General features: G+C 68.3%; 74 protein-coding genes, 1 tRNA gene and 1 pseudogene. 31 read left to right on the plus strand and 45 right to left on the minus strand.

Features of this window, described 5'->3' with window-relative positions:
- A pseudogene (locus ACFWF2_RS10205) lies at window positions 1–644 on the minus strand (DUF2236 domain-containing protein); the annotation flags it as partial.
- 75 nt (window positions 645–719) lie between these two features.
- Here ACFWF2_RS10205 and ACFWF2_RS10210 point away from each other — a divergent pair.
- The 8 genes from ACFWF2_RS10210 (at window position 720) to ACFWF2_RS10245 (ending at window position 8,429) form a co-directional block, all read left to right on the plus strand.
- On the plus strand, window positions 720–1,343 hold the full coding sequence (locus ACFWF2_RS10210; protein ID WP_379306582.1) for a TetR/AcrR family transcriptional regulator: 624 nt from the start codon (window positions 720–722) through the stop codon (window positions 1,341–1,343).
- A gap of 336 nt (window positions 1,344–1,679) precedes the next feature.
- Window positions 1,680–1,940 (plus strand): phosphotransferase, encoded by a 261-nt coding sequence (locus tag ACFWF2_RS10215; RefSeq protein WP_379306584.1) that lies wholly within the window; start codon window positions 1,680–1,682, stop codon window positions 1,938–1,940.
- 73 nt (window positions 1,941–2,013) lie between these two features.
- A complete protein-coding gene (locus ACFWF2_RS10220) occupies window positions 2,014–3,168 on the plus strand; it encodes an acyl-CoA dehydrogenase family protein (protein ID WP_379306586.1) in 1,155 nt (384 codons plus the stop codon).
- Between the two features lie 171 nt (window positions 3,169–3,339).
- Complete coding sequence (locus tag ACFWF2_RS10225) at window positions 3,340–4,761, plus strand: hypothetical protein (RefSeq protein ID WP_379306711.1); 1,422 nt, start codon at window positions 3,340–3,342, stop codon at window positions 4,759–4,761.
- Between the two features lie 7 nt (window positions 4,762–4,768).
- Window positions 4,769–5,680 carry a helix-turn-helix domain-containing protein gene (locus ACFWF2_RS10230; RefSeq protein WP_379306588.1) on the plus strand — a complete coding sequence of 304 codons (912 nt, stop codon included), beginning with the start codon at window positions 4,769–4,771 and terminating at the stop codon, window positions 5,678–5,680.
- Between the two features lie 56 nt (window positions 5,681–5,736).
- On the plus strand, window positions 5,737–6,915 hold the full coding sequence (locus ACFWF2_RS10235) for an AI-2E family transporter (protein ID WP_379306713.1): 1,179 nt from the start codon (window positions 5,737–5,739) through the stop codon (window positions 6,913–6,915).
- Window positions 6,912–7,568 carry a cyclase family protein gene (locus ACFWF2_RS10240; protein ID WP_379306590.1) on the plus strand — a complete coding sequence of 219 codons (657 nt, stop codon included), beginning with the start codon at window positions 6,912–6,914 and terminating at the stop codon, window positions 7,566–7,568. The genes ACFWF2_RS10235 and ACFWF2_RS10240 overlap by 4 nt, the downstream gene beginning before the upstream one ends.
- A 57-nt stretch (window positions 7,569–7,625) precedes the next feature.
- Complete coding sequence (locus ACFWF2_RS10245; protein WP_379306592.1) at window positions 7,626–8,429, plus strand: HEAT repeat domain-containing protein; 804 nt, start codon at window positions 7,626–7,628, stop codon at window positions 8,427–8,429.
- Window positions 8,430–8,525: 96 nt separating this feature from the next.
- Here the strand turns inward: ACFWF2_RS10245 and ACFWF2_RS10250 are convergent, their stop codons facing one another.
- Window positions 8,526–9,284 carry an SDR family oxidoreductase gene (locus ACFWF2_RS10250; protein ID WP_379306594.1) on the minus strand — a complete coding sequence of 253 codons (759 nt, stop codon included), beginning with the start codon at window positions 9,282–9,284 and terminating at the stop codon, window positions 8,526–8,528.
- An 866-nt stretch (window positions 9,285–10,150) separates the two neighbouring features.
- On the opposite strand from ACFWF2_RS10250, the gene ACFWF2_RS10255 reads away from it, so the two are divergent.
- Window positions 10,151–10,537, plus strand: a complete 387-nt coding sequence (locus tag ACFWF2_RS10255) for a hypothetical protein (RefSeq protein ID WP_379306596.1) — start codon at window positions 10,151–10,153, stop codon at window positions 10,535–10,537.
- A 13-nt stretch (window positions 10,538–10,550) separates the two neighbouring features.
- On the opposite strand, the gene ACFWF2_RS10260 is transcribed toward ACFWF2_RS10255, so the two are convergent.
- Window positions 10,551–11,516 (minus strand): antibiotic biosynthesis monooxygenase, encoded by a 966-nt coding sequence (locus ACFWF2_RS10260; RefSeq protein ID WP_379306598.1) that lies wholly within the window; start codon window positions 11,514–11,516, stop codon window positions 10,551–10,553.
- Between the two features lies 1 nt (window position 11,517).
- Complete coding sequence (locus ACFWF2_RS10265; RefSeq protein ID WP_379306600.1) at window positions 11,518–12,084, minus strand: nucleoside deaminase; 567 nt, start codon at window positions 12,082–12,084, stop codon at window positions 11,518–11,520.
- A 281-nt stretch (window positions 12,085–12,365) separates the two neighbouring features.
- On the opposite strand from ACFWF2_RS10265, the gene ACFWF2_RS10270 reads away from it, so the two are divergent.
- Entirely contained in the window at window positions 12,366–13,244 is an 879-nt protein-coding gene (locus tag ACFWF2_RS10270) for a 3-methyladenine DNA glycosylase (protein ID WP_379306715.1), read from the plus strand.
- Here the strand turns inward: ACFWF2_RS10270 and ACFWF2_RS10275 are convergent.
- Window positions 13,241–14,962: a BCCT family transporter gene (locus ACFWF2_RS10275; protein WP_379306602.1), complete on the minus strand. Its 1,722-nt coding sequence runs from the start codon at window positions 14,960–14,962 to the stop codon at window positions 13,241–13,243. The genes ACFWF2_RS10270 and ACFWF2_RS10275 overlap by 4 nt on opposite strands.
- Before the next feature lie 221 nt (window positions 14,963–15,183).
- Here ACFWF2_RS10275 and ACFWF2_RS10280 point away from each other — a divergent pair, with 221 nt between their 5' ends.
- The 3 genes from ACFWF2_RS10280 to ACFWF2_RS10290 all read left to right on the plus strand — a co-directional run bounded on the left by ACFWF2_RS10280 (window position 15,184) and on the right by ACFWF2_RS10290 (window position 18,819).
- Window positions 15,184–16,758 (plus strand): LVIVD repeat-containing protein, encoded by a 1,575-nt coding sequence (locus ACFWF2_RS10280; RefSeq protein WP_379306603.1) that lies wholly within the window; start codon window positions 15,184–15,186, stop codon window positions 16,756–16,758.
- 2 nt (window positions 16,759–16,760) lie between these two features.
- Window positions 16,761–17,375: a DUF305 domain-containing protein gene (locus ACFWF2_RS10285; protein ID WP_379306717.1), complete on the plus strand. Its 615-nt coding sequence runs from the start codon at window positions 16,761–16,763 to the stop codon at window positions 17,373–17,375.
- A 235-nt stretch (window positions 17,376–17,610) separates the two neighbouring features.
- On the plus strand, window positions 17,611–18,819 hold the full coding sequence (locus ACFWF2_RS10290) for a molybdopterin-binding protein (protein WP_379306605.1): 1,209 nt from the start codon (window positions 17,611–17,613) through the stop codon (window positions 18,817–18,819).
- Window positions 18,820–18,826: 7 nt separating this feature from the next.
- On the opposite strand, the gene ACFWF2_RS10295 is transcribed toward ACFWF2_RS10290, so the two are convergent.
- The 4 genes from ACFWF2_RS10295 to ACFWF2_RS10310 form a co-directional block, all read right to left on the minus strand.
- The gene (locus ACFWF2_RS10295) at window positions 18,827–19,639 is read right to left on the minus strand and encodes an IclR family transcriptional regulator (protein ID WP_379306607.1); all 813 of its coding nucleotides are present in this window, start codon (window positions 19,637–19,639) and stop codon (window positions 18,827–18,829) included.
- A gap of 251 nt (window positions 19,640–19,890) precedes the next feature.
- On the minus strand, window positions 19,891–22,134 hold the full coding sequence (locus ACFWF2_RS10300) for an ATP-binding protein (protein WP_379306609.1): 2,244 nt from the start codon (window positions 22,132–22,134) through the stop codon (window positions 19,891–19,893).
- Window positions 22,135–22,254: 120 nt separating this feature from the next.
- Window positions 22,255–23,496 (minus strand): SPFH domain-containing protein, encoded by a 1,242-nt coding sequence (locus ACFWF2_RS10305; RefSeq protein ID WP_379306611.1) that lies wholly within the window; start codon window positions 23,494–23,496, stop codon window positions 22,255–22,257.
- 2 nt (window positions 23,497–23,498) lie between these two features.
- Window positions 23,499–23,930 (minus strand): NfeD family protein, encoded by a 432-nt coding sequence (locus tag ACFWF2_RS10310; protein ID WP_379306613.1) that lies wholly within the window; start codon window positions 23,928–23,930, stop codon window positions 23,499–23,501.
- A gap of 193 nt (window positions 23,931–24,123) precedes the next feature.
- Between ACFWF2_RS10310 and ACFWF2_RS10315 the strand changes: the two genes are divergently transcribed.
- Together ACFWF2_RS10315 and ACFWF2_RS10320 are read left to right on the plus strand one after the other, a co-directional pair.
- Complete coding sequence (locus ACFWF2_RS10315; RefSeq protein ID WP_379306615.1) at window positions 24,124–24,948, plus strand: DUF3097 domain-containing protein; 825 nt, start codon at window positions 24,124–24,126, stop codon at window positions 24,946–24,948.
- Window positions 24,949–25,018: 70 nt separating this feature from the next.
- Window positions 25,019–25,834 (plus strand): hypothetical protein, encoded by an 816-nt coding sequence (locus ACFWF2_RS10320; RefSeq protein WP_379306617.1) that lies wholly within the window; start codon window positions 25,019–25,021, stop codon window positions 25,832–25,834.
- 13 nt (window positions 25,835–25,847) lie between these two features.
- On the opposite strand, the gene ACFWF2_RS10325 is transcribed toward ACFWF2_RS10320, so the two are convergent.
- From ACFWF2_RS10325 to ACFWF2_RS10405, 17 genes are all read right to left on the minus strand, one after another.
- Complete coding sequence (locus ACFWF2_RS10325; RefSeq protein ID WP_379306619.1) at window positions 25,848–26,282, minus strand: hypothetical protein; 435 nt, start codon at window positions 26,280–26,282, stop codon at window positions 25,848–25,850.
- Between the two features lie 89 nt (window positions 26,283–26,371).
- Window positions 26,372–26,773 carry a hypothetical protein gene (locus tag ACFWF2_RS10330; protein ID WP_379306621.1) on the minus strand — a complete coding sequence of 134 codons (402 nt, stop codon included), beginning with the start codon at window positions 26,771–26,773 and terminating at the stop codon, window positions 26,372–26,374.
- A gap of 87 nt (window positions 26,774–26,860) precedes the next feature.
- A complete protein-coding gene (locus ACFWF2_RS10335) occupies window positions 26,861–27,919 on the minus strand; it encodes a ferrochelatase (protein WP_379306623.1) in 1,059 nt (352 codons plus the stop codon).
- A 26-nt stretch (window positions 27,920–27,945) separates the two neighbouring features.
- On the minus strand, window positions 27,946–28,782 hold the full coding sequence (gene inhA, locus ACFWF2_RS10340) for an NADH-dependent enoyl-ACP reductase InhA (protein WP_189023417.1): 837 nt from the start codon (window positions 28,780–28,782) through the stop codon (window positions 27,946–27,948).
- A gap of 74 nt (window positions 28,783–28,856) precedes the next feature.
- A complete protein-coding gene (fabG1, locus tag ACFWF2_RS10345) occupies window positions 28,857–29,573 on the minus strand; it encodes a 3-oxoacyl-ACP reductase FabG1 (protein WP_379306626.1) in 717 nt (238 codons plus the stop codon).
- An 84-nt stretch (window positions 29,574–29,657) separates the two neighbouring features.
- Complete coding sequence (locus tag ACFWF2_RS10350) at window positions 29,658–30,662, minus strand: VWA domain-containing protein (RefSeq protein ID WP_189023421.1); 1,005 nt, start codon at window positions 30,660–30,662, stop codon at window positions 29,658–29,660.
- A complete protein-coding gene (locus tag ACFWF2_RS10355; protein WP_379306628.1) occupies window positions 30,659–31,615 on the minus strand; it encodes a DUF58 domain-containing protein in 957 nt (318 codons plus the stop codon). Before ACFWF2_RS10355 ends, ACFWF2_RS10350 begins: the two co-directional genes overlap by 4 nt.
- A 23-nt stretch (window positions 31,616–31,638) precedes the next feature.
- Entirely contained in the window at window positions 31,639–32,805 is a 1,167-nt protein-coding gene (locus ACFWF2_RS10360) for an AAA family ATPase (RefSeq protein WP_379306630.1), read from the minus strand.
- 563 nt (window positions 32,806–33,368) lie between these two features.
- A complete protein-coding gene (locus tag ACFWF2_RS10365) occupies window positions 33,369–34,955 on the minus strand; it encodes an MFS transporter (RefSeq protein ID WP_379306632.1) in 1,587 nt (528 codons plus the stop codon).
- A 47-nt stretch (window positions 34,956–35,002) separates the two neighbouring features.
- On the minus strand, window positions 35,003–36,079 hold the full coding sequence (locus ACFWF2_RS10370) for an alpha/beta hydrolase (protein ID WP_379306634.1): 1,077 nt from the start codon (window positions 36,077–36,079) through the stop codon (window positions 35,003–35,005).
- A gap of 100 nt (window positions 36,080–36,179) precedes the next feature.
- Complete coding sequence (locus tag ACFWF2_RS10375) at window positions 36,180–38,396, minus strand: MMPL family transporter (protein ID WP_379306636.1); 2,217 nt, start codon at window positions 38,394–38,396, stop codon at window positions 36,180–36,182.
- 233 nt (window positions 38,397–38,629) lie between these two features.
- Window positions 38,630–40,255 carry an FAD-dependent monooxygenase gene (locus tag ACFWF2_RS10380; protein ID WP_379306638.1) on the minus strand — a complete coding sequence of 542 codons (1,626 nt, stop codon included), beginning with the start codon at window positions 40,253–40,255 and terminating at the stop codon, window positions 38,630–38,632.
- On the minus strand, window positions 40,252–41,271 hold the full coding sequence (locus tag ACFWF2_RS10385; protein ID WP_379306640.1) for an AfsA-related hotdog domain-containing protein: 1,020 nt from the start codon (window positions 41,269–41,271) through the stop codon (window positions 40,252–40,254). Before ACFWF2_RS10385 ends, ACFWF2_RS10380 begins: the two co-directional genes overlap by 4 nt.
- A gap of 3 nt (window positions 41,272–41,274) precedes the next feature.
- Complete coding sequence (locus ACFWF2_RS10390) at window positions 41,275–42,051, minus strand: thioesterase II family protein (protein ID WP_379306642.1); 777 nt, start codon at window positions 42,049–42,051, stop codon at window positions 41,275–41,277.
- The gene (locus ACFWF2_RS10395; protein WP_379306644.1) at window positions 42,048–45,143 is read right to left on the minus strand and encodes a type I polyketide synthase; all 3,096 of its coding nucleotides are present in this window, start codon (window positions 45,141–45,143) and stop codon (window positions 42,048–42,050) included. The genes ACFWF2_RS10390 and ACFWF2_RS10395 overlap by 4 nt, the downstream gene beginning before the upstream one ends.
- Window positions 45,140–50,773: an SDR family NAD(P)-dependent oxidoreductase gene (locus tag ACFWF2_RS10400; protein ID WP_379306646.1), complete on the minus strand. Its 5,634-nt coding sequence runs from the start codon at window positions 50,771–50,773 to the stop codon at window positions 45,140–45,142. Before ACFWF2_RS10400 ends, ACFWF2_RS10395 begins: the two co-directional genes overlap by 4 nt.
- The gene (locus ACFWF2_RS10405; RefSeq protein ID WP_379306648.1) at window positions 50,773–52,809 is read right to left on the minus strand and encodes a fatty acyl-AMP ligase; all 2,037 of its coding nucleotides are present in this window, start codon (window positions 52,807–52,809) and stop codon (window positions 50,773–50,775) included. Before ACFWF2_RS10405 ends, ACFWF2_RS10400 begins: the two co-directional genes overlap by 1 nt.
- Here ACFWF2_RS10405 and ACFWF2_RS10410 point away from each other — a divergent pair.
- Window positions 52,808–53,443 (plus strand): HAD-IA family hydrolase, encoded by a 636-nt coding sequence (locus tag ACFWF2_RS10410; protein ID WP_379306650.1) that lies wholly within the window; start codon window positions 52,808–52,810, stop codon window positions 53,441–53,443. The genes ACFWF2_RS10405 and ACFWF2_RS10410 overlap by 2 nt on opposite strands.
- Window positions 53,444–53,535: 92 nt before the next feature.
- Here the strand turns inward: ACFWF2_RS10410 and ACFWF2_RS10415 are convergent, their stop codons facing one another.
- From ACFWF2_RS10415 to ACFWF2_RS10425, 3 genes are all read right to left on the minus strand, one after another.
- On the minus strand, window positions 53,536–54,297 hold the full coding sequence (locus ACFWF2_RS10415) for a LuxR C-terminal-related transcriptional regulator (protein ID WP_379306652.1): 762 nt from the start codon (window positions 54,295–54,297) through the stop codon (window positions 53,536–53,538).
- A 319-nt stretch (window positions 54,298–54,616) separates the two neighbouring features.
- The gene (locus ACFWF2_RS10420; protein ID WP_379306654.1) at window positions 54,617–55,981 is read right to left on the minus strand and encodes an NlpC/P60 family protein; all 1,365 of its coding nucleotides are present in this window, start codon (window positions 55,979–55,981) and stop codon (window positions 54,617–54,619) included.
- A gap of 325 nt (window positions 55,982–56,306) precedes the next feature.
- Window positions 56,307–56,867 (minus strand): DUF6676 family protein, encoded by a 561-nt coding sequence (locus ACFWF2_RS10425; RefSeq protein ID WP_379306656.1) that lies wholly within the window; start codon window positions 56,865–56,867, stop codon window positions 56,307–56,309.
- Window positions 56,868–57,148: 281 nt separating this feature from the next.
- Here ACFWF2_RS10425 and acnA point away from each other — a divergent pair, with 281 nt between their 5' ends.
- The 3 genes from acnA (at window position 57,149) to ACFWF2_RS10440 (ending at window position 60,763) form a co-directional block, all read left to right on the plus strand.
- Entirely contained in the window at window positions 57,149–59,962 is a 2,814-nt protein-coding gene (acnA, locus tag ACFWF2_RS10430) for an aconitate hydratase AcnA (protein ID WP_379306658.1), read from the plus strand.
- Between the two features lie 135 nt (window positions 59,963–60,097).
- A complete protein-coding gene (locus ACFWF2_RS10435; protein ID WP_189023455.1) occupies window positions 60,098–60,667 on the plus strand; it encodes a TetR/AcrR family transcriptional regulator in 570 nt (189 codons plus the stop codon).
- Window positions 60,668–60,681: 14 nt separating this feature from the next.
- Window positions 60,682–60,763, plus strand: a tRNA-Val gene (locus ACFWF2_RS10440).
- Window positions 60,764–60,824: 61 nt separating this feature from the next.
- On the opposite strand, the gene ACFWF2_RS10445 is transcribed toward ACFWF2_RS10440, so the two are convergent.
- Window positions 60,825–61,319 carry a MarR family winged helix-turn-helix transcriptional regulator gene (locus tag ACFWF2_RS10445; RefSeq protein WP_379306660.1) on the minus strand — a complete coding sequence of 165 codons (495 nt, stop codon included), beginning with the start codon at window positions 61,317–61,319 and terminating at the stop codon, window positions 60,825–60,827.
- Between the two features lie 65 nt (window positions 61,320–61,384).
- Here ACFWF2_RS10445 and ACFWF2_RS10450 point away from each other — a divergent pair, with 65 nt between their 5' ends.
- The 4 genes from ACFWF2_RS10450 to ACFWF2_RS10465 all read left to right on the plus strand — a co-directional run bounded on the left by ACFWF2_RS10450 (window position 61,385) and on the right by ACFWF2_RS10465 (window position 64,063).
- Entirely contained in the window at window positions 61,385–61,879 is a 495-nt protein-coding gene (locus tag ACFWF2_RS10450; protein ID WP_379306662.1) for a cupin domain-containing protein, read from the plus strand.
- An 89-nt stretch (window positions 61,880–61,968) separates the two neighbouring features.
- Window positions 61,969–62,385, plus strand: a complete 417-nt coding sequence (locus ACFWF2_RS10455; protein ID WP_379306664.1) for an acyl-CoA thioesterase — start codon at window positions 61,969–61,971, stop codon at window positions 62,383–62,385.
- Window positions 62,386–62,669: 284 nt separating this feature from the next.
- Window positions 62,670–63,089, plus strand: a complete 420-nt coding sequence (locus tag ACFWF2_RS10460) for a hypothetical protein (RefSeq protein WP_379306666.1) — start codon at window positions 62,670–62,672, stop codon at window positions 63,087–63,089.
- A gap of 14 nt (window positions 63,090–63,103) precedes the next feature.
- Window positions 63,104–64,063 carry an MvdC/MvdD family ATP grasp protein gene (locus ACFWF2_RS10465; protein ID WP_379306668.1) on the plus strand — a complete coding sequence of 320 codons (960 nt, stop codon included), beginning with the start codon at window positions 63,104–63,106 and terminating at the stop codon, window positions 64,061–64,063.
- Window positions 64,064–64,070: 7 nt separating this feature from the next.
- Here the strand turns inward: ACFWF2_RS10465 and ACFWF2_RS10470 are convergent, their stop codons facing one another.
- Both ACFWF2_RS10470 and ACFWF2_RS10475 read right to left on the minus strand, forming a co-directional pair.
- Entirely contained in the window at window positions 64,071–64,343 is a 273-nt protein-coding gene (locus ACFWF2_RS10470) for a helix-turn-helix domain-containing protein (RefSeq protein ID WP_379306670.1), read from the minus strand.
- Window positions 64,344–64,575: 232 nt separating this feature from the next.
- A complete protein-coding gene (locus ACFWF2_RS10475; RefSeq protein ID WP_379306672.1) occupies window positions 64,576–66,207 on the minus strand; it encodes an ABC-F family ATP-binding cassette domain-containing protein in 1,632 nt (543 codons plus the stop codon).
- A 147-nt stretch (window positions 66,208–66,354) separates the two neighbouring features.
- Here ACFWF2_RS10475 and ACFWF2_RS10480 point away from each other — a divergent pair, with 147 nt between their 5' ends.
- Window positions 66,355–67,119: an SDR family oxidoreductase gene (locus ACFWF2_RS10480; RefSeq protein ID WP_379306674.1), complete on the plus strand. Its 765-nt coding sequence runs from the start codon at window positions 66,355–66,357 to the stop codon at window positions 67,117–67,119.
- An 81-nt stretch (window positions 67,120–67,200) separates the two neighbouring features.
- On the opposite strand, the gene ACFWF2_RS10485 is transcribed toward ACFWF2_RS10480, so the two are convergent.
- Window positions 67,201–69,534 carry an MMPL family transporter gene (locus ACFWF2_RS10485; protein ID WP_379306676.1) on the minus strand — a complete coding sequence of 778 codons (2,334 nt, stop codon included), beginning with the start codon at window positions 69,532–69,534 and terminating at the stop codon, window positions 67,201–67,203.
- A gap of 208 nt (window positions 69,535–69,742) precedes the next feature.
- Window positions 69,743–70,825 carry a lycopene cyclase family protein gene (locus ACFWF2_RS10490; protein WP_379306678.1) on the minus strand — a complete coding sequence of 361 codons (1,083 nt, stop codon included), beginning with the start codon at window positions 70,823–70,825 and terminating at the stop codon, window positions 69,743–69,745.
- A 109-nt stretch (window positions 70,826–70,934) separates the two neighbouring features.
- Between ACFWF2_RS10490 and ACFWF2_RS10495 the strand changes: the two genes are divergently transcribed.
- From ACFWF2_RS10495 to ACFWF2_RS10520, 6 genes are all read left to right on the plus strand, one after another.
- Window positions 70,935–71,849: a Ku protein gene (locus ACFWF2_RS10495; protein WP_379306680.1), complete on the plus strand. Its 915-nt coding sequence runs from the start codon at window positions 70,935–70,937 to the stop codon at window positions 71,847–71,849.
- 14 nt (window positions 71,850–71,863) lie between these two features.
- Window positions 71,864–72,409, plus strand: a complete 546-nt coding sequence (locus ACFWF2_RS10500) for a GNAT family N-acetyltransferase (protein ID WP_379306682.1) — start codon at window positions 71,864–71,866, stop codon at window positions 72,407–72,409.
- A gap of 48 nt (window positions 72,410–72,457) precedes the next feature.
- Window positions 72,458–73,717 carry an NAD(P)/FAD-dependent oxidoreductase gene (locus ACFWF2_RS10505; protein WP_379306684.1) on the plus strand — a complete coding sequence of 420 codons (1,260 nt, stop codon included), beginning with the start codon at window positions 72,458–72,460 and terminating at the stop codon, window positions 73,715–73,717.
- Between the two features lie 132 nt (window positions 73,718–73,849).
- The gene (locus ACFWF2_RS10510; RefSeq protein WP_379306686.1) at window positions 73,850–74,722 is read left to right on the plus strand and encodes a MetQ/NlpA family ABC transporter substrate-binding protein; all 873 of its coding nucleotides are present in this window, start codon (window positions 73,850–73,852) and stop codon (window positions 74,720–74,722) included.
- The gene (locus tag ACFWF2_RS10515) at window positions 74,719–75,732 is read left to right on the plus strand and encodes a methionine ABC transporter ATP-binding protein (RefSeq protein WP_379306688.1); all 1,014 of its coding nucleotides are present in this window, start codon (window positions 74,719–74,721) and stop codon (window positions 75,730–75,732) included. The genes ACFWF2_RS10510 and ACFWF2_RS10515 overlap by 4 nt, the downstream gene beginning before the upstream one ends.
- Window positions 75,732–76,394, plus strand: a complete 663-nt coding sequence (locus tag ACFWF2_RS10520; RefSeq protein ID WP_379306690.1) for a methionine ABC transporter permease — start codon at window positions 75,732–75,734, stop codon at window positions 76,392–76,394. The genes ACFWF2_RS10515 and ACFWF2_RS10520 overlap by 1 nt, the downstream gene beginning before the upstream one ends.
- Window positions 76,395–76,460: 66 nt before the next feature.
- Here the strand turns inward: ACFWF2_RS10520 and ACFWF2_RS10525 are convergent, their stop codons facing one another.
- The 3 genes from ACFWF2_RS10525 to ACFWF2_RS10535 form a co-directional block, all read right to left on the minus strand.
- Window positions 76,461–76,961, minus strand: a complete 501-nt coding sequence (locus tag ACFWF2_RS10525) for a DUF4189 domain-containing protein (RefSeq protein ID WP_378850015.1) — start codon at window positions 76,959–76,961, stop codon at window positions 76,461–76,463.
- Between the two features lie 190 nt (window positions 76,962–77,151).
- The gene (locus tag ACFWF2_RS10530) at window positions 77,152–77,700 is read right to left on the minus strand and encodes an NADAR family protein (RefSeq protein ID WP_379306692.1); all 549 of its coding nucleotides are present in this window, start codon (window positions 77,698–77,700) and stop codon (window positions 77,152–77,154) included.
- A 76-nt stretch (window positions 77,701–77,776) separates the two neighbouring features.
- Entirely contained in the window at window positions 77,777–79,000 is a 1,224-nt protein-coding gene (locus tag ACFWF2_RS10535) for a PucR family transcriptional regulator (RefSeq protein WP_379306694.1), read from the minus strand.
- Window positions 79,001–79,155: 155 nt separating this feature from the next.
- Here ACFWF2_RS10535 and ACFWF2_RS10540 point away from each other — a divergent pair, with 155 nt between their 5' ends.
- Window positions 79,156–79,779 carry a TetR/AcrR family transcriptional regulator gene (locus tag ACFWF2_RS10540; protein ID WP_379306696.1) on the plus strand — a complete coding sequence of 208 codons (624 nt, stop codon included), beginning with the start codon at window positions 79,156–79,158 and terminating at the stop codon, window positions 79,777–79,779.
- Between the two features lie 53 nt (window positions 79,780–79,832).
- Here the strand turns inward: ACFWF2_RS10540 and ACFWF2_RS10545 are convergent, their stop codons facing one another.
- From ACFWF2_RS10545 to ACFWF2_RS10580, 8 genes are all read right to left on the minus strand, one after another.
- Window positions 79,833–80,258 (minus strand): DUF4189 domain-containing protein, encoded by a 426-nt coding sequence (locus ACFWF2_RS10545; RefSeq protein ID WP_379306698.1) that lies wholly within the window; start codon window positions 80,256–80,258, stop codon window positions 79,833–79,835.
- Window positions 80,259–80,426: 168 nt separating this feature from the next.
- Entirely contained in the window at window positions 80,427–80,810 is a 384-nt protein-coding gene (locus ACFWF2_RS10550) for a metal-sulfur cluster assembly factor (RefSeq protein WP_379306699.1), read from the minus strand.
- Window positions 80,810–81,286 carry a Fe-S cluster assembly sulfur transfer protein SufU gene (sufU, locus tag ACFWF2_RS10555; RefSeq protein WP_379306701.1) on the minus strand — a complete coding sequence of 159 codons (477 nt, stop codon included), beginning with the start codon at window positions 81,284–81,286 and terminating at the stop codon, window positions 80,810–80,812. Before sufU ends, ACFWF2_RS10550 begins: the two co-directional genes overlap by 1 nt.
- A gap of 22 nt (window positions 81,287–81,308) precedes the next feature.
- Window positions 81,309–82,580 (minus strand): cysteine desulfurase, encoded by a 1,272-nt coding sequence (locus ACFWF2_RS10560; protein WP_379306703.1) that lies wholly within the window; start codon window positions 82,578–82,580, stop codon window positions 81,309–81,311.
- Between the two features lies 1 nt (window position 82,581).
- Window positions 82,582–83,349: a Fe-S cluster assembly ATPase SufC gene (sufC, locus tag ACFWF2_RS10565; protein ID WP_379306705.1), complete on the minus strand. Its 768-nt coding sequence runs from the start codon at window positions 83,347–83,349 to the stop codon at window positions 82,582–82,584.
- A gap of 36 nt (window positions 83,350–83,385) precedes the next feature.
- The gene (gene sufD, locus ACFWF2_RS10570) at window positions 83,386–84,564 is read right to left on the minus strand and encodes a Fe-S cluster assembly protein SufD (RefSeq protein WP_379306707.1); all 1,179 of its coding nucleotides are present in this window, start codon (window positions 84,562–84,564) and stop codon (window positions 83,386–83,388) included.
- The gene (gene sufB / locus ACFWF2_RS10575; RefSeq protein ID WP_379032649.1) at window positions 84,564–86,000 is read right to left on the minus strand and encodes a Fe-S cluster assembly protein SufB; all 1,437 of its coding nucleotides are present in this window, start codon (window positions 85,998–86,000) and stop codon (window positions 84,564–84,566) included. Before sufB ends, sufD begins: the two co-directional genes overlap by 1 nt.
- Window positions 85,997–86,764, minus strand: coding sequence for a helix-turn-helix transcriptional regulator (locus ACFWF2_RS10580; RefSeq protein WP_379306709.1), 768 nt, complete (start codon window positions 86,762–86,764; stop codon window positions 85,997–85,999). The genes sufB and ACFWF2_RS10580 overlap by 4 nt, the downstream gene beginning before the upstream one ends.
- Window positions 86,765–86,858: the final 94 nt, after the last annotated feature.

Genomic DNA, 86,858 nt, shown 5'->3' on the forward strand with positions numbered 1-86,858 from the left:
TCCGTCTGGTTGATGGGCAGGCCCCAGTCGTCGGCCTGCCAGTCCGGCATGGCGGCCACGTGCCTGCGGACGAACGCGTGGATGAGCCGCACCCGGATCGTGGACTGGTACCCCAGGCCCAGCGGCGACAATCCTTCCTCGGACAGGACATCCATCGCCCACTGCATCGTCTCGGCCCATCGCTGATTGGAGCCCTTTTCCAGCGCCCCCGTGCGCAACAGCGTCTTGTTGAAGCCGGAGAACTGGTAGCCGCCGAGCATGGCGACATCGCGCGCGATGTACATGCCGTCGGACCCGCCGGTGAGCATGACCTTGGCCCCGCGCACGAGTGTGTCGTGATCGACCCAGGCCGGAACGGTCTCGACCGCGGCGAAGAACTCACGCAGCGGTGCGGGCGCCTCCGGGACCTCGGCGATGCCGTGGGTGAGCGCTCGATCGAACAGCGGGCGCATCTGCTTCGTGCCGGTGGTGACCATCCAGTCGACCAGCCGGTCCATCGGGTCGTCGCCGACGAGCAGGCCCTCGCCGAGCCGCTGCCATTGCGCCGGGTCGGGGCCCCCGATTCCCAGCATCGCCGCGAAGCCGCCGACGACTGCCGGGGTGCGGTGGGGCCGATCGGGATGACGGGTGGGAACGGTGGCCATCGACACTCCTCGTTGAGCGACGCAAACTGGATAACAACTGATGTCCAAAGTAGGTCGGCTGCTAAAGTCCTGTCAATGGCGCGCGCAGAGGTGGTCCGGTCCTACCGGGGAATCAGCGCGGCGAATCGACGCGACGAACGCCGCGACAAGCTCCTCGCCGCGGGTCGGCAGATCTGGGGCGAGGCAGGCCTGACCGAAGTCACCGTGCGCCGCGTCTGCGCCGCGTCGGGGTTGACGCCGCGTTACTTCTACGAGCACTTCGCCACCAGGGACGCGCTGATCCTCGCTGTCGCCGAGCGGGCACACGAGGAGCTGTTCACGACCATGGTCGAGGCCAGCCAGGCCGAGGCGGGCGGGCTCAGACGCAAGCTGCTACGAGCACTGACGACCTACCTCGACGCGATCGCCGACGACCCGAGCGTGCACCGCATCCTCACCAGCGACGCGCATGGCGTCGCCGGACTCGAGGAACTCCGCGCCCGCGCCGTCGGCATCGTCACCGATCTCGTGGTGCAGTACAGCGCGGAGTTCCTCGACGCTCCCGCGAATCCGGAGATCCGGCGCAGGGAAGCGCTTTTCGTCGTCGGCGGGGTCAACCAGCTCGTCGATACCTGGCTGCGCGATCCCTGCCAGTCGACCACCGAAGTCGCCACCCTCTGCACCGAGCTGGCCCTCGCCGTGGTGAACAGATCCGCCTGACCCAGGTCTGCCGGTTCCACCATCCCCACCGAGGCGATCCGGCGCCGCCTACGTGTGGCGAACAACCCACACCACATTCACCACAGAAGTAAAAGTTCGATCCGCCACCCCGCAGTCACGGCAGCGCCCGAAAGCGGAGCAGACGCCGAGCATAATTGCCCCAATGAGGCGTTGACATACCGTCAACAGTGACGCTATGTTAACGCTCATTCTCGCCTATCGCTTGACGGGTGGGAACAGCGCGACCCCGTTCGGAGTCGTTCCACCGGCGGCGCCGCACCGCGCGCCACGAGGACCGCTCCGCGCCCAGTGGCCTGACCCCAGTTCGAGGAGAGCATGTCCGAGACAGACGAGATCGAAACCGATGCCGTTCTCGCACAAGCAGATCTGACAGCGCTGGCGACCTGGATGGATGCCCACCGTCTCGGATCGGGGCCGTTGCTGCCGGTCGAACCGACGACCGATGTCGCGCGATGGCTCGACGAACACCGCCCCATCTCGTTCTCCCCGGGTGTGATGCACGGTGATTATCACGCGGCCAACGTGATGTGCTCGAGGGGAGCTACGCGCGGGCGCTCGCGGGCATCGCGCCGATGAGTATCGGTGAGCGACTACACCACACGACATTGCGCCTGTTCGAACGCGCGCAAACCCTGATGAGTGGAGAGTGATGATCGACTTCGAGATCCCCGCCGACGTCGCCGAACTGCGTGACCGGGTACGAGAGTTCGTCGACACGGAAATCGTGCCGTACGAGAAGGACTCCCGCGTCACTGCGCACGGCCCGACCGACGAGCTTCGCCGCGAGCTGATAGCGAAGGCGAAAGCGGCAGGCCTGCTGTCTGTCCAGCAGCGTCCCGAGGGCATGTCGCACCTCGAGCAGGCAGTGATCTTCGAAGCCGCCGGTTGGTCGACGCTGGGTCCGGTCGCCATGAATTGCGCCGCGCCGGACGAGGGCAACATGTTCCTGCTGTCGAAGGTCGCCGACGCCGATCAAGCCGCCGAGTACCTGGAGCCTGTCGTAGCGGGCACCGCGCGTTCGGTGTTCGCCATGACCGAGCCCGACGGTGCGGGTTCCGATCCCAGCCAGTTGTCGACGACCGCGGTCCGCGACGGCGGCACCTTCGTGATCAACGGACGCAAGTGGCTGATCACCGGCGCCGTCGGCGCCGACACGTGGATCATCATGGCCGATGTTCCCGGCGAAGGCGCGACGCTGTTCCTATGTCACGGGAACACACCCGGCATCGTCATCGAACGGGTCATGAACACGATGGACCGCAACTACGTCGAAGGACACTGCGTCGTCCGGTTCGAAGACCTGACCCTGCCGGAATCGTCCGTCCTCGGCTCGGTCGGACAGGCATTCCGCTACGCGCAGCTGCGACTGGCGCCGGCTCGCCTCACGCACTGCATGCGCTGGCTCGGCGCCGCATCCCGTGCCCAGTCGATCGCCATCGAGCACGCGAAAACCCGGACGTCGTTCGGCAAACCGATCGGCAGGCATCAGGGCGTCGGCTTCCTGCTGGCCGAGAACGAGATCGCGCTGCAGCAATGCCGGCTGATGATCTGGTGGGCGTGCTGGCACCTGGACAAGGGCGGCAAGGCGCGACACGAGTCATCGATGGTCAAGGCGATGGTCTCCGAGGAGCTGTTCAAGGTGGCCGACCGATGCGTGCAGGTCCTCGGCGGCATCGGGATCAGTGACGAGACACCGGTCGCGGCGATCTTCACCGACATGCGAGCGTTCAGGCTCTACGACGGGCCGACCGAAGTGCACAAGTACGCCATCTCCCGCCAACTGTTGCGGGATGCGTCCGAGTAGCGAGACCTGCATCCAGACCACAGGGTCTTGCCAAGGTAGTGACGACCTCCTAGCCTGTACTGCCATACGAATATTCGAAGGTTGACTTTCGAATATTCGTGGCCAGGTGGAGTTCCCAGGTTGGGTGGCACGCCGGCATCACACCCCAGGGAGTCGCCTGTGTTCGAGAGAATGGGTCGCGCCGCCGCGACCGCCGCACTCAGCATGACAGCGTTGCTGATCGTCAGCACCGGCACCGCAACGGCAGGCTTCGGTCCGCTACCACCCGCGAATCCCCACCTCGGCCCACCCGGCACCGCGACCATGCACGGTGACGCCGAATCCTCCGACGCCACACCGTTCGCCGGTCCAGGCACGGGGCGTGTCGACAGCGACTTCCGCGAGCTCGCGGCGGCCTGCCCGACCATTCTCCAGGGTGCCGACGGTATGCCGCAGGCCCTGTGCACGAAGATCATCGACCGCGCGCCGAAGGTGTTCCTGCTCGATCCCGCCACCGGTCAGCCGCTCGCCTCCCTCGATCTGAGCAAGGGCAGCCTCCTCGGTGGTGTGTACGCCTACCTCGACAGCAGCGACCGCATGGTCACCGTCGACGGCAGCGGAAAACTGCTGCGCATCGGTCACCGCCGCGACGGCGGCGACTGGACCGTCTTCGTCGAATCGGCCACCGACATCGCCCAGGCGGTCACCGGCCACTGCGGCGGCGGCGACTGCGACGCCGTCAGCTCGGTCATGCCCGATTTCGACGGCCGGGTGTGGTTCGCGACCGACAACGCCGTGGCCGGCTTCGCCGACCCGGCGACCGGCGTGGCCCGCTCGATCGTGCTCGGCCCCGGCGAGAAGGTCGCCAACAGTATTTCCACCGCGCCGCAGGGCGTCGCCGTCGCCACCACGCACGCGCTGTACCTGGTCGACGTCGACGGCTCCGGCAACCCCCGGGTGGTGTGGCGCCAGGCCTACGATCGCGGCCCGGCACGCAAACCCGGTCAGCTGTCCTGGGGTACCGGCGCCACCCCCACCTTCTTCGGACCCGGCAGCGGCACCGAGTATCTCGCGATCACCGACAACGCGGTGCCGAAGGAGAATCTGCTGGTCTTCGACACCGAGACCGGCAACCAGATCTGTTCGGTGCCGACGGTCGACGGTACCGAGAACTCCCCGATCGGTGCGGGCAACAGCCTGTTCGTCGCAGGCACCTACGGATATCCCTACCCCGCCGTTCCGGAGGGCGCTGGACCGAGTGAACCGGCGAGCGCGCAATTCACCGGCGGCATGGTGCGGGTCGACCTCACCGGCGCCGGGTGCCGGGTGGTGTGGACGAACAAGGCGCTGTCGGCGGCGGTTCCACGGCTCTCGGTGGCCGACGGCAAGATCTACACCGTCACCCGGCACACCGTCATCCCCACCGGCAGTGTCGGATTGACCGACAACTTCCGCTACACCGTGATCGATGCCGCCTCCGGGCGCATCGAGACGGAGAAGCTGATCGGGGCCACCGCGCTGCACAACACGCTCCAGATGGTCGGCACCATCTCCCCCGACCGCACCCTCTATCAGGGCACGATGAGCGGGCTGTTCCGCATCGCACCGCGCTGAGCGCCGCATGCGATCCGATTCGTCTCGCCCCCAGGATGATTCACCGCCGACCAGCCGGGTCGTCGCCGTGGTCGAGCTGCTCGCGGCCCGCGGCACCGCGCTCTCGGCGGCCGAGATCGCGCAATCGCTCGAACTGAGCCGGTCGACGGTGGGCGCCATCCTGTCCACCCTCGACCGGCACGGGTGGGTCCGGCGGCACACCGACCTGACCTACCAGCTGGGTCCCGGGCTCGCCCGGGTCGGGCTCCTCGCGCCCGCGGTGGTCGCCGACGGTGCGGCAATCGGTGCGGAACTCGAGCACCTGGCCACCCAGGTCGGATGCGGCGCCGCCCTCACCGCGCTGAGCGGAGACGACCTCGTCTTCGTGACGGTCGTCGGTGGACACGGCCTCATCCCCGCCGGTATCGAGAACGGAACCCGCATCCCGCTGCTCCCGCCCGCGGGCGCGACCCTCATCGCCCACGCCCCCGCCACCACCCAGAACAGCTGGCTCGATCGCGGTGATCCCGCACGCCGCGCCGAGTTCCGCGAGGTCCTTGCGACGATTCGCACCACCGGCTGCTGCGCCTGGAGCCTGCGCCCCGGCGCACTCACCGCGCTGCGTGTCCTCGCCGATGTCGTCGATCTGCTCTCCGGCCGACCCGCCGCCGACGAACTTCGCGGGCGGGTCCTGAGTCTGCTCGGCGACATCACCGGCAGCGCCCACACCGAAGCCGACCTGAACTCCTCGGCGCCGCTGTCGCTGGGATACCTCAGCGCCCCCGTCCTCGCCGCCGACGGCCGCGCGCTCTTCGAAGTCCAGATCGGCCCGCTCCGCGCCGAAGTCACCGCCGATGCGCGCCGGCGCTACATCGACGAACTGCTCGCCACCGCGCGCCGCGTCGAGCGCATCGCCGCCGCGGGTGCCGAACGTGACTAGCCGACGTCGCGCGACATTCCGGGCAGGCGTGCCAGACTGGCTGCGTGAGCGGGCCGGTGAAAGAACCCAGTGAGGCACAACCGAACGGAAAGTCGTGGCGTGATCGCGGGGACGTGATCGGAAGCGGGATCCTGTGGGTGGCCAAATGGTCACTGTGCATCGTCGCGATCGCGGCGGGAGCGTGGGTACTCGGTTCGATCACCGCCCGGCTGTGGGTGGTGCTCCTGCCCGTCGCGCTGGCGATCGTGGTGGCCACGATCCTGTGGCCACCGACCCGCTGGCTGACCCAGCACAAGGTGGCGCCCGCGCTGGCCGCGACGATCTCCCTGGTGGGATTCCTCGCGATTCTGTCCGGGGTCATCGCGCTGATCGTGCCCTCGGTGGCCGATCAGGCACCCGAACTCGCCGACAAGGCCACCGCAGGCGTCAACCAGGTCCGCGACTGGATCCAGGGACCGCCGCTGCGCATCCGCGACGAGCAACTCGATTCCGCGGTCGAGGCGATCGTCGGGCGGCTGCAGTCCAGCGGCGCGCAGATCGCCAGCGGCGTCTTCACCGGCGTGAGTACCGCGACATCGGTCCTGATCACCATTTTCCTGGTGGTGGTGCTGGTCTTCTTCTTCCTCAAGGACGGCGTTCGCCTGCTGCCCTGGATGCACACGGTGTTCGGCAGCCGCAGCGGCCGCCACGTCGAAGCCGTCCTGGAACGGGTCTGGACGACCCTCGGCGGATTCATCCGTACCCAGGCGATCGTCAGCCTGGTCGACGCGGTCTGCATCGGCGCGGCACTGTTCATCCTCGATGTTCCGCTGGCGCTGGTGCTGACGGTGATCACCTTCATCGGCGGATTCATCCCGATGGTCGGCGCTTTCGTCGCCGGTGCGCTCGCCGTCCTCGTCGCGCTGGTCGGCAACGGGTTCACCACCGCGCTGATCGTGCTCGGCGTCGTCATCGCGGTGCAGCAGCTGGAAGGCAATGTGCTGCAACCGGTCCTGCAGAGCCGCAGCATGGAACTGCACGCCGTCATCGTGCTGCTCGCCGTCACCGCGGGCGGCTCGCTCTACGGCATCACCGGCGCGTTCCTCGCGGTGCCGGTCGTCGCGATGATCGCGGTGGTCATCCGCTATATCGGCGAACAGATCGACGCGGCCACCGGACCACCACGACCCGAGGCCGACGAGCCGGACGGTGGCGAGGTCGTGGTGCCCCCGCCGTCACCCGAGCCCGCCACATGACCCTGATCGACCTGACCCTGCCGATCCACACCGGGATGCCGGTGTTCCCTGGCGACCCGGAAGTCCTGCTGGAACCGGCACTTCGCGTCGCGACCGACGGGGTGAACGTGCTCGGTGTTCACCTCGGATCGCAAACAGGGACCCATGTCGACGCGCCCGCCCATCTCGACGACAGTCTGCCGACGCTCGACGAGCTGCCCCTCGAACGCTTCACCGGGTCCGCGCAGGTCGTGGACGCGCGATCTGTTCCGGCGCGAGGTGTGATCGGAGTCGAGATGTTCGACATCGATCTCGCCCCCGGTTCGGTCGTGCTGATCGCCACCGGATGGTCCTCCCGCTGGGGTACCGACGACTATCTCGCCCATCCGTGCCTGAGCCCGGCCGCCGCACAGCTGGTGGTGGACGCGGGAATCCGGACCATCGGCATCGATGCGCCCAGCATCGACCCGTCCGAAGCCGAGAGTCTCGATCTGCCCGCGCACCGGATCCTGTGCGGCGCGCACGCGGTGATCGCCGAGAACCTCACCAACCTCGACCGGCTGCTGGCCGCCCAGTCGGCAGGCGAGTCGATCGAGGTTTCCCTGTTCCCGCTCCGGCTCAGTGGAGCGGACGGAGCTCCGATCAGAGCGGTGGCACGAGTCTCGAGCCGCTGACGCAGCTCCGAACGTGGCCGCCGGAGACGAGCGGGTAGCCACAGGTACCGTTGCGCGGTGAACCCAGCTGATGCGCGACGCCTCAAAGACGGTGACCTCGAGACCCGCGAGGAAAATCTGCGGCTGCTGCTCGCGCGGGCTGAAGAAGGCGACGCGTCAGCCAAGGCAGCACTGTGCGCGCTCGTCCGCGACTATCCCGACTACCACCGGTCGCTGTACAGCCGGGCGCTGAACCGGGCCGCGGTCTTCGGCGACGACACCCTGAAGGCGCCGCTGCTCGCGTCGCTGGCCGACACCCGGTACAACTGCCAGGCCTGGGCCGCGATGGGCTGCGCGGCGCTCGGCGTCCGCGACGCGGTTCCCGGCTTGCTCGCTCTGCTCGACCACCCACAACAGATGGCCCGCGAGCAAGCGGTGATCGCGCTGGGCACCCTCGGCGACGAATCGGCCGTCCCGGCGCTCACGCCCGTGCTGCGCGACCCGATCCCCGGAATGCGCGAACGTGCCGCCGAGGCCCTCGGCCGCATCGGCGGCGACGCCGCCCTGGCCGCACTCTGGGACGAATTCGAGAACCGCCGCTATTTCCGCATCGGCTATATCGCCAGCGCGCTGGCCACCTTCACCCCGGACATCATCCCGAGGCTGTGCGAGGCGGCCGACGGCGACGATCCGGACCGACGGTACTGGGCGGCAGTCGCTCTCGGTTCGACCGGCGACGATCGTGCCGTGCCGACGCTGGAACGGCTGATGGCGCACGACCGCGGCTCGACAGTCTTCGACGGCATGGTGAGCGTGGCCGCGAAGAAGGGCCTGCGCACCCTACGCCGAATCCAAGCCGCGATCGCTGCCCGCGAATCCTGAAATCAGCCGATGGCGTGCCGACGATCTTGGTTGTCACCCGAACTGCCCTGGGATCGGTTGAATCCCAGGGCAGTTGCGTTCGTCGAGCGCGACTGACTACCAGGGCAGCGGACCGTCGTCACCGAAGAATCCGCCGGTCGGTCCGTCCTCGGCGACCGTGGCCCAGCGGACGAGCACCGCGGCGCCCTGCGCGGGCGTCAGGAATCCGGTGTGGTTGTTGCTGTCGGTGTCGACGTACCCGGGCGCGACGGCGTTGACGAGGATGCCGTCCTTGCGGAGCTCGTTGGCGTACTGCACGGTCAACGCGCTGAGGGCGGACTTGGACGGTGTGTACGCCGCCGACGGCAGCAACCCGGCGAAGGGACCGTCCGGGTCGCTGAGGAGGGTCATCGAGGCGGCGTGCGAGCTGACGTTGACGATGCGCGCCGCCGGGGAGCGACGCAGCAGCGGCAGCAGCGCATTGGTCACCGCGATCACGCCGAAGACATTGGTCTCGAACACCGCCCTGACCATGTCCAACTCGACGGTGCTGGGGATCTGATCGTGCGCCTGGTCGGGCGAGACCTGACCCGATCCGGTGATGCCCGCGTTGTTGATCAGGATGTCGAGCCTGCCGAAACGTTCGTCGATCTCCTTCGCCGACTCCGCGACGGTGGCCGGGTCGGTGACGTCCAGTGTCAGCGCGTGCACATCACCGCCTGCCCCGCGCAGCTCCTCGGCCGCCTGCTCGCCGCGCCGCGAGTCTCGAGCGCCGACCAGCACCGTCATGCCCAGAGCTGCCAGTTGTTCGGCGGCCGCACGGCCGATTCCCTTGTTCGCACCGGTGACCAGTGCAACCTTCTTGTGTGCGTTCATGTCTCGCTCTCCCTGCCGGGTAGATGTGATCAACGCACACAAGACGCCGGCACCCGCGCTCTTGTGACGGGACGCCGACGTGTCCTGTGCCACTGGGCGGCCAGCGATCTCGGGGAAGCTGACCTACGAAGATAGCTCCTACGCCAGCTACTTGGGCATCGTCTACGGCTCGTTGTTCCCGCATCGACCTGCAGATTCCCGAACCGGACACTACGTGCACCACCGGACAGACGCCCTTCGCAGAATGACCCGTTCGGACTCCCCAGCTCAGCGTCTTCAGTGCCGCCGCGTCGTCCGGCAATCGGTTCTGACCGCTGGCGCATGCGCGGTTCACGTGGGCGTCGGCACCGGCAGCCCTACGAGTTGAAACAGCATGGACAACAGCACCGCCGGAACACCCGTGACAGCGAAAGATCCCAGCACACCGAGCCCGAACCACCGCGTCATGCGCCACCGCGCGAGCACACCACCGACACCGATCGGTATGAGGAGAATAGCCAGCCACATCGACCAGTAGCCGACCGACCCGACACCCACAACTCGGGCGCCGCCCAACCCCGTCCACATCCCATCGCCGAATGGCAACACCCGAACACCCAGTGCAAGACCTACGACCACACCGACGCACGCTTGGCCCGCGTCAACAATCAACCTCGTCCAACCCGGTCGCATCCCACGTCCCCCCGAATTCCGCCATCCACGATCCGTCAGATCAGGCGGCCTCACAGTAGTGAACACTGCCGGTAACGCCGGTGAGAACCAGACAACCAAGCCTTCGGCGCTCAGCCGGACTCGTCGTGGCGAAGCTGTCGTTTCGCGAGGACACTGAGGGCGTAGCGCCCACCTCGTCCTCAGGAGGACATGCGATGGCAACCAACGGGCCTTTCGGCATCGATCCGGAAGATTTCGAACGTGCACTACGTGAGGCAGGAAACGAGCTGCGCGACCTCGTCGGGAAGGCCGGTGGATACCTGGATCGGGTCGATCAGGTCGGTGTCGGTTCGCTGACATCGCTGCTCGGGCAGCTTGTCCAACCGCAACGTCCCCCGGAAGCCGAGCCGCCGACGGCCGGGGAGACCGGTAGCGGGGTGTGGGCGATCTACACCCTCGATGACGACGGCCAGGCCAGGGTCGATCAGGTCTTTCCGAACGAGCTCGAGGCCTTGCGCGCGCATCGCGACAACACCGACGATCGGCGTCGGGTGCGGTTCCTCCCCTACGGGGTTCCGGCGAGCGTGCTGGATACGCCCTGATCGCGGCTGACGGTCACGGTAGCGTCCAGAACACCCGCGTCACCAGGTAGAAGAACACCGCGGCGAGCGTCAGGAACCCCACCGAGCAGGCGAGGCCGATCATGTCGGTGCGGGGATCGCGGCCCGGTTGCATCCAGAATCCCAGCGCGCGGGTGACGACCGGCATCACCACCCAGGTCAGCAGGCTGACCGACAGGATGTTCCCGATCAGCAAGCTGATCCACAGCTGCCCGCCCGGCCAGATCTCGGTGATGATCAGGGTGAGGATCACCACCGTCGGGTACAGGCCCACCAGGACCGACAGCGCCGTCTTCCACGACGCGGGACCGTCGTCCTCGCCGGTCTTGCTCGGCGGAAACCACGACCCGTAGGGGTTGGCGATGCGGTGCACCTCGAAATCCCTGAAGTCCGGGGCTTCCGCGAGCAGCGCCTTGCGCTGGGGCGATTCGAGCCATCGGTTGAGATCCCCGGCCGACGCGAACGAATAGATGATCGTCCACTCGTTCTGAACACCGGGAATCGGCCGGTGCAGTTCGGATCCGCGAAAGCCTCGAAATGTCCGCTCGACCTCGGTCACGCGGTCCTGCCAGGCGATGAACTCCGATTCCCGGCCGGCCGGCACCGGATGCGAAACGACGACGGTCACTCCCGCGTCGTCCGGCTCGTCGACCAGCACATGCTGCGTCGACGGCCGTTCGAAGAACCCGGTTCCGCTCGCGAGCAGCTCGGCCCGCGTCTCGCTGCCGAGCCAGCGCTTCAGGTTGACGATGTCGTCGAACCGGTACACGACCGACCACTCGGACTGCGCGTCGCCCGGTGGAGTGACGTCGGCGCCGAGGAACCCGGGGAATTCCGCCGCGGCATCGTTCACCGCCGTCTGCCACCGCCGGAACTCGGCCTCGCGGCCGGGGCGAAGCTGTTGGGTGATGACCACCGTCGCCGGGGCAGGCCGCGGCGATCCCGCTTTCGCGGCCGACATGTCAGTACGGGTGCTGATCGGGTTTTTCGGCCCAGGTCTTGTACGCTTCGGCGCCCAGATCCCTGCGGAACTGTTCGATTTTCACCCGCCGCTCGGACAGCGGCCTCGTGAAGTCCTCGTATTGAAACGCGTCGTCGAAGCCGATTTCGCTGGTGTCCGCCAAATCGCTCGCGAAATGCACGGCGTCCAGACGCGCCCAATAGATCGCGCTCATGCACATGGGACAGGGGGCGCCGCTGATGAAGATCTCCATCCCCATCAACATTTTCGCCCGCTCCGGTAGCTTGTCGGCGGATCCCGCAGGCCGCGGGACCAATTCGAGCGTCGACTCGTTCTGGTGTTCTTTGGCAATACTCGGTGCCTCACCATTGACTACTTGAGTCGCCTTGCGGATGCATTCGATTTCGGCGTGCGCAGTGGCATCGCCGGTGAGCAGCACCCGATTCTGTCCCCGCGCGACAATCACTCCGTCCTTCGCGATGACGGCGCCGAACGGTCCACCCCAATCATTGTCGACCGACTCTATTGCCAGTCTGCAGGCCTCTTCCATGAGTTCATCCGGTGTCATCGGAAATTACACCTCGCAAGAGTATGGACGTGATTTCATGGACACACGGAATGCTCTCCCGGTGTCTCGCACAACGGCTATTTCGCACCGTTGCGGCACGGCCACACGAGCAACTCGGCCTCCGCCGCACATTGAATCTACCTCCGGCCCGACCGGCGCGAAATAGTGTGCGGTGTGGCCGATGCACGAAAGCAACTGTCCGGGCCTGAATCCGTCCGCGCAGACCGGTGCGGGAGAATGGCCTGGTGAGCGCGTACTACGACCTGGACCATGCTCTCGACCTGCGGGTATTGCCTGCGGTCGAGTGGCAGGCGCGTGCGCTGGCGCATCGGGAGCGGCTCGATCGGCTGGTCGGGCCATATCTGGAGCGGCGGGCGGCGGGTACCACGCATCCGGTGATCGATTTTCTGTTCACCTACTACGGCAACAAGCCGTCGCAGTTGCGGCGCTGGCATCCCGGGTTCGGTGTCGGGTTGGACGATGCGCGGGACTACGACGGTGCGCGCGGTTATCACCAGGTAGAGGGCGAGGTGTTCACCGCCGATCCGGCTTATCTGGTGAAGCGGCGGGACACCGTCGAGTTCGTGGGCAGGCTGCTGGGCGCGACGGCGCGGCGCCCGGCGCAGTTGTCGTGTTTCGGGCTGCACGAGTGGGCGATGGTCTATCGGACCGATGACGTCCGGCATCAGCAGGTGCCGTTGCGGCTCGGGCATGCGGGGACCGATGCGGTGGTCGAGTCGATGTCGTTGCGTTGCACGCACTTCGACGCGTTTCGCTTCTTCACTCCCGATGCGGTCGGACGGAATGCCGAACCGCTGACCCGGGCCGATCAGGTGCTGCGGGAACAGCCGGGCTGTCTACACGCGAATATGGATCTCTACAAGTGGGGATTCAAGCTCGCGCCGCTGATCTCCTCGGATCTGCTGCTCGATTGCTTCGAACTCGCCTGCACCGCACGCGAACTCGACATGCGGGCCAGTCCGTATGATCTGCGCGAGTTGGGTTATGCGCCGGTCCGCATCGAAACGCCCAGCGGGCGAGCCGATTACGTGCGAGCGCAGGCCGCGATCGCCGAGTCGGCCGACACGCTGCGGGGTCGTCTGCGGCAGGCCTGTGCCGACCTCTCGACAGTGCTGGAGCAGGTCGAGGCAGCGGGCTAGCCGCGGTCGGGCTGTTGCTCGACCTCGTCGTCGGTGGGTTCGGTGACCAGCGCGAAATCGCCTTCGTGGAGTTCGGTGCCCTTGTCGACGGCGACCTCGACCAGCTCGATGCCGCGGTCGGCGCGCAGGATGAGCGGGTCCTCGCGCAGATCCTTGTACAGCGAGACGCACATGGCCGCCATCACCACCAGGAACGGCAGCGATACCACCGTCGTCAGTGCCTGCAGGCCGGTCAGCGCGCCACCGAGATCGTCGGAGTCGGCGATCACCAGCATGATCGCGGCGACCGCGCCGGTGGCCGCGCCCCAGAAGATGACGATCAGGCGGGACGGTTCGATGCTGCCGCGTTCGGAGAGGGTGCCCATCACGATGGAGGCCGCGTCGGCGCCGGAGACGAAGAAGATGCCGACCAGGATCATCACCAGCACCGTGGTGACCGAGGTGATCGGGTACTGGTCGAGCAGGTGGAACAGGGCGAAGTTCGAGTCGACGGAGCCGTCGGCCTCGGTGAGCGCGCCGTCTGCGGCCTGCTCGGCGATGCCTGCCCCGCCGAAGACCGCGAACCACAGCAGGCTCACCGCGCTGGGCACGAGCAGCACGCCGGTGACGAACTGGCGGATGGTGCGGCCGCGGCTGATCCGGGCGATGAACATGCCGACGAACGGCGTCCACGAGATCCACCAGGCCCAGTAGAAGATCGTCCAGCTCGACAGCCACCCCTGCATCACCTCGTCACCGGCGCCGGTGCGGGAAGCCATCGTCGGCAGCAACTCCACATAGTCACCGATCGAGGTCGGGACCATATTGAGCACGAACAGGGTCGGCCCGGCGACGAAGACGAACGCCGCGATCGCCAGCGCCAGCACCATATTGATGTTCGACAACCACTGGATACCGCGCTCCACCCCGGACACCGCCGACAGCACGAAGGCGACCGTCAAACCCGAGATGATGGCCACCAGGCCGATCTTGCCGATGCCGTCGATCCAGCCGTTGAACTCCATGCCCGCGCCGATCTGCAAGGCGCCGAGGCCGAGGGAGGCAGCCGAACCGAACAGCGTCGCGAAGATCGCCATCATGTCGATGGCGCGGCCGCCGATGCCCTCGGCGTGCCGGCCGAGCAGCGGCTGGAACACCGCGGAGATCAACTGCGAGCGGCCTTTCCGGAAGGTGCCGTACGCGATGGCCAGACCGGCGACGGCGTAGATCGCCCACGGGTGCAGGGTCCAGTGGAACAGCGTGGTCGCCATCGCGACCTCGGCGGCGGCTGGCGTGCCGGGCTCGGCGGTGTGCGGTGGCGGACTCACGTAGTGCGACAACGGTTCCGCGACGCCCCAGAACATCAGCCCGATACCCATGCCCGCGCTGAACATCATCGCGATCCAGGAGACGGTGCGGAATTCGGGCTTCTCGTCGTCGGCGCCGAGCGGGATCCGCCCGTATCTACTGACCGCCAGCCAGATCACATAGACGACGAACGCCGTCGCCACCAGGACGAACAACCAGCCGGTGTTGGTGATGACCCACTTCTGCGCGGTTCCGGCGGCCGAGGCGAGGCTCTCGTCGTCGAGAACACCCCAGGCGACGAAGGTCAGTGCGCCGATCGCGGTGGCGCTGAAGACGAATCGGTCCAGCCGGTATCTTCCTGGCGACCGTCCCGCAACCATCTTTCCGGTCGCGTCCGGACCGTCGGACCCGCCTGCGACATCGTTCGACATGGAATCCGAGTCCTCTCCGGTCGCGGAACCGTCCCGCCGGCTGCACCTGCCGTAACTCAGGCAACCGTACAGCGTTCCGTCATCGGGGTGGGGGATTCGACCCGCCGGACGAGCGGCCGGTTCGGCGAAACCACCCGCGCGGACGCACCACTCGATTTACCATCCACAACAACGGACGGCTGTCTGGGTCAGTGGGGCTGGTAATGGTCGGGAGGCAACGGATGCGCGGACGTTCGGGTAGGGCGGTCTTGCGGTACACGGCACTGGCGGCCGTCACCGCACTGGTCGGCATCGGGTTGCCCGCAGGGTCGGCGGCGGATCCGTTCGCCGAGCTCAGCGGGGCGGTGCAGGAATTCTTCGACGTCGGGCGGACCGCCGTCCCGCGGGCGGACTGCGGGCCGGGATCGCTTCCGGAAACCGGGTTACAGGGCGATGTGCCCGCCGGTGACCGAGACAGTGGCCGCAGCACGCAGGGTTATCGCTGCAATGTGTCGATGGTGGGCAACTATCAGGGCCGCGGTGCCGGCATCACGTCCACGAGTTTCGAGCACTGCGCCTATGTCGGCACGTTCTTTCCTGGCAATATGCTCAGCGAACACCAGGGCGTCCAGGTACTCGATGTGTCCGATCCCGCGAACCCCCGGCTGACGGCGACACTCGTCGAGCCCGCGATGCTGGCGGGAACCTGGGAGACGTTGAAGGTCAACACCACTCGCAAACTGCTCGTAGGAACGGGTGTCCCAGCCGCTCTCGGCGCGGGATATCTCTCGGTGTACGACATCTCCGATTGCGCGCATCCGCGTCTGCTCAACCCAGGCACCGGCTCGAATCTGCTGATGCCGCTGCCGATCACGACCCATGAGGGCGGCTTCTCCCCCGACGGCCGCACGTACTGGGCTTCGGGTCTGGTGCCCGGCTTCCTCAGTGCCGTCGACCTCACCGATCCGGCGCAGCCGCGTGTCGTCTGGCAGGGGCTGACCGGGATCGAGGCGCACGGGCTCGGCGTGAGCCCGGACGGGAACCGGCTCTACATCTCCGCGCTCGGCGGTTTCACCGTGCTCGATGTGGGCGCGGTGCAGCGACGCGACCCGAATCCGCAGGTGCCACACCTGGGCCGGACGTTCTGGACCGACGGGTGGGCCACCCAGCACAGCGTGCCGGTCACCTACGACGGCGTGCCGCACATCTTCACAGTCGACGAAGGTGGTTCCGGCGGTGTGAAACTCATCGATGTCTCCGACGACAGCGCGCCGCGGATCGCCGCGAAGATCAAACTGGAGATCAATCTGCCGGACAATATCGATGCCAATGTCGGGTCGTCGATGGGTGGTTCGGCGTTCTCCTACGAATCGCACTACTGCGCGGCCGATCGCCCCGACAATCCGACGGCGCTGGCGTGCGGCTGGATCTCCTCCGGGATCCGGGTGTTCGACGTGCGCGATCCGGACGCCATCCGCGAGATCGCCTACTTCAATCCGCCGGCGCGGACCGGGCGCAATCTGGAGATCTGGAACTCACCGCACGCGCTGGTCTCGATCATCGGCGTTCCGTTCATGAGCGCGCCCGCCGCGCTGCGGGCGATGGCGGAGGGGCTGTTCGATCCCGCGCAGGTATTGACTTCCCGCGCAGGTGATATCGCGTTCGGTGACATGTCGAGCGACTGGTGTTTCTCGCCGCCGGAGTGGCGTGGCGATCAGCTCTACGTCGCCTGTTCCGACAACGGGTTCATGGTGCTACAGCTCGACAACGAGGTGTATACGCCGCCCGCGGATCAGCAATCCACGGTCGGGTCGTGAGGATGAGCCGTGTCATCCGGGTGGCCGCGCTGTGTGCCGCCGCCACGTTCCTGCTGGTGCTCGGCGCGGCACTGCGTCCGCTGCTGATTCCCGAAACCACCACGCCCGCACCGGTACTCACCGCTGTCGAGCTCGGCTTCGCCCAGGACATGACCGCACACCACCAGCAGGCGCTGATCCTCACCGAACGCCTCGACCCCGCTGCCGATCCGACCGTGCGCAGGCTGGCCGACCAGATCGCCGACACCCAGCGGGTGGAGATCGGGACGCTCCTCGGCTGGACCCAGCTGGCCCGCGCCGCACCGACCGCCGCGCAACCGATGACGTGGATGGCGGCATCGGCTGGGCACCACCATGATTCGGCCTCAACGATGCCGGGGATGGCGGCCACCGCCGATCTCGACGCCCTGTCCGCCGCGCGGGGCGCCGAGGCCGAAACCCTGTTCCTGCAATTGATGTACCGCCACCACTCGGGTGGTGTCACCATGGCCCGCGCCGCCGACGCGCTGCTCACCTCGGGACCGGTGAAGCAGGCCGCGCGCGCCATGGCCCAGTCCCAGAGCCAGGAACTCGGCTACCTCGGCATGCTTCTCGACGCCAGGGGCGTCCGCCCCTGAACCGTGCCTTCTCGCCCCGTCCGACGACGACCAGTCGGGAATCGGCCCAGGCTCACCGGGTGCCCGCCTCCGATGACCGCCGAGACGGCGATGTGTCCGAATGCGCACCAGATCCGATCGGGCCTGGTGAGCACAACGTCACCGTGGGGCAACTGCACAGAAAATCGCAGGCAATGGCCCGTGCGGACGATGTGCAGGATTGTCGGTGAACTGTGGTCGGAGGCTGGACGTGGTGGTGAGCGCACGAGCGGGTGTGGTTGTTCCGGCCGTGGAATGCGGGCTGGCCAGGGTGCGCGCGCAGATTGCCGAACACCTGCTGCCGATCGGCGTGCGGGAACTACCGGTGGCCGATGCGGTCGGCGCCACGCTGGCCGTCGCCCTGACCACCGGCTCTCCGCTCCCCCGGGTGGACAGCGCGGCGATGGACGGTTACGCCGTGTCGGGTCCTGGTCCGTGGTGGCGTCTGCATCAGCAGGTCAGGTACGCCGGACGGAGCTGTTCGGTGGTGCTGGCGCCCGGTGAGGCGGTGCGGATCGCCACCGGCGCGGCCACGCCACTGGGGACCACCGCCACCCTGCGTGACGAGCACGTGGTGACGACGACGGTATCGGGCAAGCCGGTGGTGATGCGGGCGCAGGGCGCGCCGGTGCGCGACGACACCCGGCGGCAGGGCGAGCACTGGGACACCGGTGTCGAGCTGGCGGGCGCGGGCACCCGGGTGTCGGCCGCGCTGGCCTCGACAGCGTTGAGCGCCGAGGCCGAGACGGTCACCGTGCGCGGGCCGTTGCGGGCCGATGTGGTGATGACCGGTGACGAGATCCGCGCGGTCGGCCCGCTCGGGCCAGGGGAGACCAGAGACTCGCTGGGACCGGTGCTACCGGAGTTCCTGCGCTGCTGCGATATCGAGAGCACCGGACTGTGGCACCTCGCCGACGGCCACGACCTGCTGCGCTCCTGGCTGACGCTGAAATCCCATGCCGACCTGGTGGTGATGGTCGGAGCGACCGGCCGCGGCGCCGCCGACCACCTGCGCACGCTGCTGGCCGATCTGGGCGCGCGCATCGTCGTCGAACGGGTGGCGATCCGTCCTGGCGGTTCCACACTGGTGGCGCAGCTGCCCGACGGCCGCGTCCTGCTCGGCCTGCCCGGCAATCCGTTCGCCGCGGTCGCGGCCCTGCTGGCCATCGGCCCCGCCGTCATCGACGCGCTCACCCTGCGTACGCCCGGCCCGACGATGTGGGGCAGGTTGTCGGACGCCGGTGTGGCGAACGGTGAGGCGACGCGGATCGTGCCGGTGCAGCAGCAGACCGGCGGCGTCTGGCGCAGCACCGGTCCCGCGCACACGCCCCACCTGGCCGGCCTCATCGGCTGCCAGGCACTGGCCGTGCTCCCGCCCGGCACCGGCCGCGGCACCCTGGTGGAACTGCTCCCGCTCCCCCACTGAACCCGCGCTACCGCCATCGCGCATACCGGGGAAAGACCGCCCTCGCTGCTTCGTCGGCGACTTCTACGAGGATCCGGGCCAGACTGCTCGTGCCGGGTGCGCGCGCACCGCCGAGCCTGCCCGACAGCGACAGCGCGGCGACCGCACCGGGCGCGCGGCCCCGGATCGGCACCGCGACGCACACGACGCCGGCGACCGACTCCTCGCGATCGACGGCGACCCCCTGATGACTGCGGACACGGCCCAGTTCGCGATGCAGTTCGGCCCGGTTGCTGATCGTGCGCGGCGTCAGCCGCGGCAGCCGCTCCCGGAAAGCCAGCTCGACGATGCTCGGTTCCAGGGTGGCGAGCAACGCTTTACCGACAGCGGTGCAGTGTGCGGGCATCCGGCCGCCGAGGCGGGTGGGGATGCTGTCGCAGGAGCGGCCGACCGCCTTGTCCAGATACAGCACTTCGGGGCCGTCGAGCACGCCGAGGTGCCCGACCATGCCGGTCCGCTGACACACCTCGTGCAGCAGCGGGCTCACCGCGTCCCGGATCTCGTTGTGCTCGACGGCGAGCCCGCCGAGTTCGAGTGCGCGCGTCCCGAGTCGGTAGCCACCGGGTACGTGCGCGAGCCAGCGCAGCCGGACCATCTGATCGATGATGCGGTGCACGCTCGAGCGCGGCAGCCCGGTGCGTTCGGCGACATCGATCAAGGTGCGGACCGGACTCGCCCCGTCGAACGCGTCCAGGATCAGCGTCATCCGCTCGATCATCGATACCGGCGGTGGATCGTTGCGTTGCGCGGACCCGGCCTGGACGAGCACGTCGACCGTCATGGCTCACCTCATCTACTTCGCACTGCTGTGTCCCTCCTCACAGTGCCGTCCCGAGCGCGTGCGGGAATCCAGGAAACTACGGAGATCACCCGGCGACTACGGATCTTGTCCGGTCCTGTGTGCACCGGGCCGACGCCATACCGCCATCCTCGTCACCCGGCCGCGCCACGCACGGATGCGGTCCCACTCAGCGGCGAGCCTGCTCCGGCCACCGGGATCGCCCACCCCGTTTCCGCACGGAAGTGGCAGCGTCAGAGGGTGTTCCGATTGACCCAGGCGGCGATCTGGGTGCGGGAGGTGAAGCCGAGTTTGGTGAGGATGTGGTCGACGTGGCTCTCGGCGGTGCGGATCGAGATCACCAATTCCTGCCCGATCCGGCGGTTGCCGTAGCCGAGGGCGATCAGGCGGGCGACATCGCGTTCCCGGCGGGTCAGCACGTCCGGCCCGACCGGTTCGACGGCGGCGGCCGGGGGCGGCGAACTGTCCATCGCGTAGTCGACGGCGTCGTCGAGCGTCATCGAGGCGCCCGCGTCGAAACAGGCACCGAACTCCCGCTCCCCCAGCGCGGCCTCGACGCGTGCACGGACCCGCTGACCGATGAGCTGGGTCATCGCGTGTGCCAGTCGTTGCGAACTGCCTTGGCGGACAGTCGAAGCCGCCCCCATCAGGCGGGCGGCGCGGACCAGGTCGCCGTCGGCGGCCGCCGCCCAGGCCAGGCCGTCCACACTGGTGGCGAGCCAGGCGCACCGGTCGAACAGCCGGAACAGTTCGATCGACCGTCGCAGCGCCGCGACCGCGCCCTCCTGATCACCGTCGCGCCACCGCTGGGTGCCGACCGCCCAGTACGCGAGGCCACCGAGCAGGTGAGAGCCGTGCTCGGTGGTCAGTGCCAGCAGGCGTTCGGCCATGGCGCCGGCGACCGGGTCGTCGAGGGCCAGCGCGCAGACGGCGGCGAACGCCAGGCTCTCCATCTCCACCCGGGGGTGGGCACACTCGCTCGCGCTCACCGACGACGCCACGGCGATGTCCAGTGCGGCGCGCAGATCACCCGCCCCGAAGGCCAGGACCGCCCGCGCCATCTCGGCTTCGACCAGCACCTGCGCCGACCCGGATTCGGCGGCGATCTCCGCACTGGCTCGGACGAAATCCGCCGCCGTCGCGGTGTCGGACAGCATGGCCGCGATCACCGAGCTCGCCGCCAGCGCCCTGGCCCGGTCGACGCTGCGCTCGGTGTCTTTCGCCAGTGCCTCGGACAACCAGCGATAGCCCTCCAGCAGAAAGTGGCAGTGCTCCCAGAACGGCCACAGCTCGGTCGCGATCTCCAGCGCGCGCCGGGCGCCGGCTGGATCGCCGAGCGAGAATTGCAGTGCCGCACGGAGATTGGCGTGCTCGCGGGCGACATCGCGGAACCAGTCGACGTCGGTGGCACTCCAGTAGTCGGTGCGCGAGCGCCGTGCGAGCTGGTAGTAGTACTCACGATGGCCGACGCGAACCGCGTGTTCGGCGCCGCGCGCTCGCAACAGGTCGCGGGCGAACTGACGCAACGGCTCGAGCATCGAATACCGTCCCGCGCCGTCGGCGCCGGGTCCGTAGGCCAGCACCGACTTCTCCACCAACCCCGTCAGCGCGGCCAGCAGCGCGGGCGGCGAACCGACCAGGCAGACCGCTTCCGCGGCGTCGAGGTCGAAGCCGCCCGCGAAGACCGACAGTTGCTCCCAGAGCCGCTGCTCGTCGGGCGTGCACAGGTCATAGCTCCAGCGGATCGCCGAGGCCAAGGTCTGCTGACGATGCGGCGCGGTGCGCAGACCGGTGGTGAGCAGGCCCATCGCGTCGTCGAGGCGGGTGAGGACCTGGTCGGGGGTGAACATCCGCATCCGCAGGGCCGCCAATTCCAGCGCGAGCGGAATGCCGTCGAGCCGACGGCAGATCGCGGCCAGGGTCGCCGCGTTGGCCGGGGTCCTGCGGAAGGCCGGGTCCGCGGCGGTCGCGCGGTCGACGAGCAGCCGGGCCGCGGGGCTGTCGAGGTCGCCGGAGGCCGGATCCGGCACCGACAGCGGCGCGACCGGCAGGACCTGTTCGCCCGGCACGCCGAGTGGTTCGCGGCTGGTCGCGAGGATCCGCAGACCGGTCGTCGCCGGGATGATCCGGTCCGCGAGCGCCGCACACGCGTCGATCACGTGCTCGCAGTTGTCGAGGATCAGCAGCAGGTCACGCTCTGCCAGGAAATCGGTGAGGACGGCCAGCGGCGCGCTGGTGTCGTCGCGCAGGCCCAGCTCGCGTGCCACGGTCGCCGTGACCAGGTTCGGATCGCTGACGGGCGCCAATTCGACCAGCCACACCCCGTCGGGAAACACCCGCTGCACGGCCTCGCCGACCCGCCTGCTCAACCGGGTCTTGCCGACGCCACCCACCCCGGTCAGCGTGAGCAACCGGGTACCGCCGAGCAGTTTCCTGGCCGCCGCGACATCGTCGTCGCGGCCGACAAAGCTGGTCACTTCCGCCGGGAGGTTCCCTGACACACGCCTGCCCACGCCCGCTACTGTCGCACGCGCAGCGACCTCGGCGGCGGCTTTCGGAACACTCGCGGGGCGGTCGGCCCGACCGCCCCGCTCGGCTCAGCTGTGCTGCGGCGGCTGCCAGGGGCGACCGTACGGGTCGTCCGGGCGTGGTGCGGGCGGCTGCTGCTCGGGTGCGATCGGCGGTGGCGTCGGCAGCGACGGGTGTTCCACCGGCGCAACGGTTTTCGGTCGCGACGGCTCGAAACCCTCGACGGGAGTGCGGGCGGTCGCTTCCGCGGCGCGCACCGCCTGCTCGATCTTCGGGTCCGAGGCGGTCTCGAACCAGTCGGCGACGTCGGAGTCGTCCTCGATCTTCACCGGCGGGTGCTCCTCGGCGGACGGTTCGTACCGGAACACGCCGTCCTCGCCCTTGGTGGCGAAGTTCTGGGCGAAACCCTCGAGCGCCTTGCCGAAGTCGCTGGGCACCAGCCACACCTTGTTGGCATCGCCGCGGGCAACCATCGGCAAGGTCTGCATGTACTGGTAGGCAAGCAGTTCCGGCGTCGGCTTGCCGTTCTTGATGGCGGCGAACACCTTCTCGATGGCCTTGGCCTGACCCTGCGCCTGCAAGTAGGAGGCGGCACGTTCACCCTGGGCGCGCAGGATGCGGCTCTGGCGCTCACCCTCGGCCGAGAGGATCGCGGACTGCTTACCACCCTCGGCGGCCAGGATCTGGGCCTGCTTGGCACCCTCGGCCGTCTTGATCTGCGATTCGCGGGTGCCTTCGGCGGTGAGGATCATCGCCCGCTTCTCGCGGTCGGCCTTCATCTGCTTCTCCATCGATTCCTGGATCGACGGCGGTGGATCGATGGACTTGAGCTCGACCCGCGCCACCCGCAGGCCCCAGCGGCCGGTCGCCTCGTCGAGGACGCCGCGCAGCTGGTTGTTGATCTGGTCGCGGGAGGTCAGCGTCTCCTCGAGGGTCATGCCGCCGACCACGTTGCGCAGGGTGGTGACGGTGAGCTGCTCGACGGCGGCGATGTAGTTGCTGATCTCGTAGACGGCGGCCTGCGGGCTGGTGACCTGGAAATACACCACCGAGTCGATCTGCAGGGTGAGGTTGTCCTGGGTGATCACCGGCTGCGGTGGGAAGGACACGACCCGTTCGCGCAGGTCCACCTTCGCGCGGACGCGGTCGGCGAACGGGACGAGGAACGTCAGCTGACCGGACACGGTGCGCGAATAACGCCCGAGCCGTTCGATCACCGCCGCCTCGGCTTGCGGGACCAGGGCGATCGATTTGAAGACCACCACCACGACCAGCAGGACGAGGACGGCGGCCACGATCAAGGCAACCATTGCTAAGGACCCTTCCAGACGACGGCGGTCGCGCCGTCGATCTTCATCACGTAGACGGTCACGCCGGCGTCATAGACATCGTTCGGGTCGAGCGGCCGCGCGGTCCACACTTCACCGCCGAGTTTGACCTGACCCGAATGTTCCGCGACCTTTTCGAGTACGAGCGCCGACTTCCCCGGCAGCGCATCGACATTCGTCGGAATCGGGGGCGGGGAACCGAACTTGCGGCGCAGCACCGGCCGCACACCGAGGAACAGCACCCCCGCGACCGCGCCGAACACCAGCGCGTCGCCCCACAGTGGCAGGCCCGCGGCGGCGCTCACGGCCGCGGTGCCGAGTGCGGCGACACCGAGCATGAGCAGCGTGAGATCCCCGGTGAGCATTTCCGCCGCCGCCAGGACGATGCCCGCGATCAGCCAGATTATTGCGGCCACGACCCCACCGTACCGCCTCCCCGCGTATTTAGGCCGTACTAGTAGGAAGGTGGAACGCCCCCCAGCCAGGTCCTGCGTTGGGAGAGTTGAACGTTGGAGGTGGGGGCGGAGTTACCCATGTTCGAACGAAATCAGTCGGCCGGCTGTGCGGCGGTCACAGCGATGACCATCTGCGCGCGGTAGTTTGCATGGCGTGAGTGCACGTGGCGGATACGGCGACATCTATGCCGGACACCAGCGGACCAAGAAGACACCGGTGCCGAAGGTGAGTGCCGAGCGGGATCTGGTGGTGGAGGACGCGGCGAGCGGATTCTGCGGCGCGGTAGTCGGTTTCGACCGCAGCTACGACGGCGACTTCGTGAAACTCGAGGACGGGCGCGGCGCGGTGCGGCTGTTCGCGTTGCGCGAAGCGGCGTTCCTCATCGACGGGAAACCGGTCACGCTGGTGCGCCCGACCGCGTCGGCGGCCAAGCAGCCCGCCCGGTCGGCGTCGGGGTCTACGCGGGTCGATGGCCTGCGCGCCCGGGTCGCCCGGACCAGCCGGATCTGGGTGGAAGGCGTGCACGACGCGGCGCTCGTCGAGCGGGTGTGGGGGCACGATCTGCGGGTGGAGGGCGTCGTCGTCGAGCATCTCGAGGGATTGGACAATCTCGGCGCCCGGCTCACCGAGTTCGGGCCAGGTCCCGGTGCCAGGGTCGGCGTGCTGGTCGACCACCTGGTAACCGGCTCCAAGGAGACCCAGCTGACCACCGGCCTCGGCCCGCACGTGCTGGTGACCGGGCATCCGTTCATCGATGTGTGGCAGGCGGTGCGGCCCGCCGCGGTCGGCATCGACGCCTGGCCGACGGTGCCGCGCGGCGAGGACTGGAAGACCGGCATCTGCGCCCGCCTCGGCTGGGGAACACCGCAGGAAGGCTGGCGCCGGGTCTACGACGCGGTCGGCTCGTTCCGGGATCTGGAGGCGCCGCTGATCGGCGCTGTCGAACGGCTCATCGACTTCGTCACCGAGCCCGAGTAGTCGACCCGCAGGTCAGACAGGTCCTCGGTGCCCGCACGCGAAGCCGGGCAAACCTTTATGCTCGATGATTATGTGCTCTCCCAGTGCCACGCTGACGCTGTGGGCCGGCTCCTGGCTGGCCGGTACCAGCGCGCCCGACGACCTCCTGGAGGCACTGCACGCCTGGGCGGCGCGGCACACACTGGCCGCGGGCGATCCGGTCACCGGCGGGCGCAGCGACCTGCCGTGGACCTCGCGCGAGGAGGGGGTGGGCACCGGGGTCATGCCGTTGCTGAAGGTGATCCGGGAGGCGATGGCGCCCGCGGGTGCGCACCTGCGCCTGGTGCTGCCCGCGCCAGGAGACGTGCGTGGGCTGCCGGTCGGCACCGCGTTCGCCGCCGACGCGATCGAGGCCGAGGAAGGTCTGCTGCTCGGCGTTCCCGGCGAGGAGGGCACCGGCCTGATCCCGCAGTGGGACGACGACGAAACCCTGCAGTGGACCGTCTACAGCGTCGATATCCCGCGCGTCACCGGTCCCGACATGTCCCTCGGTGAGGCCGAGTACACGATGCGCGAGGCCGTCCGCGACGCCGCCGACGCCCTCATGCAACTGCACACCACCTCCGTCGGCAACACCGACGCCGACCCGCGGGAGCAGATCGAGGCGCAGCTGGCGGCGTACTCCCGGCACGCCTACCCCGACTCGATTCCGTTGCGCGCCAAGCGCATTCTCGACACCGCCGACCATGTGGCGGCGATCCTCACCGTCGCCCAGCACGAACCGGCGTCCTCGCCGACCTCGGCCACCGCGATCGGTGCGCACGAGTCGCTGCTGCGGCCGCTGTGGAACACGATCCGCGAGGCCCGGCTGGTGGCAGTGCATGCCGCCGCCAGGCCCGCGCGCTAGCCTCGCCTGTCCGTCAGCGCCGGTAGGGCTGCTGATACTGCGGCTGTCCCTGGTACGGCGCCTGCTGCGGATACGGCATCGGCTGCTGCGGCGGGTACGGCTGGGGGTACGGCGCCTGCTGGTACTGCGGCGGATAGTGTCCGTGTGGCTGCTGCGGGTATCCATGGGGCTGTTGGTACTGCGGCGGGTACGGCTGCTGCGGTCGCGGCTGCTGGTACTGCTGGTGCGGCATCTGCTGGGGCGCACCGTTGTTCGAGCCGCCGCTGAACTTGCGGATGACCACGATCAGGATGATCACCGCGATCACCGCCAGAATGGTGATCCAGACCCAATCGGGCAGGCCGATGCCGATACTCACCCCGTCACCACCGCCCCCGCGGCGAGCTTCGACAGCGTCCGTCGCGGACGCGAGCACTAGTGCGCTCACCGGCATTTCGGCATGATTCATCGGGCCTCCCCCGTCGCGAATGTCCACCTTCCGTCGAAGGTCTGCGGGCGATGCTAGCGCAGCGGGCGGGCGAAGTGACAAGCGCCGGTTCAGAATCCGCCGATCGCGGTCTTCAGATCGGGCTGGTCGAGGACTTTCAGCGTTGCGGTGCGGACCTCGGGGCAGGTCCGGGTGGTGACGGTGTCGACGATGTGCCGGTTCCAGGAGATCGCGGCGTTCGCGACCGGGTCCCGCACCGTCCACAGTTTCATCGCGCCGGTGAACGCCACCCGGGCGACCGGTGGGCCGAGGGCCTTCCAGGTGCCCTTCTGGCCGTCGAGGATGCCGCAGAGTTCGTCCACCGACGCCTGCGAGATGGTGGGTTCGGTGGGGGTCGGGCCGACGGCGTCGTACCCGGAGTCGTCGCCGCAGCCGCTGAGCCCCAGCGTCGTGGCGGTCAGGACGAGGAGAACACCCGCCGTCCGTCCGTGGCGGGACATTGTCGAACGCATCGGAAGTCCTCCGATCTGTCGATCACAGTCCCGGAAAAGCGTACTCCCGACACACCGGTAGCTCGGCGAATGTTTATCCGGTTGTGTTCATGGCCGGGCCGGGCGCGACGGTGGCGCGCAGCAGCCGGGCGCGCACAGGGCGCCGTCGACGGTGCATCCGTACCCGGGAACCTCGCCCAGTTCACGCACCGCTCCCCCGCCGACCCGTTCCTGGATCAGCTCGACGACCATGCGGGCGAAGCGCGGGTCGGTGCCGGGTGTCGCGGCGCGGGCGAAGGCCATGCCGAGTTCGGCGGCCCTGGCCGATGCCTCGTTGTCCAGGTCCCAGATCACCTCGAGATGATCGGAGACGAAGCCGACCGGGCAGACGACGACGGCGTCGATTCCCTTGCCGTGCAGCACATCCAGATGGTCGACGATGTCGGGTTCCAGCCACGGCACCTGCGGCGGGCCGGACCGGGACTGCCACACCACGTCGTAGTCGGTGAAACCGGTTGCGGCGGCACACAATCGGGCCGCCTCGGCGACCTGCCTGCTGTAGAGGCGTCCGCCGTCGGCGGGTGGTCCCGCGGCGATGTCGGCCGAGACCGGGATGGAGTGCGCGGTGAACACCAGGCGCACAGCGTCCCGCCGGTCGGCCGGAATCTGTTGTACCGCAGCGGTGATCGCGTCGGCGAAGGACTCGATCAGCAGCGGATGGTCGAAGTACTGGCGCAGCTTCACCAGTTCGGGCGCGCCCGCACCGACGGCGGCGCGGGCGCGGGTGATGTCCTCGTCGTACTGGCGACAGCCCGAGTAGCCGCCCCACGCCGAGGTCGGGAAGACCAGGGCGGACCGCACGCCGTCGGCGGTCATCCGGGCGACGGTGTCCTCCACCTGGGGATGCCAGTTGCGGTTGCCGAAATACACCGGCAGGTCGAGCCCGGCATCGGCGAGATCGGCCTCGACCGCTTCGATGATGTCGCGGTTGAGCGCGTTGATCGGCGAGATACCGCCGAAATGCAGGTAGTGCTCGGCGACTTCCTCGAGCCGCGCGCGCGGTACCCCGCGGCCCCGAGTGACGTTCTCCAGAAACGGGATCACGTCCTCGGGGCCCTCGGGGCCACCGAAGGACAGCAGCAGCACTGCGTCGGCGGAGCCGGACACGGTCCGCGCCTCCTTCGTGTCGTTGATCAGTTGGCGGTGAAGCCCTCGGGGAACCACATGTTGTGGCTGGCGCCGCCGTCGACGTAGATGATCGAGCCGGTGGTGGCGGGCAGCCAGTCCGAGAGCAGCGCGACGATCGACTTACCGACGGCGCGCGCGTCGGCGCCGTCCCAGCCGATCGGCGACGCGCCGTCCCAGTACTCGTCCAGCTGACGCAGCTGCTTGGCGTCGTCGGTCGCGGTGCCGGCGATGGCCTTGGCCGCGAGGGTCTTCACCGGACCCGCGGCGATCAGGTTGGAGCGGATCTTCTTGGCGTAGCCCACTTCCCGGGCCACGTACCGGTTCACCGACTCCAGCGCGGCCTTGGAGACACCCATCCAGTTGTAGTACGGCATCGCCACGCGCGGATCGAAGTCCATCCCGACGATGGAGCCGCCCTCGTTCATCACGGGCAGCACGGCGCGGGCCAGCGAGGCGTAGCTCCACGCGGAGATCTCGAAGGACTTCGCCACATCGGGGCCGGGGCCCTCCAGGAACGGCACCGCCTCCGGGCCCATCAGGGTCTTGGGCGCGAAGGCGATCGAGTGCAGCACACCGTCGATGCCCTCGGGCGCCAGCTCGCGCAGGGCGTCCGCCAGCGCGCCCAGGTTCTCCTCGTTGGTGACGTCCAGCGGGATCGCCGGCGGCACCTCCTGCGGCAGGCGCTTGGCGATGCGGTCGATCAGCCGCAGCCGTTCCGGGATGCCGGTGATGATCACCTTCGCGCCCTGCTCCTGCGCGACCGCCGCCGCGCTGAACGCGATCGATGAATCGGTGATGATGCCGGTGACCAGGATGGTCTTGCCTTCGAGCAGTCCGCCCATGAGTTTTCGGTTCTCCCTGAGATCAGTATGGTTGCCACCACCTTGTCGGCGGCGCGGTGCGATCCGTTAGCGGGTCAGTGACCCATGCCCATGCCGCCGTCGACCGGGATGACGGCACCGGAGACGTAGCGGGAATCCTCGGAGGCGAGGAAGCTGACCACCGCGGCGATGTCCTCGGGCTGGCCCAGGCGCTGCAGCGGGATGAACTTCTTCGCCATCTCCTTGATGTCCTCCGGCAGCTCGGAGGTCATGTCGGTCTCGATGAAACCGGGCGCGACGACGTTGGCGGTGATGGAGCGCGAACCCAGCTCACGGGTCACCGAACGGGCCAGGCCGATGACACCGGCCTTGGACGACGCGTAGTTGATCTGACCGGCCTGGCCGCTCATGCCGACGACCGAGCCGAGGAAGATCATCCGGCCCCAGCGGCCACGCAGCATGGCACGGTTGGCCCGCTTGGCACAGCGGAAGGCACCGGTCAGGTTGGCGTCGATGACCTTGGTGAACTGCTCCTCGGTCATGCGCATCAGCAGCGTGTCGTCGGTGATGCCCGCGTTCGCGACCAGCACCTCGACCGGGCCCTGGTGCTCCTCGACCTCGGTGAACGCATGGTCGACCGACTCGCTGTCGGTGACATCGCACTTCACGCCGAACAGGCCGTCGGGCACCCCCGATCCGCGGTGCGTGACGGCGACCTTGTGGCCGTCGGCGAGCAGGCGCTGGGCGACCGCGAGACCGATACCGCGGTTACCGCCGGTCACCAGGACCGAGCGGGATGTGACGTTCGACATAGGGTCCAACCTATCTGTTCCGGTTCGTGTGCCCCGCGTCAGGGTCGCGCCACTGCGACGACTCACCATGCGGGGCAGGGGCTGCTAGGGCAGGCGTTGACGATAGAGCAAACTGACCACGACGCCGGCGGCGATGAACAGCATGCCGAGCAACAGCCACGGTCTGCTCGCGTCGCCACGGGTGGTCTCGTAGCCGATCTGTTCCTCGAGCGTGTCGTAGACAGCGCGCAGTTCGGCCAGTGAGGAGGCGGTGTAGAACTCGCCGCCGGACAGTTTGGCGATCTCCTGCAGCGAGGCGTTGTCGACGGGCACCTTCACCCGCTGCGAACCCTTGCCGTCGGAATCCGGGATCTCGACCGTGCCCCATTCGGTGCCGAAGGAGATGGTCGAGACCGGGATGTTCTTGTTCTTGGCCAGCCTGGCCGCGGTGAAGCCGTGGCGGGGGTTGTCCACGTCCTTGTCGTCGGGCACGGTCTGCTTGCCGTCCGACATCAGCACCACGCGCGCGGGCGGCGGGGTCTCCGCGCCACCGAGCACGGCGGCCAGGGTGTCGATCGACTGCAGGGCGGTCAGGATGCCCTCGCCGGTCGCGGTGCGCTCGGCCAGCTTGATGTTGTCGATCGCGTGCTTGACGGCTTCGCGGTTGGTCGTCGGCGACACCATCACCGACGCGGTGCCCGCGAAGGTGACGAAACCGAGGTTGATGCCGGGGGTCAGGCCGTCGACGAATTCCTTACCGGCCCGCTGCGCGACCTGCAACCGGTTCGGTTCGACGTCGGTGGCCTCCATCGACAGCGACACGTCCATCACCAGCACGACGGTGGCCCGGTTGCGCGGCACCTTCTGCACGGCGGTCGGACCGGCGGCGGCGATGGTCAGCAGCACGAGGCCGACCAGGATCAGCGCGATCGGCACGTGCCGCATCGGGCTCGGCCGCGACGGGGCGACCCGCTCGAGCACGGACATGTTGCCGAACTGCAGCATCCGCTTGTGCCTGGCGCGCTGCACCAGCACATAGCCGAGCACCAGCAGGGCGACGACCGCGAGGAAACCGAGCCAGACGACGGCCGTGAAATGCGAAATACTCACTGGCGAGGCACCCGCCCGCTCGGGGCGCCGAGGCTGTGGCGCCGGGTGGACACGAACCGGACCACGTCGGCGATCCAGTCCCGATCGGTCTGCAGGGACAGCACCGGCGCGCCGCAGTTGCGCAGCGCCAGCTGCACCTGCTCACGCTGGGCCTTGGCCGCGGCCGCGAAATCGGCCCGCAGCGTCGGGGTGACGCTGAACTCGCGGGTGCGCCCGGATTCCGGATCGTGCAGCACCACATCGCCGCCGTCGGGCAGGGCGACATCGAGCGGGTCGAGCACCTCCACCGCGAGCAGGTCGTGGCGCGCCGAGATCGCGCGCAGGGACCGCTGCCAGTCGACGTCACCGAGGAAGTCGCTGATCACCACGGCCAGACCGCGTTTGCGCTGCGGACGGCGCAGCGATTCGATGCCTGCCTTCAGGTCGCCGCGGACGCCGTCACGGGCGTGCGGAGTGGTCGCGATGCCGCGCAGCATGGTCTGCGCGTGCAGGCGACCGCTGCGGGCCGGGATGCGCACGAGATCCTGACCCGTCGCGACCACGGCGCCGATGCGGTTGCCGCCACCGGAGGTGAGGTGGGTGATCGCCGCGGCCGCCGCGATGGCGAGATCGCGCTTCTGTACCCGGCCGGTGCCGAAGTCCAGACTCGACGACAGGTCGACGACGAGCCAGGTCTCGAGCTCGCGGTCGGCGATCATCTGCCGCACGTGCGGATGGGTGGTGCGGGCGGTGACCGACCAATCCATCTGCCGCACATCGTCACCCGGCTGGTACAGGCGCGCCTCGCCCGGTTCCGAGCCCGGTCCGGGGATGAGTCCCTGATGGTCGCCGTGCAGGACGCCGTCGAGGCGGCGCCGCACCGTCAGTTCGAGCGTCTTGAGCGCGGCCGACAGCTTCGGGTCGGTCAGTTCACCGGCACGGAACGACGGCGGCGCGTGCGACGACAGGGGCACGCGGACAACGGGTTCCGGCGCACTCACTGGGGCGCGACGTGGCCGGCGGGCTGGGACTGCTGTCCGTTCACCGGCTGTGGGACGGGCTGTTGCTGGGCGGGCGGCTGCGGTACCGCGGGCTGCTGCGGGGCGGCCTGGCCGCCGACGGCCTGCGGCGCGACCTGCGGCAGACCGACGGTCTGCAGGACCCGCTTGATGACGTCTTCGGGGGTGACCTCGTCGGCGAGCGCGTCGTAGGACAGCACCAGGCGGTGCCGCAGCACATCCGGGATCACCTCGACGACGTCCTGCGGCACCACGTAGTCGCGGCCGCGGATCAGGGCCACCGAGCGCGCGGCGGCGATGATGCCGAGGCTGGCACGCGGGGAAGCGCCGTAGGCGATCCAGCTGGCCACATCGGCCATGCCGAAGTCGGCGGGCGTGCGGGTCGCGGTGATCACGCGGACGACGTAGTCGACCAGGGCGTGGTGCACGAAGACGTTCGCGGCCAGCTTCTGCAGCCGGATGATGTCCTCGGGCGCCAGGATCTGCTTGGGCTCCGGCGGGGTCACGCCCATCCGGTAGATGATCTCGCGCTCTTCCTCGACCGAGGGGTAGTCGACGACGACCTTGAACAGGAAGCGGTCGCGCTGGGCCTCGGGCAGCGGGTAGACGCCCTCGCTCTCGATCGGGTTCTGGGTCGCCATGACCAGGAACGGATCGGGCATGGGGTAGGTCTTGCCGCCGATCGACAGCTTGCGCTCGGCCATCACCTCGAGCAGTGCCGACTGCACCTTGGCGGGCGCGCGGTTGATCTCGTCGGCGAGCACGAAGTTGGCGACGACCGGACCGAGCTCGGTGTCGAACTCCTCGCGACCCTGGCGATAGATCCGGGTACCGATGAGGTCGGTCGGCACCAGGTCCGGGGTGAACTGCACCCGGGAGAACGAGCCGCCGACGACCTTGGCGAAGGTTTCCACGGCGAGGGTCTTCGCGACGCCGGGCACACCCTCGAGCAGCACGTGACCACGCGACAGCACGCCGACGAGCAACCGCTCGACGAGCCGGTCCTGACCGACGATGACCCGTTTGACCTCGTAGATCGCCTTCTCGAGAGTCTGGACGTCACGCTCCAGGGTGCTCGGCGTTGCCGATCCGGCGTCCTTCGCCAGCTTCGGCCCGCTCACACCTTCCGTCGAAGTCACCAACATCCCCGCTTTCGCTTTGGTCCTGTGCGTGCGGCACCAACTATTCCAGGTAACAGCCCGGCGCGCCGCAACCGGCCAGGAGTGGACGTGAATTCGTCGTATTACCGCCGGGCCCGGTCGCCCGTCACCCTACGCATGTCCAGCGTCGGCCGCACCGCGCGACGCGGGCACCCGACTGGATACCCACGGCCGCGCCGATCCTCACGGCAACATGTCAGCAATATGATCTGCGGCGCGCTGGCCAACCACCGCAACAATCCGGATTCGGCGATGACGAATACCGAGGTGAGCGCGTGACGGCATTGTCCGCGCCCTTGAAAACACAGCTCATCAGTAATTCCGGCGGGAGCGCCGCGGTTCTGTGGCTTATCGCCGGATGCCGGTTTCTGTTCATCGACGACTGCCGACCTGCCGGAGCATTTCCGTCGAGGAAGATGATCTTCCTGCGGCTCTCCTCGCACCTGGTTGTCTCGCAGTTTGCTGCAATCGGTATCGACAGGTCCAGTGTCATCGGACGGATGCCGCGTGACCTGGAATTCCGGGTCACGCGGCAGCTCGTCGGCGGATCAATGCACCGGCGTCTCCTCCGCGGCCTGGCTCGGCGATTCGAGACCGGCGGGAGCGGTGGGGTCGAGGACGAAGTCGCGTCGGCGAATCAGGACGAATGCCGCCGCGCCGACCACGACGCAGGCGATTCCACCGATCATCGCGACCTCGGCGAACGCTCCGAGGAACGCGTCGGCGGCGGCCGCGCCGACAGCGTCGGCTCGATCAGGCGGCACCGTGGCTACGAACGGTTCGATCGCACCAGCCGCCACCGCGTCCGAAGCCGTCTCCAACGCGGCATCCGACAAGCCGAGTTGCTCGGACAGGGCCGTGTTGATCGATGCGTGCGCGACCGCGCCGAGCACCGCGATGCCCAGAGCGGCACCGACCTGCTGAAAGGTCTCGTTGGCTCCGGAGCCCATGCCGGAGTCATCGGCGGAGACCAGGGCCACCGACGCGTTGGCCCGCGGCGGATTGAACAGCCCCATGCCGAGGCCTGCGACGAGGAAGGGAACCAACGCCGCTGTCCAACTGTCGTTCGTATCGATTCCGAGCAAGAGCAGAAAACCCGCCCCGGTGAGCACCAGTGCCGCACCGATCAGCAGATTCGTCGGCACCCGCGCGCTCAGGACACCGCCGACGGCGCCCGCGAGGAGCAGCATCACGGTCAACGGCAGGAACCGGATGCCCGTTTCGATCGCCGACAGTCCCAGCACACCCTGCATCCACAGCACACCGAACAGGATCACCGGCAGTACGGCGAAGTTGATCGTGAATGTCGCGGCGGACAGAGCGTCGAATGTGCGGTTGCGTAACAGCGCCAGGTCCAGCATCGGGTGGCTGATCCGTGACTGCACGACGACGAAACCGATCAGCAGCGCGAGCGATGCGACCAGCGCGATCGCCGTGGTCGGCGAGATCCATCCGACGATCGGCGCCCGGATGATCGCGAAGACCAGGGTGAACAATCCCCCGGACAGCAGACCGAGGCCTGCGTAGTCGGTGGGACGGTCGCCGCGTCCGGCACTTTCGGGCACCTGGGTCAGGACGATCAGCAGCGCGAGCAGCCCCACCGGCAGGTTGATGTAGAACACCCAGCGCCAATCGAGCTCGGTGAGCGCCCCACCGATCAGGGGACCGGCGGCGACGGCGACGCCGGCGGTGGCGCCGAAGATTCCGAAGGCGCTACCGCGTTCCCTGCCGTGGAACTCGGCGGCGATCAGCGCCGGTCCAACGGCGTACAGGATCGAGGCGCCGACTCCCTGGACCCCGCGAGCGATGATCAGCAACGACGGGTCTGTGGCCAGACCACAGGCCACCGAGGCCAGGGTGAACACAACCAGACCCAGGGCGAAGAGTTTCCGCCGACCTACACGGTCTGCCAGTGACCCTGCCGACAGGAGAAACGCGGCCAACCCCAGCGCGTAGGCATCGATGACCCATTGCATGTCACCGAAGGTCGCGTCGAGATCCACCTGGATGGCGGGCATCGCGACGTTCACCACGGTGAGGTCGAGCATCAACATGAACGTTGCGGCACAGACCGTGGCCAGTGTCCACCACCGGTGGACACTCACCCCGGCAGCGCCGGCCTTCCGGATTTCCACTGCGGACCCTTCTCTTTACGTTCGGGCTTCGAGACTGATCGCCGACATCAGTCCGAGTACTTGTCGAGCCAGGCGGCCAAGGGGTCGAAAACCCTGCTGGGATCGACAGATTGGCCGATGTAGTGCCCGGCGCCCTCGATGACGACCGCCTTGGTCTCCGGTGCGGAGGTAAAGTAGGCGCCCGCCTCGATGCCCGCCGTCACGCGGCGGTCACGTTCGCCGTACATGCCGAGCACCGGCACGGTGATTTCTCCCGCCCTGGCGATATTCAGGGCCAGCCCCTGCCCCTGGCTCATCATGTCGCCGCACGGATGCTGGTTCTGCAGGGGCAGGGCGGTGGCCAGGACGGCGGGATCTATCCCGTCGAAGTTTCCGGTTTCGAACTCCTCGCGCCCCTGATCGAAGTACACGTAGCCGCGCTGACTCGGATCCTTCTCGTGCGGGGACCCGCCGGCCGCGCACTGGCCTGCCGCCACGAAGAATCGCGGATATACCTCGGGCGTCAATCCGCGGTCGACCCAGGCCATCAGGATGATCGAATCGACGTCGCGGAAGCTGTACGCCTCGATTTCGGCGAGCTGCCCGCCGTTGGACTGCCCGGCGAGGAACACCTTGTCGAATCTGGGCGCCACGGCGCCGTCGCCCCGGACGTAGTCGCCACTGCGCAGTGCCTGCACGATCTGATGGGCCATGGTGGCCTGCGAGCCCATGCAGATACCCGTGCCGGCAGGAGCATCACTACGGTCGTAGCCGAGGCGGTCGATGGTCAGTGAGGCGTGGCCGCGCGCGGCCATCTCGTAGGAATGGTGATAACCCGATACCGGTAGCCGCCAGTACCATTCACCGCCCGCGATGCCGTGCTCGTACAGGGTGATCGCACCATCTCCGTCGAGCTGATCGCGCGGAGCGGTCAGGTGTCCGGCGATCGTGTAGGTCCCGCCGTCGCCACTGCACGGGACCTGCGTCTGGTTGACATTGACTACACGGAACTCGACAGGAATATCCACCACACCCGCGGGGACGGCGGGACCACCTGGTTGCGCGGAGGCGCCGGGCGCGGTGACCGCGGTGGCGGCTGAGACGACTACCGCGATGCCTAGGAGGAGATTTCGGACACGACTCATTGCAGCACTCACTACTGACTCCTGTAACAGTGCGCCGACAAGCATTCAGCGCACAGGGATTGCCGTCCGGCGACGGCGGGTGACAGTGACTATCGGATGCTCAAGAACTGGCTACCGGCTGTGCTTCGACGGGCTTGACTACCGACAGCGGTTCGCTGACGGGGATACGGGCGTGCAGGCGTCGCAGCGGCGCGGGCGCCCACCAGTTCCACGGCCCGGCCAGTCGCATGAAGGCAGGCACCAGGATGCCCCGGACGATCGTCGCGTCGACGAGAACGGTCAACGCCATGCCGAGGCCCAGCTGTTGCAGGAAGGTGACACCGCTGGTCGCATAGACAGCGAAGGAGATCGCCAGGATCAGCGCCGCGGCCGTGACCAACGGAGCCGAGCGGGAAATACCCTGCACCACTGATTGATTCGCATCACCGGTGCGGTCGTACTCCTCCTTGATCCGGGAGAGCAGGAAGACCTCGTAGTCCATGGACAGGCCGTAGGCGATGCAGAACATGAGGATCGGGATACTCGGCTCGATCAGGCCGGTCGGGGTGAAGTCGAGGATGCCCGAGAGGTTCCCGTCCTGGAAGCCCCACACCAGCACACCGAACATGACCGAGAGCGACAGCATGTTCAACACGGTCGCCTTGAGCGGAGCGATCACCGACCCCGTCATCACGAACAGGATCAGGAAGGTCACCAACGCGATGAGCAGGCCAACGAGCGGGAACCGATCGACGACACCGTCGATGTAGTCCTCCATCATCGCGGGCGAGCCCCCCACGATCACCTCCGCGGGCGCTGGTGTGGCTCGAATGTCACGAACGAAGTGATTGACGCCCTCATCGAGAGAATCCCGGGTCGGCAGGACCGAGAGCCAGGTTCCCGTACCGTCTTCCGCGGTGAATCGTGCGCGAGTGGTCGGGTCACCCGGTCCGGTGGACGTGCCCTGCACATAGGTGCCGAGCGCGCTGTCGACGCGGAGGACACCCGGCACCAACGACAGCTGCGCCGCGTACTGTCCGATCGAATCGGGACCAGCATCGGGTACGACGACGGCGACGGCGTCGGCGTCCTCGGTGAGGAACTCGGCCCGGATCGTGTCGTAGACCGTGCGAACCGGCTGCGACGGTTGCAGGACCCGGTCGTCCGGGGCTCCGAACTGAGCGCCGAGCGCGGGCGCACCGAGTACCAGAAGCGCGATCAGGCCGACCGCGCCACCGAGAGCAGGCCTTCGGATCACCGCACTGGTCACCCGCACCCACAGCCCCGTCGCCGTGGAATTGGCACGCTGCGGGTTACGCGGCAGCGCGCGGGTACCGAGCAGGGTGAGGGTGGCGGGCAGGATCACTCCGACACCGATCAACGCGGTGGCGACCACGGCAATGCCTGCGTAGGCGAACGAGGACAAGAAGGGGAACTGGAACACGAACAACGCGGCCAGCCCCGCCGCGACGGTGGCGGCGCTGAAGACGATCGTGTGGCCGGCGGCGCGCAGCGCCGAGCTCACCGCGTCCGCGACCTCACGGCCGGCGGCCAGCTCTTCACGGAAGCGGTAGGTCAGGAACAGACCGTAATCGACACCGAGCGCGATACCCATCGTGAGCGCGATATTCGCCGCGAACGGCGAGACGTCGGTGAAGCCGGCGATGATGCGCAGGATCGCCAACGTGCCGATGACCGAGAAGAGGCCGATGCCGATCGTGACGAGGGCGAGCACAACACGTCGGAAGACGAGCCACAGCAGGCCGAACACCAAAGGCAGGATCAGCATTTCGGCGCGCAGGAAGTCCTGACGCGATTGCACGGCCGCAGCGCGGAACACCTGGTCGCTGCCCGCGAGGGTCACCGACACCTGGGTGGCCGCCTCGTCGGCCGCGACGAGACGGCTCTCGAGTTCCGGCAGCAGCTCATTGCGTACGTGGTTGGCGCTGCCGGGCGCCCACGCGAGGATCAACGCCTCGCCGCGGTTCTCGCTCGCCAGCGTGGGTGAGGATCCCGCGTCCCAGTACGACGTCACGTCCTCGACGCCTGGTTCAGCCCGCAGCAATTCGGTGAAATCCCTTCCGGCACGGGCGATATCGGCATCATCTACCGACCGGCCCGCTTCCGGCGTGACGAGCACCGCGATATTCGGCGTGCCCGTCCCGAACTGCTCGGCCAGCATTCGCTCCGCATCCGCGGACTCCGCGGTAGCCGACTCGAAGCGGCTCTGCGTCAACGCGTCCATCGCCCCCGCGGCGACAACGCCGAACAGAATGAACACGATGAACGCGCCGACCAAGACCTTTCGTGGATATCGAGTGACCAATTTGCCAATCATGGAGTGATCCCCTTCGGGGTCGAGTCGGTAGGTGAGCACGAACCAGTACCCCCGCGGGGATACGAGCGCTTGCTCAGGTTCTCAGCGGCTTGTCTCGGCTGTCTATGTGTCGTAGGGAGTAGTCGGAGCGTGCTGCGACGCGATGACCTGCGTGTTAGCGATGCGCCGACGACGGACCGATCGCGGTACCGAACCATGGGATGGGCCGAGATATCTGGTGGCTTGCCCGTAGATCACCTGGTCAGGAGATCGTCCTTCTCCTCGGGACTCAGGACCCCCGGCAGTCCGTTCAGCAACGCGTCCACGTCCAATGACGGCGTGGCGTCGGCGACATAACCATCGGGACGAATCAGCACCAGTGCACAGCCCGCGAGTTCGTCACGCAGCGCGAAGTCGGGTGGGACGTGATAGACCTCAGGGAGAACCTGCTCCAGGCCCGCCTCACCGGCGGCGAGAACCAGGACCTGTATCGCGATGCGGTAGGCGGCTATTCGCGCCGGAAGCTGCCTCAACAGCCGAACGTCTTGCGCACTGGGCTTCCCACCGACCACGACCAGCAGGGTGTGCCCTGGCGCGTCGAGCAGCGAGCGCAGCGCGACCACCGCACCGTCCGGCCCGGTCACCTCCACGTTCGGTACCGCGCGTCCGAGTCCGCGGCGCCCGCCCCCACTGCCCACGATGGGGCTATCCCGGTAGTCCAGCTCGAATTGAGCCAGTCCGGGGACCAAGCGCTTCTCCAGCAACCCCGTACGGCTCAGCGTCGAGAGCAGCAGGTCCCGGGCCCATCTGCCGTGCCGGGATCGCACAGTCCACAGTCTGGTCTGCCGGTCGGCGGCCGTGATCACCTGCTGGGCGATCGGCGCGCGCTCGGCAGCGTAGCTGTCGAGCAGTATCGCGGAGTCCACACCGCCGTGCAGGATTGCCGCGAGTTTCCATCCCAGGTTGGCCGCGTCCTGGATGCCGGTGTTGAGGCCCTGACCGCCCGCCGGGCTGTGCACGTGCGCGGCATCGCCGGCCAGCAGGCAACGCCCGGACCGGAACCGCTCGGCATGGCGCATGTGCACGAGAAACCTTGTGCTCCAGGTCAATGCCCGAACTTTGATCGGATAAGGAGCGCGCACGTCGACCAGCTTCTGGAGGTCGGCGGTCGAGGGCGCGGTGTCCTCGTCGCCGAGCTGGGTAGCGTCGGCGAAGACCCGGACCTGCCCGTCCGGCAGCGGCACAACGACGAGCACACCGTCAGGGTGCAGGTGATAGTGCGCCTCCCCTGGCGGCACCGGTGCCGTGATGTCACCGTCGCCGAGCGTGTAGCGCTGCTCGTAGGTACTGCCCTGGAAATCGATTCCCGACAGGGTGCGCACCGCGCTGTGCGTACCGTCGCAGCCGACCACCCACTGGGCGCTCAGCGTCTCGACACCGCCGGGACCGGTCAGGGTCGCCTCCACCGAGTCCGGATTGTCGGTGAGCTCGGTCAACTCGGTCTGCCACTGCACGATCACCCCGAGGGCGCGCAGATTCTCGATCATCGCCGATTCCACGGACGGCTGGGTGATGATCACCGGCGACGCGGAGTTGGCCGCGGCGGGCCCGAACGGTACCTGTGCCACGACCTTGCCGCCGGAGAAGTACTTGGCCGCCGTCATCGGGATCCCGCGTGACCTGACCGCCTCGGCTGTGCCTTGCCGTGCCAGGACATCGAGGGCGCCGTCCCACATCGTCAGCGCTCGCGCCTGATCGGCGGGCCGGTTCGCCGCCCGATCGATGATGCGGCACGAGATGCCGTGCCTGCGCAGCTCGGTGGCCAGCGTGAGACCCGTCGGGCCCGCACCTACGACCAGGACATCGACCGTCCCCGTCATGACTCGGCCCGCACACGGTGGACGAACGAACTCGCGAATTCGGCGATCGAGGCCAGCTCGAGCGTGCCGGTGGTGAGTACCCGATCGAACTGGCGAAGCTCGACGTCGACCCGGGCCGTGTCCGGCCGGGTCGGGTCGACCGGCGTGCACACACATTCCAGCGGCGCGCCGAATTCGCCGAACTGATCGAATCGCGAGGAGCACGACACCACGGTGGTGATCGGTGACGTGAGTCCACCGGAGCGCACCGCGGTATCGATCGCGGCCTGCCGGAACGCCTCGATGATGAACGGCCCTGGCACATGGTCGTATTCGTGATCGAACAGCGCGGGATGCCGCGGATCCGGCAGCAACGGGTACACCCAGCGCGCGCCCTCGTCGGCAGGCTCGGCGATCACGATATTGCGGGAATCCATCCGTCCCACCCGTTCTGGTGGCAGTGGCGACAGGACCGGCTGCCCCGGGTCGGCTTCGGACTTCCGCGACTGCTGGTAGGCGCGCAGGGCCTCGTAATCGGCGCGGGCAAGGAACACGACATCGGCGCCGAGCCGCATGGCGCTTCGCCCGCCGACGCTCAGCTCGCCCTCCAAGGTGAGGTCGGCGAAATCGGCACCCCGGTCTGTTCGCGACACGATGTCGTAGCGCAGGACACCCTCCAGCGGCGACTTCTCGTCGTCGAGAAACGCGGCGCGATCGGTGACCTCGAACTCGTAGCGCAGCATGCTGAACGGCAGGCCGACGGGAACGCCGACATGCCGGTGCAGCACCACGAACGACCCCTGCCGCGCGGCCTCGGCCATGGCGAACGGGTCGTGGTACACCGTGGTCCGGTCGTACCAGAGGCTGTGCGCGCGGGGGATCTGCACGGCGGCATAGAAGGTGGAGTCGCCGTCGGCGACAGAATCGGACACGAATACCTCGCCCAGCGCACGCCGGTGCGCGTGCGCCCGCGCGACGGTTCGTTCGAAGGTCAGCGCGGCCGGTAGGGCCTGTGGTCGAAGAGCGATCTCTGTCATCGTCTATTCCTTGCCTGTTGATCTGAGAAGAGTGCGGCGGATCGTCCGGAGGACACCGGCCTCGGACTGTTCGAGGTAGAAGTGGCCGCCGGGGAACTGGCGCCACCGAGTGGCCGCGGTGGTGCAGTCGCGCCAGGCATCGAGTTCCTCGACCGGGGTCATCGGATCGTCGACGCCGCCGAGCGCGGTGATCGGCGTAGTCAGCCGTCCCGGCCGGTATCGGTAGTCGGCGCCGAGCGCGAGATCGGCGCGCAGAGTCGGCGCGAAATGCCTGGCCAGCTCCGGTGATTCCAGGATTTGCGCCGGCACGCCCGCGTAGACGGTGTCGACCAAGCGCAGCAGGTCGATATCGTCCTCGGGAAGGTCCAACGCGAACTCGCGGCGCGGATGGGCGCGGGCGGAGACGAACAGGTGGTTCGGCGGCGCCTGCTCCTCGGTCAGCCGCCGCGCGACGTCGAAGGCGATCAGTCCGCCGAGGCTGTGCCCGAACAATGCCATCGGCCACGGCACATGCGCGACCAGCGCGGCGGTGATGTCATCGATCAGCGGCTCCCACCTGTCGGCGTGGCGCTCCCGCCACCGCTGCCCACGGCCGGGCAGGGTCACCCACCACAGTTCGATCTCCGGCGCCAGCTTGTCGACCCAGTTCTGGTACATCCGCGGATTGCCACCCGAATGGGCGAAGCAGACCAGCCGGACCGCCGGGCCGGGCTGTGGACGTGGGCAGGTCAGGACGCCGTTGTGGTTCGCCCGCAGAGTGGCGAGCGTGGGCGTACTCATGACTGCCCGCTCTGCACGGCGCTGTTCTCGCCAGGTCGATCCGGGTCCGCGCCGACGATGACGGCGGCCAGATCACGCGCCGACCCATCATCGAGCACTTCGAGCAACTTGTGCAGTGGGACGAGAATGCCCGATTCAGCCTCGAGCTCGTTCTTCATCTCGACGACGACCAAGGATTCGAGCCCGAACTCCCGGATCGGGGTCGACTCGTCGATCTCGGTCATCGGACGTTGCAGCGCACGCGCGATGCGTTCCCGGACGAATTCGGTGAGGGCCTGCAGCTGCGCGGGCCGGTCAGCGTGTGCGTCGCGACCGAGCGGGGCAGGTGCGCTCGACTCGCGCGCATCGGTCTTGCCGTCGACGGGATGTGTATGCGCGATCTTGCCGATATGTTCCGGCAGCCAATATCTCCTGCGCACCCAGGGATAGTGCGGCAGGTCGACCCGAGCGCCAGGCGGGTCGACCACCGCGTGCCACGTGATGTCGTGGCCGTCGACGTAGAGCTCGGCGAGGCTTCGATGCAGCGAGTCCGCGGCGGAGCGCTCCCGCCGCAGGCTCGCGACCAGGGCCGGGGAACGGCCGACATCGGCCGCCACCACGGCGAGGTCGCGGATCAGCACCGGATGCGGGCCCACCTCGAGCACTGTCGTGAGCGTGGAATCGGCGCGCAGTGCGGCCGTCACCGCGGGCGCGAACAGCACCGTGTCGACGAGATTGCGTGCCCAATGCTGCCCGGACAGCTGGTCGGCGCTGACCCGCTGCCCGGTCACCGTGGAGTACACGGGGATTGTGGGGGTGCTCGCCGTGATCGCGGCGACCTGCTCGGCGAACTCCTCGGCGCAGGGGGCGAGCAGTGTGCTGTGGAAGGCGTAGTCGACCGGCAGCCTTCTGACCATGGCCGCACTGGCCGACGCGGCGGCGGCCACCGCGTCGACGGCGTCGGCCGGACCGGTGATCACCGTCGACCGCGGCCCGTTGACCGCCGCGATACCGACTCCGGAGTCCGGGTCGAGCAGCGCCGCGACCTCATCGGCAGGTAGCGCGACGGCACACATCGCGCCACCGCGCGCGTACTTCTCGGTGAGTACCGCGCGGCGGACCAGAATATCGAAAGCCTGTTCCCTGGTGAGCATTCCGGCGACCGCGGCGGCCACGACCTCACCCATGCTGTGCCCCACCACCGCGGCGGGTGTCACTCCCCACGAACGCCACAGGGCCGTCAGCGCGAATTCGACTGCGGCGATGCAGATTTGGGCGATATCGGTGCGCTCGAGCCGGCTGTCGGCCGGGTCGGCCAGCAGTTCGGCCCGCAACGACCAGCCTGCCCGCTCGGCCACGACGACTTCACACGCGTCGAGTTCCGCAGCGGCGACCGGTTCGGCGTAGAGCGCCCTGCCCATCTCGGCCCACTGCGAGCCCTGGCCGCTGAACACGAACAGCGTCCGCTGCCGAGGTGAGGCTTTCGGCCTGCTGATCACTGTCGCCGACCCGGCGCGCTGGGCCAGTTCCTCGGTAGTTGCCCCGGTCAGGCACAGCCGTACCGGCAGGTGGGACCGTCTGGTGGCCGCCGCCGCGCAGATCTCGACGGCCGTGGCGAAATCGGCCTCGGCGAGCTGTTCGGCGTAGCGGGCGGCGAGTGCCCGAGCCGCGGGCGCGCTCCGCGCCGAGATCGGCAGGATCAGTGTGCCCTGGTCGCCACGCGCGGAGCTCGGGTTCCCGGTTTCGGTCTCGGCCGGGGTCCGTGGGCGCGACTCCACGATGGTGTGCACATTCGCACCACCGAAGCCGAAGGAGCTGACAGCCGCCAGCTTCGGGCCCGTGCGATCGGCCAAGGGCGTCGGCGCCTGTGGCAGCAGCAGCCTGGTTCCGGTCAGATCGATCTCCGGATTCACCCGCTCCAGATGCAAGTTCGCCGGGGCTTCGTCGTGCTCCAGGACCAGGATCGCCTTGATGAGGCCCGCGATGCCGGCGGCCGCCTCCTGATGGCCGAAATTCGTCTTCACCGCGCCCACCGGGCACGGGTCCGACCCCGCACCGTAGACAGTGCGGATCGCGTCGAATTCGATCGGATCGCCCAACGGTGTTCCGGTGCCATGCGATTCGATGTAGACCACGTCGTCGGGTTCGGCGTTCGCGTCGCGCAGCGCGCGGCGCAGCAGGTCGGTCTGCGCACGTGGGCTCGGTGCGGTGAGTCCATTGGTCCGGCCATCGTGGTTGACCGCGCTCCCGCGGATGACCGCCCGCGGTCGTTGTGCGCCGGCCACGGCGAACGACTCCCTGGTGAGTACCACCATGCCGCACCCTTCGGCGCGCACAATCCCCTCCGCCGACGCGTCGAAAGCCCGGCACCGTCCACCCGGTGCCAGCGGCAGCACCTTCTCGGTCACCGTCGTCGACACCGGCGACAAGATCGTGTTCACCCCGCCTACCAGAGCGATATCGCAGTCACCGTCGCGGAGCGCCCGCACCGCCAGGTGCAGAGCCATCAGTGAGGAAGAGCACGCGGTGTCGACAGCCATGCTGGGACCGCTCAGGTCCAGCACATACGACAGCCGGTTGGCGACGATGCTGTGGACCCCGCCCGGTGCGGTATAGGCATTGACGCCGGAGCTGTCGGCGACCTGCATCATGAGGTAGTCGGAGCCGTACACGCCGATGAACACCCCGGTTGTCGCGGTGCGCAGCGTGTCGAGCGTGAGACCGGCGTCTTCGATGGCTTCCCAGGCGACTTCGAGCACCAGCCGCTGCTGCGGGTCCATCCGTTCGGCCTCGGCGGGCGAGATGCCGAAGAACTCGGCATCGAAGCTGTCGACCGTGCTGAGCAGGCCGCCGTAACGGCCGTTCGGGTCGACGCCCGCCCCGGGCCCGCGGCGCCCGTCGGTCCCGCCGGGCAGCTCGGTGACCGCGTCTACGCCGTCACGCAGCGCCGACCAGTAACTGTGCAGGTCTTCGATGCCGGAGGGCATTCGCACTGCCGCGCCGAGGACCGCCGCCGGTGCGGAGTGCGCCGCCAGTTGTGCTCGGAGTCGTCGGATCTCCTGCAGCGACTGCTGCAATATCTCGCGATGGGCGCCGGACGTCGTGGTAGTCATCGGGATTCCCCCTCAGAGTTGAGGTCCAGTTCGGCCGACAGCAGGTCGGCGAGTTCGTCGTCGGTGGCCTGGGCGAGCACGGCATCGAGCTCCTCCGCGATCGGAGTCGTCGGCCGCGATGGCGACATCCGCTCGATCAGTTCGCCGACGAGTTGGTCGACGGTCGGATAGGCGAAGATCATGCTGGCCGACATCGGTTGCCCCAGACCGGCTTCCAGCCGGTTCCGCAGATCGACCGCCATCAGCGAATCGAAGCCGAGGTCGCGGAACGGCACCGTCGGGTCGATCGAGCCGGTCGTCCCGACGATGGTGGCGACTTGGCCGAGCACGAACTGGCGGACCAGTTCGGCCCGCTCGACCGGATCATCGATTCCGGACAGGTCGGGGGCGGCTCCGGCATCGGCACCGGTTGCCGAAACCCCTGCCAGGAGATCGGTGAGTAGTTCCCGCGCCGAGGGCGGGGTGTTCGGACCCGCCAGCGCCGTCAGATCGAAGGCGGCGGCGGCCAGTACCGGCGCGGGATCCGTCAAGGCTGCCGCCAGCAGAGCCAAGGCGTCGTCGGGGGCGAGCGCGGGAACGCCGAGGGCCGCGAGTCGTCGATCACTCCCGACGGCGGCGGCGAGGCCGATCTCGGCCCACGGACCCCAGGCGATGCTGACAGCCGGGAGGCCATCGGCGACCCGCGCTGAAGCCAGCGCGTCCAGATAGGTGTTGGCCGCCGCATAGGCGGCCTGACCCGGTGAGCCGAACATCCCCGCCAGCGAGGAGAACAGCACGAAGTGCTCGAGCGGCTGAGCCAGCGTCGCGCGGTGCAGATTCCACGCGCCCCTGGCCTTTCCGGCGAACGCGCGGTCCAGCTGCGCGTTCTCGAATTCGCCGATCACACCGTCCTCGAGCACGCCCGCCAGGTGGAAGACTCCGCCGAGGGGGCTCGCACTCGCGACCACCGCTTCGAGGGCGTCGGCATCGGCGAGGTCCACCGCCGCCACCTCGACATGGGTGCCACGCGCCCGCAGTTCCTCGATCACCAGCGCCGCGTAGGGGGTCGGGGCCGACCGGCCGAGCAACACCAGCCTGCGTACCCCCTGCGAGCTCAGCCACTGCGCCAGCCGCAAGCCGAGTCCACCGAGTCCACCCGTGACGAGATAACCGAGTCCGGCGTCGAAAGCCGGGGTCGAGCGAGCGCGCGGCGCGGGCAGCAGGCGGGGAACCGCCGCGGTCGCGCCGATCGCCCATTGCCCCAGCGGCTGCGGATGACGCAAGACAGCGACCAGCCGGTCCAGTTCGGACGCACTCGGCGCGGCCGGGAGATCGACAACACCACAACCCAATTCGGGATGCTCGGTGGCGATCACCCGCGCGACACCCCACAGGGCCGCCGTGGAAAGTCCGCCGACTCGTGGATCCTGTTGCGTGTGCGCGGTCAACAGCCACAGTCGAGGGGTGCGGCCGTCCTGGGTGAAACGCTCGGTCATCGAGCGTGCCAGGCTGATCGCCGCCGCGGCACGGCCTGCCGAGACGACCGCATCAGGGTCACCCGGGTCGGCGAAGCCACGGGCGTCGACGATGCCGACGAGGTCGTCTTCTTGCGCCAGCAGCGCATCCAGTTCGGCCGCGCTGTCGGCGTTTCCGAGCACGCAGCTGTCGCCACGGCCGCTCAACCGCGCCGATAATGCGCGCAGCGGCGCGGTATCGGTGCCGAGGACAAGCCAGCGGCCAGGCTCGATCGGCGCAGGCGCCGATTCGTGTGCTGTCCAGGACAGCCGATACAACCTGCCACGGTCGACAGCCGGGGCGCTGCTCTTGGTGACCTGAAAGTCCATCGCCGACCAGATCGGCGTCCCGTCGCCGGTGAGTACCACCAGGTCCGCGGTCAGGTCACGATCGCCGTACTCGACTATCCGCGCGTGGCACCAGACCTCGGTGATCGGCTCGCTGGTAGCCGAGAACTGTACGCGGGTCGCGCCGGAGGGCAACGGCAATGTGCCCGGCTCCAGCTGCCGGCCCGCGGCCGCCGCGATGGTGTGCAGGCAGGCGTCGAGCAGCGCGGGGTGTATCCCGGTGTGCCTGCCAGGCCCGAGGGCCGCGCTGAACTTGCCGATCGCTTCGCCGTCGCCGCGCTGCAGCAGCGTCATGGAGCGAAACGCCGGGCCGTAGTGGAGGCCCGCCGCAGCGAGATCGGCGTAGAACTGCGCGATCGAGACGGGCTCGGCGCACCGAGCGAGCAGGTCGTCGAGCGCGGGAACCCGGCGCTCCGCGAGCCGGCCCGGCGCGGCATCGAGCCAGCCGCGCGCGTGCGTCAGCCGGGTGCCTGCCGGGTCGGAAATGATCGCGAATTCCGAACGCCCACCTGCGGATTCGATCACGAGCTGCACCGGAACCTGTTCGCCCGCGCGGACGAGCGGCGCGTCGAAACTGACGTTGCTGAGCACGACCGTCGGCGACGCGTCGACGGCAGTCCGCCCGGCGCCGGCACCAGCCGCCGCGGCGAGCCAGTAGGTACCCGGCACCACAACCACACCATCGACGACGTGATCGGCGATCTCGGGTGCGGCGTCGAGCTCGATCGGCCACACGCCGAGTTCGGGGTGGGTGCCGACGGAGACCCGCGCGCCGATCAGCCGGCTCGAAGCCGCACCGGCTCCGGCACCTTCGCCGGGCCCGAGAGCCCGGATCAGCGGGAAACGCTGATGGTTCCAGCCCTGTGACGGGACCGCTACCGCGTCGGCGTCCGGGTGAATCGCCTCCCAATCCAGGCTCACGCCGGATACGTAGATCTCGCCCAGCGCGTGCAGGAACGCGAATACCTCGTCCTCGTCACGACGTGTCGACGACACCACCACCACATCCGCTGTCGCCGAGGTGGCCTCGGCGATCTCACCGAGTGACCGGGAAAGCACCGGGTGCGGTGCGATCTCTACGAACGTGTCGTGCCCTTCGGACAGCATCCGGCCGACCGCGGTATCGAACAGCACCGTCTCGCGCAGATTGCGCGACCAGTAGTCGCCATCGGCGAGCGTGTCCGCGGACACGGCACCGGTGACCGTCGAATACCACGGCAGCGCGGGACGCTGCGCGGTGATGCCCTCGATGCCGGCGCGCAAGCGCGGCCGCAACGGCTCCACCGCCGGACTGTGGGCGGCGAAGTCGACCGCGATGCGCCGGGCGAACACGCCGTCGGCCTCCAGCTGCCGGACAATCCCGTCCAACGCCTGCGGAGGACCGGAGAGCACCGTCGCGCGAGGTCCGTTCACCGCTGCCACCGACACTGTGTCGAGGTGCTCGGCGAGCACCGTTTCCAGTTGCGCCGCATCGAGTTCGACGAGCGCGAGTCCGCCGTGGCCGGAGATCTCGGTGAGCAGCCTGCTCCGTACCGAGACGACGCGCGCGGCATCGGCGAGCGAGAGGGCACCACTGACGTGGGCAGCGGCGATCTCACCCATACTGTGCCCGCACACAGCGGCGGGCTCTACGCCGAAAGCTCGCCAGGTCTGCGCCAACGCCACCTGCATCGCGAACAGCGCGGGCGGCACCTGCGCGGTGCCGTGCGCGACGAGTCCGGTATCGGCCGACCACAGTGATTCACCCAGCCAGGCCGACAGTTCGGTGTCGGCGCGTTCGATCGCCTCGCGAAACGCCGGAATGCTCTTCGCCAGCCCGCGCCCCATCCCGTCCCACTGCGAACCCTGCCCGGGGAAGATCAGCCCCACCTGGCGTTGGCCTGTCGCCCGCGGCCGTGGTCCGCAGATGCCGCGAGCCCGTTCGCCTTCGGCGATAGCGGTCATGCTTTCGACCAGGTCGTCGACATCGCGCACGATCACCGCGGCCCGATGCGTGTCGTGATCGGCTCGCCGGGCAGCGGTCGCAGCGGCGCGCGCCAGCCATCCCGGGTCGTGCCCGTCTCGTCGGGCGACAGCAGCCCAGCCCCGAGCACGGCGGCGCAGGCCCGCTTCCGTCTGCGCCGACACCGGGAAGAGCAGGTATTCGGTGGTTCGCTGTGCCGACCGCGGTTCGGCCGTCGGCGCGGTGGACAGCACCACATGGGCGTTGGTGCCGCCGAAGCCGAACGAACTGGTTCCCGCGACAGCACTGCCCGCAGTGTCGACAGGCAGCGACTCGACCTGGGTCTGGACGACCACGGGGACGGTATCCAGGCCCATTCTCGGATTCGGCCGCTGAAAGTGCAGCGTCGGCACCAATTGCCGATGATGCAGCGACAGCGCGGTTTTGATCAATCCGGCGATGCCGGCGGCGGCCTCGAGATGTCCGAGATTCGATTTCGCCGAACCGATTCGCAATGGCGTGGCCGGGTCACGGCCCGCACCGAGCACCGTGGCAAGCGCCCCGACCTCGATCGGGTCGCCGACAGCTGTGCCGGTACCGTGTGCCTCCGCATAGGTGACGGAAGCGGGGTCGACGCCGGCGCTGTGATAGGCCGCGCGCAACACACGTTCTTGCGCGGGGCGGCTCGGCGCTATCAGACCGTTGGTCCGCCCGTCCTGATTGACCGCGCTGCCACGGATCACGGCATAGACCCGGTCCCCGTCAGCGAGTGCCTTGTCCAGTCTCTTGAGGACGACAACGCCCGCCCCCTCACTGCGGACGTAGCCGTCGGCGCTCTCGTCGAACGGCTTGCACCGGCCGTCCGGAGCCATCAGCCTGCCCTTGCTGAAGCTCAGCGCGATGCGTGGGCCTGCGATCACATTGACCCCGCCCGCCAAGGCGAGCTCCGACTCCCCTGCCCGCAGCGACTGGCAGGCCAGGTGCACGGCGACCAGTGATGACGAGCAGGCAGTGTCGACCACCATGCTCGGGCCCGCCAGGTTCAGGCAGTACGACAGCCGGTTGGCGATGACACTCAATGCCGCACCGGTACCGTCCTGGGCCGACACCTCGGTGCCGGGTGCGAGCACCGCGACGCCGTGGTCGTAGGACGATGCGCCGATGAAGACACCGGTCGGGGTCGCCGCCAGGCCGCGCGGTCCGATCCCGGCGTCGTCGAGCGCGGTCCACGCCACTTCGAGTAGCTGGCGTTGCTGGGGATCCATTCGCACGGCCTCCCTGGCCGCGATGCCGAAGAAGTCCGCGTCGAAATGGTCGACGCCGGAAAGAAATCCACCCCACTTGGTGGTCATCCGGCCTGGAGCATCAGGATCGGGATCGTAGAGTTCGTCGGCATTCCAGCGATCCGAAGGCACCTCGCTGATCGCATCGACTCCGTGCCGCAGCAGGTCCCAGAACTGTGCGGGACCGTCGGCGCCGGGGAATCGGCAGCCGATGCCGACGATCGCGATCAGCTCGCCCTCGGTACCGGCCTCGGCCGGCTCCTGCAGTCGGCGCACGGGGCCCCGCACTTCGCCGCGTCCGCCGGTGCCCGGCTGGGCCGCCACGGCCATCTGCTCCGCGAGCGCCACGGCGGCGGAGGTGATGCTGGGATAGTCGTAGGCGAATGTCGGCGAGAGCGTCAGTCCGGTCCAGCGCTGGAGATCGTCGGACAGCTCCACCGCCTGCAGCGAGGACAATCCGAGTGCGACGAACGGGACGTCGACCGCCAGGCTCTCCCCCTCCACGCCGAGCAGGGAACCGATTCGCTCGACCAGCCACGTGACAATCTGATCCGCCCGCGACATCACTGCGCTCCGACCGTCAGCGACTGCTGTGCCAGGGCCAGCTCGCCCGCCTCGAAGGCGGCACGAGTGCCGCGGCGCTGCAGCTTTCCGCTCGAGGTCTTGGGCACTGTGCCCGCCGGAACCAGCAGTACATCGGCAGGGGTGATCGAATGGTCGATGGTGATCGCGGCACGCAAGGCTGCCGACAGCGCGGCCACGTCGATGCCGGTAGCGTCCGCACGCGTCTCCGCGACCACGATCAGCTCTTCGCCGCCGGCCCGGTCGGACGCGAACGCCGCGGTGCAGCCGCGTCGTACCAGCGGGCTCGCGTTCTCGACCGTGGCCTCGATGTCTTGCGGGTAGTAGTTGCGCCCACCGACGATGATCAGGTCCTTGCGGCGGCCGACCACATACAGTTCGCCGTCGACGACCGCACCGAGGTCGCCACTGCGCAGCAAGGGGCCGCGACGTGGCGACACCGTTTCCGCGCGGAATGTCTCGGTCGTCGCGTCCGCGTTCTGCCAATACCCGGCGGCCACATCGGGGCCGCCGATCCAGATCTCGCCGACGTCGCCCTCGGCAACCGGGGTCCGGGTTTCCGGGTCGACGATCAGAAGCTCGCGATGCGACGCGACGACACCAGAGCTGACCAAGGTATGCCCCGCCCCTGCTACGACCCGGCCTTCCGCCAGCTGCGCCCTGTCCACCGACAGGGTCACCGCGCCTGCCCCACGCACCGCACCGGCGGTGAACAACGTCGATTCGGCCAGGCCGTAGCAGGGGTAATGACTGCGCGGGTCGAATCCGTGGGGTCCGAACTCCCTGGCGAACTTGGCCAATGTCTCGTCGCGAATCGGCTCCGCGCCATTGAACATGACCTCGAGCGAACTGAGGTCGAGCCCTTCGCGCTCTGCGGCGGGGATGCGACGGCAGCACAGCTCGAAGGCGAAGTTCGGGCCGCCGGTAATCGTGGCCGAGTATCGGGTCACCGCGCGCAGCCAGCGCTCCGGGCGTTGGACGAAGGTCAACGGCGGCAGCAGAACAGTGCTGCCGCCCGCGTAGATCGCGGGCACGATCAGCCCCATCAATCCCATGTCATGGAACAACGGCAGCCAGCCGACGATGCTCGATTCGGGGCGGTAGCCCATGCTGTGGCACATCAGCTCCTGGTTGTGCATGAGCGCGTCGTGGGTGACGACCACACCCTTCGGCGCCGAGGTCGAACCCGAGGTGTACTGCAGGAAGGACACGTCGGCTCCGGTCGGGAAGACCGGTTCGAACCCTGTGTCGTCGGTCGCGTCGGTACCCACCCAACGCAACGCGCCCAGTTCGGGCGCCGCGGCGAGCAGGGCCTGGCGGGTCTGTTCCGGAGCGCCGGCGAGCACCACGGTGGCCCCGCAGTCCGCGGCGATCGTACGGAGGGTGTCGATCCGACGCGGCGAGGTGATCGGGAAAGGCGGGTAGACCGGCACCGCGATCACCCCCGCGTACTGGCAGGCCAGGAACGCGAGCACGAAATCGGCCGAATCCGGGGCGATGATGAGTGCCCGCTCACCCGGTGCGGCCACCGCCGCCAATCGGGACGCGATCGCTGTGGCGCGCACCCCGACCTCGCCGAATGTCAACGACAGCGATTCGTTTTCGCCATCGGCCAAAAACGTGTAGGCAGTCCGATTCGTATCTTCGGTAGCACGCAGAGAAATAGCCTCCGCGAGAGTTCTTGCCCGGAGTGTTGTCTCCATCGTCATGCTCCTACCCATATCCATCCGGCTCGGGGGAATTCGTATCGCGCAGCAGCCGAAACCGTCCTCCCTCGACACGATTCGGACAATACCGACGGCAGACCGTGCCGCGACAGGTGAACGAGTCACCTTCCAATGGGCTGAATTGCCTGTCTCCCAAGGGGTATCACTTCCGGGACGGGTCCGGAGGAAGCATGCCGGACCATGCGAGGTACCCCGTTCGTCGTATCGCGCGGGCGCCCGGTGAAGAAATATCGTGCCGCTGGACGGGATAGTCGAATACAGAGTGGAGAGACCGTTGACCGACCTCAGCATGGGACCTTCTGTCGCGATCTGGTCAGATTTCGGTGGCGTATTGACACCGCCGGTCGCCGATACTTTTGCGGCATTCTGCCAAAAGACCGGGCTGGCACCGGATCCGCTTCGTTCGGCAATTGCGGCCGTGACCGCCACATTTGGCACCGAGGACATGATGCTGCCGCTGGACACACCGTTGGTCACCGAGGACGAGTGGCTGGACCTGGTGCGCGCGGCACTGGCCGAGCAGGGGATTCATGCCGCGATCCCGAGTTTGGCCGAGACGTGGTTCGCCGACAGGCCGGCCAACACCAGCTGGGTGAACGCCCTGCTGCGGTACCGCACCGAGGGCGCGTTCGTCGGCATGCTGTCCAACATGCCGCCCGCCTGGGAGCCCTACTGGCGAAAGATGGTGGTCGCCGACGAGCTGTTCGACACCGTGGTCAACTCCGCACAGGTCGGTTGCCGCAAGCCCGACCGCGAGATCTTCGACCTGGCGGCCGAACGGGCGGGCATTGCCCCGGATCGGTGCATCCTGGTGGACGACCTGCCACAGAACTGCGCAGGCGCTCGCGCGGCAGGCTGGCGCGCAGTCCTGTTCGTCGACGCAGAGCAGGCCATCGCCGACGTGGAACGAGCCGTCGACCACTGACGCCGAGGCGGCCGCATCACACTATTGCCGGACTGTCCGTTCATCGGCGGACAGTCCGGCCGCTTTCGCATCTTTCGGATGCCATCGGATATTCAGGCCGAGTCCTGCCGGCCTTCGAGGGTGCGATACCGGTTGACCGCGTCGATCCGCGAGACCGCCCCCAGCTTGTCGAAAATGCTACGCAGATGGCGTTTGACCGTTCCCTCGGTGATCGACAGGGCATTGGCGATCTGACGATTCGTCATAGCCTCGCCGACCAGGCGAACGACCTGTTCCTCACGCGCAGAGAGTCTTCCGCGACTCGATGGTCCGCCGCATGTCAGGAATTCGCGGGGCACGGTGACCGTGATCTGGTTCTCCACCGACGCCACACCCCGGATCGAAGTCACCAGTTCGGTGCGGGAAATCCCCTTGTGAAGAAAGCAGCGAACACCGATCTCCAGCATGTCGTACAACACGTGTCCGGGGCCGCCCGAATTCAACACCACGATCGCGGCGTCGGGAAATGCCCGAATCAGCGAGCGGGTGATCCGTACAGCGCCACTGCTGATTTCGTCGATGTCGAGCACGATCACATCCGGGGGCACCGCGCCGGACCTTCTGTCGGCTTCGTTCCATGACACCCCGCGGATGACGACGAAGTCGTCTTCGGAACCCAAGAACCCACACAGCATTTCTCGCGTCAGGGAGTTGTCGGCCACCACCTCGATGCTGACCGTCGGCTCGGACAACGCGGTGTTCGGGATTACCAGATACCGGTTAGCCAGATCGGGTGTCCGGATCGGAATCCCGCGGCACTCGGAGCCGATACTCGCGCGCTCCGCTACTGCTTGTGTGGGTTCGGTTGGTCTCACTACGCCCCCTCGGATACTGCCGCCATGGATCCTGGATGCGCGAACTGCGTGCCGGCCCGGCCGCTGACTCCATCCGGCCACGCATACTCAGGAAGGCTCGGCGATGAACCACAAACCGTCGCCGACCGAGGAGCGGTCTTGCCCCGCGATAGCCTCATTCTGAAACACACACTCACACTTGATGTTTCGAGGCGTGACTTGGTTATAGGTAGTGACGCTATCCCTCTTCCGAGGCGCCGACAACCCACCTCTGAGCAAAACGCCCGGTCACATCTACTGTTCTCCAGTTGTTTACCTCGTTCTTTCACTTCCCGCATCCTCATTCGGCGACGATGCGGACCGCATACGGCATGATGCCATCCTCGCGGACCGGTGAAATCTTGACCACATCACCGGATTCGGGCGCCTCGATCATCGTCCCGTTGCCCAGGTAGAGCGCGACGTGCGCGCTGCCGCCCGGGCCCCAGAACAGCATGTCGCCGCGTTCGCGGTCCTCGACGTCGACGCGGGTGCCCGCGTTGTACTGGTAGCCGCTGTAGTGCGGCAGGGAGACGCCGATGCCCGCGAAGGCGTAGAGCATCAGGCCCGAGCAGTCGAAGCCGATCTTGTTGTAGTCGCCGTGCGCGTCGCCGGTGCCGCCGTCACGGATGCCGAGGGTGGGTCCGCCCTCGTCGCCGCCGCCCCAGGCGTAGGTGACGCCGAGTTGCGACATCGCCCGGTCGATCACCGTCTCGATCGCGGCTGACCCGGTGACCTGCGGTTTCGTCGGCTTGGGTTTGGTCTTGCGTGGTGCGGCCGGAGAGGATTCGAGCTCGGTGTGTGGGCGCTGCCCCTCGCCGAGCTTGGCGGCGCGGTCGCGGGCGGCCTGGTCGGCGGCGGCGCGGGCGGCCGCGGCGTTGGCGGCGGCGAGCAGCGCAGTCAGCTCGGCCTTGCGCTGGTCGTCCCAGGCCAGGAACACCTCGCGCTGGCTCTGCAGCCCCGACACCGTCGCGCGGGCGACATCGAGGGCGGACTGGGCCGCCGCGCGGTCGCGCTGCAGCGCGTCGCGGGCCGCGGCCTGGGTGTCGAATTCGGTCTTGGCGACGGTGACCGCGGTCTGGGCGGCATTCTTCTTCTGCTCGGCGGCGCCGGCGGCGCCGTCGGCGTCGGCCTTGGCCTGGCGGGCCGCCGCGTTCTGGTTGGCCTGGGCGATCTGGGTGCGGCGCAGGTCGTCGAGCGCCTGGCGCTGATTCTTCGAGACCATGCTCAGCACCTGCGCGCGGTCCATCGCGGCATCGGGCGTGGCGGAGGCCAGGTAGGTGACGACCGAGCTGTTCACCGGCCGCACATAGGCCTGGGTGGCGAACTGGTCGAAGTCCTGGCGGGCCGCGCCGACTTGCGCGCCCGCGTCGGCGAGCAGTGCCTGCGAGTCGGTGACCGCGGCCGCGGCCGCGTCGGCGGCGTCTCTGGCGGTCTGCAGGTCGACCAGCGCCTGGTTGACCGCCTCGCGTTTGGCGGCGAGCGCGTCGTCGAGGGCCTGTAACTGCTGATCGGCCGCGGCGACCCGGTTGATCAGCACGCCGATTTCGCTCACCCGCGCGTCGACCTGCGCGCCCGCGCCCGCGATCTCACCGTCGGAGGGATTGGGCGGCGGCGGTGGCACCGCCGCGACCTGCCCCGCGCCCGCGAGCACGGCCAGCGTCATCAGCAATCCCACCGCTACCCGTAATAGACCTGGTTCGTCCTGCCTGCCCGCACCGCGCACGGCACCTCCGAGTGACTCGACTCGACATACGCCACCGGCGCATCAGCCCACCCACCGACCACAAGAGTCGACCAATGCCCCCTGTACCACTGCATTCACGATCACGATCACCGCAACCGTACGACACATAGTTCACAAGGGAAACAACCGCCACAGCGACACGGGGATGCAATTAGCGGATAGCCCGAAAGTAGCCTGTCGGAGGTCAGCTTTTCACGACAAAAAACAGACCGACGGTCTGGAAATGTTGCTGAAGGGAAACCAGTTACTTGACGGAACCCGCGTCAGCGCGGCGGGCCGACGCGGCAACCTGCGTGTCGGCATCGGGACCGCGGCGCGCCTTCACGAAGTACAGCCCGGCGATCACCAGCGCGGCCAGCGTCAGCAACACCGCGGTGATCACGCTCCAGGACACACCCTCCGGCTGCTCCAGCCGGTCGACGAAGGCCTGCACGGCCTCCTCGGGGTGATTCCCCTTGTACTTGGCGACGTCCTCGGCCCACTCGAGCCGGACCCGGCTGATGCCGTCGCTGTAGGTGCCGACCCAGTCGTCGCTGAAGACCGCGACCGTGCCGTCGGTGCTTTTGCCCACCTCGGTGGCCAGGTCACGTAGGCTCGAGTCGTGGCCGGGGTTGCCTGGAACGACAACGACGCTCAGCGGGATCCCCTCGGATCGCGCCTGGGCGACGATCGCCGCCAGCTTCTCCTGGTTCACGCCCTTGGGGGCGGCGACGTGATTGTCGGCGAGATCGGACCGGACACTGCTCAGCACGGTATTCGGCGGCAGTTCGGCGGCCATCGGCGCGAAGGTGTGCAAGACGGTCATCTTCCATCCGGTCTTTCGAGCCTCGGTCGCCTACGTTGCGACGGGCATCCAACACTGCAGGGTGAGCGTCAAAGCGTCATTCCCCGACTCGCTCGACTGGCACAGTACGCGACGACGCGCGCGGACACGCTCACACGGCACGCCCAACCGCCCCCGCGTATTTCATAGGACAAGCGTACTGTTAGGCTCGTACGGCGAGGAAACCGGCATCTCACGGCGCCGGATCCCCCTCCGAAGACGCGAGTCGCCGGCACAGCCCCGCCGGCGGCACACCCTCACACATGAGTGGAGCTGACGTGACGAAGATTGATACCTTCGGCGCCAAGGGCACGCTCGAGGTCGGAAGCAACTCCTACGAGATCTTCCGTCTCTCGGCTGTTCCCGGCACCGAGAAGCTGCCCTACGCCCTGAAGGTGCTGGCGGAGAACCTGCTGCGCACCGAGGACGGCGCCAACATCACCGCCGATCACATCCGCGAGATCGCGAACTGGGATCCCTCGGCGCAGCCGAGCGTCGAGATCCAGTTCACCCCCGCGCGCGTGATCATGCAGGACTTCACCGGCGTGCCCTGCATCGTCGACCTCGCCACCATGCGTGAGGCCGTCACCACCCTCGGCGGCGACCCGAGCAAGGTGAACCCGCTCTCCCCCGCCGACATGGTCATCGACCACTCGGTCATCCTGGACGTCTTCGGCCGCGCCGACGCGCTGGAGCGCAACGTCGAGCTCGAGTACGAGCGCAACGGCGAGCGCTACCAGTTCCTGCGCTGGGGCCAGGGCGCCTTCGACGACTTCAAGGTCGTCCCCCCTGGCATGGGCATCGTCCACCAGGTCAACATCGAGTACCTGGCCCCGACCGTCATGGTCCGCAACGGCCAGGCCTACCCCGACACCTGTGTCGGCACCGACTCGCACACCACCATGGTCAACGGCCTCGGCGTGCTCGGCTGGGGCGTCGGCGGCATCGAGGCCGAGGCCGCGATGCTGGGCCAGCCGGTCTCCATGCTGATCCCGCGCGTCGTCGGCTTCAAGCTGACCGGTGAGATCAAGCCGGGCGTCACCGCCACCGACGTGGTGCTGACCGTCACCGACATGCTGCGCAAGCACGGCGTCGTCGGCAAGTTCGTCGAGTTCTACGGCGCCGGTGTGTCCGAGGTGCCGCTGGCCAACCGCGCCACCCTCGGCAACATGAGCCCCGAGTTCGGTTCCACCGCGGCGATCTTCCCGATCGACGAGGAGACCATCAACTACCTGCGCCTGACCGGCCGCACCGACGAGCAGCTCGCGCTCGTCGAGGCGTACGCCAAGGAACAGGGCATGTGGCACAACGCCGACAACGAGCCCGCGTACTCGGAGTACCTGGAGCTGGACCTGGGCACCGTCGTGCCGTCCATCGCCGGTCCGAAGCGCCCGCAGGACCGCATCCTGCTCAGCGAGTCCAAGAGCGCCTTCCGCTCCGACATCGTCAACTACGTGGGCGAGGGCGAGCTGACCGCGCTGGACGAGGCGGGCGACGAGTCCTTCCCGGCTTCCGATTCGGTCGCCGTGTCCGCGAACGCCGCCGACGACACCTACACCCCGGCCCACTCGGCCGCCAAGGGTGCCAACGGCCGTCCGTCCAAGCCGGTCGAGGTCCGCTCGGCCGAGCGCGGTGACTTCGTCCTCGATCACGGCGCCGTCGTGGTCGCGGGTATCACCTCCTGCACCAACACCTCCAACCCGTCGGTCATGCTCGGCGCCGCCCTGCTCGCCCGCAACGCGGTGGAGAAGGGCCTGTCGACCAAGCCGTGGGTGAAGACCAACATGGCGCCGGGCTCGCAGGTCGTCTCCGACTACTACGAGAAGGCAGGCCTGTGGCCCTACCTGGAGAAGCTGGGCTTCTTCGTCGGTGGCTACGGCTGCACCACCTGCATCGGTAACACCGGCCCGCTGCCCGAGGAGATCTCGGCCGCGATCAACGACAACGACCTCTCGGTCACCGCCGTGCTGTCGGGTAACCGCAACTTCGAGGGTCGCATCTCCCCCGACGTGAAGATGAACTACCTGGCCTCCCCGCCGCTGGTCATCGCCTACGCGCTCGCGGGCACCATGGACTTCGACTTCGAGACCGACGCGCTCGGCCAGGACACCGAGGGCAACGACGTCTTCCTGAAGGACATCTGGCCTTCGGCCCAGGAGATCGACGACACCATCAAGTCCTCGATCAACCAGGACATGTTCCGCAACTCCTACGCCACCGTCTTCGACGGCGACGCGCGCTGGCAGGGCCTGGCCACCCCGGAGGGCGACACCTTCGCGTGGGACGAGAAGTCGACCTACGTCCGCAAGGCGCCGTACTTCGACGGCATGTCGATGGACCCGAGCCCCGTCACCGACATCAAGGGCGCCCGCGTCCTTGCGCTGCTGGGCGACTCGGTCACCACCGACCACATCTCCCCGGCAGGCCCGATCAAGCCCGGCACCCCCGCCGCGCAGTACCTCGACGCCAACGGTGTGGCCCGCAAGGACTACAACTCGCTGGGCTCGCGTCGTGGTAACCACGAGGTGATGATCCGCGGCACCTTCGCCAACATCCGGCTGCGCAACCAGCTCCTCGACGACGTCTCGGGTGGTTACACCCGCGACTTCACCCAGGACGGTGGCCCGCAGGCGTTCATCTACGACGCCTCGCAGAACTACCAGGCCGCCGGCATTCCGCTGGTCGTGCTCGGTGGCAAGGAGTACGGTTCGGGCTCCTCGCGTGACTGGGCCGCCAAGGGCACCAGCCTGCTGGGTGTGAAGGCCGTCATCACCGAGTCGTTCGAGCGCATCCACCGCTCCAACCTCATCGGCATGGGCGTTGTGCCGCTGCAGTTCCCGGCCGGCCAGTCGGCCGCGTCGCTGGGCCTGACCGGCACCGAGACCTTCGACATCGAGGGCATCACCGCCCTCAACGAGGGTGTCACCCCGAAGACCGTCAAGGTCACCGCCACCGCGGAAGACGGCAAGGTCACCACGTTCGACGCGGTCGTCCGCATCGACACCCCCGGTGAGGCCGACTACTACCGCAACGGCGGCATCCTGCAGTACGTCCTGCGCAACATGATCCGCGGTTAAGCACCTCGGTGTCCGGTGGTGCAGTATCGAATGATGCTGCACCACACGGGCATCCGTTAACGGATGCCCTTCTTGCGACAGCCCCCGTCTCGGAGTTCCGGGGCGGGGGTCCGTGTATTTCCCGTTGGAGGACTCATGCCCAAGGTCAGCGACGACCACCTCGCCGCCCGCCGCAGCCAGATCCTCGACGGCGCGCGGCGCTGCTTCGCCGAATACGGCTACGACGGCGCCACGGTGCGCCGTCTGGAAGAGGCCATCGGCCTGTCCCGCGGCGCGATCTTCCACCACTTCCGGGACAAGGACGCGCTGTTCTTCGCCCTGGCCAAGGACGACGCCGAGCGCATGGCCGAGGTCGCGGCCAACCAGGGCATCGTGCAGGTCATGCGCGACATGCTCGCCCGCCCAGAGGAATTCAACTGGCTGGGCACCCGCCTCGAGATCGCGCGCCGGGTGCGCACCGACCCCGAGTTCCGGGCCGGCTGGACCCAGCGCTCGGCCGAGCTGACCGCGGCCACCCTCGCCCGCCTCGAGCGTCGCAAGGCGGCAGGCGCCCTGCGCGACGACGTCCCCACCGACGTCCTGCTCGGCTATCTCGACCTCGTCCTCGACGGCCTCATCGCCCGCATCGCCTCCGGTCACACCGACGAAAACCTTTCCGCCGTACTGGATCTCGTCGAAGCCTCGGTGCGCCGCAAGGAAGCCTGAGTTACGCTCAGCGTGGCCATGGAGTAGTTCAGCAGGTAGAACACCGCCTCGACAAGACGGAGGTCGCGGGCTCGAATCCCGCCTCCATGGCCGCCAGAATTCCCCGATTGCGAGCGGCGGGATCAACGGTCTTGATCATTGTGCCGTTGGGGATCGGCTAGCCCTCGAGGCTTTTCAGCAGGATGCGGGCGATGCGGTCGAGCGATTCCTGATCGGCGGGATCCAGCACGGACAGCATCGCTGTCTCGTTCTCCGTGTGCGCGCCGACGACGACATCGACAAGTTCACGCCCCTCCTCGGTCAGCGCGACCAGCACTGCTCTGCGGTCACCCTGATCGGCGATCCGGCGGACCAGGCCCGCTGCTTCCAGGCGATCGATGCGGCCGGTCATCCCCGCGCGCGACAGCATCAGGGTGTCGGCGAGCACCGAGGGGTTGAGTTCGCACGGTGCGCCCGAACGGCGCAGTGCCGCAAGCACATCGAATTCCCCGCGCTGCAAGCCGTGTGCGGTGAACACGGCTTCGATGCGGGCCGTCGCCACCGTCATCAATCTGCCCAGCCTGCCCAAGATCGCCATCGCGGCGAGGTCGAGGTCGGGGCGTTCGCGCTGCCACTGGGCGGCGATGGCGTCGACGGCGTCCGGTTCATCCATGGACACGATTCTATTCGCTGCGATATAGTTCGGTACCGAATTATCAACCGGCGAATGGAACTGCCATGACGAACACTCGCGACATCGCCCTCTGCCTGCCCGAGGACGCCGAAGTCCTCGGCACCGACTCCGTGCGGATGCGCCTGCTCACCGACGCGAACGCCAGCGACGGCACCGTCAGCACTCTGGAAGTCACCATGGACAGGGGCGCCGACGGCGCGGCACCGCACTTCCACACCCGCTCCGACGAACTCTTCTACGTCGCCGACGGCGAACTCCAGGTCATGGCGGGCGACCACATCCTCACCGTCGGCGCGGGCGGCTCCCTGGTTGTCCCCCGTCTGATGCCCCACGCCTTCGGCGCCACTCCCGACAGCGGCGCCCGCATCCTCATCGCCCTGATGCCCGGCGTCCAGCGCTTCGAATACTTCCGCCTGCTCGACCGGCTCATCCACGGCCAGGCGACCCACGACGAATTCCTCGCCGCCCAAGAGGAATTCGACAACCACTTCGTCGACGCCCCCACCTGGTGGGCCGAACGCAACGCTCACCGCCGCTGACCGATCGGCCATACCGAACCGTCCGGACTGTGGTGCAGATTGCAGCCGAATCGGGAACAACCCCGGCGAAGCCGCCGGTTGTACACCGTATGACGTTCTCCGTTCCGGTCCTCGTCCGCGGCTATGAGCTCGACACCCAGGGCCATCTCAACCATGCCGTCTACCACCAGTACGGCGAGCATGCCCGCTGGGAGCTGATGCGGGCGGCGGGGATCCCGCAGGACAAGTTCCTCGCCAGTGGGATCGGGGCCGTCGTGCTCGAGTCGACGATCAAGTACCGGCGGGAGCTGCGCGGTGGCGACGAGGTGACCGTGACGTGCGAATTCGATTGGGACGGCGGCAAGGTCTTCCGGTTCCACCACAAGATCATCAAGCTCGACGGAACCGTCTCCGCCGAGATCACCGTGGTGGCGGGCGCGATGGATCTGACCGAGCGCAAGCTGGTCGCCAACCCCGCCGAGCACTTCCGCGGTCTCGCCGAGCACCCCGAACTGCTCGGCCTCTGACCTGCCCGGCACGGCCCGTATCGCCCAGCAATTCCAGGGCGATGCGGGCCGCGGTCGTGTCAAGCATCGTTAGCTGATCGATTGCCGGTGCGACGGGGCGATCAGCGGTCCGGTTGTCCGAAATTCTCTCCCCGCTAGGCGATCACGCGCCGCTCGGCGGTTTGCCCGGGGCTCTGCAAATCTCGCGAACCGACTCGGCGACGCCCGCTCGCACGCTATGATCCGAAGCACCTTCGGGGGCTCTGGCAAATCGCGAGCAGACGAGAAGATCGGAGTGAGTGCCCATGACCGACGCCATCCACCTCCCCGCTACCGCGGCGTCCCGAGATCGGGGCCCGGCCTTGCGCGGATTGCTGGTGGCCGAGTCCGATCGCGACATCTCGGTGCGCGTCGACGGTGGTACGTGGACCTTCGACCGGCGAGATGTCGTGCGGCTCACCGAGGATCGCGCCGCGGCGGGTGAACGGCAGGTGTGCGTCGACATCCGGCCCGGCGCCACCGCCGATTTCACGCGCAGGATGCGCGTCGAACTGGTCGACCGGCCGATCACGCTGGCCCCCGAGCCGTCGGAGGCGCTCGGTGACGACCAGCTGGCCCAGGCCACCCGCACCTGGGCGGCCAAGCTGCGGATCGCCGAACGCGGCGGCGTCACCGGCGCCACGTTCACCTTCCGCGACGGCATCAACTGCGACAGCCTCGACTGAAGCGGCCCACCATCATGGAACGCGCGACCGACGCGGTGCTCATCGTCTCCGAAACCGACGACCTGCACGCCGATGCGCTGGCCGCCACCCTGCGAGAACACCACGGGCTCGACCCGATCCGGCTCGACCTGCGTGACTTCCCGACCGAGACAGGCAGTTTCCGGCTCGACAAGGCAGGCACCAACCGCGCGCTCGCCCATATCCACGGCCTCGACGACGTGCGCGCGGTGTGGTGGCGCAGGCCGCACCCGTGCCGGGTGCCGCACGGCGTTCGCGTCGCCGACGACGAGTTCCGCCAGGCCGAGTGCGACGGGTTCCTGCAGGGCATGCTGTGGTCGATCCCGGCGTACTGGGTCAACGATCCGGCCGCCGAACGCACCGCGAGCCGCAAGATCGTGCAGCTGGAGACGGCGCAGCGGGCCGGCTTCACCATTCCCGAGACGCTGATCACCAACGATCCGGACGAAGCCCGCAGTTTCGTCGAATCCCGTTCCGGCCCAGTGGTGTACAAGCGCACGGGGACCGGCCGCGGCGAGTTCTCCGAGACCCGGATCATCACCGGGTCCGAGTTGAGCAGGCTCGGTTCGATCCGGTCGACGCCCACCACGTTCCAGGACTATGTCGAGGCCAGCTGCGATCTGCGGGTGGTGTGGGTCGACGGCGTCGAGTGGACGGTGCGCATCGATTCGCAGGCGGGGGCCGGGCGGGTCGATTCCCGGCTCGACACCTCGGTGGGGTTCACGCGCGACCGGTTGCCCGCCTCGGTCAGCAAGTCGCTGGCCACCCTGATGGGCGCGCTGGGGCTGAGCTTCGGCGTCGTCGACCTGCGTCTGGGCAGCGACGGGGAGTACTACTTCCTCGAGGTGAACCCGCAGGGCCAGTTCGCGTATCTGGAGATCAAGACCGGCCTGCCGCTGTTCACCAGCCTGGCGAACCTGCTCGTCCGCGGGGACGGTGCCGTCGCCGACTGGTGAGCCCGCCTCAGTCGGCCGGATTCTTTCGCCGGTTGGCGCCGCCGCGGCCGCGCAACTCGACGTGCGATTCGACCAGCACATTGTGGATGAAGCCGTACGAGCGGCCGGTGGACCTGGCCAGGGAGCGGATGCTCGCTCCCGCCTCGTACTGTTTCTTCAGCTGGGACTGCAACCGGTCGCGGGACTTGCCCGTGACCCGGGTGCCCTTTCCCAGCGCTGTCTTGCCGATCGTCGCCTTGCCCTTGGCCGACCTAGCGGCCTGTCTCGCACTGTCGCTCATGGCTTCCTCCGAGTCGCCGAGCAGCTGATTCCAGGCTAGACACTCCGGAGTCGGTGATCAACGAAAACAGTGATGAAACTCACCTGAGACCCGCGAGTTCCCTCGCGACACAGCGTTTCACGCGCGACACACCGCCGTTTTGGGCGCCGATGGGCTCAGGCTGTGTTGATCGCCGCCTGACTCCGGGGCCCTGCGTGGTGACGCTGCGCTACCGCCTCCGAGCCCTGACGGCTCAGGCGAGGTCGATCAGCTCCGCGTACTCGTTGGACCAGTGGTCCTCGGTGCCGTCGGGCAGCAGGATGACGCGTTCCGGGTTCAGCGCCTCGGCCGCGCCCGGGTCGTGGGTCACCAGGACGACGGCGCCCGCGTAGGTGCGCAGCGCCTCGAGGACCTGTTCGCGCGAGACCGGGTCGAGGTTGTTGGTCGGCTCGTCGAGCAGCAGCACGTTCGCCGCCGAGGACACCAGCCCGGCCAGGGCCAGACGGGTCTTCTCACCGCCGGACAGGGTGCCCGCGGGCTGGTCGAGCTGGGGACCGGTGAACATGAAGGCGCCGAGCAGGCTGCGCAGCTCCTGCTCCCCCGCGTCCGGGGAGGCGTGCCGGATGTTCTCCCACACCGAGGCCTCGTCGTCGAGGGTGTCGTGCTCCTGGGCGAAGTAGCCGACCTTGAGGCCGCGGCCCTGCTCGACCCCGCCCGACGTCGGCGTCTCGACGCCGGCGAGCAGCTTGAGCATGGTCGTCTTACCCGCGCCGTTGAGGCCGAGCACCACCACGCGGCTGCCCTTGTCGACGGCGAAGTTGACGCCGGTGAAGATTTCCAGGGACCCGTAGAGCTTGGTGAGGTTGTTCACCATCAGCGGGGTCTTGCTGCACGGCGCAGGCTCGGGGAAGCGGATGCGGGCGACCTTGTCGGCAACACGCACGTCGTCGAGCTCCGACATCAACCGCTCGGCACGGCGCACCATCTGGTGTGCCGCAGCGGCTTTGGTGGCCTTGGCGCCGAGCTTGGCGGCCTGCTGACGCAGCGCGCTCGCCTTCTTCTCGGCGTTGGCGCGCTCGCGGACGCGGCGCTGTTCGTCGGTGGCGCGGGCGTCGAGGTACTTCTTCCAGCCCATGTTGTAGACGTCGGGCTCACCGCGCACCGCGTCGAGGAACCACACCTTGTTGACCACGGCCTCGAGCAGTTCGACATCGTGGCTGATCACGATGAGGCCGCCGTCGTGGTTCTGCAGGAACCCGCGCAGCCAGGTGATGGAGTCGGCGTCGAGGTGGTTGGTCGGCTCGTCGAGCAGCAGGATGCGATCGGAGCGCCCGCCGGAGCCGTCGGAGGCGGAGAACAGGATGCGGGCCAGCTCGATGCGGCGGCGCTGACCGCCGGAGAGGGTGCGCAGCTGCTGGCCCAGGACCCGGTCGGGCAGACCGAGGCTGTTGCAGATGCGGGCCGCTTCGCTCTCGGCGACGTAGCCGCCGAGCGAGGAGAACTGGTCTTCGAGGCGGCCGTACTTGCGGATCGCCTTCTCGCGTTCCTTCTCGTCGACGACCTCGGCCATCAGCACCTGCTGCTTCTCCATGTCCCGGATCAGGGTGTCCAGGCCGCGCGCGGAGAGCACCCGGTCGCGGGCGATCACATCGAGATCGCCTTCCTTCGGGTCCTGCGGCAGGTAGCCGATCTCGGTGGAGCGCACGATCTTTCCGGCGTAGGGTTCACCCTCGCCCGCGAGGATGCGCAGGGTGGTGGTCTTGCCCGCGCCGTTGCGCCCGACCAGTCCGATCCGGTCGCCGGACTGCACCCGCAGCGCCGGCCCGGGGGCCGAGAGCAGGGTGCGGACTCCGGCCCGGACCTCCAGGTCGGTCGCCGTGATCACAGGGAATCTCCTCGTGTCGGAAAAAGGGTGGCCGCCGAACCGACCCATCGTGCACCGTCGGTCTCGGCAAGAACCACTCATTTTACCGTCCTCGAACTCGACCACCGAACCGGCGCCGCCCGGTGTGAGCCTGGTTACTCTCGTCGCATGACTACCGATCTCCTAGGCCGGACCGCCCTCGTCACCGGAGCGAGCCGCGGCATCGGCCTTGCCACCGCCGCCGAACTGATGCGCCGTGGCGCGAACGTGCTGATCACCGCGCGCAAGCCCGAGCCGCTCGAGGCCGCGGCGATCGAGCTGCGCGCCCTCGGGCACAAGGGCCAGGTGGCCACGCTGGCGGGCAACGCGGGCGATGCCGACGCCAGGGCCGAGGCCGTGGCCAGGGCGGTCACCGAGTTCGGTTCGCTGGACATCCTGATCAACAACACCGGCATCAACCCGGTGTACGGCTCGCTGATGGACGCCGACCTGGGCGGGGTCAGCAAGATCTTCGACGTGAACGTGGTCGCCTCGCTGGGCTACGTCCAGCAGGCGTACCGGGCGTGGATGGCCGAGCACGGTGGCGCGATCGTGAACGTCGCCAGTGTCGCGGGCATCCGGTCCTCCGGTGTCATCTCGGCCTACGGCGCGTCCAAGGCGGCGCTGATCCGGCTCACCGAGGAGCTGGCCTGGCAGCTGGGCCCGAACATCCGCGTCAACGCGGTGGCGCCGGGCGTGGTGAAGACCAAGTTCGCCGACGCGCTGTACTCGGCGGACGAGGAGCGGGCCGCGAGCGCCTACCCGTTGAAGCGGCTCGGCGTCCCGGAGGACGTGGCCAGGCTGATCGCGTTCCTGGTCTCCGACGAGGCCGCGTGGATCACCGGCGACTGCGTGCGGGTCGACGGCGGACTGCTGTCCACCGGCGGCATCTGAGCCTCCCGGACAACGCGAAGGGCGACACCGGTCCGAAGCGAAACCGGTGTCGCCCAACAGCTCTCGACAGACCCCGCCTGGTCAGTCCGCGGTCTCGGCACGACCCGCGGCGGCCAGGTCTTCCTTGGCCCGTGCCGCCTCCGCTCGCGCGAGCGGATCGTTGACGACGATCTCCACGTCCGTGGTCACCGGCTTGCCGGTGGTGACACCGAGGGGATCACGCACCGGGACATCGCGATTCAGCGACCGGCCCGCACCGCCCTCGTCCAGGCCCCAGCGATCGTGCAGGCGGCGCAGGAATTCCGGCGCGTACCAGTTCGCGTCGCCGAGCACCTTCATCGCGGCGGGCAGCAGGAACCCGCGCACCAGGGTGGCGTCGACGATCACCGCCAGCGGCAGGCCGATCCCGAACGCCTTCATGAAGGTGATGTCGGAGGCCAGGAAGCCGAGGAACACCAGCGAGATGAGGATCGCGGCCGCGGTGACGATGCGCCCGATCCGTTCCAGCCCCACCGCGACGGCGGTCTCGTTCTTGCCGGTGCGGTCGAATTCCTCGCGGATCCGCGAGAGCAGGAACACCTGGTAGTCCATCGCGAGCCCGAAGGCGGCGGCGAACAGCATCACCGGCACGGTGGCCGACAGGTCACCGGTGACGGTGAAACCGAACAGCCCGGACAGATGGCCGTCCTGGAAGATCCACACCAGCGCGCCGAAGGTCGCCGTGAGGCTGAGCGCGCTGAGGACCACCGCCAGCACGGGCAGCACCACGCTGCCGGTGAGCGCGAACAGCACCAGCAGCATCACGAGCACCACGAAACCGAGCGCCCAGGGCAATTCGTCCTCGATGGCGTCGATGGAGTCGGCATTGGCCGCGGCGACACCGCCGACCAGCAGCTCGCTGGGCGTCTGCACGGCCCGCACCTGCTCGACCAGCCCGGCCAGCGCGTCGCTGTCGGAGGTGGCGGGCACGATCGACAGGTAGACGGCCCGGTCGGCCCGGAAGTGCGCGTTCGCCGCGGTGGGGGCGGTGAGCAGGCCGCCCTGGGCGTAGCTGCCGGTGGCGGTGTCGACGCGGCGGACATGGTCGAGGTCGGACAGGTCGCGCGCGATGGCATCGATTCCCGTTGCGCTGTACGCGCTCTCGGGCAGGACAGCGACGAGGGTGTTCTGGTCGCTCTCGCCGAAGTCGCGCTGCACGATCTCGGTGACCTGGCGGGAGTTCATCGACTCCGGCAGCGTGCGCTCGTCCGGGAAGCCGAGCTTGACGCCGAGGAACGGTGCGCCGAGAAGCAGCAGCAGCGCGGTCACGGTCAGCCCGATCGGGATCGGCTTGCGCATCACCGCGGTGGCGAGCTTGTGCCAGGCGCCCTCACCCGGCGCCGGACGCGGCGCCCGCAGGAACCACCAGCCGAGCTGGCCCTTGTCGATCCGCGGGCCGAGCAGCAGCAGCGCCGCGGGCAGCACGGTCAGGGAGACCAGGGCCGCCAGTGCGGCGACGAGGATGCCCGCGTAACCCATGGACCGGATCGCGAGCAGCGGGAAGAACAGCAGGCCGGCGAGCGCGACGGCGACGGTCAGCGCCGAGAACGCGACGGTGCGGCCCGCGGTGCGCAGGGTGGTCGCGACCGCGCCTGCCGGGGTGCGGCCCTCGGACAGTTCGTCACGGTAGCGGTTGACGATCAGCAGGCTGTAGTCGATGGCGAGGCCGAGGCCGAGCAGGGTGGCCACGTTCGTCGCGGAGACCGAGAGCGGGGTGAACAGCGTCAGCAGCCACAGCGCGCCCATCGTCGCCAGCACGGTGCCGAGCGCGACCAGCAGCGGCAGGCTCGCCGCGACCAGGCCGCCGAAGACGAACAGCAGCGCGATCAGGGTGAGCGGGAACGCGATGGCCTCGCCCTTGGCGATATCGGTCTTGCTCTGCTCGACGGTCTCGTGCATGAGCATCGCGAAGCCGCCCGCCCTGACCTGCAGGGTGCCTTGCGTTCCGGTCAGTTCGGCGGCGATCGCGGCGACGCGCTGGTCGATCTCGCGTTCGCTGCCGAGCACGCTGGCCACGATCAGGCCCTGCTTGCCGTCGACGCTGCGCAGCGCGGGCTGATGGGTGGTCCAGTAGGACACCACGTCGGTGACGCCGTCGCGCTCCTGCAGGTTGGCCACCAGTGCCGTCGCCGCCGCGGTGGATTCGGGGTCCTCGACCGAGGACTCGGTCTCCACGAGCAGCAGCAGATTCGGCGGCGCCTGCCCGAACTCCTCGCGCAGCACCTGGAGTGCTCTGCTGGATTCGCTGCCCGGGTCGGTGTATCCGCCGCCCTCCACCCGCTCGAACAGCGTGGCGCCGAGTGCGCCGAGCACCAGCGCGAGCACTGCGAAAACGCCGAGCACCCAGCAGCTGCGCCGCTTGGTGAATTCGAACACCGGATATTCCCCTAACTCGTCACGCAACTGTGCGGCACGCACGTCGACGTGCGGGGGCTCGGGTGTTTCCGGCCGGTCCGCCTCGCCGGCCCGATCCTGTTGGCGGGTGGGCGCGTTCGCGCAGCGATGGTAGCAACTTCGTGGCGGTGCCGCCGGGCCCCGGGGTGACCGCGCGCACACCCTTCGATGCAGGCCGGCGACCGGCCCGCTACACCCCGGCCGGTGCCGGGCCGATTCCGGCCACCGACATCGCGAGGGTGCGGCGCAATCGCGGAGGTAGAGCGGCGAACAGTGCGCGCATCGCCGCGAGTGTGCCGCGCAGATCGTCGTGTCCGGACAGGTAGGACCGTTGCAGTGGAGTGGGCAGATCGAAGAACGCGTCGAAGAAGACCGCGACATCGCGCGGCGGGATGGCCAGCAGTGCCCGCAAACCCGCCCGGCGCAGGGCGGCCACGGTGCGCGCTCGGGCCGTCCACAGCGTCGTGCCTGCGGCGACGAGGTCGGCCGCGCTCAGCGAGGCGGCGACGCTGTAACCGGTGGCGGGGTGGGTCAGGCCACCGGCCGCCCCGAACCGGCCATGGCCGGGCCTGCCCCCTTGCACCGGGAACCGCACCCGCTCAACCGGTTCCGCACCGGTGACGGGTATGCCGCGTGCCCGCAGGCGGTGCTCCAGGCGGTGTCGCAGGACGTCGGGGCCGAGAGCGGGGCGGCCCGCGAGACAGGTCTCCTCGAACAGCATCGTGTCCGCGCCGAGCGGGACGACGTAGAGGAACGACGCCGGATCGTCCGGATCGGCACCGTTGTCCAGCCGCCAGTCCATGAACAGGGCCTGCTGGGCACGGGCGTCCCCGTGCAGGACCATGCCGTAGGCGGTCTGTTCGGCGCGGCGCGGTGACCTGGCCAGTCCGCGCGCGTCGATCACCCGGCCGGTGCGGGACAATCCGCTCGCTGTCCGCACCGAACCCGCGTCCAGGTCGACGACCCGGTCGGCGATCACCTCCGCGCCGTCGATGGTCAGCGACCGTTGCAATCCCGCGGTGTCGAGGACCTGGTAGGTGCGGTCGATCCGATGCTCCCGCACGGCCGACGCCGTCGGCCCGTCGACGGTCGCGGCGACGACGGCCGGCTCGAGCCAGTCCGGCAGTTCGTCCGCCCAGGCGGCGTAGGTCGGCGTCCACACCCGGTCGGGATGCGGGTCGATCACCGTGACGGCCCGGCCGCGGGCCAGCGCGCGATGGGCAACCGCCCGGCCCGCCGGGCCGAGTCCGCAGATGATCAGCTCGGCGTCCACCCGGCCATTGGATCAGACGCAACGATGTCAAGCACCGCCGCGTCACGGAGGGGCACCGGTTCAACGGCGTTCCCTCGCCCCCGGGCGACATTTCGGCAATTATGGCCATATGAGATCGATCTGGAAAGGCTCGATCGCCTTCGGGCTGGTCAATGTCCCGGTCAAGGTCTATACCGCGACCGAGGACCACGATATTCGGTTCCATCAGGTCCACGCCAAGGACGGCGGCCGGATCAAATACGACCGTGTCTGCCAGGTATGCGGCAAATCGGTCCAGTATTCCGACATCGACAAGGCCTACGTCTCCCCCGACGGCGACCAGGTCGTCCTCACCGACGCCGATTTCGCGAAACTCCCCGCGGCGGAGAAGCACGAAATACCGGTGCTGGAATTCGTGCCGTCCGAGCAGATCGACCCCGTCCTGTTCGACAAGAGCTATTACCTCGAACCGGATTCGGCGACGCCCAAGGCCTACCAGCTGCTGGCGGCCACCCTCGAACGCATCGACAAGACCGCGCTCGTGCACTTCACGCTGCGGCAGAAGACCCGACTGGCGGCGCTGCGGGTGCGCGACGGCGTGCTGGTCCTGCAGACGCTGCTGTGGCCCGACGAGGTGCGTGCCGTCGACTTCCCGTCGCTCGACGAGGCGCCCGCACCGCGTCCGCAGGAATTGAAGATGGCCGAGACGCTGGTCGAGTCGATGTCGGGTGATTTCGATCCCGGCGAATACACCGACGAATATCAGATCGAATTGCAGAAACTCCTCGACGAAGCGATCGCCAGCGGTACGGGCAAGGTCGAATCCGCCGCAGCCGCCGAACCCGCCGAACAGCCCGACGCCGAGGTCGTCGACCTGGTCGCCGCGCTGCAGCGCAGCCTCGAAGCCAGTGGCCGCCGCGACACCGAGGCGGCGCCCGCCCCGAAGAAGGCGGCCAAGAAAACAGTGGGCAAGAAGGCGGCGCCGCGCAAGGCGGCGGCGAAGAAATCCACGGCAGGCAAGACCGCGACTCGCAAGGGCGCGTAGGGCACACTGACGCTATGGACTCCTCGATCGTCGTCGTGCCGATGGGGCTGGGACATCTGCGTCAAGTCCTCGACCTCGGCCACCAGGTGTTCGACACGACCACCAAGCCGTACACGTCGTGGTCGCTCACGGCCGTCGCCGAGCATCTGGACAGCCCGGACAACGCCTGCTGGGTCGCCCTGGACTCCGACCGGGTCGTCGGCTTCGTGCTCGGCTCGATGGAGTTCGAGCACCGCGACGACTGGGCCTACCTCGAGTGGATCGCGGTCGCGCCCGACATGCAGGGCCACGGGATCGCCCGGCGGCTGGTGAACGTGTGCTCGGAGGCGCTGTTCGCGCGCGGGGCACGCCATATCGTCACCGATGTCGAGGACCGCAACAGCGCCTCGGCGGCGCTGATGACCAGCACCGGTTTCGTGCCTGCCGCGACCGTCACCCTGCTGGTGCGACCGAACCCGGACGAGGCGAGCGGCGAGCAGCCGCTGCCGCCGATGTCGGCGAACACCCGCCACGATCTCATCCGCCGCGGCAGGCTGTCGGTGGACCACCCGCGCCGCTGACCGGAGCGCCACCCCGGCATCGCCGCCGGTCCGGCCTATTCTCGACGGGTGGCCTCGCAGGATGCGCACGACTCCCCCGCGCTGACCGTCGTCGGCGACATGTGGTCGCCCGCGGGCGCGGCAGTCCGGACCTTCCTCAGCCGCAACGAGATCGCCTGCCGCTGGGTGCAACCCACCGATCCGACCGGCCGCGAACTGCTGGCCGCGCACGGGTTCGCCGACGACGACACCCCGGTGCTGATCGCCTCGGACGGCCGGGTGCTGAAACCCGCCGACGAGGAGCAACTCGCCCAGTGGGTCGGGCTGCACACCACACCCGGCTCCGGCGGCTACGACCTGCTCGTCGTCGGCGGCGGTCCGGCGGGCTTGGCCGCCGCCGTCTACGGCGCGTCGGAGGGACTGCACACGGTCCTGCTGGAGCGCTGGGCGATCGGCGGGCAGGCCGGGCTGAGCGCCCGCATCGAGAACTATCTCGGCTTCCCCGACGGGATCTCCGGCGCCGTGCTCACCGACCGGGCCCGGCGCCAGGCGGGCAAGTTCGGCGCCGAACTGGTGATCAGCCTGCGGGCCGACGCGCTCGAGGCCACCGACGAGGACGTCACCGCGCACTGCGCGGGCGGCACGACCGTCTCGGCGCGGGCGGCGATCATCGCCACCGGCGCCACCTTCCGCACCCTCGACGCACCGGGTGTCGAGGACTTCACCGGCCGCGGCGTCTACTACTTCTCGGCGCTCACCGAGGCGCCGCTGTGCGCGGGGTCCGACGTCTACATCGTCGGCGGTGCGAACTCGGCGGGCCAGGCGGCGGTCTACTTCGCCAGCTGTGCCCGCCGGGTGATCCTGCTGGTCCGCGGTGAATCGCTGGCCACGGAGATGTCGACCTCTCTGATCGAGCAGATCGCGTCGATCCCGGAGATCCACGTCCGCACGGGCACCGAGGTCGCGGGCGCCTCCGGCGGCACCCATCTCGAACGCCTCACCCTGCGCCACCGGCGGACCGGCGCGACGGAAGAAGTTCCCGCCACCTGGCTGTTCGCCTTCATCGGCGCCGATCCCACCACGGCCTGGCTCGGCCCCGGTTTCGCCCGCGACGACCGCGGCTACCTGCTCACCGGACCCGATATCGCGACCGTCGCGGGCGCCGACTCACCCTGGCCGCTGACCCGGCCGCCGCTGCACCTCGAGACCACCGTGCCGGGCGTCTTCGCCGCGGGCGACGTGCGCGCCTTCAACGGCCACCGGGTCGCGGCCGCGGTCGGCGAGGGATCGATGGCCGTCATGCTGGTCCACGAATACCTGCGCGACTGATGTCCGCAAATTAGACGGACGTCCCACTGTTTGCGAGGGTTTCGCTCGAGGCAACGTAAACCGTTGTCGCAGGTCGGCGGCCCCGGCTTGGATGACCGGGTTCACCAATAGCGAGCAATTCGGGAGTATCAAGTGAAATTCCGTCGGGTACTGGCGATCCCGGTACTGGTAGCAACCGCGGCCCTCACCCTCACGGCGTGCGGTGGGGACGACGCCGAGTCCGGCACCGTGGTGCGCATCGGCACCACCGACAAGGACCAGGCGTGGGACGTCTTCGAGCAGAAGGCCAAGGAGCAGGGCATCACGCTGAAGATCACCAACTTCTCCGACTACAAGCAGCCCAATGCGGCGCTGTCGCAGAAGCAGATCGACGTCAACCTGTTCCAGCACCTGCAATTCCTCGGCCAGTACAACGTGGCGAGCTCGGACACCCTGACCCCGATCGGCTCGACCTACATCGTGCCGCTCGGCCTGTATTCCAAGAAGCACAAGGCACTGGCCGACATCCCGGCAGGCGGTGAGATCGCGATCCCCAACGATCCGACCAACCAGGCCCGCGCGCTGTTCGTGCTGCAGGCCGCCGGGCTGCTGAAGCTGACCGGCACCTCCGCGCAGCCGACGCCTGCCGACATCGACAAGGGCGCGTCGAAGGTGCGGGTGACCCCGGTCGACGCCGCGCAGACCGCGCTGTCGCTGGCCTCGGTCGACGGCTCGGTGGTCAACAACACCTTCCTCGAGCGCTCCGGCATCGACCCGCATTCGGCGCTGTACAAGGACGATCCGAAGAACCCGGCCGCCGAGCCCTACATCAATGTCATCGTCACCCGCGCCGAGGACAAGACCAACCCGACCTATCTGAAGCTGGTCGAGATCTGGAAGGACCCGGCCGTGGCTGCCGCGCACGCCGCGGTCACCAAGAACACCGCGGTCGCCGTGACCCGTCCCGGCGCCGAGCTCGAACAGATCCTCGACCGGGTGCAGCAGGGCATCCGCGCGAACAAGTGAGCTCCGACGCTGCCGCTGTCGAATTCCGTTCGGTCACCAAGGTCTTCGGCAGCGGCGACGAGCGGCTGGTCGCGCTCGACGACATCGACCTGCGGATCGAGCGGGGCGAGATCTTCGGTGTGATCGGCTATTCCGGGGCGGGCAAGTCCACCCTGGTACGGCTGATCAACGCGCTCGAGAAGCCGACCTCGGGCACCGTCACGATCTCCGGCACCCCCATCACCGGGGTGCCGGAGTCGGCGGTGCGCAGGCTGCGGCGCGATATCGGCATGGTGTTCCAGCAGTTCAACCTGTTCCGATCACGCACGGCCGCGGGCAATATCGAGTATCCGCTCAAGGTGGCGGGCTGGAAGCGCGCCGAACGCAAGGCGCGGGTCGCCGAGCTGCTCGAGTTCGTCGGCCTCACCGACAAGGCGCGCGCCTATCCCGATCAGCTCTCCGGCGGGCAGAAGCAGCGCGTCGGGATCGCGCGGGCGCTGGCGACCTCGCCGTCGCTGCTGCTCGCCGACGAGTCCACCTCCGCGCTCGACCCGGAGACCACCGGCGAGGTACTGCGGCTGCTGAAGAAGATCAATGCCGAACTCGGGGTGACCATCGTGGTGATCACCCACGAGATGGACGTGATCCGCGCGGTCGCCGACCGGGTGGCGGTGCTGGCCGAGGGGCGGATCGTCGAATTGGCCGACACCTTCGATGTTTTCGCGGCGCCGAAGGCGGCGCCGACGCGGTCGTTCGTGGCGACCGTGCTGCACAACCGGCCCGACGCGGCCGAGCTCAACCGGTTGCGGGAGCTGCACGGCGGCCGGCTGGTCACCGTCGACGTCGACGACCACAGCGGTATCGGCGCCGCGCTCGCCGCCGCCACCGCCGCGGACGTGCGCTTCGAGATCGTCTACGGCGGCGTGAGCACCTTGCAGGACAAGACGTTCGGCAGCATCACCCTGGCGCTGCACGGCCCCGACGACGCGCTGGACCGCGTGGTCGCCGACCTGGCACGGAAGGCGGGCTGATGGAGACCAACTGGGAGAAGCTGCGGCCCACCCTGTTCGAGGCGATCGGGACGACTGTCTATCTGGTCGGCGTGACCTTCGTCGTGGCCGGGGTGATCGGGCTGGTCATCGGCACGGCGCTCTACACCACCCGCAAGGGCGGGCTACTGGCGAACGCGCCGGTCTATCTGGTGCTCAATGTGATCGTCAATGTGGTGCGCCCGATTCCGTTCATCATCCTGCTCGCCGCGCTCGGCCCGGTCACCCTGGAGGTCGTCGGCACCACCATCGGCACCGAGGCCGCGCTGTTCGTGATGATCGTGGCGGCGTCGTTCGGTATCGCGCGGATCGTGGAACAGAACCTGGTGACGGTCGATCCCGGCGTGATCGAGGCGGCGCGCGCGGTCGGTGCGGGACCGCTGCGGATCATTCTGACGCTGCTGATTCCGGAGGCGCTCGGCCCGCTGATTCTCGGCTACACCTTCGTGGTGATCTCGATCGTCGACATCTCCGCGATGGCGGGCACTGTCGGCGGTGGCGGGCTCGGTGATTTCGCGCTGGTCTACGGGTATCAGCAGTTCGATTGGGAAGTCACGATCGTGGCGACGCTGATCATCATCGCCGGGGTGCAGGGTGTGCAGTTCTTCGGCAATTGGCTGGCACGGAAAGTGCTGCGCCGCTGAGCGACTCGAGCACCGAAGACGAGGCAGGGGCACGGTCCGAATGGTCCGTGCCCCTGCGTTCGTTCGTCAGACGTTCGCCGTGCAGGCGGACAGGATGACGCTCGCCGCCCGCGGCGAGGCCGAACCCGGATCCGGGAACGGCGGCGCGCTGATTCCCAGCACGTCCACCGCCGACCGTTCGGCGGCGGCCAGGGTGTGATCCCAGGACCAGCCGAAGCGGTAGTCGGCGCCCTGCGCGACAGCACCGCAGGCATTGCGGAACTCGACGACGATCTGGCAGTCCCATACACCGCACTCGGCCAGCGCGGCCTGGCTCGCGGCCGCCCAGCTGCCGTAGTTGACCGCCGAAGCGACCACGGCTTCCTTCGACGACAGCGCCAGCGCGCCATAGAGATCACCGGCGGCGGCCTGGAAGCCACCATCACGCGAGACAGCGGTGTAACCCGGCGCCTCGGCGATCGCCACGCCGCTCTCGGCCGCGGCGGCCGAACCGGCGTTCACGACGGTGAACGCGGCCACCGCGGACATGGCGGCCACACCCAGGGCATATTTGCCCACAACAGACATCAGTGAGTCTCCCCATCGAAATATCGGCTTCGCGGTCGAAGCCGAACCAATCATGAACCGCTACACGCGCCATCGAGAAATAGCTTTCCCGAATTGATTTCGCCGGTAGCGACGCCCGAATCCTCCCGGTCCGTTCGTCCGTCACAGACTAACAACCCCCACCGACACAGTCGGGCCATCGCGCCCCCGCCTACCGCACCATGCTCCGGGCTCGCATCAGCGCGAAGCCGAGCAGATTGAGGCCCCGCCACTGCGCGGGGTCGGCGGCGCGTGGATCGTCGGCGGCCAGCCCGATCCCCCAGATCCGATCCACCGGGCTGGCCTCGACCAGCACACGGGTGCCGGTGCCGAGCAGGTAGGTCCGCAGCGCGTCGTCCTGGCCGAACTTGGCCACATTGCCCGCGACCACGATCTCGAATCGAGCCTGCTCCCAGACGGTTTCGTCGAACCCTCGGATCTGCCTGCCGAGCTTCTTCGCCGCACTCGGGTGCTTCACCTCGAGGACGCGGGCCGCGCTGCGTTCGTCGTCGAACAGCAGCGCTTTGCGCCACATCATGTAGTGCTCGGCGCTCGTGAACTCGGTGCCGTCGACGACGAATACCGCGGGCCACCACTGGCTCAGGCAGCTCGTTCCGATGGTCCCGTCACGCCGCGGGGTATGACCCCAGAACGGCAGGTACTTCGGCGATGCGCCCTGCTCGATCGACTGACACAACTGCTCGACGGTGTCGACGGTCATAAGCCCCTCCCGGTTTTGGTCTTATGAACCATATACCGTCGGGTGGCTTGTCCGCCAACGATATTCGCGGCCGGTTCTAGGCCAGGCGGGCTTCCGGGGTGGGGCCGGTGTGGAAGCTGCGGGCGATCATGGCGGAGCGCAGTTGCCAGAGGCCGGAGCCCTGGGCTGGGTCGAGGCCGGTGAGCTGGGCGATGCGGCGCAGGCGGTAGTCGACGGTGTTGGTGTGGATGTGCAGGAGGCGGGCGGTACGGCGGCGGTTCATGTTGTTGGCGATGTGCACGCGCAGGGTTTCGAACAGTTCGGGATGATTGTCCAGCGGGGCCAGCAGTTCACCCAGGCGGGCGCGGCCGGGGCCGGGGCGGGTGAGCTGGTACTCCAGAGCCAGGTCACCGAATCGGTAGAGGCCGGGCGCGCAGTCGAGGCGCTCGACCATGTCGAGCAGTTCGTGCGCGCGCTCGGCCGCGGACGGGATCTCCTCGGTGGCCGCGGGCACCAGCGCGCCCGTCACGTCAACGCGGGCCGCCCGCGAGAGGGCGGCCACCAGGGCGTCGAGGGCACCCGAGTCCATCAGCTCGGCCGGGATCAGCAGGGTGCCGCCGTCCACCGACAGCAGCGACAGCACCTGGTCGCCGCCGTGATGCGCCAGCGCCGCCTGTACCCGGCGCAGGGTGCGCCGCGCCACCACGGCGGCGTTCACCCGCGGATCGTCGTGCACGGGATGGCGCCGGATCGACAGTGCCAGTACCGAATACGCGTCGGCGACGGCGATCCCGCATTCGCGCGCCATCGTGACGGTCGGCTGACCGGCCAGCAGTGCCGAGGTGAGGGTGTGCACGGCCGTGTGATGCTCGCCCGCGATATCGCGATGCTCCCGGATGTAGGCGAGGGTCACCGTCGTACACAGCTGATCCGAAATCGTGACGGCCCTGCGGAATCCGTCGATCAGGCCCGCCCGGTCGCCGTCGCCGGCCCCGTCGAACACGGTGTCGAAAGCGAGCCGGAAACCCTCGTGGAAGGCGTGCAGGATGGTGTCGATCGGCACACCCTCGCGCGCCCAGCCCGCCGCGGCGACGGAGAGCCGGTTCAGCCGCTCGGTCTCGTCGCGGCCGTCGAGCATCCCGCCGACGATTTCCAGGCACAACCGGGTGACGGTGGTGACGTCCCCCGAGATCGCGTCACCGGGCAGCGTCCGGCAGGTCGCCACGGTGTCGACGAAGTGGCCGACGAGCGTGCCCGTCAAGGTCCGGACTTCGCGCAGCGGCTGCCACATCGGGGCACCGTCTACGGGGACCGTCATCATCGTCGACTCCTTCCACACCGAGCCGGCGGCGCCGGTGGTGGTTCAGCTTCCGCACCGCGACCGCTGTGATGGCCCGCACTGCGGTTTCTTCGTGATCATGACTCTAGGATGAGTAACTGCTCACCTTCTACTCCTCTTTCAGCCGAGGTCATCGAATGCCACCGCACGCCGATAAGCAGCGCAAACGTCCCAAACAGGATCGCGCGAAGGAAACCCGAACCCGCATTCTGACGGTATCCGCTCAGCTTTTCGGCAGCCGCGGGATCGGCAACACCTCGACCAACCGGATCGCCGCCGAAGCGGGCATGAGCATCGGCACCCTCTACCGGTATTTCACCGACCGCGACGAGATCGTCAAGGAGCTCACCGACGGCCTGTTCCTGCAGGTCGAAGACCAATACAGCCGGCTGCTCACCACCGGCGGCAACAAGGTGCCGCGTGACGCCGTCGCCGAGATCATCCGGATCGCGGTGGAGATCCTGGTCGCCAACGGTCCCCTGGTGCGCGCGCTGGTCGCCGATCTGCACTTCTACGGCAGCGGTATCCCCGAGTTCGAGCCGCGCCTGCGCATGATCATGAAGCTCTACCTGCTCCATCTGTTCGGCCCGACCAAGAACATCGACGTCGACATCATGGCTTTCGTCGTGCTCAACGCCGGTTTCGCCACTGCCCTGCGCTCGGTCGGGATGGAGGACGAAGGCCTCGACCGCGAGGTCGTCATCGACCACACCGCCGACATGATCGGCGCCTGGATCGCCTCGCTCACCGAACCGGTCTAGAACACACGAAAGGCCCGGATCCGCCCCCGCGGGGATCCGGGCCGGAACGGCGATCAGCGTGCGTTGGCCGTGCAGGTCACGTCGACCAGGTCGGCGCCGCTGAACTGCGACGAACCGAAGTTGGCCAGCTGAGCGGTCGGGGTGATCTCCGACAGCAGGGTGTAAGCCTCGCGCTCGGCCTCGGCGCGGGTGGCGGCGACGGACACGGCGAAGCCCTGATCGCTCTCGACCAACGCGGCGCAGCCATTACCCCACCAGGTCACGACCCGGCAGTCGTCGGCTCCGCAATTCGCGATCGCCTCGGCTTCGGCGTCTTCGCGGCTGGGGGCGTTGACCCCGATGCCGAAGACCCACTCCCGATCACTCACCGCGTAGGCCGCGTACAGGTTGTCGGCCTTCGCCGCACCGGCACCGAACACCGATCCGGCCGCAAGGCCCAGCGCCGCGACGGCGAAACCGGCCTTACCCATGAAACTCATTCGAACGATCTCCTCTGGAAACTGCCCCGAAAAGCCGGAGCATCAAGATCATGGCCGAACACCGCTTCCTGGACAATCGAATAGAGCAGAATCACAATTCCCGCGATCGCTCCGGAAAGCCGAAAAGGCCCGGACCCCCACCGGGATCCGGGCCTTGCACGGAGCGTTCTAGACCGTGAAGCCGAGGGCGCGCAGCTGTTCGCGGCCGTCGTCGGTGATCTTGTCCGGGCCCCACGGGGGCATCCAGACCCAGTTGATCTTCAGGTCTTCGACCAGGCCGCTGCGGACCAGCGCGTTGCGGGACTGGTCCTCGATGACGTCGGTCAGCGGACAGGCCGCCGACGTGAGCGTCATGTCGAGGGTGCAGATGTTCCCGTCGTCGACGGACATGCCGTAGACCAGGCCGAGGTCGACGACATTGATGCCGAGCTCGGGGTCGACCACGTCGCGCATGGCCTCCTCGAGATCCTCCAGGTGCTGGACCTGCTCGGGTGTCAGCTCCACCGCGGGAGCCGCGGCTTCGGTGGCTTCGACGGCCGGTGTCTCACTCATCACGCTTCCCCATTTCCCATGGCAGGCTTGGCATCTTCGGCCGAGGCGATCCGCACCACGGCGTCCTTGAACGCCATCCACCCCAGCAGTGCGCACTTCACGCGCGCCGGGTACTTGGCGACGCCCGCGAGTGCGATGCCGTCGCCGATCATGTCCTCGTCGCCCTCGACGGTGCCGCGGCTCGAGATCATCTCACTGTAGGAGTCGACCACCTTCAGCGCCTGCTGCACCGGCAGCCCGATCACCTGATCGGCAAGGATCGAGGTGGCGGCCTGGCTGATCGAGCAGCCCTGACCGTCGTAGGAGACATCGGCGATCTCGCCCGCGCCGTCGATGTTCACCCGCAGGGTCACCTCGTCACCACAGGTCGGGTTCACGTGGTGCACTTCGGCACCGAACGGCTCCCGAAGGCCGCGATGGTGCGGGTGTTTGTAATGGTCCAGGATCACTTCCTGGTACATCTGCTCCATGCGCATGACTTATGCAACTCCACGGTGTCTAATCGTCGGCATTCGCTGCGCTCACGCCGAAGAAGTTCTGAGCCTTCCGCACGGCCTGCACCAGCGCGTCGACCTCGTCGAGGGTGTTGTACACGGCGAACGACGCCCGCGCGGTGGCCGCGACACCGAACTTGCGGTGCAGCGGCCAGGCGCAGTGGTGCCCGACCCGGATCGCGACACCCTGGTCGTCGAGGATCTGGCCCACGTCGTGGGCGTGGATGCCGTCGACCACGAACGCCACCGCGCCACCGCGGTCCACGTTCTCGGTGGGCCCGATGATCCGCACACCCTCGATCCCGCGCAGCCCGTCGAGCGCGGCGCCGGTGAGCGCGTGCTCGTGGGCGGCGATCGCGTCCATGCCGAGGTCTTCGAGGTAGCGCACCGCGGCGGCCAGCCCGACGACCTGCGAGGTCATCGGCGTGCCCGCCTCGAAGCGCTGCGGCGGCGGCGCGTAGGTGGTCTTCTCCATGGTGACGGTCTCGATCATCGACCCACCGGTGATGAACGGCGGGGTCTCCTCGAGCAGCGCACGACGGCCCCACAGTCCGCCCACACCCATCGGGCCGAGCATCTTGTGACCGGAGAACGCGGCGAAATCGACGCCGAGCTCACGGAAGTTCACCGCCATGTGCGGCACCGACTGGCAGGCGTCGAGCACGACCAGCGCGCCGACTTCCTGTGCCCTGCGGACCAATTCGGCCACCGGGGCGACCGCGCCGGTCACGTTCGACTGGTGGGTGAACGCGAGAACCTTGGTCGCGGGCGACAGTTCGAGCGAATCCAGGTCGATGCGGCCGTCGTCGGTGACGCCGTACCACTTGAGCGTGGCGCCGGTCCGGCGCGCGAGTTCCTGCCACGGAACGAGATTCGCGTGGTGCTCGAGCTCGGTGATCACGATCTCGTCGCCCGGGCCGACCTTGTACGGGAACCGGTCGTCGCCGAACGCGTTGGCCACCAGGTTCAGCGACTCGGTCGCGTTCTTGGTGAACACGATCTCCCCGGCCTCGGCGCCGACGAAGCGCGCGATGGCGACGCGCGCGTCCTCGTAGGAGTCGGTCGCCTCCTCCGCCAGCTGGTGCGCACCGCGGTGCACCGCCGAGTTGCGGGTGAGCAGGAAGTCGCGCTCGGCGTCCAGCACCTGCAGCGGGCGCTGCGCGGTCGCACCGGAATCCAGGTACACCAACGGTTTCCCGTCCCGGACCGTGCGGTTCAGGATCGGGAAGTCGGCCCGGATCCGGGCGACGTCGATGGCGGGCACCGTCGCGGTCATCTCAGGCTCCAGCGGTCGCGGACGTGAAGCGCACGTAGCCGTTCGCGTCGAGTTCCTCGGCCAGCTCGGAGCCGCCCTCGGCGACGATCCTGCCGTTGACGAACACGTGCACGAAGTCGGGCTGGATGTAGCGCAGGATGCGGGTGTAGTGCGTGATCAGCAGCACGCCGCCGTTCTCGCGCTCCTTGTAGCGGTTGACGCCCTCGGAGACGATGCGCAGCGCATCGACGTCCAGGCCGGAGTCGGTCTCGTCGAGGATCGCGATCTTCGGCTTGAGCAGACCCAGCTGCAGGACCTCGTGACGCTTCTTCTCGCCACCGGAGAAGCCCTCGTTCACGCTGCGGTCGGCGAAGGCCGCGTCGATGTCGAGCTCCTTCATCGACTCCTTCACCTCCTTGACCCAGGTACGCAGCTTGGGCGCCTCGCCGCGCACGGCGGTGGCGGCGGTCCGCAGGAAGTTCGACATCGAGACGCCGGGGACCTCGACCGGGTACTGCATCGCCAGGAACAGGCCGGCGCGGGCGCGCTCGTCGACCGACATCTCCAGCACGTCCTCACCGTCGAGGGTGATGGTGCCCTGGGTGACGGTGTACTTCGGGTGGCCCGCGATCACGTAGGACAGCGTCGACTTGCCCGAGCCGTTGGGGCCCATGATGGCGTGCGTCTCGCCGGAGCGCACGGTCAGGTTCACACCGTTGAGGATCTTCTTGGACTCACCCTCGGGGGTGGTGATCTCGGCGTGCAGGTCCTTGATTTCCAAGGTGGTCATCGAATTCGAATTCCTTCGTGGGGAGTAAGTGTGGTGTCAGATACCGACAGTGGCGAGCTCGGCCTCGATGGCCGCCTCCAGCCGCTCCCGGACCTCGGGGACCGTGATCTTCTGGATGATCTCGTGGAAGAAGCCACGCACCACCAGGCGGCGGGCGACGTCTTCCGGAATGCCGCGAGCACGCAGGTAGAACAGCTGCTCGTCGTCGAAACGGCCGGTGGCGCTGGCGTGTCCGGCGCCGGCGATCTCGCCGGTCTCGATCTCCAGGTTCGGCACCGAGTCGGCGCGCGCGCCGTCGGTGAGCACCAGGTTGCGGTTGGCCTCGTAGGTGTCGGTGCCCTCGGCGGCCGCGCGGATCAGCACGTCGCCGATCCACACGGTGCGGGCATCGCCCTTGGGCGAGGACGGATCACCCTGCAGCGCACCCTTGTACAGCACATTGGACTTGCAGTTGGGCTCCGAGTGATCGACCAGCAGGCGCTGCTCGAAGTGCTGGCCCGCGTCGGCGAAGTACAGGCCGAACAGCTCGGCCTCGCCGCCGGGACCGGCGTAGCGCACGGTGCCGGACAGGCGGACCAGATCGCCGCCGAGGGTCGCCGCGAAGTGCCGCACGGTGGCGTCGCGGCCCAGCATCACGTGATGCGCGGTCGCGTGGACGGCGTCCTCGGCCCATTCCTGGACGGCGACGACGGTCAGCTTGGCGCTGTCACCCAGCACGAATTCGACGTTCTCGGCGTAGGTTCCGCTGCCGCGCTGGTCGATGACCACGGTGGCGACGGCGAAGTTGTCCAGGCGCACCTGCAGGTGACCGTAGGCGGTCTTGCCCTCGCCGGGACCGGTGATGGTCACGGTGATCGGGTCGGAAACCTCGGTCTCCTTGCCGACGGTGATCACGGTCGCCGACTCGAAGCCCGAATAGGCCTGGGCGGCAACACGATCCGCGGGGGTACCGGCTTGGCCGAGGCGGGCGTCGGTGCGGTCCACCGTTTCCACGGTGACACCGGCGACCTCGCTGACCTCGACGGTCGCCTGACCGTCACGCACGGCCGTGCCGTCGTGCAGGCCGCGCAGGCGGCGCAGCGGGGTGAAGCGCCAGGCCTCGTCACGGCCCGACGGGACCTCGAACTGGTCGACATCGAACGAAGTGAAGACCTCGCCTTTGTTGACGGCGGCGCCCGCGCCCGGGTTCTGGGTCGGCGTCTCGAGCGACGACATCAGCCAACGGCCCCTTCCATCTGCAGCTCGATGAGCCGGTTCAGTTCCAACGCGTATTCCATCGGCAGTTCCTTGGCGATGGGCTCGACGAAGCCGCGCACCACCATCGCCATCGCCTCGTCCTCGGTCAGACCGCGGCTCATCAGGTAGAACAGCTGATCCTCGGAGACCTTGGAGACGGTCGCCTCGTGACCCATCGTCACGTCGTCCTCGCGGATGTCGACGTAGGGGTAGGTGTCGGAGCGGCTGATCGTGTCGACCAGCAGCGCGTCACACTTCACGGTCGACTTGGAGCCGTGGGCGCCCTTGTTGATCTGGACCAGGCCGCGGTACGACGCGCGACCGCCGCCACGCGCCACCGACTTCGACACGATGGTCGAGGAGGTGTGCGGGGCCAGGTGCAGCATCTTGGCGCCGGTGTCCTGGTGCTGGCCGACGCCGGCGAACGCGACCGAGAGCACCTCGCCGTGGGCGTGCTCACCGGTCATCCAGACCGCCGGGTACTTCATGGTGACCTTGGAGCCGATGTTGCCGTCGACCCACTCCATGGTGGCGCCCGCCTCGGCCTTGGCCCGCTTGGTGACCAGGTTGTAGACGTTGTTGGACCAGTTCTGGATGGTCGTGTAGCGGCAGCGGCCGCCCTTCTTCACGATGATCTCGACGACCGCGGAGTGCAGCGAGTCGGACTTGTAGATCGGGGCTGTACAACCCTCGACGTAGTGGACGTAGGCGTCCTCGTCGACGATGATCAGCGTCCGCTCGAACTGGCCCATGTTCTCGGTGTTGATCCGGAAGTAGGCCTGCAGCGGGATGTCGACGTGCACGCCCGGCGGCACGTAGATGAACGAGCCACCCGACCAGACGGCGGTGTTGAGCGCGGAGAACTTGTTGTCACCGGCGGGGATCACCGAGCCGAAGTACTGCTGGAAGATCTCCGGGTGCTCCTTGAGCGCCGTGTCGGTATCGAGGAAGATGACGCCCTGCTTCTCCAGGTCCTCGCGGATGGAGTGGTAGACGACCTCGGACTCGTACTGCGCGGCGACACCGGAGACCAGCCGCTGCTTCTCCGCCTCGGGGATGCCGAGCTTGTCGTAGGTGTTCTTGATGTCCTCGGGCAGGTCTTCCCAGCTCTCGGCCTGCTTCTCCGAGGACCGCACGAAGTACTTGATGTTGTCGAAGTCGATGCCGTCGAGGTTGGAACCCCAGTTCGGCATGGGCTTGCGATCGAAGATGCGCAGGGCCTTGAGGCGGATGTCGAGCATCCACTCCGCCTCGCTCTTCTTGGCCGAGATGTCGCGAACGACAGCTTCCGACAGACCGCGTTGCGCGCTGGCGCCGGCCTCGTCCGAGTCGGCCCAGCCGTAACCGTAGTTGCCCAGCGAGGCGATGGTCTCGTCCTGGGTCAGCGGTTGCACCTGGTCGGTGGTCGTCGTCATTCGGCACTCCTTCCGGAGTCGTTCGTTCGTCCCGCCGCGGGCTGTGCGGCGGTGATCAGCGGTACGTGGGTGGTGCAGGCGCAATCGCCGTTGGCGATGGTCGCAAGTCGCTGGACGTGGGTGCCGAGCAGGTCGCGGAAAGCGTCCAGTTCGGCGTCACACAGCTGCGGGAACTCCTCGGCCACGTGGGCCACGGGGCAGTGATGCTGGCAGATCTGCACACCGGTGCCGACCTGGCGGGTGGTGGCGGCGAAACCGGCGTCGGTGAACGCTTCCGCGATCTCCTCCACCTTCGCCTCGATCTGGGGTGCGGTGTGCTCGGCGACCGGCTCGATGCCGTCGACGATGACGTTGACCCGCTTGCGGGCGAAGTCGGCGATCGCCGCGTCGCCGCCGATCTCGCCGAGCTGACGGATCGCCGCCCCGGCCAGATCGTCGTAGGCGTGGCCGAGATTGCCGCGCCCCGCTGCCGTGAGCTGGTACTGCTTGGCCGGTCGGCCGCGGCCCTTCTGCTGCCACGGCGCCGATCGGCTCGCCCTGGCCTGACCCGCGTCGATGAGCGCGTCGAGGTGCCTGCGCACGCCCGCGGGCGCGAGCCCGAGCGCGGTGCCGATGGCGGTCGCGGTGATCGGGCCGTCTTCGAGCAGGAGCTGGACGATGGCCGCCCTGGTCTGACCCTCGTGCACGGTCGCGACGGGCACGGCCGACGTCCGGGCGCCGGTCGTCTTACGACCGGTCCCTTCCACGTCTGTCCGCAAACCCACGGTTTTCACAACACCAGTGTGGCGGAATTACTTCCCTAAATCTAATAAGGGTCACCTTGGCAAGGGTGCCCTGACCTGGGAAGTCGCCGCATCC

Origin of the sequence: Nocardia sp. NPDC060259 (genome assembly GCF_042728775.1) — a bacterium.
In the GTDB taxonomy this organism is placed as follows: domain Bacteria; phylum Actinomycetota; class Actinomycetes; order Mycobacteriales; family Mycobacteriaceae; genus Nocardia.

What these genes read in the sequence shown, in the direction of transcription:
- ACFWF2_RS10210 (WP_379306582.1), top strand. Translation starts at nt 720, where the DNA reads ATGGCGCGCGCAGAGGTGGTCCGGTCCTACCGGGGAATCAGCGCGGCG.
- ACFWF2_RS10400 (WP_379306646.1), bottom strand. Translation starts at nt 50,773, where the DNA reads ATGTCGCGGGCGGATCAGATTGTCACGTGGCTGGTCGAGCGAATCGGT.
- ACFWF2_RS10360 (WP_379306630.1), bottom strand. Translation starts at nt 32,805, where the DNA reads ATGTTGGTGACTTCGACGGAAGGTGTGAGCGGGCCGAAGCTGGCGAAG.
- sufB (WP_379032649.1), bottom strand. Translation starts at nt 86,000, where the DNA reads ATGACGACGACCACCGACCAGGTGCAACCGCTGACCCAGGACGAGACC.
- ACFWF2_RS10525 (WP_378850015.1), bottom strand. Translation starts at nt 76,961, where the DNA reads ATGTCTGTTGTGGGCAAATATGCCCTGGGTGTGGCCGCCATGTCCGCG.
- ACFWF2_RS10395 (WP_379306644.1), bottom strand. Translation starts at nt 45,143, where the DNA reads ATGACTACCACGACGTCCGGCGCCCATCGCGAGATATTGCAGCAGTCG.
- ACFWF2_RS10260 (WP_379306598.1), bottom strand. Translation starts at nt 11,516, where the DNA reads ATGTCGGCCGCGAAAGCGGGATCGCCGCGGCCTGCCCCGGCGACGGTG.
- ACFWF2_RS10305 (WP_379306611.1), bottom strand. Translation starts at nt 23,496, where the DNA reads ATGGTTGCCTTGATCGTGGCCGCCGTCCTCGTCCTGCTGGTCGTGGTG.
- ACFWF2_RS10405 (WP_379306648.1), bottom strand. Translation starts at nt 52,809, where the DNA reads ATGCTGAGGTCGGTCAACGGTCTCTCCACTCTGTATTCGACTATCCCG.
- ACFWF2_RS10225 (WP_379306711.1), top strand. Translation starts at nt 3,340, where the DNA reads ATGGGTCGCGCCGCCGCGACCGCCGCACTCAGCATGACAGCGTTGCTG.
- ACFWF2_RS10420 (WP_379306654.1), bottom strand. Translation starts at nt 55,981, where the DNA reads ATGACGCTGGCCGTGCTCGCGGGCGCGGGGCAGGTCGCGGCGGTGCCA.
- sufU (WP_379306701.1), bottom strand. Translation starts at nt 81,286, where the DNA reads ATGCGCATGGAGCAGATGTACCAGGAAGTGATCCTGGACCATTACAAA.
- ACFWF2_RS10380 (WP_379306638.1), bottom strand. Translation starts at nt 40,255, where the DNA reads ATGACGGGGACGGTCGATGTCCTGGTCGTAGGTGCGGGCCCGACGGGT.
- ACFWF2_RS10435 (WP_189023455.1), top strand. Translation starts at nt 60,098, where the DNA reads ATGCCCAAGGTCAGCGACGACCACCTCGCCGCCCGCCGCAGCCAGATC.
- sufD (WP_379306707.1), bottom strand. Translation starts at nt 84,564, where the DNA reads ATGTCGTCGCTCGAGACGCCGACCCAGAACCCGGGCGCGGGCGCCGCC.
- ACFWF2_RS10385 (WP_379306640.1), bottom strand. Translation starts at nt 41,271, where the DNA reads ATGACAGAGATCGCTCTTCGACCACAGGCCCTACCGGCCGCGCTGACC.
- ACFWF2_RS10470 (WP_379306670.1), bottom strand. Translation starts at nt 64,343, where the DNA reads ATGAGCGACAGTGCGAGACAGGCCGCTAGGTCGGCCAAGGGCAAGGCG.
- ACFWF2_RS10330 (WP_379306621.1), bottom strand. Translation starts at nt 26,773, where the DNA reads ATGCGTTCGACAATGTCCCGCCACGGACGGACGGCGGGTGTTCTCCTC.
- ACFWF2_RS10540 (WP_379306696.1), top strand. Translation starts at nt 79,156, where the DNA reads ATGCCACCGCACGCCGATAAGCAGCGCAAACGTCCCAAACAGGATCGC.
- inhA (WP_189023417.1), bottom strand. Translation starts at nt 28,782, where the DNA reads ATGGGCGGACTGCTCGAAGGCAAGACCATCCTGGTCACCGGCATCATC.
- ACFWF2_RS10535 (WP_379306694.1), bottom strand. Translation starts at nt 79,000, where the DNA reads ATGATGACGGTCCCCGTAGACGGTGCCCCGATGTGGCAGCCGCTGCGC.
- ACFWF2_RS10240 (WP_379306590.1), top strand. Translation starts at nt 6,912, where the DNA reads ATGACCCTGATCGACCTGACCCTGCCGATCCACACCGGGATGCCGGTG.
- ACFWF2_RS10500 (WP_379306682.1), top strand. Translation starts at nt 71,864, where the DNA reads ATGGACTCCTCGATCGTCGTCGTGCCGATGGGGCTGGGACATCTGCGT.
- ACFWF2_RS10520 (WP_379306690.1), top strand. Translation starts at nt 75,732, where the DNA reads ATGGAGACCAACTGGGAGAAGCTGCGGCCCACCCTGTTCGAGGCGATC.
- acnA (WP_379306658.1), top strand. Translation starts at nt 57,149, where the DNA reads ATGAGTGGAGCTGACGTGACGAAGATTGATACCTTCGGCGCCAAGGGC.
- ACFWF2_RS10295 (WP_379306607.1), bottom strand. Translation starts at nt 19,639, where the DNA reads ATGACGGTCGACGTGCTCGTCCAGGCCGGGTCCGCGCAACGCAACGAT.
- ACFWF2_RS10370 (WP_379306634.1), bottom strand. Translation starts at nt 36,079, where the DNA reads ATGAGTCGTGTCCGAAATCTCCTCCTAGGCATCGCGGTAGTCGTCTCA.
- ACFWF2_RS10480 (WP_379306674.1), top strand. Translation starts at nt 66,355, where the DNA reads ATGACTACCGATCTCCTAGGCCGGACCGCCCTCGTCACCGGAGCGAGC.
- sufC (WP_379306705.1), bottom strand. Translation starts at nt 83,349, where the DNA reads ATGACCACCTTGGAAATCAAGGACCTGCACGCCGAGATCACCACCCCC.
- ACFWF2_RS10265 (WP_379306600.1), bottom strand. Translation starts at nt 12,084, where the DNA reads ATGACACCGGATGAACTCATGGAAGAGGCCTGCAGACTGGCAATAGAG.
- ACFWF2_RS10550 (WP_379306699.1), bottom strand. Translation starts at nt 80,810, where the DNA reads ATGAGTGAGACACCGGCCGTCGAAGCCACCGAAGCCGCGGCTCCCGCG.
- ACFWF2_RS10465 (WP_379306668.1), top strand. Translation starts at nt 63,104, where the DNA reads ATGGAACGCGCGACCGACGCGGTGCTCATCGTCTCCGAAACCGACGAC.
- fabG1 (WP_379306626.1), bottom strand. Translation starts at nt 29,573, where the DNA reads ATGTCGAACGTCACATCCCGCTCGGTCCTGGTGACCGGCGGTAACCGC.
- ACFWF2_RS10455 (WP_379306664.1), top strand. Translation starts at nt 61,969, where the DNA reads ATGACGTTCTCCGTTCCGGTCCTCGTCCGCGGCTATGAGCTCGACACC.
- ACFWF2_RS10285 (WP_379306717.1), top strand. Translation starts at nt 16,761, where the DNA reads ATGAGCCGTGTCATCCGGGTGGCCGCGCTGTGTGCCGCCGCCACGTTC.
- ACFWF2_RS10325 (WP_379306619.1), bottom strand. Translation starts at nt 26,282, where the DNA reads ATGAATCATGCCGAAATGCCGGTGAGCGCACTAGTGCTCGCGTCCGCG.
- ACFWF2_RS10255 (WP_379306596.1), top strand. Translation starts at nt 10,151, where the DNA reads ATGGCAACCAACGGGCCTTTCGGCATCGATCCGGAAGATTTCGAACGT.
- ACFWF2_RS10495 (WP_379306680.1), top strand. Translation starts at nt 70,935, where the DNA reads ATGAGATCGATCTGGAAAGGCTCGATCGCCTTCGGGCTGGTCAATGTC.
- ACFWF2_RS10410 (WP_379306650.1), top strand. Translation starts at nt 52,808, where the DNA reads ATGGGACCTTCTGTCGCGATCTGGTCAGATTTCGGTGGCGTATTGACA.
- ACFWF2_RS10530 (WP_379306692.1), bottom strand. Translation starts at nt 77,700, where the DNA reads ATGACCGTCGACACCGTCGAGCAGTTGTGTCAGTCGATCGAGCAGGGC.
- ACFWF2_RS10250 (WP_379306594.1), bottom strand. Translation starts at nt 9,284, where the DNA reads ATGAACGCACACAAGAAGGTTGCACTGGTCACCGGTGCGAACAAGGGA.
- ACFWF2_RS10450 (WP_379306662.1), top strand. Translation starts at nt 61,385, where the DNA reads ATGACGAACACTCGCGACATCGCCCTCTGCCTGCCCGAGGACGCCGAA.
- ACFWF2_RS10230 (WP_379306588.1), top strand. Translation starts at nt 4,769, where the DNA reads ATGCGATCCGATTCGTCTCGCCCCCAGGATGATTCACCGCCGACCAGC.
- ACFWF2_RS10460 (WP_379306666.1), top strand. Translation starts at nt 62,670, where the DNA reads ATGACCGACGCCATCCACCTCCCCGCTACCGCGGCGTCCCGAGATCGG.
- ACFWF2_RS10220 (WP_379306586.1), top strand. Translation starts at nt 2,014, where the DNA reads ATGATCGACTTCGAGATCCCCGCCGACGTCGCCGAACTGCGTGACCGG.
- ACFWF2_RS10320 (WP_379306617.1), top strand. Translation starts at nt 25,019, where the DNA reads ATGTGCTCTCCCAGTGCCACGCTGACGCTGTGGGCCGGCTCCTGGCTG.
- ACFWF2_RS10390 (WP_379306642.1), bottom strand. Translation starts at nt 42,051, where the DNA reads ATGAGTACGCCCACGCTCGCCACTCTGCGGGCGAACCACAACGGCGTC.
- ACFWF2_RS10275 (WP_379306602.1), bottom strand. Translation starts at nt 14,962, where the DNA reads ATGTCGAACGATGTCGCAGGCGGGTCCGACGGTCCGGACGCGACCGGA.
- ACFWF2_RS10375 (WP_379306636.1), bottom strand. Translation starts at nt 38,396, where the DNA reads ATGATTGGCAAATTGGTCACTCGATATCCACGAAAGGTCTTGGTCGGC.
- ACFWF2_RS10425 (WP_379306656.1), bottom strand. Translation starts at nt 56,867, where the DNA reads ATGACCGTCTTGCACACCTTCGCGCCGATGGCCGCCGAACTGCCGCCG.
- ACFWF2_RS10560 (WP_379306703.1), bottom strand. Translation starts at nt 82,580, where the DNA reads ATGACCGCGACGGTGCCCGCCATCGACGTCGCCCGGATCCGGGCCGAC.
- ACFWF2_RS10545 (WP_379306698.1), bottom strand. Translation starts at nt 80,258, where the DNA reads ATGAGTTTCATGGGTAAGGCCGGTTTCGCCGTCGCGGCGCTGGGCCTT.
- ACFWF2_RS10215 (WP_379306584.1), top strand. Translation starts at nt 1,680, where the DNA reads ATGTCCGAGACAGACGAGATCGAAACCGATGCCGTTCTCGCACAAGCA.
- ACFWF2_RS10280 (WP_379306603.1), top strand. Translation starts at nt 15,184, where the DNA reads ATGCGCGGACGTTCGGGTAGGGCGGTCTTGCGGTACACGGCACTGGCG.
- ACFWF2_RS10445 (WP_379306660.1), bottom strand. Translation starts at nt 61,319, where the DNA reads ATGGATGAACCGGACGCCGTCGACGCCATCGCCGCCCAGTGGCAGCGC.